General features: G+C 61.9%; 101 protein-coding genes, 1 tRNA gene, 1 other RNA gene and 1 riboswitch (2 of these 104 running past the window's edge). Of the genes, 66 read left to right on the top strand and 37 right to left on the bottom strand.

Translation table 11 applies throughout. The annotated features are described in order from the left end of the window. Positions 1 to 1553, top strand: the 3' portion of a protein-coding gene (gene secA / locus IEY62_RS01295) for a preprotein translocase subunit SecA (protein ID WP_189013242.1). The gene continues 1189 nt to the left of window position 1, outside the view; the window shows 1553 of its 2742 coding nt (coding positions 1190-2742); its start codon lies off the left edge, out of view; it ends in the stop codon at positions 1551 to 1553. 133 nt (positions 1554 to 1686) lie between these two features. Here the strand turns inward: secA and IEY62_RS01290 are convergent, their stop codons facing one another. Continuing rightward, positions 1687 to 2112 (bottom strand): Rv3235 family protein, encoded by a 426-nt coding sequence (locus IEY62_RS01290; RefSeq protein WP_229784983.1) that lies wholly within the window; start codon positions 2110 to 2112, stop codon positions 1687 to 1689. 155 nt (positions 2113 to 2267) lie between these two features. After that, the gene (locus tag IEY62_RS01285; protein ID WP_189013235.1) at positions 2268 to 3014 is read right to left on the bottom strand and encodes a LysM peptidoglycan-binding domain-containing protein; all 747 of its coding nucleotides are present in this window, start codon (positions 3012 to 3014) and stop codon (positions 2268 to 2270) included. 151 nt (positions 3015 to 3165) lie between these two features. On the opposite strand from IEY62_RS01285, the gene IEY62_RS01280 reads away from it, so the two are divergent. Beyond that, positions 3166 to 3738, top strand: coding sequence for a hypothetical protein (locus tag IEY62_RS01280; protein ID WP_189013234.1), 573 nt, complete (start codon positions 3166 to 3168; stop codon positions 3736 to 3738). Here IEY62_RS01280 and IEY62_RS01275 read toward each other — a convergent pair. Continuing rightward, positions 3735 to 3971, bottom strand: coding sequence for a helix-turn-helix domain-containing protein (locus tag IEY62_RS01275; RefSeq protein WP_189014360.1), 237 nt, complete (start codon positions 3969 to 3971; stop codon positions 3735 to 3737). The two genes, IEY62_RS01280 and IEY62_RS01275, sit on opposite strands and share 4 nt — an antisense overlap. A gap of 156 nt (positions 3972 to 4127) precedes the next feature. Between IEY62_RS01275 and IEY62_RS01270 the strand changes: the two genes are divergently transcribed. Genes IEY62_RS01270 through IEY62_RS01255 form a run of 4 tightly spaced genes read left to right on the top strand, consistent with a single transcriptional unit; the run spans position 4128 to position 12493 of the window. Continuing rightward, positions 4128 to 4772, top strand: coding sequence for an SAF domain-containing protein (locus IEY62_RS01270; protein WP_189013233.1), 645 nt, complete (start codon positions 4128 to 4130; stop codon positions 4770 to 4772). After that, positions 4769 to 6079, top strand: a complete 1311-nt coding sequence (locus IEY62_RS01265; RefSeq protein ID WP_189013231.1) for an AAA family ATPase — start codon at positions 4769 to 4771, stop codon at positions 6077 to 6079. Before IEY62_RS01270 ends, IEY62_RS01265 begins: the two co-directional genes overlap by 4 nt. 57 nt (positions 6080 to 6136) lie before the next feature. Then, positions 6137 to 10993: an NAD-glutamate dehydrogenase gene (locus tag IEY62_RS01260; RefSeq protein ID WP_189013229.1), complete on the top strand. Its 4857-nt coding sequence runs from the start codon at positions 6137 to 6139 to the stop codon at positions 10991 to 10993. 30 nt (positions 10994 to 11023) lie between these two features. Further along, positions 11024 to 12493, top strand: a complete 1470-nt coding sequence (locus IEY62_RS01255; protein ID WP_189013227.1) for a sensor histidine kinase — start codon at positions 11024 to 11026, stop codon at positions 12491 to 12493. A gap of 75 nt (positions 12494 to 12568) precedes the next feature. Here IEY62_RS01255 and IEY62_RS01250 read toward each other — a convergent pair whose 3' ends face one another. Continuing rightward, positions 12569 to 12817, bottom strand: coding sequence for a WhiB family transcriptional regulator (locus IEY62_RS01250; protein ID WP_003804966.1), 249 nt, complete (start codon positions 12815 to 12817; stop codon positions 12569 to 12571). A 238-nt stretch (positions 12818 to 13055) separates the two neighbouring features. Here IEY62_RS01250 and IEY62_RS01245 point away from each other — a divergent pair, with 238 nt between their 5' ends. Further along, positions 13056 to 13544 (top strand): hypothetical protein, encoded by a 489-nt coding sequence (locus IEY62_RS01245; RefSeq protein WP_189013225.1) that lies wholly within the window; start codon positions 13056 to 13058, stop codon positions 13542 to 13544. Between the two features lie 30 nt (positions 13545 to 13574). On the opposite strand, the gene IEY62_RS01240 is transcribed toward IEY62_RS01245, so the two are convergent. Next, on the bottom strand, positions 13575 to 17738 hold the full coding sequence (locus tag IEY62_RS01240; RefSeq protein WP_229784980.1) for an FtsK/SpoIIIE domain-containing protein: 4164 nt from the start codon (positions 17736 to 17738) through the stop codon (positions 13575 to 13577). A gap of 224 nt (positions 17739 to 17962) precedes the next feature. Between IEY62_RS01240 and IEY62_RS01235 the strand changes: the two genes are divergently transcribed. From IEY62_RS01235 to IEY62_RS01205, 7 genes are all read left to right on the top strand, one after another. Further along, positions 17963 to 18580, top strand: coding sequence for an acyltransferase (locus IEY62_RS01235; RefSeq protein WP_404594044.1), 618 nt, complete (start codon positions 17963 to 17965; stop codon positions 18578 to 18580). Next, positions 18577 to 19668 (top strand): DegT/DnrJ/EryC1/StrS family aminotransferase, encoded by a 1092-nt coding sequence (locus tag IEY62_RS01230; RefSeq protein ID WP_189013220.1) that lies wholly within the window; start codon positions 18577 to 18579, stop codon positions 19666 to 19668. Before IEY62_RS01235 ends, IEY62_RS01230 begins: the two co-directional genes overlap by 4 nt. Next, positions 19668 to 20654, top strand: coding sequence for a Gfo/Idh/MocA family protein (locus IEY62_RS01225; RefSeq protein WP_189013218.1), 987 nt, complete (start codon positions 19668 to 19670; stop codon positions 20652 to 20654). The genes IEY62_RS01230 and IEY62_RS01225 overlap by 1 nt, the downstream gene beginning before the upstream one ends. Before the next feature lie 185 nt (positions 20655 to 20839). Continuing rightward, positions 20840 to 22024, top strand: a complete 1185-nt coding sequence (gene glf, locus IEY62_RS01220; RefSeq protein WP_189013216.1) for a UDP-galactopyranose mutase — start codon at positions 20840 to 20842, stop codon at positions 22022 to 22024. Next, positions 22021 to 24030, top strand: a complete 2010-nt coding sequence (locus IEY62_RS01215; protein WP_189013214.1) for a glycosyltransferase — start codon at positions 22021 to 22023, stop codon at positions 24028 to 24030. The genes glf and IEY62_RS01215 overlap by 4 nt, the downstream gene beginning before the upstream one ends. Before the next feature lie 2 nt (positions 24031 to 24032). Continuing rightward, positions 24033 to 24890: an ABC transporter permease gene (locus IEY62_RS01210; RefSeq protein WP_018776421.1), complete on the top strand. Its 858-nt coding sequence runs from the start codon at positions 24033 to 24035 to the stop codon at positions 24888 to 24890. After that, on the top strand, positions 24891 to 25619 hold the full coding sequence (locus IEY62_RS01205) for an ABC transporter ATP-binding protein (protein ID WP_189013212.1): 729 nt from the start codon (positions 24891 to 24893) through the stop codon (positions 25617 to 25619). 292 nt (positions 25620 to 25911) lie between these two features. Here the strand turns inward: IEY62_RS01205 and IEY62_RS01200 are convergent, their stop codons facing one another. The 8 genes from IEY62_RS01200 to IEY62_RS01165 form a co-directional block, all read right to left on the bottom strand. After that, positions 25912 to 28155, bottom strand: a complete 2244-nt coding sequence (locus tag IEY62_RS01200) for a glycosyltransferase family protein (RefSeq protein ID WP_189013210.1) — start codon at positions 28153 to 28155, stop codon at positions 25912 to 25914. Positions 28156 to 28254: 99 nt separating this feature from the next. Continuing rightward, the gene (locus IEY62_RS01195; RefSeq protein ID WP_189013209.1) at positions 28255 to 29280 is read right to left on the bottom strand and encodes a lysylphosphatidylglycerol synthase domain-containing protein; all 1026 of its coding nucleotides are present in this window, start codon (positions 29278 to 29280) and stop codon (positions 28255 to 28257) included. Beyond that, on the bottom strand, positions 29277 to 30032 hold the full coding sequence (locus IEY62_RS01190) for a glycosyltransferase family 2 protein (protein ID WP_189013206.1): 756 nt from the start codon (positions 30030 to 30032) through the stop codon (positions 29277 to 29279). The genes IEY62_RS01195 and IEY62_RS01190 overlap by 4 nt, the downstream gene beginning before the upstream one ends. A gap of 214 nt (positions 30033 to 30246) precedes the next feature. Further along, complete coding sequence (locus IEY62_RS01185) at positions 30247 to 33342, bottom strand: chitobiase/beta-hexosaminidase C-terminal domain-containing protein (RefSeq protein WP_189013204.1); 3096 nt, start codon at positions 33340 to 33342, stop codon at positions 30247 to 30249. Continuing rightward, complete coding sequence (locus IEY62_RS21615) at positions 33342 to 33665, bottom strand: hypothetical protein (RefSeq protein ID WP_229784977.1); 324 nt, start codon at positions 33663 to 33665, stop codon at positions 33342 to 33344. Before IEY62_RS21615 ends, IEY62_RS01185 begins: the two co-directional genes overlap by 1 nt. Before the next feature lie 288 nt (positions 33666 to 33953). Beyond that, the gene (locus IEY62_RS01175) at positions 33954 to 34763 is read right to left on the bottom strand and encodes a hypothetical protein (protein ID WP_229784974.1); all 810 of its coding nucleotides are present in this window, start codon (positions 34761 to 34763) and stop codon (positions 33954 to 33956) included. Between the two features lie 170 nt (positions 34764 to 34933). After that, positions 34934 to 36280 carry a hypothetical protein gene (locus IEY62_RS01170; protein WP_189013200.1) on the bottom strand — a complete coding sequence of 449 codons (1347 nt, stop codon included), beginning with the start codon at positions 36278 to 36280 and terminating at the stop codon, positions 34934 to 34936. Between the two features lie 259 nt (positions 36281 to 36539). Continuing rightward, entirely contained in the window at positions 36540 to 38930 is a 2391-nt protein-coding gene (locus IEY62_RS01165; RefSeq protein ID WP_407671443.1) for a GH25 family lysozyme, read from the bottom strand. 632 nt (positions 38931 to 39562) lie between these two features. Here IEY62_RS01165 and IEY62_RS01160 point away from each other — a divergent pair. From IEY62_RS01160 to IEY62_RS01095, 14 genes are all read left to right on the top strand, one after another. Beyond that, positions 39563 to 40786 (top strand): CpaF family protein, encoded by a 1224-nt coding sequence (locus IEY62_RS01160; protein WP_189013197.1) that lies wholly within the window; start codon positions 39563 to 39565, stop codon positions 40784 to 40786. After that, complete coding sequence (locus tag IEY62_RS01155) at positions 40786 to 41640, top strand: type II secretion system F family protein (RefSeq protein ID WP_189013195.1); 855 nt, start codon at positions 40786 to 40788, stop codon at positions 41638 to 41640. The genes IEY62_RS01160 and IEY62_RS01155 overlap by 1 nt, the downstream gene beginning before the upstream one ends. Continuing rightward, complete coding sequence (locus IEY62_RS01150; RefSeq protein ID WP_189013193.1) at positions 41637 to 42578, top strand: type II secretion system F family protein; 942 nt, start codon at positions 41637 to 41639, stop codon at positions 42576 to 42578. Before IEY62_RS01155 ends, IEY62_RS01150 begins: the two co-directional genes overlap by 4 nt. A gap of 48 nt (positions 42579 to 42626) precedes the next feature. Continuing rightward, positions 42627 to 42866, top strand: a complete 240-nt coding sequence (locus IEY62_RS01145; RefSeq protein WP_189013191.1) for a hypothetical protein — start codon at positions 42627 to 42629, stop codon at positions 42864 to 42866. Positions 42867 to 42949: 83 nt separating this feature from the next. Next, positions 42950 to 43297, top strand: a complete 348-nt coding sequence (locus IEY62_RS01140) for a TadE family protein (RefSeq protein WP_229785070.1) — start codon at positions 42950 to 42952, stop codon at positions 43295 to 43297. A 118-nt stretch (positions 43298 to 43415) separates the two neighbouring features. Next, positions 43416 to 43805: a hypothetical protein gene (locus IEY62_RS01135; protein WP_308424474.1), complete on the top strand. Its 390-nt coding sequence runs from the start codon at positions 43416 to 43418 to the stop codon at positions 43803 to 43805. A gap of 125 nt (positions 43806 to 43930) precedes the next feature. After that, entirely contained in the window at positions 43931 to 44380 is a 450-nt protein-coding gene (locus IEY62_RS01130) for a pilus assembly protein TadG-related protein (RefSeq protein WP_229784972.1), read from the top strand. Positions 44381 to 44443: 63 nt separating this feature from the next. Then, complete coding sequence (prfB, locus tag IEY62_RS01125; protein ID WP_189013185.1) at positions 44444 to 45565, top strand: peptide chain release factor 2; 1122 nt, start codon at positions 44444 to 44446, stop codon at positions 45563 to 45565. 208 nt (positions 45566 to 45773) lie between these two features. After that, positions 45774 to 46538 (top strand): cell division ATP-binding protein FtsE, encoded by a 765-nt coding sequence (gene ftsE / locus IEY62_RS01120; RefSeq protein WP_018776402.1) that lies wholly within the window; start codon positions 45774 to 45776, stop codon positions 46536 to 46538. Continuing rightward, a complete protein-coding gene (gene ftsX, locus IEY62_RS01115; protein WP_018776401.1) occupies positions 46535 to 47449 on the top strand; it encodes a permease-like cell division protein FtsX in 915 nt (304 codons plus the stop codon). Before ftsE ends, ftsX begins: the two co-directional genes overlap by 4 nt. 55 nt (positions 47450 to 47504) lie before the next feature. Then, positions 47505 to 48920 (top strand): M23 family metallopeptidase, encoded by a 1416-nt coding sequence (locus IEY62_RS01110; protein WP_189013183.1) that lies wholly within the window; start codon positions 47505 to 47507, stop codon positions 48918 to 48920. Between the two features lie 65 nt (positions 48921 to 48985). After that, positions 48986 to 49456 (top strand): SsrA-binding protein SmpB, encoded by a 471-nt coding sequence (smpB, locus tag IEY62_RS01105; protein WP_018776399.1) that lies wholly within the window; start codon positions 48986 to 48988, stop codon positions 49454 to 49456. 101 nt (positions 49457 to 49557) lie between these two features. Then, positions 49558 to 49926, top strand: a transfer-messenger RNA (tmRNA) gene (gene ssrA / locus IEY62_RS01100). A 175-nt stretch (positions 49927 to 50101) separates the two neighbouring features. Then, a complete protein-coding gene (locus IEY62_RS01095; protein WP_189013181.1) occupies positions 50102 to 51079 on the top strand; it encodes a S1C family serine protease in 978 nt (325 codons plus the stop codon). A gap of 7 nt (positions 51080 to 51086) precedes the next feature. On the opposite strand, the gene IEY62_RS01090 is transcribed toward IEY62_RS01095, so the two are convergent. Beyond that, positions 51087 to 51461 carry a hypothetical protein gene (locus IEY62_RS01090; protein ID WP_229784970.1) on the bottom strand — a complete coding sequence of 125 codons (375 nt, stop codon included), beginning with the start codon at positions 51459 to 51461 and terminating at the stop codon, positions 51087 to 51089. A gap of 37 nt (positions 51462 to 51498) precedes the next feature. On the opposite strand from IEY62_RS01090, the gene IEY62_RS01085 reads away from it, so the two are divergent. Continuing rightward, positions 51499 to 52947 carry an MFS transporter gene (locus tag IEY62_RS01085; protein ID WP_407671442.1) on the top strand — a complete coding sequence of 483 codons (1449 nt, stop codon included), beginning with the start codon at positions 51499 to 51501 and terminating at the stop codon, positions 52945 to 52947. 18 nt (positions 52948 to 52965) lie between these two features. Here IEY62_RS01085 and IEY62_RS01080 read toward each other — a convergent pair whose 3' ends face one another. The 7 genes from IEY62_RS01080 to IEY62_RS01050 all read right to left on the bottom strand — a co-directional run bounded on the left by IEY62_RS01080 (position 52966) and on the right by IEY62_RS01050 (position 60186). Further along, positions 52966 to 53679: a metal-dependent transcriptional regulator gene (locus IEY62_RS01080; protein WP_189013177.1), complete on the bottom strand. Its 714-nt coding sequence runs from the start codon at positions 53677 to 53679 to the stop codon at positions 52966 to 52968. A 9-nt stretch (positions 53680 to 53688) separates the two neighbouring features. Continuing rightward, positions 53689 to 54510 (bottom strand): class I SAM-dependent methyltransferase, encoded by an 822-nt coding sequence (locus IEY62_RS01075; protein ID WP_189013175.1) that lies wholly within the window; start codon positions 54508 to 54510, stop codon positions 53689 to 53691. Positions 54511 to 54558: 48 nt separating this feature from the next. Then, positions 54559 to 55965, bottom strand: coding sequence for an aminotransferase class V-fold PLP-dependent enzyme (locus IEY62_RS01070; protein ID WP_189013173.1), 1407 nt, complete (start codon positions 55963 to 55965; stop codon positions 54559 to 54561). A 32-nt stretch (positions 55966 to 55997) separates the two neighbouring features. Continuing rightward, a riboswitch (SAM riboswitch) is annotated at positions 55998 to 56111 on the bottom strand. A gap of 171 nt (positions 56112 to 56282) precedes the next feature. Beyond that, positions 56283 to 57107, bottom strand: coding sequence for a histidinol-phosphatase (hisN, locus tag IEY62_RS01065; protein ID WP_189013171.1), 825 nt, complete (start codon positions 57105 to 57107; stop codon positions 56283 to 56285). A 71-nt stretch (positions 57108 to 57178) separates the two neighbouring features. After that, a complete protein-coding gene (gene rsgA / locus IEY62_RS01060; RefSeq protein WP_189013169.1) occupies positions 57179 to 58294 on the bottom strand; it encodes a ribosome small subunit-dependent GTPase A in 1116 nt (371 codons plus the stop codon). 2 nt (positions 58295 to 58296) lie between these two features. Beyond that, positions 58297 to 59664 carry a 3-phosphoshikimate 1-carboxyvinyltransferase gene (gene aroA / locus IEY62_RS01055; RefSeq protein WP_189013167.1) on the bottom strand — a complete coding sequence of 456 codons (1368 nt, stop codon included), beginning with the start codon at positions 59662 to 59664 and terminating at the stop codon, positions 58297 to 58299. A gap of 6 nt (positions 59665 to 59670) precedes the next feature. Then, entirely contained in the window at positions 59671 to 60186 is a 516-nt protein-coding gene (locus IEY62_RS01050) for a DoxX family membrane protein (protein ID WP_055972066.1), read from the bottom strand. A 179-nt stretch (positions 60187 to 60365) separates the two neighbouring features. On the opposite strand from IEY62_RS01050, the gene IEY62_RS01045 reads away from it, so the two are divergent. Beyond that, on the top strand, positions 60366 to 61169 hold the full coding sequence (locus tag IEY62_RS01045; RefSeq protein WP_308424473.1) for a sigma-70 family RNA polymerase sigma factor: 804 nt from the start codon (positions 60366 to 60368) through the stop codon (positions 61167 to 61169). After that, complete coding sequence (rsrA, locus tag IEY62_RS01040; RefSeq protein WP_189013165.1) at positions 61166 to 61426, top strand: mycothiol system anti-sigma-R factor; 261 nt, start codon at positions 61166 to 61168, stop codon at positions 61424 to 61426. Before IEY62_RS01045 ends, rsrA begins: the two co-directional genes overlap by 4 nt. A 114-nt stretch (positions 61427 to 61540) precedes the next feature. Here the strand turns inward: rsrA and IEY62_RS21875 are convergent, their stop codons facing one another. From IEY62_RS21875 to IEY62_RS01020, 5 genes are all read right to left on the bottom strand, one after another. Then, positions 61541 to 61615, bottom strand: coding sequence for a 50S ribosomal protein bL37 (locus IEY62_RS21875; protein ID WP_369299106.1), 75 nt, complete (start codon positions 61613 to 61615; stop codon positions 61541 to 61543). Positions 61616 to 61728: 113 nt separating this feature from the next. Continuing rightward, positions 61729 to 62343 carry a PadR family transcriptional regulator gene (locus IEY62_RS01035; protein ID WP_189013163.1) on the bottom strand — a complete coding sequence of 205 codons (615 nt, stop codon included), beginning with the start codon at positions 62341 to 62343 and terminating at the stop codon, positions 61729 to 61731. Further along, complete coding sequence (locus tag IEY62_RS01030; protein WP_189013161.1) at positions 62343 to 63191, bottom strand: DUF4097 family beta strand repeat-containing protein; 849 nt, start codon at positions 63189 to 63191, stop codon at positions 62343 to 62345. The genes IEY62_RS01035 and IEY62_RS01030 overlap by 1 nt, the downstream gene beginning before the upstream one ends. Positions 63192 to 63288: 97 nt before the next feature. Next, complete coding sequence (locus IEY62_RS01025; RefSeq protein WP_189013159.1) at positions 63289 to 63936, bottom strand: GDSL-type esterase/lipase family protein; 648 nt, start codon at positions 63934 to 63936, stop codon at positions 63289 to 63291. Positions 63937 to 64028: 92 nt separating this feature from the next. Next, entirely contained in the window at positions 64029 to 67832 is a 3804-nt protein-coding gene (locus tag IEY62_RS01020; RefSeq protein WP_189013157.1) for a multifunctional oxoglutarate decarboxylase/oxoglutarate dehydrogenase thiamine pyrophosphate-binding subunit/dihydrolipoyllysine-residue succinyltransferase subunit, read from the bottom strand. A 489-nt stretch (positions 67833 to 68321) separates the two neighbouring features. On the opposite strand from IEY62_RS01020, the gene IEY62_RS01015 reads away from it, so the two are divergent. From IEY62_RS01015 to IEY62_RS00995, 5 genes are all read left to right on the top strand, one after another. After that, positions 68322 to 69671, top strand: a complete 1350-nt coding sequence (locus IEY62_RS01015) for a hemolysin family protein (protein WP_189013155.1) — start codon at positions 68322 to 68324, stop codon at positions 69669 to 69671. Beyond that, on the top strand, positions 69668 to 70735 hold the full coding sequence (locus IEY62_RS01010; protein WP_189013153.1) for a hemolysin family protein: 1068 nt from the start codon (positions 69668 to 69670) through the stop codon (positions 70733 to 70735). The genes IEY62_RS01015 and IEY62_RS01010 overlap by 4 nt, the downstream gene beginning before the upstream one ends. Before the next feature lie 121 nt (positions 70736 to 70856). Next, the gene (locus tag IEY62_RS01005; RefSeq protein ID WP_189013151.1) at positions 70857 to 71858 is read left to right on the top strand and encodes a metal ABC transporter solute-binding protein, Zn/Mn family; all 1002 of its coding nucleotides are present in this window, start codon (positions 70857 to 70859) and stop codon (positions 71856 to 71858) included. A 154-nt stretch (positions 71859 to 72012) separates the two neighbouring features. Then, a complete protein-coding gene (locus tag IEY62_RS01000) occupies positions 72013 to 72846 on the top strand; it encodes a metal ABC transporter ATP-binding protein (RefSeq protein ID WP_189013141.1) in 834 nt (277 codons plus the stop codon). Next, positions 72847 to 73737, top strand: coding sequence for a metal ABC transporter permease (locus IEY62_RS00995; protein WP_189013139.1), 891 nt, complete (start codon positions 72847 to 72849; stop codon positions 73735 to 73737). Here IEY62_RS00995 and IEY62_RS00990 read toward each other — a convergent pair. Beyond that, a complete protein-coding gene (locus tag IEY62_RS00990; protein WP_189014350.1) occupies positions 73734 to 74201 on the bottom strand; it encodes a Fur family transcriptional regulator in 468 nt (155 codons plus the stop codon). The two genes, IEY62_RS00995 and IEY62_RS00990, sit on opposite strands and share 4 nt — an antisense overlap. A 94-nt stretch (positions 74202 to 74295) precedes the next feature. Here IEY62_RS00990 and IEY62_RS00985 point away from each other — a divergent pair, with 94 nt between their 5' ends. Then, the gene (locus tag IEY62_RS00985) at positions 74296 to 74949 is read left to right on the top strand and encodes an MBL fold metallo-hydrolase (protein ID WP_189013137.1); all 654 of its coding nucleotides are present in this window, start codon (positions 74296 to 74298) and stop codon (positions 74947 to 74949) included. Here IEY62_RS00985 and cds1 read toward each other — a convergent pair. Further along, positions 74946 to 76028 carry an L-cysteine desulfhydrase Cds1 gene (gene cds1, locus IEY62_RS00980; RefSeq protein WP_189013135.1) on the bottom strand — a complete coding sequence of 361 codons (1083 nt, stop codon included), beginning with the start codon at positions 76026 to 76028 and terminating at the stop codon, positions 74946 to 74948. The genes IEY62_RS00985 and cds1 overlap by 4 nt on opposite strands. A 70-nt stretch (positions 76029 to 76098) precedes the next feature. Between cds1 and IEY62_RS00975 the strand changes: the two genes are divergently transcribed. From IEY62_RS00975 to IEY62_RS00965, 3 genes are read left to right on the top strand one after another with little or no spacing between them, the layout of a single operon-like run. Further along, positions 76099 to 76998: a sulfurtransferase gene (locus IEY62_RS00975; RefSeq protein WP_189013133.1), complete on the top strand. Its 900-nt coding sequence runs from the start codon at positions 76099 to 76101 to the stop codon at positions 76996 to 76998. Then, entirely contained in the window at positions 76995 to 78149 is a 1155-nt protein-coding gene (locus tag IEY62_RS00970) for an NAD(P)-dependent alcohol dehydrogenase (RefSeq protein WP_308424472.1), read from the top strand. The genes IEY62_RS00975 and IEY62_RS00970 overlap by 4 nt, the downstream gene beginning before the upstream one ends. Further along, positions 78146 to 78574, top strand: a complete 429-nt coding sequence (locus IEY62_RS00965) for an HIT family protein (RefSeq protein WP_189013131.1) — start codon at positions 78146 to 78148, stop codon at positions 78572 to 78574. The genes IEY62_RS00970 and IEY62_RS00965 overlap by 4 nt, the downstream gene beginning before the upstream one ends. A gap of 66 nt (positions 78575 to 78640) precedes the next feature. On the opposite strand, the gene hrpA is transcribed toward IEY62_RS00965, so the two are convergent. From hrpA to IEY62_RS00950, 3 genes are all read right to left on the bottom strand, one after another. Continuing rightward, on the bottom strand, positions 78641 to 82573 hold the full coding sequence (gene hrpA / locus IEY62_RS00960; RefSeq protein WP_189013128.1) for an ATP-dependent RNA helicase HrpA: 3933 nt from the start codon (positions 82571 to 82573) through the stop codon (positions 78641 to 78643). Between the two features lie 13 nt (positions 82574 to 82586). Then, entirely contained in the window at positions 82587 to 83591 is a 1005-nt protein-coding gene (locus IEY62_RS00955) for a helix-turn-helix transcriptional regulator (RefSeq protein WP_189013126.1), read from the bottom strand. Positions 83592 to 83737: 146 nt separating this feature from the next. Further along, the gene (locus IEY62_RS00950) at positions 83738 to 83908 is read right to left on the bottom strand and encodes a hypothetical protein (RefSeq protein WP_189013124.1); all 171 of its coding nucleotides are present in this window, start codon (positions 83906 to 83908) and stop codon (positions 83738 to 83740) included. Between the two features lie 81 nt (positions 83909 to 83989). On the opposite strand from IEY62_RS00950, the gene IEY62_RS00945 reads away from it, so the two are divergent. After that, positions 83990 to 84958: a GlxA family transcriptional regulator gene (locus IEY62_RS00945; protein WP_189013122.1), complete on the top strand. Its 969-nt coding sequence runs from the start codon at positions 83990 to 83992 to the stop codon at positions 84956 to 84958. Positions 84959 to 85000: 42 nt separating this feature from the next. Here the strand turns inward: IEY62_RS00945 and IEY62_RS00940 are convergent, their stop codons facing one another. From IEY62_RS00940 to IEY62_RS00915, 6 genes are all read right to left on the bottom strand, one after another. Beyond that, complete coding sequence (locus tag IEY62_RS00940; protein ID WP_189013120.1) at positions 85001 to 85303, bottom strand: protealysin inhibitor emfourin; 303 nt, start codon at positions 85301 to 85303, stop codon at positions 85001 to 85003. Between the two features lie 79 nt (positions 85304 to 85382). After that, a complete protein-coding gene (locus tag IEY62_RS00935) occupies positions 85383 to 86423 on the bottom strand; it encodes a M4 family metallopeptidase (protein WP_189014346.1) in 1041 nt (346 codons plus the stop codon). A gap of 156 nt (positions 86424 to 86579) precedes the next feature. Then, a tRNA-Arg gene (locus tag IEY62_RS00930) sits at positions 86580 to 86652 on the bottom strand. 135 nt (positions 86653 to 86787) lie between these two features. Beyond that, positions 86788 to 88290: an FAD-dependent oxidoreductase gene (locus IEY62_RS00925; protein WP_189013118.1), complete on the bottom strand. Its 1503-nt coding sequence runs from the start codon at positions 88288 to 88290 to the stop codon at positions 86788 to 86790. Continuing rightward, on the bottom strand, positions 88287 to 89159 hold the full coding sequence (locus tag IEY62_RS00920; RefSeq protein WP_189013116.1) for an FAD:protein FMN transferase: 873 nt from the start codon (positions 89157 to 89159) through the stop codon (positions 88287 to 88289). Before IEY62_RS00920 ends, IEY62_RS00925 begins: the two co-directional genes overlap by 4 nt. Positions 89160 to 89164: 5 nt before the next feature. Then, positions 89165 to 89665 carry an FMN-binding protein gene (locus IEY62_RS00915; protein WP_189013114.1) on the bottom strand — a complete coding sequence of 167 codons (501 nt, stop codon included), beginning with the start codon at positions 89663 to 89665 and terminating at the stop codon, positions 89165 to 89167. A 247-nt stretch (positions 89666 to 89912) separates the two neighbouring features. On the opposite strand from IEY62_RS00915, the gene argS reads away from it, so the two are divergent. The 25 genes from argS to IEY62_RS00790 all read left to right on the top strand — a co-directional run. Further along, complete coding sequence (gene argS / locus IEY62_RS00910; RefSeq protein ID WP_189013112.1) at positions 89913 to 91562, top strand: arginine--tRNA ligase; 1650 nt, start codon at positions 89913 to 89915, stop codon at positions 91560 to 91562. A gap of 4 nt (positions 91563 to 91566) precedes the next feature. Beyond that, positions 91567 to 93039 (top strand): diaminopimelate decarboxylase, encoded by a 1473-nt coding sequence (lysA, locus tag IEY62_RS00905; RefSeq protein WP_189013110.1) that lies wholly within the window; start codon positions 91567 to 91569, stop codon positions 93037 to 93039. Further along, positions 93032 to 94348 carry a homoserine dehydrogenase gene (locus IEY62_RS00900; RefSeq protein ID WP_055972109.1) on the top strand — a complete coding sequence of 439 codons (1317 nt, stop codon included), beginning with the start codon at positions 93032 to 93034 and terminating at the stop codon, positions 94346 to 94348. The genes lysA and IEY62_RS00900 overlap by 8 nt, the downstream gene beginning before the upstream one ends. After that, a complete protein-coding gene (gene thrC, locus IEY62_RS00895) occupies positions 94349 to 95452 on the top strand; it encodes a threonine synthase (RefSeq protein ID WP_189013108.1) in 1104 nt (367 codons plus the stop codon). It begins immediately after the preceding gene. A 2-nt stretch (positions 95453 to 95454) separates the two neighbouring features. Next, positions 95455 to 96429 carry a homoserine kinase gene (thrB, locus tag IEY62_RS00890; RefSeq protein WP_189013106.1) on the top strand — a complete coding sequence of 325 codons (975 nt, stop codon included), beginning with the start codon at positions 95455 to 95457 and terminating at the stop codon, positions 96427 to 96429. Between the two features lie 303 nt (positions 96430 to 96732). Continuing rightward, complete coding sequence (gene rho / locus IEY62_RS00885; protein WP_189013104.1) at positions 96733 to 98862, top strand: transcription termination factor Rho; 2130 nt, start codon at positions 96733 to 96735, stop codon at positions 98860 to 98862. Between the two features lie 247 nt (positions 98863 to 99109). Beyond that, a complete protein-coding gene (prfA, locus tag IEY62_RS00880; RefSeq protein ID WP_018776353.1) occupies positions 99110 to 100183 on the top strand; it encodes a peptide chain release factor 1 in 1074 nt (357 codons plus the stop codon). 42 nt (positions 100184 to 100225) lie between these two features. Continuing rightward, the gene (gene prmC, locus IEY62_RS00875) at positions 100226 to 101098 is read left to right on the top strand and encodes a peptide chain release factor N(5)-glutamine methyltransferase (protein WP_189013102.1); all 873 of its coding nucleotides are present in this window, start codon (positions 100226 to 100228) and stop codon (positions 101096 to 101098) included. A 12-nt stretch (positions 101099 to 101110) separates the two neighbouring features. Then, positions 101111 to 102025, top strand: a complete 915-nt coding sequence (locus IEY62_RS00870; protein WP_189013100.1) for an L-threonylcarbamoyladenylate synthase — start codon at positions 101111 to 101113, stop codon at positions 102023 to 102025. After that, positions 102022 to 102807 (top strand): WecB/TagA/CpsF family glycosyltransferase, encoded by a 786-nt coding sequence (locus IEY62_RS00865; RefSeq protein WP_189013099.1) that lies wholly within the window; start codon positions 102022 to 102024, stop codon positions 102805 to 102807. The genes IEY62_RS00870 and IEY62_RS00865 overlap by 4 nt, the downstream gene beginning before the upstream one ends. After that, positions 102808 to 103764 (top strand): glycosyltransferase, encoded by a 957-nt coding sequence (locus IEY62_RS00860; protein ID WP_189013098.1) that lies wholly within the window; start codon positions 102808 to 102810, stop codon positions 103762 to 103764. A 280-nt stretch (positions 103765 to 104044) separates the two neighbouring features. Beyond that, complete coding sequence (locus tag IEY62_RS00855) at positions 104045 to 105160, top strand: MraY family glycosyltransferase (RefSeq protein ID WP_189013097.1); 1116 nt, start codon at positions 104045 to 104047, stop codon at positions 105158 to 105160. Between the two features lie 117 nt (positions 105161 to 105277). After that, positions 105278 to 105769, top strand: a complete 492-nt coding sequence (locus IEY62_RS00850) for a hypothetical protein (protein WP_189013096.1) — start codon at positions 105278 to 105280, stop codon at positions 105767 to 105769. After that, positions 105756 to 106091, top strand: coding sequence for a hypothetical protein (locus IEY62_RS00845; RefSeq protein ID WP_189013095.1), 336 nt, complete (start codon positions 105756 to 105758; stop codon positions 106089 to 106091). The genes IEY62_RS00850 and IEY62_RS00845 overlap by 14 nt, the downstream gene beginning before the upstream one ends. Before the next feature lie 81 nt (positions 106092 to 106172). Beyond that, on the top strand, positions 106173 to 106973 hold the full coding sequence (atpB, locus tag IEY62_RS00840) for a F0F1 ATP synthase subunit A (RefSeq protein WP_189013094.1): 801 nt from the start codon (positions 106173 to 106175) through the stop codon (positions 106971 to 106973). 80 nt (positions 106974 to 107053) lie between these two features. Then, the gene (gene atpE, locus IEY62_RS00835; protein WP_011775261.1) at positions 107054 to 107272 is read left to right on the top strand and encodes an ATP synthase F0 subunit C; all 219 of its coding nucleotides are present in this window, start codon (positions 107054 to 107056) and stop codon (positions 107270 to 107272) included. A 49-nt stretch (positions 107273 to 107321) separates the two neighbouring features. Beyond that, on the top strand, positions 107322 to 107879 hold the full coding sequence (locus IEY62_RS00830) for a F0F1 ATP synthase subunit B (RefSeq protein ID WP_189013093.1): 558 nt from the start codon (positions 107322 to 107324) through the stop codon (positions 107877 to 107879). After that, complete coding sequence (locus IEY62_RS00825; RefSeq protein ID WP_142938632.1) at positions 107879 to 108706, top strand: F0F1 ATP synthase subunit delta; 828 nt, start codon at positions 107879 to 107881, stop codon at positions 108704 to 108706. The genes IEY62_RS00830 and IEY62_RS00825 overlap by 1 nt, the downstream gene beginning before the upstream one ends. Positions 108707 to 108791: 85 nt before the next feature. Next, positions 108792 to 110429 (top strand): F0F1 ATP synthase subunit alpha, encoded by a 1638-nt coding sequence (gene atpA / locus IEY62_RS00820; RefSeq protein WP_011775259.1) that lies wholly within the window; start codon positions 108792 to 108794, stop codon positions 110427 to 110429. A gap of 76 nt (positions 110430 to 110505) precedes the next feature. Continuing rightward, positions 110506 to 111396, top strand: a complete 891-nt coding sequence (locus tag IEY62_RS00815) for a F0F1 ATP synthase subunit gamma (protein WP_189013092.1) — start codon at positions 110506 to 110508, stop codon at positions 111394 to 111396. Positions 111397 to 111479: 83 nt separating this feature from the next. After that, positions 111480 to 112931 (top strand): F0F1 ATP synthase subunit beta, encoded by a 1452-nt coding sequence (gene atpD, locus IEY62_RS00810; RefSeq protein WP_189013090.1) that lies wholly within the window; start codon positions 111480 to 111482, stop codon positions 112929 to 112931. A 1-nt stretch (position 112932) separates the two neighbouring features. Next, entirely contained in the window at positions 112933 to 113217 is a 285-nt protein-coding gene (locus tag IEY62_RS00805; RefSeq protein WP_018776341.1) for a F0F1 ATP synthase subunit epsilon, read from the top strand. A 10-nt stretch (positions 113218 to 113227) separates the two neighbouring features. Next, positions 113228 to 113659, top strand: a complete 432-nt coding sequence (locus tag IEY62_RS00800; RefSeq protein ID WP_189013088.1) for a DUF2550 domain-containing protein — start codon at positions 113228 to 113230, stop codon at positions 113657 to 113659. Between the two features lie 5 nt (positions 113660 to 113664). Next, positions 113665 to 114963, top strand: a complete 1299-nt coding sequence (locus IEY62_RS00795) for an alpha/beta hydrolase (protein ID WP_189013086.1) — start codon at positions 113665 to 113667, stop codon at positions 114961 to 114963. Continuing rightward, a protein-coding gene (locus IEY62_RS00790) for a DUF2156 domain-containing protein (RefSeq protein ID WP_189013084.1) crosses the window boundary here: on the top strand, positions 114945 to 115343 show its 5' end (the start). 2118 nt of this gene lie beyond the right edge of the window; the window shows 399 of its 2517 coding nt (coding positions 1-399); it begins with the start codon at positions 114945 to 114947; the stop codon falls past the right edge of the window. The genes IEY62_RS00795 and IEY62_RS00790 overlap by 19 nt, the downstream gene beginning before the upstream one ends.

The following is a 115343-nucleotide window of genomic DNA, read 5'->3' as shown; positions in this document are numbered from 1 at the left end:
ACCGTGACATGCAGCGCATCGACCAGTCGGACCTCGTCTACAAGAACGAGGTTGTGAAGTTCGACGCCGTCGTGACGGATATCGCCGAGCGCCACGAGAACGGCCAACCCGTGCTGGTCGGTACCACGAGCGTTGAGAAGAGCGAATACCTCTCCAAGCTGCTGGCCAAGGAAGGCATCCGCCACGAAGTCCTGAACGCGAAGAACCACGCCCGGGAAGCATCCATCGTTGCCCAGGCAGGACGCAAGGGCGCTGTAACGGTGGCAACCAACATGGCTGGCCGCGGTACTGACATCATGCTGGGCGGCAACGCCGAATTTACCGCCATTGCCGAGCTCGCCAAGCGCGGACTGGACCCGGAGGAGAACTCCGAGGAGTACGAGGCCGCGTGGCCCGAGGCCCTCGCTGCAGCGAAGCAGGCCGTCAAGGATGAACACGAAGAAGTGCTGAACCTGGGTGGGCTTTACGTCCTGGGTACGGAACGACACGAATCCCGCCGCATCGACAACCAGTTGCGCGGCCGCTCCGGACGCCAGGGCGACCCCGGCGAGTCCCGCTTCTATCTCTCACTCACGGACGACCTCATGCGGCTGTTCAACTCGGGGGCGGCTGAGCGGCTCATGAACAGCTCGGTACCTGACGATGTCGCACTTGAGTCAAAACTTGTCTCACGTGCCATCGCCTCGGCCCAGGGACAGGTGGAGGCCCGCAACGCGGAACAGCGTAAGAATGTCCTCAAATACGACGACGTCCTCAACCGCCAGCGCGAAGCAATCTACGGCGACCGCCGCCGGATCCTTGAAGGCGATGACCTGCACGAAAAGGTCCAGTACTTCCTTGAAGACACCATCAACGCCCTCATTGATGCAGCAACGGCTGAAGGCAACGGCGACGATTGGGACTTCAACCAGCTGTGGACGAACCTGAAGACTCTGTACCCTGCGACGGTTACCCCGGATGAAGTCATCGAGGAAGCCGGTGGCAAGTCGAGGATTACGGCTGATTTCCTGCGCGAGGAAATCCTCTCCGACGCTCGCCTGGTCTATCAGGCACGCGAAGAAGCCATTGGCTCCGAAAGCATGCGTGAACTGGAACGACGTGTTGTGCTGTCGGTCCTTGGACGCAAATGGCAGGAACACCTCTACGAGATGGACTACCTCAAGGAGGGAATCGGTCTCCGCGCAATGGCCCAGCGCGATCCCCTGGTTGAATACCAGCGCGAAGGCTTCGTGATGTTCCAGAGCATGATGGAGGCCATCCGCGAGGAGAGCATCGGCTTCCTGTACAACCTCGAAGTGGAAGTCACTCCCGCCGAAGATGTCGTAGTGGCGGATGACTCGGCAGCCGGGGGACATACAGAACATCACGATCCCCAGATCCGGGCCGCCGGCCTGCAGGCTCCGGAGAAACCGGCCCAATTGCAGTACACCGCTCCCGGTGAGGATGGCGCTACGCAGACCCGGATCGAGGGCCGGGCGTCCGGTCGTTCAGGGAACCCTGCCAAGGCAGCAGGCCAAGATCAGCGCAAGCCGGCGAAGAAGAAGCGCCGCTAGAACTGAAGTCGGGGCGATCCCCGGACCTACTGGTCCGGGGATCGCCCCTTCGCTATATCCGGACTTGTGAACTACTGCCCGGACTTCTGAACTGTTGCCGGACTTCTGAACTGCGGCCGGGACTTCCATGGACTCAGCCGATCTCCAACGCAGTGACCTGCCAGACACCGTCTGTACGCTCGAGACGCATGGCTACGGCCCGGCAGCGGCCCTCCTCAGCAACCACGATGCTGGCTTCGCAAATTGATTCGCTGATGGAACAAGCGCGAACCGAACGGACCATCGGGCTGAGGTGCGGTTGTGGACTTCCCTTGCTGCGCGCAGCGTGTTTGCGTGTCAGGGCCGCTCGATGCTGAAGCGCCAAATAGCACTCCGGGTCCAGCGAACGCGACAACTGGACCAGTGGACGCGTGCCTGCCAGAACCTCAAGGGCAGCCTGTGCGATACTTCGCGCCACCAGCCGGATGTCTGTGTCGGCCCCTCTTCTCGTGCCGGACGAAGCGCTGGCACGTTGGGGGCCCTGGCGGATTGGGGGCCGGCTTGCTGTTGCAACGGACATGGTCATACCTCTGGCATTCACTACATGAGCCAAAGCGCGGGGAACGCTTATGCTCGGGTGGCTTCTGCTGGGATGACGCTGGGGTTTGGCTGTGAGGCTTGGTGCCGCCCCTGAGTAGGCGGCTGTTGTTTTGAGTCAGGGTGAGGCTTCTGCCTCTATGCAGGACCGGGAGGTTGAAGGATTTGGCCCGGAAGCAGCACAGCCGGGTTATCACCTATAACGGAGCGGTTCGCGGCGTACCATTTTGGCCAAGCTGCCGCAATATCCACGTCAGTCGAAAACGGTGCCAGCCTCGACGCGGCTATGGACCAAAGCGAGTCCCCGGCCTTTACCTCCACGGCGTTCCCTGTTCCGCCTGCCGCACCGCGGGATCCCGGCTGGCTGAGCAGCCCTGGACCAACCACGGGTGGCCGGGGGCGCCAGCTCGGATCGGGCGTGGTGGTCGTTGCGTTGCTGCTGTCAGCTCCACCCGTGGCCGCAGGAGACAGGGCCGAGGGGACTGTGCTGGCGTGCGAGGAGGTTGGAATCCACTCCGGCGTCGGTGGAACGCTAGCCTGAGCCAGGCCACCGCCGAAGAGGTTCATGCCCAGTACGGCTATTGCAAGCCTGACCATGAACGGGGGACTGAACTTGGAGACGACAGTGGCGCCTTTGCTGGCGCCCACCCTGTGGAGGAGGGCGGCGAGAAATGCCATCACCAGGGTTAGCACCCACCAGGCAACTATCGCTGTTCCTGTAACGCTGGCGGCAAATCCAGCCAACAGGTCAAAGGAAAAATTCTGATGATGTCGCTGGGCGCTCTGCCACTGGCCCGACAGGATGTTGCCTGTCAGGGCCAGAAGGAGTCCCAGCCCCAGGATCGCCGCAGCGAGTCCGGTGTCGCTACGCAAGGATCGTGCCATTCAAAGCCCCCAAGCTTCGTTTGATGCAATTAGATACAGTTTGATGAATCTGGTCCATTCTTGGCACACTTTTGCATGCATGTCCAATCGCGGTTCTGCCCGGACGGGCGGGGATTGGTTTTCGTTCCGTAATGCAGCCTAGTCTGACCACATGAGATGGGACTCTCTTTTCAACGATTTGGAAGCACAATTTTTGGCTGAACGCGCCCTGGAGAGGGAAGCGGAGATCACCGAACGCGCCAGAGTGGAGCTGGCGGCGATCCAACTGGCCGATCGATTACGTGCCGTGGGTGCCGCAAGGGTCAAGGTGGTGCTCTCCGGCGGTGCCACGCTCCTCGGGGCCATTACCCATGTGGGAAGTGAGTGGCTGGTCCTGACCGAGGGCATCCGGCAGTGGCTGATTCCCTTCCCTTCGGTCCTCAGTTATCAGGGGCTGGGGCGGTTGGCGCAGCAGGCCACCCCGCGGCTCCAGCGTCCGCTGGGTATGGCCACCGCACTGAGGGCATTGGCCAGGGACCGGGCGTCAGTCGTTGTCCATCTAGGGACGTTCGCCAACGGGGGCCTTGAATTGAGCGGTGTCATCGACCGGGTGGGTCGGGATCACTTCGATGTCGCTGTAGTGCAGGACGGCGAAGTCCGGCGGGCCGGACAGGTGGCCAGTGTTGTCACTGTCCCTTTCGGCTCGCTCGTGGCGCTCAGCTCAATCAGCGGCCCGGAGCTCTAGGTGCTTCGGCCGCCCGCCTGGCCTGACTTGGATTTGGCTTCTTCTATCATTCGGCTGGCTTCGGCGTATCGGTCCTGAATGTACTGTTCGAGCATTGTTTCTTCGATGCGCCATTGTCCGCGCCCGCCCACTTGGATTGCTTTGAGCTCTCCGCTTCGGACGAGGGCGTACGCCTGCGGTGAATTTATCTGGAGCTGTTCTGCGACATCGGCCAATGTCAGGAATCGGGGCATGGCTCCATTTTGCCATTCATACCGGCGTTTGGTGTAGTTATCCACAGTTTCGGCCCATTTGGACCCAAAGGCTTTGGGTTGAATATCGACCGCCGGTAAGAATGGGGAGGCAGGTCCGCCGACCATGCCTCTCAACACATTCCTGGGGAGTAGACCATGGGTCCAAGTGCAACGTTTGCCGCCGCACGAATCAGCAAGCCGTCGTGGAAGGATCCCCGGCTGCTGATAGGTGTCCTGCTGGTGCTCCTGTCCGTGGCGGGAGTAGTTGCCCTGGTTGGAAGTGCTGACAAAACGACGCAGGTTTACGCCGCCCGGGAAGAAATCGCTGTCGGCCAGGCGGTAACCACTGATGACCTTTCCGTCGTCAAGGTCCGTTTGGATGAGGTTGAAGAAGGCTACATCACGGTTCAGGATGGCCTGGACGCCGGGAAGGTCGCCCTGCAGCGGGTGGCCAAGAACCAGCTGCTGCCCCGTGAAAGCCTCGGCACGGCTGACGCGCTGGACAGAAAGCCTGTGGCCATCGCCATGGACGGGGAGTTGCCGGACCAGGCGGGAGCCGGGTCGCGGGTGGATGTCTGGGTGGCCATGCCTGGATCGGGTGCAGCCTATGATGAACCGCAACTTCTGCTACCAGGCGCTGAGATTGCCCGGATCGTTCCTGGCTCTGCCACATTGGGTGCGTCAAAGACCACCACGGTGCTCGTGCTGGTCACGGACCAGCTAATGCCGAAACTGCTCGGTGCCCAGGCCAACAAAGCCAAAGTTTCCGTGGTTTGGAACCCGGCGGGCCGGGTCCTATGAGTATTCCCGTCGTTACCGTTGGCGCCGCCCAGGAAGCCGTTGTCGAAGGGCTCGAGCGCCTGCACGGCCCCGTGACGGTTGTTCGTCGCTGTTCTGAACTCGCTGAACTGATGGCTGCCTGTCAAAGCGGCTTGGCGCTGGCGGCCATAGTTGGTGAAGGTTGCGGGGAACTCACCACGACGTTGGTGGACAGGCTTGCGGCAGTCGGCGTCTCTATCGTGGCCCTGACCGATAGCTTGGAGGAAGCCACCCGGCTTCGCTCCATCGGAGTAGTCGCCGCATCTTTGGATATTGAACCCCAAGCACTCGCTGACGAGATTTCCCAGGCAGTGGCACGTGCCAGCCACTATGGTCGGGCCGACAGCGGTTTCGGCGGAGGGTTCGCGGATCCGGGTGTCGAACCTCTCGTGCTGCCGCTGCCGGTCGGGAATGAAGAAGAGGCCAGTGGGAAGGGGCGCATCTTCGCAGTGTGGGGACCAACAGGGGCTCCGGGCAGGACTTTGCTTGCTGTAAACATGGCGGCGGAGTTGGCTGCAGACGGCCAGTCGGTCATCCTCGTGGACGCGGACAGCTATGGGGCCAGTGTGTCGGCGATGCTGGGTCTGCTGGACGAGTCGGCTGGTTTGGCCCAAGCGTGCCGACTCGCCGACCAGGGCCTGCTCGATGCCAATGCTCTGGAAGGTACCGCCAGCCGCGTCTTCACCAAGGCTGGTTCTTTTCGCGTCTTGACCGGGACCACACGGGCGGATCGTTGGACCGAACTAAGGGCCGGGGCTCTGACCCGGGTTTTGGAGAGAGCCAGGCAGCTGGCCGACATCGTGGTGGTCGACGCGGGCTTTTGCCTTGAATCCGACGAGGAACTTAGCTTCGATACTTTGGCTCCCAGGCGCAACGCAGCAACCCTTCGCAGCCTGGAACTGGCCGATGTTGTTTTCGCCGTGGGGTCGGCGGATGCCATTGGCGTGCCACGGTTGGTGCGGGGTTTGGCTGAGTTGGCCGTGGCGATTCCGCAAGTGTCTCCACGAGTTGTGCTGAACAAGGTGAAGCGATCAGCAGTGGGACATGCCCCTCGCCAGCAACTGGAGGATGCCTGGAACCGATACGGTCCCGGTACGGGCATCGACGCTTACCTCCCCTCGGATCCGGTCGCTTGCGATACCGCGTTGCTCACAGGATCCGTGCTTTTGGAATGTGCAGCGGATTCAGACCTTAGGCTGGCCATTGCGAGCCTCGTATGTGCTCCTGTCCAGCAAAAGCGCAAATCCTTTGGACGAAGTACCAGAGCCGCGAAGCGCCTTAAGCGCTAGGCTCGGCATGTGGGCTGCAGAGTCGCAGCAATAAACTTGTGATGGAGGCGTTTGTCGATGTCGTCAGGATCCAGCGTGGAGGATCGGTCCGATGCAACAGTTGTCCGTGAAGGATTCTTCGGTGACTACTACGAGCACCTCGCGGAGGAGGATGCACAGGCATATTCCCCGGAACTGTTGATCTCCCGGGCCACCAAGCACAAGGCGGTCGCCCAGTCGCGCCGCCCGGGAAACGCCGTGGTGGAAATCGGCAGCGAATCGGACCGTAACGTTGTTTATATCGTCACGGATGACATGCCTTTCCTCGTCGACTCCGTGAATGCAGAGCTCGTCCGCCAAAACTGCGCCATCCGTATGGTCATGCACCCATTGTTCGTGGTGACCCGTGACCGGGTTTCCGGCGAAATGGGGAGCGTTTCGCGGGTTCCATCCACTGTGGGTATTTCCAGTGGCGACACCGCTGCGCTGCCCAGCATCGCCCACCTTCTCGGTGATGGTGACAACGCCTCGCACATGGAGTCGTGGATCGCCGTCGAAATTGACCGAGTCAGCGATGATGCCCGCGAGCAACTCATCGAAGGCCTGCATCGCGTCCTGGGCGACGTGCGGGCCGCCGTCGAGGACTGGCCGAAAATGCGCAGCAAGGCGCTGGAACTGGCCGAAGCGCTCGGGGGAGTATCCCATCCTGAACAAGTTGCTGAGCTACGGCAGGCGCAGGACCTTCTGCGGTGGCTGGACAACGGCAACTTCACCTTCCTGGGATACCGTGAATACGACCTCGTCGACGAAGACGGCGAGGACGTCCTGCAGCTTCGTGAAGACAGTGGTCTGGGGCTTCTCCGCGCGGGAGACACCACCCGACAGGTACAACACCTGACCGATGCGGGCCGCAAGCGGGCAAGGGAGAAGCGCGCCCTCGTCATTACCAAGGCAAACTCGCGCTCCACGGTCCACCGCCCCGCCTACCTCGATTACATTGGCGTCAAGAGCTTTGACGCTCAAGGCAACGTCAACGGTGAACGCCGGTTCATCGGGCTGTTCGCCACCAGCGCCTACACCGGTTCCGTTCGCAGCATTCCAATCGTCCGGGACAAAGTTGACGCAGTACTGAGGAATGCCGGATTCCCGATTGACTCGCACTCCGGCAAGGACCTCCTGGGCATCCTTGAGACCTACCCCAGGGACGAACTCTTCCAGATTGAGATAGCGGATCTTGCGGCAACTGCCACGGGGATCCAGCGCCTGCAGGAGCGCCGCAGGACGAAGCTGTTCCTGCGGCCCGATATCTACGGCCGCTTCATGTCCGCCGTTGTCTACCTGCCCCGCGACCGCTACACCACAAGCGTTCGGCTCCGGATTGAGCAGGAACTCCGTGAGACGTTCCAGGCCGAGACCATCGACTACGAGGCACGGATTACCGAATCGGCGCTTGCCCGTGTGTTCTTCCGGATTCGGTTGCCCCGCACCGCTGAGCTGGCGGAAGTGAACGTCCAGGAACTCGAGCACCGCTTGATGAGGGCCTCCAGGTCCTGGAGCGAGGGCATCACGGAGGTGCTTCGCGAGCACCACCCTTCCGAAAGCGCAGACGCCCTGGCCGCTCTCTGGGCCGAGGCGTTTCCCGCTGGCTACCGCGTGGACTATGAGGTCGAAGACGCACTGCAGGACATCGAACGCTTTGAGAAATATGGTGCACAGGCGGAGCGGGCCGGCGAAGCAACACGGAACGTGAAGCCCGGCGTCCACGTCTACCTTCCCGAGGGCGCGGGCGAGGCCTTGGAGGAGGACGCCCGGGTCAAGCTCTACCTGATGGAGCCCAAGAGCCTGAGCCAGATCCTTCCCTACTTCCACAACCTTGGCCTGGAAGTACTGGACGAGCGGCCATTCGAGATCGAAACGGCTGATCATCGTGACTTCTTCCTCTACGACCTGGGCCTTAAGTACCCCACAGGAGTAAACCCCCTGGCCACCGGCAGCCTTTTGGCCGAGTCCTTCGGTGCTGCGGTCACCGGCGCGGTGGAATCAGACAATTTCGATCGCCTGGTGCTCCGCGAAGGAATGCACTGGCGTCAGGTAGTGGTGTTGAGGGCCTACGCCAAGTACATGCGCCAAATGGGAAACACCAACTCCTTCGGCTTCATCGCCGATACCCTGCTGGGAAACCCGGACGTTGCGCGCGGACTCATTGAACTCTTCTCGGCACGGTTCGATCCTTCAGTGGCCGCTGATGCGCGGGACGAACGCCAGGACACAGCGCGGGCTTCCCTCGCTGAGTCGGTGGAGCAGGTTGCCACCCTGGACGCCGACCGTGTGCTGCGGACCTTCATCAACCTCATTGAGTCCACGCTGCGAACCAACTACTTCCAGAACAAGGACTACCTCAGCTTCAAGCTGGACCCGACGTCCATTGAGGGACTGCCCTTCCCCCGTCCCATGTTCGAAATCTGGGTTTACTCCCCGCGCGTGGAAGGGGTGCACCTGCGCTTTGGCAAGGTGGCCCGCGGCGGTCTCCGCTGGTCGGACCGCAGGGAGGATTTCCGGACCGAGATTCTTGGGCTGGTCAAAGCACAGACCGTCAAGAACGCCGTTATCGTCCCGACGGGCGCCAAGGGCGGGTTCTTCGCGAAGAAACTGCCCAACCCTGCAGTGGACCGCGCCGCGTGGATGGCCGAGGGTATCGAAAGCTACAAGACTTTCATCAGGGGCTTGCTGGATATTACGGACAACCTCGTGACCTCGGCCGACGGCGAAAGGCTCGTCCCGCCGTCGGACGTTGTTCGTCACGACGGCGACGATTCCTACCTGGTGGTGGCGGCCGATAAGGGCACAGCTACTTTCTCTGACACCGCAAACGGCCTCGCGGCTGAGTATGGCTTTTGGCTGGGCGACGCCTTCGCTTCCGGTGGTTCGGTGGGCTACGACCACAAGGCCATGGGCATCACGGCCCGCGGAGCCTGGGAGTCGGTCAAGCGTCACTTCAGCGAGCTTGATCTCGACACCCAGACCGAAGAGTTCACTGTAGTTGGCGTTGGCGATATGTCAGGTGACGTTTTTGGTAACGGCATGCTGCTTTCGCGCCACATCCGTCTGGTGGCGGCCTTCGACCACCGCCATATCTTCCTTGATCCCACACCTGATGCAGCAGCATCCTTTGCTGAGCGGCAGCGGTTGTTTGAGCTGCCCCGTTCTTCCTGGGACGATTACGACCGTGCACTCATCAGCGAGGGCGGCGGTGTGTATGCGCGCCAGGCAAAGACAATTCCGGTCTCCGAACAGGTGCGGAAGTCCTTGGGCTTGCCCGAAGGAACAATCCAACTCAGCCCGCCTGAACTGCTCCGCGCAATCCTGCTGGCACCGGCCGACCTTCTCTACAACGGCGGCATCGGAACCTACGTCAAGGCGAGCACGGAAACCCACGCAGCAGTCGGCGATAAGGCCAACGATTCCATTCGTGTGGACGGGCGTGACCTGCGGGTCAAGGTTGTCGGCGAGGGCGGAAACCTCGGGTTGACGCAGCGCGGACGCATTGAAGCCGCGTTGCAGGGCGTCATCCTTAATACGGATGCGATCGACAACTCAGCAGGCGTCGATTGCTCGGACCACGAGGTCAACATCAAGATCTTCGTGGACCGGATGGTAGCCGCCGGCAAGCTCCAAGAAACTGAAAGGGCCGCCTTCCTCGCCGACATGACCGATGAAGTCGGAAGGCTTGTGCTTCAGGACAACATCGATCAAAACATCCTGCTGCTCAATGACCGGACGCGGGTGGCCGACTGGAGTCCAAGTTATGAACGACTTATGGACTGGCTGGAGAAATCCGCCGACCTCAAGCGAGACCTTGAAGCGTTGCCGACCACGGACACTCTTCGTGCCCGATTGGAACAGGGCCAGGGCCTGACGTCACCGGAGCTCGCGGTCCTCGCGGCTTACGCGAAGATTGAGCTGGGTACTGCGTTGCGTGAAAGCAACCTGGCTGATGACCCCTGGTTCTCGGACACCATCCGCAACTACTTCCCGAAGCAGTTGCGCGAGAAGTTCGACGCCGACCTGGACACCCACCCGCTGCGGCGCGAGATCATCGCAACCGTGGTGGCTAACGACATCATCAACCTGGGCGGCATCACCTTTGCGTTCAGGGCCATCGAAGAAACGTCCGCCAACGAAGTCGCAGTGGCCAAGGCATTTGTAGCCTTGCGCGAAATATACGACCTCGACCCCATGGTGGCCGAGCTGAATGCGCTGCCGGCGTCGTTCCCCACTGAGCACTGGAGCGAAGTCCATCTGGACATCCGCCGTCTGCTCGACCGGGCAGTCCGTTGGATCCTGGGACAGGGAATGGCGTCCCAGCCGATTGCCAGCGTCGTGGATGCGTTCAAGCCGATGATGGAACCTTTGCGCGCCAAGCTTCTGGATTACCTGCGCGGCGAGGACAAGGTCCGCATCAATGGTTGGCTCGATAAGGCGCTGAGCTGGGATCTCCCGGAACACCTTGCCCGCAGGTGGGCGGAGCTCTTCGAAAGCTACGCCCTGCTGGACATCGCCAGGATTGCCCAGACCGGCAACGACACCGTGGAACATGTGGCACACGTTTACTACACGGTGTTCAACCGCTTCCATGTGGACTCATTGCTCGAACGCATCAGCTCCCTTCCGCGCGATGACCGTTGGCAGGCACTTGCCCGGGCGGCTCTACGGGATGACCTGTATTCGACCGTTGCAGATATGACCACGTCGGTCCTTGAAGCAACCGAACCCAATGCATCTGCAGAAGAACGGCTGAAGGCCTGGGAAGGGCTGAACGCCGAGCAACTGGGCAGGGCGAAGACCATGTTTGATGAGGTCAACGCCCTCGAAGCCGACGACATGGCCTCACTGTCGGTAGCATTAAGGCTCTTGAGGTCAATCGTCCGACGCTAGGAACTTCCCCGCGTCGAAAATGGAGGTGCAGTGGCAATCTTTACAGACCCCATCAGGGAACACGCTGATTTCGGGCCTGGAGATGCCGAATGGCTGCACCTCCTCGTCGGTGACTGGCAAATGGTCGCCGACTTGGCTTTCGCTGACCTTGCTCTGTGGTTCCCGCACCCCGAGTTTGGCTACATTGCCCTCGCCCACGTCCGTCCGTCAACATCGCATACGGTGTTCCACGCGGACTTCGTGGGTGAGGGCATCCGCTCGGATCTCCGGCCCTTGGTGGAGAAGGCATGGAACAGCAGGGCCATCGAGCGTTCAAGCGAAACCAGCTGGAGCAGTGAGATGGCCCTCCGTGTTGAAGCGGTTCCCATGGTCCGCAACGGAAGAACACTCGCCGTCGTGACCTCGCACATGGACCTCTCCAGCTCCCGTATGCCTTCGCGGCTGGAACTGACGTATCGTCAGTGTGCCTACGACCTCCTTCGCATGGGCACTCTCGGGCTGTGGCCGGACTTCGCTTCCCCGACGGGCTCGCGCCGAGGGGCGCCGAGGGTCGGCGACGGATTGATCCGGCTCGACGCTGACGGAATCGTCCAATACGCAAGTCCCAACGGTGTCTCGGCATTCCGCAGGCTCGGCGAAGTCGAGTCGTTGGAAGGCCGTTCGTTGGCCGAAGTGACTGCGGGCCTGCTGAAGGACCGGCGAATGGTCGACGAGACACTGCCCTTGGTGGTCACGGGCCGCATGCCGTGGCGAAGTGAAATTGAATCCAGGGGCGTCAGCCTTTCCCTGCGTGCTATCCCGTTGCGCGACGAACAACATCGCTTCGGTGCCCTTGTGCTGTGTCGCGATGTTTCCGAGCTCAGGCGCCGGGAAATGGAGCTTGTCACCAAGGACGCCACGATCCGGGAAATCCACCACAGGGTCAAAAACAACCTGCAGACTGTGGCTGCCCTCCTGCGCATGCAGTCAAGGCGCATGGTCAGCGATGAAGCCAAGCAGGGCCTCGAACAAGCGATGCGGCGAGTAGCCACGATCGCACTGGTGCATGAAACTCTGTCCCAAGGTCTGACGCAGAGCGTTGACTTCGATGAGTTGATTGGGCGGCAATTCCGGCTGTCGGCCGAAGTGGCCTCGCCTTCCCAGCAAGTGAGAACTGAGCGGTCCGGGTTGTTCGGGGAGCTGCCCAGCGATTTTGCGACCCCTCTGGCGCTTGTCATCAACGAGCTTGTCACCAATGCTGTCGAGCATGGACTGGAAGGCCGGACCGGGACTGTGTGGCTGGTGGCTGACCGGGCCGAAGGCGACGGCAAGGATGAGTTCCTGACTGTAACCATTGCCGACGACGGCGTTGGGCTGCCGGATGGCCAGTACACCGAGGGTTTGGGCTTGCAGATTGTCCGTACCCTGGTCACCAGCGAGCTCGGCGGCAGTATCCAGTGGAGCCCAAGGGAGGGCGGCGGCACAGCCGTGGAGATTGTCCTCAACCTCGCACGGGCTTGAGGCCCTTATGTTCTGCCTGCAATAAACAGAAAGGCCGCGGACCATTCGGTCCGCGGCCTTTCACTGTCCTCGAAACTAGGAGGCGCGACGTGCGCGAGCTGCGCGACGCTTGAGTGCACGCCGTTCGTCTTCACTCATTCCGCCCCAAACGCCTGCGTCCTGGCCGGACTCCAAGGCCCACTGAAGGCATGTGTCCACCACGGGGCAGCGACGGCAGACGCTCTTGGCTTCCTCGATCTGGAGAAGTGCTGGTCCCGTGTTGCCGACTGGGAAGAAGAGCTCCGGGTCCTTGTCGAGGCAGGCTGCGCGATTACGCCAATCCATGCTGATCAGTCACTCCATTCGTGAGAACTAGAAGGGCCTTTTGTGAAAACATTCACGAGAGGCTCCAAAGGAAAGGGGCCCGCATGGGCCCCCTTGGTCGTCTGAGTCAAGCGTTTCATGTTAACGCCTTGTAAACAAGGGGTGTTAGTGGTCGAAATGCTCGGAATCCGTGAGCGATGCATCACATCAGCCGCCAGTGCCCTCACTGCTAGATGACTATCTCCGGTAGTGTGCCAGTGTGTCAAGACCTCCTGTAGACCCCGCCCAACCTCACCCCGGCCACGACGGAAACAACGATTCCGGCCGACAGGCCCGTAGTAGCTCCGGAACCGTTCGTCCCCGCGGGATTCTGATCATTTCCATCGTCGTCGTGCTCGAAGCAGCTGCCTTGCTGGCGGCCGCGGCCTGGTATGGCTTCGAGCTTCTGAGTGGCGCTCCGGTGCTGACTTTTTGGGGAGCGGTCTTTACGCTGGTCCTTCTGCTGGCCTTCTCAACGTGGCTGTTCGCGGTGGGACATTTCCTGTTCCGCGGGTACAGGTGGACCCGCGCGGCCGCGCTGGTGGCCCAGCTATTTGTCCTCACCATAGGCTTTCCAACCATGACCGGCGGACTCGCGTTCCAAGGGCTGGCCATGATCCTCCCGGCGCTGGCCGCCATCATCTTCCTCTTCCAGAAAGATGTCATCTCTTACGCATCGCGTACAGGTGGATCCGGAGACGTTCTCTAGCCGGTCGCTCGTAAGGCGCTTCGCGTGCTGTCAGGCGCGCGGAGGAAAGCCGGAAGAGAGCACGGTCTGGCAGGTGGTAGCGACTCCGCGGTCGACAATAAAACCGCGGCCGGCGCGCCACGCGGGGTCGGGTTGCAGCCGAACGCCCAGAAGCTCGCCATCGTGCTGTTTTGAAGGTGCCAGAACCAACCCCATGCCGGCCGCTTGAACGTGCCTGGCCAGAGGAAGTTGGTGCAGGGCAGGGCCAAACGTTGCTGTCAGTACGATGCCGGCGACACGCCCTTGCAAGTCACTGAGGGCCTGGCGGCCCTGGGCGTCGAGGGAGTCTGCGTCGTCCACCAGGAGCACACTTCCGGGATCCAGCTTTCCCGCACCGGCCTCTGCCGCGGTTGAAGTCCAGAACGTTGCCGCAGATGCTGCATCCGGCGGATAGAGCCACGGGGTCTCCGGGTTCAAGCACACCAACGACCCAAGAAGGGTGCTCTTGCCGGAACCAGGCCCGCCCAGGACAAGGCTGACTCCCTTGTCCCGGAGGGGGAGGGCAGCGGGCAGCGCCTCGTCACCAGCAACGCCGATCCAAAGGGGCTCTGGCCGCCGCCTGCCATCCGCCGTTCCAGCGGCCGATACCAAGGAGATCTTGGACGCGTTGCCCGACGAGGCTGTTGCGGGGGCGGGGTCCCCAAGCGGCTGGAGTGCTGGACCCGACTCAGACCTTGACGTGGACCGTGCTGCCATGCGGCTAAGGAAGTCCTCGCGTGTCAGCAGGTGGGGGAGACGCCGCAAACGAAATGGCGGTTCGGCCGTAGCCAGATCCCCAAACGGCCAGATCCCGGCTAGGGGCGGCTCCCTGAACTGTGCTGTGGACGTTTGACCTTCGACGACGTTTCCCATCACGGCAGCCCGCCCTCGAACGGGTTCCAAGGCGGGAAGACGGGGCCAGTGGAACCTGGACTCGTCTGTTGTCCCCAAAGGGAAATAGGCGCGATTCGGGATCGAGGCAATCAGGCGGGAACTGACCAGTTCCCGTTCACCGGAAATCAGCACTACGATGCCCATGGGGCCTCCGTCCCTGACGATGTCGTGCAGAATGCTCTCCGCCCACTCGTGAGGGCCGCCTCGGAAGGCCGTTGACCAGGAGCACCAGCCAGCCACCATCAGCACCAGCGGCGAATAGCTCCCCTCGACGCCACCCAGGGCACGCCGCCGCTCCATTTCAGCGGCCAACCGGGTCAGGATCCGTGCCGCGAAGCCCACTTGATCGGCACCGGCGAAGGCCGCAATTCCTTGATGCGTCTCCAGCTGACCCAGCAGGCGGTTCGCGTCCAGAATGTAGAGGCATGGCTGGGGCGCCTGGGTGGCCAGCATTGCGGCGATGGCCCGGAAACTCTCCTGCATGCCACCTGAAGCAGTGCCAATCAATGCCAGGTGTCCATGGACGGCGGGCATCCAATTAAGGCCCTCAACCCGTTGCTGCGCAGGCCTGTCGAGCAGAGCCACAGGTCCCACCCGCCATGGTCCTTGATCAGGTTCATGCCTCCCGTGAAGTTCAGTCCCAGGCGGGAGTTCGTCATCCCAAGAGATGGACTGTGGCAAGGGTGCTGCGATGGGGCTTCGGGGAGAAGGGGTGCCCAGGTGCCGCCAAGCTTCATTGACAATGGAGACCAAACGCCCGGCGCCCGTATTGGCCAGCGATGTGCGGCCAGAACCGTCGACGTCCTGACTGCCGACGTCCTGACTGCCGAAGGGTTCGCGGAGTGCTTGGGCAGCAGACCGGATAACCAGGTCGAGCACGCCGCTTTCCGGGGACGATTCTTCGGACCTGGTCAACGCGCGACTGGAGTGCGGAACATCCAGGGAAGCTGCCTGGAACTCTTCGGGCTCCTTCGCTGCCGTGGCAAGGAAGGCCCGCCCTGGAACATCAACGCCAATGGACGCAGCAGCTTTCGAATTAATGATGTCTACCGACTCCATCTCCGACTGCACTCGAAGCGCAATACTGGACGTCACGTTTGCCCGGATGTCCGCGGTCAACGCCCCTTGGGGGCGCTGAGTCGCCATGACCAGATGGATCCCGAGGGAACGTCCGATGGTCGCGACCCGCATGAGTTGGTGGAGCGCGGCCGGATCCTCGTCGACGAGGATCCGGAACTCATCGATGACAAGGATCAAGTGCGGGAGCCCCGAGTCCTGGGAGCCCTCCATCCGTTGGTATTGCGCGAGATCCGTCGCCCCGCTGGCCGCGAACAGCTTCTCGCGGCGCCTGATTTCTCCACGCAGTGACTCCAATGCCCGATTAAGATGCTCCCGGCCCAGATCCGTCAGGATGCCAACGCAGTGCGGGAGACCCGCTAGCGGACCCAGCCCTGAGCCGCCCTTGAAATCGAAGAACAGAAAGGTCGCATGCTCCGGTGGGGCGCTCAGTGCGATGGAAGCGACGAAAGTTTTCAGCAGTTCGGACTTTCCAGAGCCTGTCGTGCCCGCAACCAGAAGGTGCGGACCGTCCAGCTTGAGGTTGAAGGTGACGGGTCCGCCCCGACCTTCTCCCAACACAGCTGTCAGGCCATTTTTCCCGGAGGCAGAGCGCCACCTGCTGATGATCCGTCGCTGGCCGCAAGGAAGCAGGGCCCCCAGTGAGGAACGGTCTGGAAGAGCGCCAGGATTGCTGGGCTCTTGCGTGCTCAGCCTTGCGGCCACGATTCGGCAGAAGCGATCGAAAACCGCTGCCGGAACGAGGTCGGGTACAAAGTCGATGCGCTCGCCGCCCGACTCGAAGGTTGCAGCCACGCCCGAAGGGTCGAGGGTGATGGCGCCCCGGGACCCTGCAATTTTGGCGTGGCAATGCAGTACTTGCCACTGCGCTTGATGCGAAGCCTGGATGAAATGGAGAAGAGCGTCATTCTCTTGACTTGCAGGGCTCTCCATCACAATGACGGTGCCCGGCCGGCCATGCCGCAGCGTCTTCAAAGCAGCCATGGCCGCGTCAGTGTCTGCAGCGAGTGTGACCTGGGGGAGGAACCGGGCACTCAGGGGAAGGTTTTCGACTGTCCCCAACAACAGGATGGGAGCTGAGGCCGAACCAGGAAAACTTGCAAGCTGCATGACGATGAATCGAAGCAAGGCCGCCACGTGCTCCCGGCTGCCTTGTATGGACGCTCCCGGATGGCCAGGGTCCATGGCGACGGGGCACCAGCCGACTGGTGGGGGTGAGAAGTGCGGGTCATCGGGTACGACACGGATATTGGCGAAGGATTGGGCAGTGCCCAGCCGTAACCATACTGAGTGGTCCTCCGGGACAGGTCTTGTATTGGATTCGGGTGGGGGAGTCCCCGATTTCCCGCCCGGCCCAAAAACCCGAACGCCAACGTCCCCGGCCACCGAAGGAATGTGGCTGGCCACCAGTATTTCAGCGGCAGAGGGCGAGCGACGGCGGCGTCGGGCAATGTCTTCGCCCACCGCGTGATCAAGCGCACGGCGGTATTCCTGCCGTCCTCCCCTTCCAAGAATCAATGGGAGAACCAAGCCAAGGGCGGATATTGCAGAGAACCCCAAGTACATCCACATCCCGGTAGCCGCTGCGAGACCGACCCCAGCAAGCAGAGGCAAACCTGCGGTAAACGCGATGGTGGCACGGCTCCCGTGGTTCTTTGCGCGGGGCACCTCGATTGGTTCCTTGACCGAACGACCCGCATCCGCTGCGAGGGCGGGAAAGCTCTCGTTGTCCGGTGCGACGCTGAAAGTTGTATGCCCGCAACGGACGGTGGAGTGGGATGTGATCAAGGCCCGGCGGACGGGCCGACCGTCCACATGGATGGGGTTCGCTGCAGCAACGGTGGCTGCTTCCAAGCGTTCCCCCGAGACATCCAGCAGGGCATGTTCCCTGGACATTCCGGGGTCGGGTAGCGAGATACCGGCAGCTCCCCGACCGATGTGGTGTTGCCCACGCGGAATCCGGTAGACAGAGCCTGCACCAGGGCCGGTATGGGTGAGCAACATCAGAGGCAACGGCGCGGGCGATGTCCCGGCCGGCGGCGTGGCACCGTCCACGAGCACAGCGCCCGACACAAGAGGAGGCACGCCCACAGTCAGGACGGCGAGACGCTGGCCCGCTACTGAAAGCTGCCCGGTGTTCCGGACGGCCTCGAGCATGGACTCCACGTGGGCGCCGGACGTGCCTGCCGGTACTGTGATGGTCAATTCCTCCGGATCCGCTGACGTGCGCGCAGTGGGACTCCGAACCAGTGTGCACTCCAACATCATTGCCCCGCCCTCCCTTTGCGCGTACCACCATCGTTATGGGGCACACGGGCAAACCGCAGCACCCCATCGGGTGTATGTGGACAACTTTGGGCTTGAACGGACAAATGCCGCCTTGACGCCGCTGCTTGGTGTCTCAGCTAAGATGAGACTCGTTGTCGCGTGTGCTCAATGAGGAAGGACCTTCACCGGTGATAGTGGTTGCGGAGAGCGCCGATGTTTCAGACAAGGCGGTAATTGGTGATGGATCAAAGATTTGGCATCTGGCCCAAGTCCGCGAGCAGGCCGAGTTAGGCGTCAATTGCATCGTCGGACGAGGTGCCTACATCGGCACCGGAGTCAAGATGGGGGACAACTGCAAAGTTCAGAACTATGCGCTTGTCTACGAGCCCGCGGAACTGGAGGCCGGCGTCTTTATTGGACCGGCCGTAGTCCTGACGAATGACACTTACCCCCGGGCAGTCGCCCCGGATGGAACGCTGAAGAGCGCCCATGACTGGGAGCCCGTCGGGGTCACCATTCGTGAGGGCGCATCCATCGGCGCCCGTGCAGTTTGTGTCGCACCCGTCACCATTGGACGGTGGGCCACTGTGGCAGCAGGTGCTGTTGTGGCCAAGGACGTCCCTGATTTTGCTTTGATGGTCGGAGTTCCGGCCAAGCGCCATGGTTGGGTCGGCAAGGCCGGCTTCCCGCTGCAGCGTAGCGGTGACAACTGGGTATGCCCGGAAACCGGCGCCACATATGTTGAACAGAACGAGACCCTTCGAGAGGTAGAGGCATGAGCCCCGAATTCATTCCCCCCGCCAAGCCCATCATCGGTGATGACGAGCGCAAGGCAGTAGAGGCTGTTCTGGCCTCCGGCCAGCTTGCACAGGGTTCGGAGGTCGCGTCCTTTGAACAGGAATTCTCGCAGGTCCTCCTTGACGGCAGGGCAGCTGTAGCCGTCAACTCCGGAACCTCCGGATTGCACCTCGGCCTTTTGGCTGCGGGCATCGGCCCGGGCGACGAAGTCATTGTGCCCTCATTTACCTTTGCTGCCACGGCCAACTCCGTGGCTTTGACGGGCGCTACCCCTGTCTTCGCAGACGTGGACATCAACCACTACACGCTGGATCCCGCTTCCGTCGAGTCGAAAATCACTGACCGAACGGCCGCCATCATGCCCGTTCACCTCTACGGCCACCCTTTTGACGTGGACGGAATCGGGGCTGTCGCTGCCAAGCATGGAGTGAAGGTCTTTGAGGACGCCGCCCAGGCGCACGGCGCAGCTGTCAACGGCCGCAAGGTGGGTACTTTCGGCGACTTCGCCATGTTCAGCTTGTACCCCACGAAGAACATGACCTCCGGCGAAGGCGGCATGGTCAGCACCGGTTTGGCCGACGTCGAACGCCGGCTTCGGTTGCTCCGCAACCAAGGCATGGAGCGCCAGTATGAAAATGAATTGGTTGGCTTCAATGCCCGCATGACCAACATCCACGCAGCCATTGGTCGCGTGCAGTTGACCAAGGTCGAAGGCTGGACCAAGACCCGCCAGGAGAATGCTGCGTTCTTCGATGCAAACATCGAAGGTGTCGTCACTCCGAAGGTGGTTGAAGGCTACGAGCACGTTTACCACCAGTACACCATCCGGATCGCCGAAGACCGTGATGGTTTCGCCAAGGCTTTGCGCGAGGAGTACAACGTCGGTTGCGGTGTCTACTACCCGATCCCCAACCACCGCCTCGCTCCGTTCCAGACCTCCGATGACCTGCCGGTCACCGAAGAAGCCGCAGCAACTGTGCTGTCCCTGCCTGTGCACCCCTCGCTCAGCCAGGATGATCTCGACAGGATCGTCGCTGCTGTCAACGCCGTTGCAAAGGCAGGTAGCTAGTGGCAAATCTGCGCGCTGGCCTCATCGGGCTTGGAATGATGGGTCGTCACCACGCACGCGTTATCCGCGAGCTTGAGGGTGTTGACCTTGTCGCCGTCGCTGATTCTTTTGGAGACCCCCACAACGTTGCCAGTGGCCTGGAGGTTTGCAATTCCGTCGAGCAACTCATCGAACAGGGCATCGACATGGCGGTTGCCGCCGTGCCGACGATCCTTCACGAAGAAGTTGCCCTGCAGCTGGCTGAGGCCGGCGTGCACTGCCTGGTGGAAAAGCCGATTGCCAACGACTCCCTTTCCGGTCGCCAGATTGCTGAGGCCTTTGATTCCAAGGGCCTGATCGGCGCCGTGGGGCACATCGAACGCTTCAACCCCTCCCTGCAGAGCCTCCGTGAACGGCTTGCCAATGGCGACCTTGGTGAGGTCTACCAGATCTCTACCCGACGCCAAGGCCCCTTCCCGTCCCGGATTGCCGATGTTGGCGTGGTCAAGGACCTTGCTACCCACGACATCGACCTCACGGCATGGTTGGCCCAGAGCAACTTCGTCAACGTCGTTGCACACACCACTTCCAGGAGCGGTCGTGAGCACGAGGACATGGTCACTGCGATCGGGCACCTCAAGGACGGCGTAGTAACCAACCACATCGTCAACTGGCTTTCCCCCATGAAGGAACGCACGACGGTCGTCCTCGGTGAGCGTGGCGCCTACATCGCCGACACGATTTCCGCGGACCTGACGTTTGTCGAGAACGGGACCTTCCAGACTGACTGGGATTCCATCGCGGCATTCCGCGGTGTCTCCGAGGGATCATCAACCCGTTTTGCCTTGGCCAAGCGTGAACCACTGAAGATGGAGCATGAGGCTTTCCGTGACGCTGTCCTGGGCAAGTCCATGAACATTGTCACAATGGCCGAAGGCCTTGAGACCCTGCGCGTTGCTGAGGCGGTCCTCAAATCAGCCGAAACGGGCGCGGTCGTCGCGCTGTAGCGCGGCTGGATTTTTGCACATTTGAACGGGAGGCTGGCGGAGGCCACGCCTCCCGTTCGTTTTTCCGGTCAATCGTCGGCCTCCTTCCGCGCGCTCCCGAATCGGGATTCGATCGTAACGTCGGGTAGCCTTGACCAGTAGACGTGGGCATTTTTGTGCCCGCACGCCAATACACAGGAGAGTTTGTGAACGCTGATCTCGTCGTCGTCGGCTCGGGTTTCTTTGGCCTGACCATTGCAGAACGCGCCGCTACCGAGTTGGGGCTGAAGGTTGCGGTGCTTGATCGCCGCCACCACATTGGTGGAAACGCCTACAGCGAGAACGAAGCGCAGACTGGAATTGAGGTGCACCGCTACGGAGCCCACCTCTTCCACACGTCCAACGAACGCGTCTGGGAGTACGTGAACCGGTTCACCACCTTCACGAACTACCAGCACAAGGTTTACACCAGCCATAAAGGCGAGGTGTATCCGATGCCCATCAACCTGGGCACCATCAACCAGTTCTTCCGCTCGGCCATGAGCCCCACCGAAGCGAAGGCACTTATCGCCGAGCAGGCCGGTGAACTCGCCGGTACTGATCCGCAGAACCTGAATGACAAGGGTATCCAGCTGATCGGACGCCCGCTCTATGAAGCATTCATCAAGCACTACACGGGCAAACAGTGGCAGACGGACCCCAAGGACCTGCCCGCCGAGATCATTTCCCGGCTTCCGGTTCGTTACAACTACGACAACCGCTACTTCAACGACACGTACGAAGGGCTGCCGGTAGACGGATACACGGCCTGGATCGAGCGGATGGCGGACCACCCCAACATCGAGGTTGTCCTCAACACGGACTTCTTCGACGACGGCGAGTTCGGCCGGTCTTCCGTGCTTGGACAGGTGCCGGTCATCTACACGGGCCCCGTGGACCGCTACTTTGACTACGCAGAAGGTGACCTCTCCTGGCGCACCATCGACCTTGAAGAAGAGGTCCTGCCCATTGAGGACTTCCAGGGTTGCGCAGTGATGAACTACCCGGATGCCGGGGAAAAGTACACGCGTATCCACGAATTCCGTCACTTCCACCCGGAGCGCGACTACACCAAGGACGCGACGGTCATCATGCGGGAGTTCTCGCGTTTTGCGGAGAAGGGCGACGAGCCGTACTACCCGGTCAACACTTCCGACGATCGCCAGAAGCTGCTGGCCTACCGCGATCTTGCCAAGGGCGAGAAATCCGTTCTTTTCGGTGGCCGCCTCGGAACTTACAAGTACCTCGACATGCACATGGCGATCGGCTCAGCATTGTCCATGTACGACAACAAGATCAAGCCGCACTTCACCGGCGGCGCCAAGCTTGAAAGTGGGGGAGTGGACGCGTGACCACCACAACAAACGAAAGCCAGGAGACTGCCATGACGGCTTCCACCGACGTGAACGCCCCCGGTTCGACTGAACAGAACCTGCGGATTGTCCAGCGTGTCATTTTCCCGGCGAACCGCGACCTCGACACCCTCCCTCTTTATGTAGACCCGGACACAAGCACAGTACAACGGAGTGGCCGGGGAAGCTCCGATGTGCAGGCCGTAGGCATGACCCGGCAGCTGCACCCGGAAGACATCCTCGACCGTGGTTCCGTCCAGGTCCGCCGTGGCGAGCGTCTTTCCTTCGGTTCTTACTTCAACGCTTTCCCGGCCAGCTACTGGCGCAAATGGACCATTGCCACAAAGACTGTCCTTCACCTCGAAACCGAGGGCGAAGGAACAATCATTGTCTACCGCTCCAACGCCCGAGGTGCGTCCCAGCGTGTGGATTCCGTGTTGGTCGAAGGTTCCGCCTCGAACGACTTCGAACTGACGCTCGCCCCGTTCGGCGACGGCGGTTGGTACTGGTTTGACCTGATCGCCGGCGGCGACGGCATGACCCTTAAGAGCGCTCACTGGGCCGTTCCGGATGAGGGTCGCGCCCAAGGGCGTGTGACCTTGGGCGTCACCACCTTCAACCGAGCGGATTACTGCCTCGAAACCATTAAGGCGATTGACGCAGACGCCGGTCTTCGGGAAATTCTTGCCGAACTGATCATCGTCGACCAAGGAAACAAGAAGGTCGCCGACGAGGACGGCTTTGACGCTGTCGCTGAATCCATGGGAGACCAGCTCAGGATCATCAACCAGGGCAACCTGGGCGGTTCGGGTGGTTTCGCGCGCAACATGTACGAGATGCTCGTTTCCGACAAGAGCGACTACGTCATGCTGCTCGACGACGACATTGAGCTTGAGACAGAGGGCGTGATGCGCGCAGTGGCGTTCGCCGATCTCTGCCGCAAACCGACCATCGTTGGCGGACACATGTTTGACATGTACAACAAGTCCGTCCTTCATGCCTACTCAGAGGTGGTCAACTTCTACAGGTTCCTTTGGGGACCCGTTGAAGGTCTGGGCAATCATGACTTCTCCCAGGCAGGCCTGCGATCCACGCCCCAGCTGCACCGCCGCTGGGATGCCGACTACAACGGTTGGTGGATGTGCCTCATCCCCAAGGCCGTGGTCGAGACCATCGGGCTCTCCCTGCCGGTGTTCATCAAGTGGGACGACGCCGAATACTCGCTCCGTGCCAGGGCGGCCGGCTTCCCGACCGTGACACTTCCGGGCGCAGCGGTATGGCACGTCTCATGGGCAGACAAAGACGATTCCGTCGACTGGCAGGCCTACTACCATGAGCGCAACCGGCTCATCGCTACGCTGCTGCACTCCCCGTTCCCCAAGGGCGGACGGATCCTCCGCGAGAGCCTGAACACGGACATCAAGCACTTGGTGTCGATGCAGTACTACCCGGAGCAGGCCCGCGTCATGGCCCTGCGGGACGTTCTCGCCGGTCCCGGTGAGCTCCACAAGCAGCTGCCCACCACCATGCCGAAGCTTCGGGCCATGCGTGAAGAGTTCCCCGACTCCCAGGTCAAGACCGACCCTGCGGCCTTCCCGGAAGTTTTCCTTAAGCGCCCGCCCAAGAAGCCCCAGTCCTACAAGCAGCCCGGTGCGCTCGGTTTGCTGCCATGGGCAGTGAAAACCGTCCTGAAGCAGACGCTGGCTCCCGTCCGTGACACAGCCAAGGCCAACCCGGAAGCCCAAGTGGCGCACCAGGATGGAAAATGGTGGAGCCTGGCCCACCTCGACAGTGCCGTGGTTTCGAACGCTGACGGCACGGGAGCCTCCTGGCACCTGAGGGACCCCAAAATGGCCCGCCAGTTGGTGGTTGAGTCGGCCAAGCTCCATGCACAGCTATTCTCCAACTGGGAGACCCTTCGCGCGCAGTACCGCGACGCCCTTCCGGAGATTACCTCCATGGAATCCTGGCGGGAAACGTTCGAAGCATCGGAGCCTAACAAGTAGCAATGGCCACTTCCACTGATACATATGCTGTTCCAGGGGTAGGTGCTGGTCTGCTCGACGTCTATCGACGCCGGTACCTCCTCAAGTTGATCGTCCGCAAGGAACTCCGCGTCCGTTACCGGGGCTCGGTCCTGGGACTGGCGTGGTCTTACGTCAAGCCGCTGGTCCAGTACGTGGTGCTGTTCTTTGCTTTGGGCATCGTGCTGCGGGTGGGGGATCAGATCCCCAACTACGCGCTGTACATGTTCTCCGGCGTCATCGTCATTAACTTCTTTTCAGAAGCTTTCTCGAATGCCACGCGTTCCATCGTCTCCAACGCTGCGTTGGTAAAGAAGATCTACCTGCCGCGTGAGTTGTTCCCGGTTGCTTCAGTGTGGGTGGCCGCTGTCCATTTCCTGCCGCAGCTGGTGGTCCTGCTCGCAGCAGCCCTGCTCACAGGCTGGCATCCGGACATCCTGCAGCTCATCGGGGCAGCATTGGGCTTCGTCATTGTGGCTGTCACGGCGACGGGTCTTGGGTTGCTGGCCGGTGCCATAAACGTTTTCTTCAGGGATGCCGAGAACATCGTCGACATGCTGATGATGATCGTCACCTGGACCTCACCCGTTCTTTACGACTGGACCATGATCCGGCGTCTGGCCCCGGAATGGGTATTGGTGATTTATCAACTGAACCCGATCACTGTAGCCGTGGAATTGTTCCACTGGGCCTTCTGGTATCCAACAGTCAACCGACCCGTTGAACTCCCTCCGCATCTGATGTGGACTGGACTGCTCGGTCTCGGGATGGCTGCATTGTTCCTTATCATCGGCCAGCTCGTGTTCCGACGGCTCGAGGGCCACTTTGCGCAGGAGGTCTAAATGGGTGCTGCCGTAATCGTCAAGGACCTCAAGAAAACGTTCAATCTGCGCCATTCGCACTCCTTGAAGGAGACGTTGGTTTGGCTGGTTAAGGGACGGCGGGGCGATCTCACCAGAAAGTTCGACGCCCTCCACGACGTGAGCTTTGAAATCCAGCCAGGGGAGACTGTGGCCCTTCTGGGCTTCAATGGTTCGGGTAAGTCCACCCTCCTGAAGCTGATTTCCGGCGTTATCCTTCCCGACAAGGGGACAGTCCGCACGAAAGGTCGCGTAGCGGGGCTCATCGAGGTGGGTGCGGGCTTCCACCCGGACCTGTCCGGGAGGGAGAACGTGTTCCTGAACGCCGCAATCCTTGGCATGACGGAACAGGAGATCAACGAGAAGTTTGAGGACATCGTCGCCTTCTCCGAGATCGAGCAGTTCATCGACACCGAGGTGAAGTTCTATTCTTCCGGTATGTTCCTGCGTCTGGCTTTTGCCGTCGCGGTCCACACCCAGCCGGACATCTTCCTGGTGGACGAGATTCTCGCCGTCGGCGACGAGCCCTTCCAGAAGAAGTGCCTCGCCAAGATCAAGCAGCTTTCAGACGAGGGCCGGACTCTGGTTGTAGTCAGCCACGACCTCGACATGATCTCCAGGATCTGCGACAGGGGAGTGGTGCTTTCATCCGGCACCGTGCAGTTCGAAGGGCCCGCCGAGGAAGCAGTGGCCTGGCTTCGCGAGCACTGATGTTCTGAGGCAGCGAACTCCCGGTCATCGGGTCTCGATGCCATCAAAGAAAGGCCACCGTGCCTCTGTTTCGCAGAGGAACGGTGGCCTTTTTGCGTACCATCACTCCAGCAAAGCGCTACGTAAGTCAGGACGCCCTGGCGGGGAGCATCAGGGGAGAGTGAACCCAGCACGCCGGACACCCAGCAAGGGCAGCACCCCGGAAGTAGCAGGCCCCGGGCCCCCATGCGTATGAAAAGAGCGCCCACACCCGTAGGCGTGGACGCTCTTTCCCGGACTGGGGGCGTTGGAGCTACACAGTGACCTTTTCGGCCGGTTCTGCGACTATCAGCCCAGCGGACTTTCCACGGCGATAGCGCCGTACGTAGTGGAAGACGGTGAACAGCAGAATCCCGAACCACGCAACTGCCTGGGCGGCCAGTCCCATGGTGAGTCCCGGCGTCGTGAAGGAGATATCAACGGACTTGGCGCCGGCAGGGATGTCCACCATGATGACGCCGGCGGGTCCTTGAGCGAGGTTTTGCGTCTCGCCGTCGACCTTGACGGTGTAACCGGGCCAGGCGAGTCGCGCGAACGTCAGTTTTCCAGCATTGCCGGTGCCTGAAAGCTGGACGTGTTCGTCGTTCCCTGTCCGCACTGAGTCCTGGACGGTGATGCCGTCAGAAACCCATGAGACGGTGCCGGGGTGCGGCAAGGGGTTCTGCCGCTGGAGGATGGTCCGGGTCTCGTCTGACGCCACGATCGACCATCCCGGCGCGATGTCGAGCTGGTCGGGCGCGATGAGGGTTTTCTGGACGGCGACGGTTTCGACCTGGAGGACGTCAGCCAAGGTGGCGTCGATTTCGGGCGATGCCTGTTTGAACAGCTCAGTGTAGGCAAGCGGGCACGTTTCGCCGCGGTAGTTCATGCACAAGGCGTTGACGTACGTCGTGAAGCTGATTCCGCTGTAGCGGCCCATGCTGTTGTTGACGTCAGCGTTGAGGATCTGGTTTCCGTACAGGAGGCGACCCTCGGTGAATTCGGCTCCCGTGATCTTCATGGTGTTGAAGACCTGGATGGTGTTTCCCTTGTAGTTGCTGGTGGCGTCACGAAGCGTATCGGCGTCCACGGGGGAGCCGATGCCTGCCACTGCGTTGTTGGGAACGAACTGCCGGGACTGCATGCCCAAAGTGGCGATGGTTCCGAGCACCATGACAGCGGCCAGTCCACGGTAACCGAACCGCTTCCAGCCCAGTATCGCGAGCACCACCAGCACCAAAGTGACGGCCAGCGTGAAGAACTGCCACTTGCCACCCTCCGGCACCATGGACCATGCCCGGTAGGTTCCGAATCCAAGGATCGCGACGGTGATGAACAACCGCTTCTTCCACGCAGTGGTTTTCAAGCCTGCCGATGCCACCACGGCCACAAGGACAATCACGCCCAAGTACACATACTCGATGAGTCGGATAGGCCAGCGGAAGACCAGTACCTGGGACGGGGCAAACGTCAGGAGGAAGTAGATGCCGGTAATGATGTAGATGCTGAAGATCTGGCGGGAGCGGTTCCTGAAGCTGCGGAAATCAAGCCATGGAAGCAGCGGCAGGACGAACCATGCCAGGTAGCTTGAGGGAACGTTGTCGATGGGAGCCCAGAAGTTGTTGATCCGGGGCCTCATGGACGAGGTACTCATCGTCAGGAGGGACGACATGTCCGGCGAGAGGAACAGATCGTTCAGGATCTCGCTCTGCTGACGCACCGTAACGGCAGAGCTGAGGGGCAGGGGGAAGTAGACCAGGACTGCGGTCAGGCCCACGAGGGCGCCCACGATGACGATCGGGATAAGTCGTCGCCAGTGCCGCATCAGCATCAGCTCGATGGCCACTGCTGCAAGGACGAGAATGACGCCGATGGCTCCGTACGGATTGCCGGCTGTCATGGTGAGGAAGCCCAACAGGAACGGCAGGAAGGGAGAGGTGTTGCGTCGCGCGTAACGGCGGACGGACCACCAGAAAACCGTGATCCAGGCGAAGGCCATGAGGCCGCCAGGCCAGCGGGCCGCCTCATAGAAGAGGGTGAATCCGCTGAATGGAATCGCGACGCCGGCAGCAAGGGCCAGTGGCCTGTTTGACCCGTAGTCCCGGGCGAGCATGTAGGTTCCGAAGGCCAACAGGGCAATGAACTGGACGATGATGAAGTAGCTCGCCAGCGACAGGTTCTCGAAGTTGGAGACTATGACCGAGTTGACGATGTTGACGGGATTGAATATCCCGTAGCCAACCTCCGCGACAATGTTGCCGCCAACCCAGCCGCCCGGTTCCATCAAAGGGAATCTGCCCGAACGAATTTCCTCACCCATGTGCCGCCACAAGGGAAGGAAAGACTGCATCATGTCGTCCCAGTAATAGAACGTGGGATTGAAGAGCCTGGGGATGATGGACGAGATTGCCGCGATGACGGCGGTAACAATGCCCCAATGCCAATCATGCTTCATGAGATAGCGCCGTCTGGTGACCGGCGGGCGCTGGGCAGTGGCCTCGGAGGTTACTGCTGTCATGGTCGTACCTTGCTCCTTAGCGCGCGGCATAAGTTTGATTATCGGCCCGAAGAACGCCCGGGAATCGTGGATACCCGGGCGCGGAAAAGACCCACAGCATCAGCTGTGCTCTGAGGTGGAGTCTCCGGGAGTCTTGGAGGCGGACTGCCGCCACCGGAAGTGCACGAACGCGATTCCTACGCAGAGCAGGTCCGCAACAGTGAACATGATCCGGGAAAGCGCGGCAATGGCGGTCGCGGCACCGGCGCTCATCATCCCGGCCAAAGCGAGGATCAGGATGGCTTCCCGTGCGCCAACGCCGGCGGGCAGCAGGAAGGCCAGCACCCCGAGGGTCATCCCAAGAGCGAGGGCACCTGTGAGGACCAGGAATGTGGCCAGGTCCAGGGTCGCCTCGTGACCTACCAGGATCCACAGGTGCAGGCCGAAGCACAGGTACATGAGGACGCCGAGGATGAAGGCTTTGACCATGGTGTTGGCCTGAATCCGCTCAGGCAGCGGTGGCCGGCGGAATACCTTCAGCACGAAGTTGACCAGGAACGTCACAACGTTGGGGTTCATCGCCAGAATCACGACGGGAAGGATGACGTACAACCATTGCAGGTTCGGTTCCCTTTGGACAAGGATTGGCAGGGCTGAAGCTCCAACCACCAATGCTGCGCCGATGGTGATGCCGGTGCTGACCAGGGAAGCCACGAAGACCTGCGCCCGCGCGATGCCGTTCTTTCGGCCGAGCTCCATCTGCAGGACAAACGCCCAGACGGAACCGGGAAGATACTTGCCGATCTGGCCGACGAGGTAAATCTGGTTAAGCACCAAGCCTTGCGGCTCGATGTCCACTGACCTCAGCAGGCTGGCCATGACAACCCGCCACATGTACATGCCCAGAAGAACACCGGGAATGAGGGCAAGCAGCGAAAGCAGCACTTGCCACCATTGCAGGGCAAAGACGGTGGCTTGGACCTGTGGCCACTGGACTGCGATGAAATACACGGCAGCGGCAAAGACGATGACCACGAGGGCGCGACGGGCAAAATCCACCAGTTTGGCTTTGGTGGTCTTGACGGGAGGTTGTTCCAGGTTCACGTCGTTGTCGTTTGACGGTGTTTCTGCGATCGATCCCGTCATGGGGCGTGTGTCCCCGCGCTGGGAGCAGCTGCCAGTTCGCCCTTGCGCCGGCGCATGGCCACCAGGCCCTTGAACATCTTCACGACGTCGGCAGTCCGGATGGTGGTTTCGCCGGGTTCGTCATCGGGCGCCAAAGTGACGGGCACTTCCACGATGTCGAAGCCCTGTTTTTCAGCGGCGTAGACAACCTGGGTGCTGAAAAGGAAGCCAGGATCGTCAAAACGCTCCACCATGCTCCGCAACCAGCCGCCGTCGACGATGAGCGTTCCTTGGGAGTCACCGACCTTGGACCCGAGAATCACCTGTCGGAGAGTCTTGAATCCGAAAGTGGTGAGTCCCCGGAGGGGGCTGCGCTGGATGTTTGAGTTCTTGTGCGCCTTGGAACCTATGACCACATGTGGTTTTGGTTCAAGTTTGGCGTCCTCGTCAAGATCATCGGTCCCGAAGGGGAGATCATCGGCCGTAAGGAGGACACGGCGTCCGGAACTGGCCTCGATGCCCCTCCGGTACGCGTTTCCCATCCCTTTTTCGCTTTGGAGAACGTGGAACTTCACGTGTGGAGTATCCACCGCGTGCTCGCGGGCAACCTTGAGTGTGTTGTCGGAAGATCCGTTCTCCACGATGATGATCTCGGAGTTGCCACTGGTTAGATAGCCGGAAAGGCGCGCCATTGTTGCCGCCAATATCCGTTCTCCGTTATAGACCGGGATCACAACGGAGAGATCCGGTTGGCCTGCCTGGTCGAAAGTCAAGACTCTCCTCGGTAGTTCGTGCCGACGAAATCTTGACGCCAGCCGCAGCCCGCAACGCTGGCGTCACGAGGTCCTTGCAAACCCTCAGTCTAGTTCATTCCGGCAAACGTTCTGCGGAAGCGCGGACGCAGTGACGGAACCCAGCCAACGAAAGGGGTGCACCGGATATTCTCCGATGCACCCCTCGAAACGGCAAACCGGGCCGTTTCATCCGCTAGGGGAGGGAGGTGAATCCCTGCCAACCGGTTCCTACCTGGCCCCAGGCAAGCCACCCGCCGGTGCCATTACCCGGGTAGAGCCACAGATTGCCGCTGGCGTCCCGGGCGAGGACATCGGACTTGCCGTTGCCGTTGAAATCGCCTGGTCCGAGGAGCGCCGTCATGCCGCCCCAACCGCTGCCGATCTGGGTGCGGGTGCCCCACCCGCCGGTACCATTGCCGGGGTAGAGCCAGAGCCCGCCGCTGGTATCACGTGCAATCACGTCAGTCTTGGCATCGCCGTTGAAGTCGCCGGTGCTGAAAATGGCGTTCATGACGTTCCACCCGGCTCCGACCTGGGTGGCACCTGCTGCGAATTTACCCAGGCCGTCGCCCTTGTAAAGCCACAGCACGCCTGCCGCATCCCTGGCGAGGACGTCGGATTTGCCATCACCGTTGAAGTCGCCGGGGGCAACGATCGCCGTCATTCCGCTCCAGCCACTTCCTACTGAAACTGCCGGCTGCCATCCGCCTGTTCCGTTGCCCTTGAAGAGCCACAGTTGTCCCGCGGCATCCCTGGCAAGGACATCGCTGCGTCCATCACCGCTGAAGTCCCGCGTGGGAACAATCAGGTTGTAGTTGTTCCACGCGGTACCGGTGTTGACCTTGCCCAACCATCCACCAGTGCCATTGCCCGGGTAGAGCCACAAAGTTCCGGCTGAATCGCGGGCCAGGACATCGTTCTTGGCATCGGAGTTGTAGTCCTTCCAAGTGTTGGCGGGAGCTGCGGGCAAGGTGTAGGTCTGCGAGGCTACTGCCGATTGGTTGCCTGCAGCATCAACGGCAAAGTACTTTACCGTGGTGGTCGCAGTGGGCGTGATGGTGACCGTTGTGGTGCCTGCCTGGCTGGCAACAGTGGGAGTGGTGCCGTCCGTTGTGTAGTAGATCTTCGCTCCGGACTCCGTCGTCAAAGTGACGCTTTGTCCCAGGGCAAGGTTGCCGCCCGACGGGTTGGGCGTGACAGCCGGCGCAACGTTGTCCAACACGTACACCTGTGTCTGGGGTGCGGAGGCGTTGTTCGCTGCATCCACTGCGATGTACTTGAGGGTCTTGCTTCCCATTGCAATCGGAGCCGTGTACAGCGTGCTGGCCGTGGTGGGAGTGCTTCCATCCTCTGTGTAGTAGATCTTTGCGTCGGCTTCACTCGCGGTGAGTGTGACCTTGCTGGAAGGACCGTAGGTTCCTCCAACGGGGTCTGCCGTCACAGTTGGTGGAGTGGTGTCGGCGACGAAGACCGTGAAGTTCACGCCTGCCACCGTCGTGTTTCCGGCCGTGTCCCGGGCTTCAACTTCGAACCTGTTCGCGCCGTTGGCGATATCCGCATAGACCTTGGGTGAGGTGCATTCAGTGAAGGCATCTGTTCCCAGCCGGCAACGGAATCCGGCAATGTCCGGCGAAGAGGAAGCAAACTGGAACTGGTATCCGGCACCCACCGTGGCACCACTCGCGGGAGCAGTGATCGCAACCTGCGGAGCTGTCAGATCCGCTGTCACGGTCAAGGCAGCAGCAGGGCCGACGTTTCCGGCGGGATCCGTGCTCCTTATCCGCAAGGTGTGTGCACCCTCTGTGGTCAGAGTGAAGGTGTCGCCCGGCACGCAAGCCTTGAAGGCCGCGTCGGCTGTGGAATCAACGGAGCAGCTCAGTGTTGTTCCGGGTTCGAAAGTCGCGCCGAGCACGGGCTTGCCGTTGACCACTTGTCCACTGTTCGGTGCTGTGAAGACAGGAGCAGCGGGTGCCACTGTGTCCACGGTAAACGTGCGGGAGACGGGGACGCCTCCTGGTGCCGGCCGGACTGAGAACGTCTGTGGCCCGTTTGCCAGAACAGCTGAGGTGTAAGTGCCGCTGGTGCAGTCTGTCCAGGCCCCGCCGACGGAGCATTCCAAGGCACTGCCAGCGGGATCTGCGCTGACGCCGAAGGTGGGTGTGGTGTCGTTGGTGAACGCCGTATTGGGCGATTGGGTACCGTTGGCGAGCGTTGGGCCGGAGGTAATCTGGGCTGCGACTCCACCCAGGAGGCTCATCTTCCCTTGGCCCGTGGCCGGCGGGTTGTTCAGCTGTCCTGCATCATCCAGTACCAGCAACTGTCCGCCGCGCATGCCCAGGCCACTGATCTTGCTGAAGCCCAATGCCCAGGAATTGTCGACGGCTCCGGTGCCGAGATTGAGGCGCGAAACCTTGTCCTTACCGGCGTCGGCCGTGGTGGTGCCACTGCTCGTGCCCGTGTAGATGATGTGGGCGTCGTAGTCGTAGTAGATCGACGATGCGACGCCTACGTTGTAGGAGGCCAGTGGCACGTAGTTGGTCATGTCGCCGTCGTCGGGAGCCGAAAAGGCCCGCAACCCGGTGGTTTCCAGGACGTATACGCTGACATGTCCGTTGCTGTCCCATCCGGCAGCCACAAGCCCCAAGGCCTTCGTAGTGACCGAGGCGATGGACTCGATGCTGGGATGCTTGATGGTCGGATCAACGATCTTGATGATCGAACGGGCATTGGCAAATGAAAGGTAGATGTTGCCGTCGGGACCGTCGCTGGCAGCATTTGGCCTGACGTCGCCGTCCAGGATGGTCAGCGTGCTGCTGTATTCGAAGAGGTCCTGTGCCGGACTCCATACGGCACGCACCACATGTGAGCTTCCCACGGATGAGTCCGGGATGAACGCTGTTTCGTCACCACTGCCTGCCGAGGAAGGCGTGGGATCAAGGACGGTGGCGACTCCCGGCACTTTCGGACCTTGTCCGGCTCCGGCCAGGGAACCGCCCAGGCAGGTGTCCTTTTCCACGGTGCCGGGCTGGCCATTGGCAGGATCGCTCATGCGGCAGAAGCCTGCCACACTGTCCGAAACCCACACCTTGCCGACGGGATCGACTACTGTTCCGGCAGGTTTGGTGAGGCCTGTGCCCACCACCTGACGTTGCTGGTCGGCGTAAGCCGGGGTGCTGGAAACGACAGCGGTCATTCCGGCGACGGCCAAGGCAGCGGCGGCCACGATTGTGGTCAGCTTCCTGCCTCGCAGCAGGCGTTGGGAGAATTTCCGGGCTGTGGACTGTTCCATTACGCCACTTCCTTCAGCCACTTGGTCAGGACTGCCGACTGCGGGGCCATGGGGGCCAACGTCAGTGCGCCTTTGACTATCGGTGCGCCGCCCAGCCCGTAGAGTGCGGTACTGATCGTCGGAGGGTTGCTGCGGGTACATGCCTTGACGATTGCGAGGCAGATGTCCGCCCTCGCACCGGATGCGCCGGCCTCAATGGCAACATTGACGGCCGCGTTTTCCTCGGCTTCAAGAATCTGGGGCTGCGGGCCGACGTAAGCGACGCGGACGTCGGCAAACTTCTTATACTGGGTATTGGCCCAGACTTCAGGAAGGCTCGACAATACAGCGAGCGATTTTCCATCAGCTCCGCGACAGTCGAACTTGTACCTTTTTACCGGTTCGGGTCTTTCGGGCCGAGGAGTGTCGGCATCGCCGGCATTCGTTACGCCCAGCCTGAACGGCTCAACATTTTGCGTGACTTGGACAGAGCAGCCCGTAAGAACGAGACCGGCAAGGCCAAACTGGACGACAGCGCGTCTTGGCATATCCACCGAGGGATCCCCACTTCATTCGGATGCTCCCCAGCTCCGCATGCAGTTGGATTTTCGCCCCAGCCGTTGCCGGCTGCATTACTCCATCTTCTCCCAAATTCCGCATTTGTCACTACTTAAGACGTCTTTTTCTGCAAGAAGAATTCCGCTCTGGCCTTCGGCGGCGTTCCCGGCCGCTTTTTGACCGCCATCTGGTCCCTTGATGCTCCAGGTGCAGCCTTCCGGCGGCGTCTTCCGGAGGTGGAAGCTTCCGGGGACCAGTCCGCCGTCGCCCACTACGTGCTGACCGTCGCCAGCGCGGGCTCCCGCGGCCCAAAGCGCAATGATCTTTCCCTGGGGCGCTTTGGGGCACAACGCGCTGGCCGCCTGCAACAACGGCCGGCTGCTTCCGCCGAAGATGTCCGAAGCGGAATCATCGCTGACGCGGGTGCACAGCCCCAGCGCTGCCAGGTAGCTGTCCAAGCCTTGTGCTGGGTCCGTCCCGGGTGCGGCGATGGCAATAATATGGGCCTCATCATCTGTGGGCTCATAGGGCTGCGGCCCGTCGTAGTTGGCTGTGCAGGAGTCCAGCCGCAAGTAACCCGATGAGGCCCAGACTTCCGCCAGGCTTGAGAAAGTAGTCTCGGGGACTGCGTTCAGGCTGGTGCAGGTATAGGAAAAACGGCCGGAGTCGTCCGGGTCTCCGGCGCCCTGCCCGCTGCCTTCACCCTGCCCGCTGGTGGGGCCCGCAGAAGTTTCCGACGGCGGTGCGGGCTGTGACGATGACGCTGAGCCCGTGGGGGCTGATGTGGACGGCGAAGTGCTCGAAGGTGTTGCTCCTGGAGCTGAGGTACAGCCCGAAGCAAGCAGCAGCACAGCTGCTGCCGCTGCAAGGTGATGAAATCGCATCGTGGCCTCCAGCTCCATGGTTGACCGGAGCGGCTGGCCGGGTCAACAGATTGCCCGGCAAATTGGGTATCGATACCGCTACGAATTGCGCGGCAGAGGTGCGCAGGACGTGCTGCGGTTCGTCGAGGGCCTTGGCTCATGGCCAAGGCCCTCGACGTACATTCGCCTGCCTAGGCGAGCATTGAGTTCAGGGTGTTGATGACCGTAGCTTCCACGCCGCCGGTTCCGCCGAGGAAGTGGCCGATGTGGCCGTAGACAGTCATCGATCCACCGGCGATGCCGGGGTAGTCAGGATCCCATCCGCCCTCGTAACTGCCGCCAACCGAATAGGGCGGCAGGAACTGTGCACTGGGCAGGTAGTAGCAGGACTCGTTGCCGTAGCCGCCCACAATGACGCCGTTGGCTCCGCCGTACTTGGACCGGAAGTATGCTGCGTAGCCACTGACGAGCTCGCCGCCCACAATGCCGATTTTCAGTTGTGGGCTGCCGCCGAATTTCCAAACCTGGAAGGGGCACGTTACGGAGGTTGTGTAGCTGCCGCTGTCGATCCGTCCGATCATCACTTGGGCGTGGCGTCCATACCAGGCCGGGTTTCCATCCAGGTTGGGCAGCCTGGACGCATAGGCGGCGCGCACTGCCGCAAGGTTTCCGGCGGTAGGTGTGATGTCCAGGGGAATCTGGATCTCTTGGTAGCTCGTCTGGAGCGGGCTGCCGATGGTCCTTCCGGGAGTCTGCATGGCAATCGAGACGGCCGAACCCAGCTTGGTGGCATATTCGTCGCGAAGGTCCCAGCTGGGTTCACCCATGGGATTCTGGTCTCCGGCCGCCCCCTGGAGGAAGAGCGCAAAGCAGTTCGTGTTGTTGTTTTCGATGTAGTTGCAGGCCCCCGCCGGGAAATCACCGTCAAAGAGAGTGCGCATGCCGGCAGCTACAGGGTGGCATGCATAGTTGAAAATGACCGCCCTTGCTTTGCCGTTTGCCCGACGGGCGACGATGACGGGAACCGTATCTTCCAGGTACGGCAGGCCCGCCCTGTTGTAAGCAATACTCGCTGTGGTGACTTTGTAGTCGAGTGTGACTGCCGTCTGGGCGTTGTTGAGCGCTTTTTGGGCTGCATCCACGAGGTCGTCTTCGAGCTGCTGGCTGTACGTTTCCACCATGGACAAATCCGACAGACCGTAGCACATGAATGGATGCAGAGTATCAACCACCACTGGTCCGTTATGTGTGTGCGTGGACTGGATAAGGATGTCCCCGTTGCTCCAGTTTGCGAGCTGGAGGATTCTCGCCCGGGCGCTTTGATGGATTGATCGGGGCAGCGCCAGGATGTCCACGCTCATGATCAGGTTGGGCGAGCCGTTCTCCCAGAGGATTATTGCCCTGGCCCACAGGGATTCGTATGGTGCACTGCTGGTAGCCTCGCGACCACCGTCGAGGGTCCCGTACCCCGCCATGTATGGGTTGACATCCAACGGTGGGGAAATGCTGACCTTGGCCGTGGAAACGGTAAACGCCATGAAAGATCACTCCTTGATTGTGCGCTAATGGTGACCTTCGTTTGCCCCCAAACAAAGCCCGTTTCCCGTTGCGCTGAACAGCCAATACGTGAGACCACCTTCATTAGATCACGCAATCCGGAATATGAGGCCAAACCAATGAAGTGAACATCATTTGTTTCATTTGAGGTGCTTTGCCGCGAAAAACGGAAAGGACCCGCTCGCTCCGTTGTGGAGTTTGCGGGCCCTTCGCCAGTGCATGTTTGTTGGCTTTCCTGCGCTATCTGGAAGCGGGGGAGAGGATCTTCATCCCTGTCCAGCCGGATCCGACGACGCTGGGTGAACCCCAGGCACGGTTCTGCCCAACGGGGTAATACCGGAGTTCTCCGCCCGTTGTTCGACCGATGATGCCGGTTGAACCGGCTCCGGCAAATCCGCGGATTGCTCCGAAGCTGTTAATGACATTCCACCCTTTACCGATGGTGGACGGAGCTTCCGGGATGAAACTCCCGGTACCGGTGGACCGGTAAAGCATGAGGTCTCCCGCCGCGGTTTTAGCCACAAGATCGGCGTTTGAGTCCTTGTCGAAATCCATTTGGACTATGTCCAGGCCTGACCAGCCTGTTCCGATCTGGGTACGCGTTCCAAGGGCGCCGCCTGAGGGATTGCCGATCTGGAACAACCGGCCTGCGGGGTCATAGCCCACAATGCTTGGCCGGGAATCGGACTTTTTCCACGTTCCGACGGTGAGTGTCCAGTCCTGCCAGCCTGTACCAAGGCTGATGGGCGAGCCGAAGCCGGCCCCCTTAAAGCCCGGGTAGAGGGCCAGGCGGCCGTCGTTCCACTGGGCAAGGATGTCCAAGGCGCCATCGCCATTCCAGTCAGTAAGGAAGCCTGCCTTCAGCCCCGTCCATTGTTTCCCGATCAGATCCGGTGCGTTGAGTCCGCCGGAACCTGATCCGGCGTACCGGTAAAGGTTGCCGTCCTGGCGAATGGCAAGGACGTCGGGTTCATCAACGCCCAGGGTTGCGTCAACGTTGACCGGGGCGCCACCGATCAGCATGGCATCGTTCCAGCCGAGACCGGTGAGGAAGCGGTTGCCCCACGAGCCGTTCACCGCCGGGTAGTAGTAGAGATCGCCGTTGGCAGCACGTGCCTGCAGTCCTTGCGAACCGGCGCCGTTGAAGCCCGCTGCTGAGCTGACTGAGGTCATGGAGGACCATCCGTTACCAATGACCTGTGCCGGCTCGGAGAGGAAGGACCCGAGGCCGTTGCTGCGGAACAAGCGCATGGTACCGTCGGCGGTCCTGGAGACGAGATCCTGGCTGCCATCGCCGTCAAAGTCCAGGAGATTGAACTGGTGTCCGCTGAATCCGGTGCCTATCAGCACACCACCGCCCAGGGCGCCTCCCGAGGCGTTTTGGTATCGGTACAGGTTGCCGCTGCCGTCCTGGCCGATGACTCCGGGGAACGCATCCTTCGAGTTCCACCATCCGGTGGCAAGCGACATTTCCTGCCACCCGCTGCCTACCTGAATGGGGGAGCTGAAGCCCCCGCCCGAAGAGCCGCGGAAGACCTGGAGTGTTCCGTCGGCCCATTGGGCCAGGAGGTCCTGGACTCCGTCCTGGTTCCAATCAACGACATGGACGGAGAGGGCGTTGCCCCAGCCGGAGCCTACGGTCACTGGCCCTGAGATACGTCCTTGGCCATCGGCCGGGAAATTATCGAGTCGTCCCGAAGGCATCACTGCAAGCACATCCGCTCCCGAACGGATGGAGGGATTGGCCGGGGCCGGAACTCCCCGGGCAAAGGTGCGGAGCTCATCAAAGGTGCCGTTGAAGATGTTGGAGTCGCCTTCGAAGGGGCCCGTGCTGCTGTACTGCCACATTGAGTAGTCGTTCCAACTGGCCGGCAGTGAGCCGGGCGAATTGGTGGGATTGTTCCAATAGGAAGCAATCCACAGCGGGTAGCTGCCAAAGGTGCTGTTGCCCACGCAGGTGTTCCACCAGTCCGTGGTGCTGTAGATGACGGGGAACCGGCCGGTCAAGGCCTTGACGGTGTTGCCGAAGTCAGCTGCCCACTGGCCAAGTTGGGCCTTGGACATGTCGTAGCACGTGTTGCCGAAGTAGAAGCCGTTGATGGTCCGGCCTGCGTAGGGGTTGTACTCGATGTCCAGGACCGGAGGAAGGGTGTAGCCGTCTGCCGACCACCCACCTCCGTTTGCCACGAAGTACCTGGCTTGGTCTGCCCCGGAAGACCAGTTCGGGATAGCGAAGTGGTACGCGCCGCGAACCATGCCAACATTCCGGGATCCGTTGTATTGCTGCGTGTAGTTCTCGTTGAGGTAGTAGTTTCCCTCGGAGGCTTTGACGTACGCCCACCTGGAGCCTTGACTCCATTGGCTTTGCCAGTCGACGTTGCCTTGGTGTGCGCTGACGTCCTGCCCCTGGATTCCAATGGTGGGCCGCCAATGGCCCGTGTCTGCCGCCATCGGTACCGTGGCCTTGACTGCAGCTCCAACGGCCTTGCCCCGGGCCGGCGCGGCACCCTCTTTTTCGGATTTGTTCGTCACGACTCTGGGGGAGCGCTGGCCCATTTCCGCACCGCCGGCCGGGATGGCGGCACGCATGGCAGCCTTCATGCTGTCGGCGTCGGGGGCGTCACCTGGCATGGTCTTGGGTTTTGCGGCCTGCGTTTGGGCTTTACCGGACGGCTCAGCCCCAGGTGCGGAGGCTCCGCCAGGTGCAAGTTCGACGCCGGTGATCGGCGCTTGCTGGTCAGGCAGCTTTCCTTGCTGAGGGGTGCTTTCGGCAGCAGGTGAGGCCGGGCCGTTACCAGCCGGTTGGGGGCCTTGTGGTGATCCGTTGCCCGGAGCCTCTGACGTCGGCGACGGCTGGGGACCGGAAGATTGTGCCCATGCGGGCGCGCAAAGGAAACTGCCTGCCGTAAGGGCGACGGTGAGCGCCAGCCCTGCCCGCACCATAGGGATGCGTCCGACCGGGTCAAAAAATTTACGTTTCATCATCACATCCGGCCCTGTACCGCGGCTCAGCGGTGCATGGTGTGGCTTAGGGACAAGCTCCGGGGCGCCTGCGCGTGAGACCAAAGGCCAGCTCCTAACGGGCTTTACCCTAACATTCTGAAACAGGAGTGACTAGTGGGATTCACGATGCCCCCGTGACCAGTGATTCCAGGTTATCCACATACCGTCGGGACTGACTTGAGGTGGACCTTTGGCTCGCTTAGCGTAAGTCACTCGAGATGCGCCTCTCGTTTACGCAATCGTGACCATCGGGGAGAGATGTGGACGCAGTAAGGATCGTCGAGGGGGAGGTCAGGGAGCTTATCCGGCGTCGTGGTCTGGATCCATTGGAACAGGCTGGTGACGTCAGAAGCCTGGTGGACGCGGCAATCAACGACTACGACGAACGAGCCCTCGTCGCTCCGCTTCCTCCCTTGGGGCACCTCGAATCGGCACGGCGCAGGATTTTCGACGCCGTTGCGGGTTACGGGCCACTGCAGCCGCTCCTGGACGACGAGTCAATCGAGGAGCTGTGGATCAATGCTCCCCACGAGGTCTACGTGGCCCGCAACGGTGAATCCGAGCTGACCACGATAAGCCTCAGCGAGCAGCAGGTACGGGACCTGGTCGAGAGAATGCTCAAAACTTCCGGACGACGGCTCGACTTGTCATCGCCTTTCGTGGACGCCGCACTCCCGGACGGTTCGAGGCTGCACGTGGCAATCCCCGACATCACCCGGAAGCACTGGGCCGTAAATATCAGGAAGTTCACTGCGCGTGCCAGCCGCCTGGAGCACCTGGTTGAGCTCGGCAGTTTGACACCACAAGCTGCCAGGTTCCTCGGCGCGGCAGTAGCCAGCGGCCTCAACATTCTTGTTTCCGGAGCCACGCAGGCGGGAAAAACCACCATGCTCAATTGCCTGGGAGCGCACATAGGGTCACGCGAACGGGTCGTTACTGTGGAGGAGATCTTTGAACTCCAGCTTCCCCTGCGGGACGTCGTCGGACTTCAGTGCCGTCAGCCGAATCTGGAGGGTGAGGGAGAAATCCCTTTGCGGCGGCTCGTGAAGGAAGCCCTTCGAATGCGGCCGGACAGACTCATCGTGGGTGAAGTGCGCGAAGCCGAAAGCCTGGACATGCTCATCGCCCTGAACTCAGGGTTGCCGGGCATGTGCACTGTGCACGCCAATTCTGCCCACGACGCCGTAACCAAGATCTGCACCTTGCCACTTCTCGCCGGGGCGAACATTGCCAGCGCTTTTGTGGTCCCCACGGTGGCGTCGTGCATTGACCTGGTGGTGCATTGCGGCAGGCATCCGACGGGCCGCAGGCAGGTGACGGAGGTCCTCGCATTGGGACGGAGGGTGGAAAACGGGATCATCGAATCCTCAAGCGTCTTTGGGATATCAGCTGGCCAACTGCAGCCGAGGCCCAACGCGATGCCGGCTGCGGATAAGTTTGCCCGCGCAGGCTTCGACGTCTCCGCCCTTTTGGAAGTGAACTGATGGCGCCTCTCCTGGGAGTTCTGTGTGGCTTGGGTCTTTTCCTCGTCTGGTGGTCCACATGGGATCAATCCACAGTAAGACCAAGGAAAAGGAAGCGCCGCCGCCTGGACCAGTTGCTGCTGTCGGCGGGGATCGAAAAGGTCACGGGGACAGCTCTGCTTCTCACCTGCGGGGGTTTTGGGTGTGCAGTAATGGCCGTCTTCTTCGTCATCACGGGGGCGCCGGCGGTCGCGCTTTGCTTCGGGTTGTTCGGCTTCTGGTGCCCATTGGCAGTAGTGAAGCGGAGAGCGCGAAAGCGTCGTGAGGCGCTTCGATTGCTGTGGCCGGACGTCGTGGACCATCTGCGCTCTGCCATCCGCGCGGGCCTGGCCTTGCCCGAGGCTCTCATTCAACTGGGACATAAAGGACCGGAAGAATTGCGGTCGCTTTTCCTGGATTTTGGTGCCGATTACCGGGCCGGCGGGCATTTTGAGACTGCGTTGAACAGGCTCAAGGAACGCCTCGCGGATCCCGTGGCCGATCGCATAGTTGAAGCCCTCCGAATGACCCGCGAGGTTGGCGGATCCGACCTGGGCCGCATGCTGGGCACGTTGTCCGGCTTCCTCAGAGACAACGCCCGTACCCGGAGCGAGCTGGAGGCCAGGCAATCATGGACCGTCAACGCGGCGAGGTTGGCCGTCGCGGCGCCGTGGATTGTCCTGGTGGTGATGGCCAGCCGGCCGGAAGCGATGCTGGCCTACAAGTCAGGCGTGGGAGCCATAGTGCTTCTCTCGGGACTAGTGGTCTCGGTGTGCTGCTATTCCCTGATGCTTCGTGTTGGTGCGTTGCCTGATGACGAACGCGTTCTGCGATGAGCACGTCAACAGCCATGGCTGCGGCATCCGGCGTCGTCCTGGGGCTGGGTTGTTGGCTCGTCCTGATGCGCCTGCCGTTCTTGCGGGGAATGACTTTTACAGATCGCATCGGCCCGCAGCTGAAGTCCAGGAACCTCGAGTCACGCCTCCTGCTTGCGCCCGAACCGGACCTCACACCCTTTGGGCCATTGGAGCGGATCCTCCGCCCCTTTTTCCGGGACGCGGTGAACTACCTGTCGCGGTTGAACGTGGGCACGGCGGCCGCGGCAAAGAGACTGGCCCGTTCCGGGTCCGCGAAATCGATCCTTGATTTCAGGGTCGAGCAGTTCCTTTGGGCCACCGGTGGCTTGACGGTGGCGTTGCTCGTGGTGACAGCCCGCGCCGCATCCGGGCAGTTCAACCCGGGGGTGTCGTTCGTATTGGTCGTTGGGGCTGGCTTGGGAGGATATCTGCTCCGCGACGTCGTGCTGGGGCAGCGGATCAGGCGACGCGAGAGAAGGTTGCTCTCGGAGTTTCCCAGCCTTGCTGAGCTCATGGCACTGGCCGTAGCTGCGGGAGAAAGCGCCCTGGGGGCCATGGACCGCGTGAGCCGAAGTTCCCAGGGCGAACTTTCCAACGAGTTCGCCCTGATCCTTGCTGATGCCCGATCCGGCAAACCGCTGGCTGAAGCACTTCACGCCTTCTCCACCCGCGCAGAGTTACCACCGCTGGTCCGGTTCTTCGATGGTTTGGTGGTTGCTGTCGAACGCGGGACGCCTCTGGCCGATGTCCTTCGCGCACAAGCCGCCGATGTCCGGGATGCAGCCAAGCGGGAGCTGATGGAATCCGCAGGCCGTAAAGAGATAGCCATGATGGTCCCGCTCGTTTTCGGTGTGCTGCCTCTAACGGTCGTGTTTGCCGCTTTTCCCGCCGTCGCAGCCTTGCAGATGAGCCTCTAAGTCAATTTCCGCAGTTACCACGCCATATCACCGTCATTGGGGAGAACCATGAAAACAATTGCCAGCAGCTCGTCCATAGCACCAGTCCGCAAACTTTCGGGCGGGGCATTGCTCGTGAACTTTGTCTCGCGAGCAGCGCCGCGGCCAGGGGAGCAGGAACGAGGAGACGTACCTGGATGGGTCATGATCACCCTCATGTCTGCGGTATTGGTCGCTGGACTCCTTGCCCTCGCCACCCCCGCCTTGAATGACTTGTTCACTCAGGCAATGTCGAAGGTGGGCAAATAGGACGTGTGGCGGGGCAGCCCCTGTTCTCTGCTGCCCTACGCCGTTCATTCCAGACCCGGGTCACCGGAGAACAGGGATCGGCTGTGGTGGACTTCGTGCTGGTTGGAGCGCTGTTGACCCTGTTCAGCCTGTCAATAATTCAGCTGATGCTGGTGCTGCATGTCCGCAATACGCTCGTGGATGCCGCAGCGTCGGGAGCAAGGTACGGTGCCCTGGCCGACCGGACGTCGGAGGAGGCCGAAGCCCGGACGGCGGAGCTGATCACGACGGCCCTGAACGAGGGTTTCGCACAGGACATCACCACGAGCGAAGAGGTGATGGACGGCATCCGCACGTTGGAGGTGACAGTGAAAGCGCCGATGCCGGTCCTGGGACTTGTCGGACCTGACGGCCTGATGGAGGTGCACGGACATGCTGCCCTTCCCAATTGAACGGATACGTTCATTTGGCAAAGCGTTCTGGTTAAGGTCGCGCTGCGCCCTGTGCTTATCCGAATCATCGGCTGAAGGGCGGCCTCAAGACCTCGAAGGACAAAGGGGGAGCGCTGTCGTGGAGTTCACCTTTCTGGCCGTCCTGTTGATGGTTCCGTTGATTTACTTCGTCGTGACCGTTGGGCAAATACAGGGAGCATCGTTTGGCGTGGTTGGAGCGGCCGACCAAGCCGCAAGAGTTTTTGTCGTACAGAACGACCCGGCAAGCGCCAGGACAGCTGCGGAGCAATCCGTCAATGTGGCGCTGGCCGATTATGGGCACGCGCCGGAACAAGCAACCGTGGAGATTTCCTGTGACCAGGAAAATTGTCTGGCTGCCGGGGCAAGTGTCACCGTCACCGTCCACCTCGATGTTCCGCTTCCCATGGTCCCGTTCGGTGACACGCTCAAGCTCAGTGCCAGCAGGTTGTCCGCCTCGGCCACGCAGACAGTGGGGCGCTACCGATGACCAGCGAACAAAAGGGAAGAAAGCGACCTGTCACTGCCTCCAGGTCTTCTCAGGGACTCAGACCTGGCGGCCCGCCTGGCGTTCGCTTCCTGCCTCGCTTGGGCGCCCTGCCTCGCTTCGGATTCGTGCCTCGTGATGACGCCCTCCACCGGGATGCCGGGCAAATTACGGTGCTGATTCTCGGTTACGTAGTGCTGGCCCTGCTCCTGGCCGCAGCGGTGATGGCTGCTTCCTCTATGTACCTGGAGCACAAGAAGCTCTTGTCCCTGGCTGATGGAGCCGCGCTCGCCGCCGCAGACTCGTTCCTGGTTGGTGACCTGCAGGACGGGCGCATACCCGCTGTGTCTCTCATGGATGACCGGGTGCTGGCAGCGGCGGGGTCCTATCTTGGGAAAAGCAACGCCTTCGACAGCCATGATCGCTTGGAGGTGGGCGAAGGAACCCGAAGTGAGCCTGGCGGGACGGCGGTTGTGGTTCTCAAGGCTGTCGCACACCCGCCGGTGATCAGCTTCCTGGTACCGGACGGAATCGTCATCGAGGCCAGGGCGACGGCGCGGTCGAGGCTCACGCAGTAATGAAGCTACAGACAAAGCCGGACAGCCAAGGGAGCCTGATGGATAGCGTACGCTGGGATAACCATGGCTGACATTGATTTTCCCGCAGAAATCCGCGCACTTCGAGCAACTTACGGCTCCATCGAAAACGTCACTGACGTTGACGCTCTTAAGGCTGAAATCGCCGAATTGAGCGAGCAGGCCGGGGCCCCGGACCTCTGGGATGACCCCGCATCGGCCCAGGTTGTGACCTCCCGTTTGTCACACCGCCAATCGGAAGTCGAACGACTCGAGAAGCTCGCAGCCCGGATTGACGACCTCGAGGTGCTGGTCGAACTTGGCCAGGATGAAGGCGACGAAGCCTCCATGGCCGAGGCAGCCAAAGAACTGGCATCCATCCGCAAAGCTCTCGCCGAGCTTGAAGTGGTCACGTTGCTCTCGGGGGAGTACGACGAACGTGAGGCCGTTGTGACCATCCGGGCCGGAGCGGGCGGAGTCGATGCAGCTGACTTTGCGGAGATGCTGATGCGCATGTACTTGCGATGGGCTGAACGTCATGGCTACCCGACCACGGTGATGGACACGTCCTACGCCGAAGAAGCCGGCTTGAAGTCGGCCACCTTCGAGGTCAAGGCTCCGTACGCCTTCGGCACCCTGAGCGTGGAAGCCGGGACCCACAGATTGGTACGCATCAGTCCGTTCGACAACCAAGGTCGCAGGCAGACATCGTTTGCAGCCGTGGAAGTCATCCCGTTGATCGAGCAGACGGATTCCATCGAAATACCCGACAACGAGATCAGGGTCGATGTCTTCCGTTCCTCCGGCCCGGGCGGCCAGTCAGTTAACACCACTGACTCTGCGGTGCGGTTGACGCACATCCCTACGGGCATCGTGGTCTCCATGCAGAACGAAAAGTCGCAGCTCCAGAACCGGGCAGCCGCCATGCGGGTGCTGCAGTCCCGCTTGCTCCTGGTTAAGAAGGAACAGCAGGACGCAGAGAAGAAAGCTCTGGCCGGGGACGTCAAGGCATCATGGGGCGACCAGATGCGCTCGTACGTGCTGAACCCCTACCAAATGGTCAAGGATCTGCGGACCGAACACGAAGTCGGCAACACTTCTGCTGTGTTTGATGGCGACATTGATGACTTCATCGATGCCGGTATCCGTTGGCGCACCGGAAACCGCAACGCGGCAGCCAACCAATAAGACGCTGCAGCCAGCCAATAAGCAGGTGTCTAACAGGGGGCTCCCAGACTCGCGCCTTATTACGCGACACGCCCCCGAAAGCCCGCGAATGCTGGCTTACCCGTGCGTATAGTCGAGTGGCCGGTGCTCTCACTTCCCCCATCGAAAGCCCGCGCTCCGGCTGTTGGACTGGGCGACTCATGTCATGTCCGGCGGGGTACTAAGGGCCATGATCAGATTTGAGAATGTCACCAAGGTCTACGAGCAGAATGCCCGACCGGCGCTCGATTCTGTCAGCCTTGAGATCAACCGAGGCGAATTTACGTTCCTTGTGGGCGCCTCTGGTTCGGGCAAATCCACTTTCCTGCGGTTGATCCTCAAGGAAGACAAAGCCTCAGCCGGATCCGTGTACGTCGCTGGCCAGAATGTCGCCAACATTTCCAGTTGGCGTGTTCCCAAGCTGCGCCGTGGCATTGGCGTGGTGTTCCAGGATTTCCGTTTGCTGCCGCAAAAGAACGTCTTCGCCAACGTCGCCTTCGCCATGCAGGTCATCGGCAAGAGCCGCTCCATCATCCGCGAAACAGTCCCCGAAGTCTTGAAGACCGTGGGCCTTGAAGGCAAGGAACGGCGTATGCCACACGAACTCTCGGGTGGCGAGCAGCAGCGTGTGGCGATCGCCCGCGCCGTCGTAAACCGTCCCGGGATCCTCCTTGCTGATGAACCGACCGGAAACCTGGACCCTATTACCTCGATGGGAATCATGGGCGTCCTGGACAAGATCAACCAGAACGGCACCACCGTGGTCATGGCCACCCACGATGACGACATCGTTAACGAAATGCGCCGCCGCGTGGTGGAGCTCAAGAATGGAAAGGTCATTCGCGATGAAGCGAAGGCCCTGTACACGTCCATGATTCCGGTCGTCGGCGAATCCCGCCGGTTGCGGGATGCCAGCGGCGAAGAGCTCGACCGCGCCCAGGGGGCACAGCTGTGAGGCTCCTTTTCATCCTCGGGGAAATCGGCAGTGGTCTGCGCCGAAACCTGTCCATGGTTATTTCCGTTGTACTTGTGACCTTTGTTTCGCTGACCTTCGTTGGCGCGGCCGGAATGCTGCAGATGCAGATCAACCAGATGAAGGGCTACTGGTACGACAAAGTGCAGGTAGCCGTTTTCCTCTGCAACGACGGCTCGACGGCGGTCGGCTGCGCGTCAGGACCGGCAACGAAGGAGCAGCAGGAAAACCTCCAGGCGATGTTGGAATCCCCGGCGGTGAAGCAGTACATCAACGATTTCCAGTTCGAATCCCAAGCCGAGGCCTACAAACACTTCAAGGAACAGTTCTCGAACTCTCCGATCGTTGATTCCGTGTCGGAGGACCAGTTGCCGGCCTCATTCCGGATCAACATGAAGAACCCGGAAAAGTACCAGATCATCAGCGAGACGTTCTCGTCCCAGCCAGGTGTTGAAACGGTCAGCGACCAGAGACAAGTGCTGGAACGGATCTTCTCCTGGATGAATGGGGCTTCGGTTGCGGCTGTTGGCGTGGCCGCGGTGATGATTTTCTGCGCGGTGCTCCTGATAACTACCACCATCCGGCTATCGGCCTTCAGCCGACGGCGGGAGACTGGCATCATGCGGCTGGTGGGTGCTTCGAAGACCGTGATTCAGCTGCCCTTCATCCTGGAAGGTGTCATAGCCGCCGTCGTCGGAGCGGTGTTGGCCTCTGTTACCCTGTGGCTGATGGCGCACTTCTGGCTCAACGGTGACCTGTCACGGCAATTCCTGAATACGCCGTTTATTTCCTCCACCCAGGTCCTGGTGATTGCACCTGTGCTCATCGCGCTCGGCGCCGGGCTGGCGGGGATATCGTCGCTGTTGACTCTCCGGCGATACCTGAAGGTTTAGCCATGAATGCCATGCACCCCGGATTTACCACTGCTGCAAGCGAAAAGGATTCCTGATGACCACGTTGGACCCGAACTCCCTGCGTCGGCGCTTTGCGTCCGGCCAGGCTCGGATGCTGGGTGCTGTCCTCGCCGTCGGGCTGGCTGTCAGTCTCCTGTCGGGAACGCCGGCAGCGCATGCGGACAACCTCGAAGACCAGCAGGCCGCACTGGAAGCGGAAGCCGCGCGGGTCCAGGCGTCCCTGGAATTTGTCGACTCCAATATTGCCAAGGCAGCCGGTGATCTTGTGATCTACCAAGGCCGCCTTCCCGGTGCCCAGCAGGCGCTCCTGGAAGCGCAGGGGCGCGTCGCAAGTGCCGTCAAGGAAGTGGAGGCTTTGGCCGCCAGGGTGGAACTTGCCCAGCAAAACAAGGCCAAGATCACCGAGCAGCTGGAAAACGACAAGCAGAAGATCACCGATACCAAGAAGCTGATCGGACAGATCGCGTCGCAGGCCTATAAGTCCGGCGGCGTGCCCACGAATGTCGCCCTCCTGTTCGGTTCCAGCGAGTCCGGCAACCTGACCGAGTCCATGGACCTGGCTGACCAGGCCATGCGAAGCCAAAACGCGGCAATGACCAAGCTGACCCAGCAGAACGCCACCAACGTGAACTCGCAGGCGAGGCTTGTAGCGGTCGAGGAGGAAATCCAAGACCTGAAGGCCAAGGCGGACGCGGCTCTTGAGCGCGAAAAATCAGCGCGGGACGAGGCCGCCAGCAAGAAGGCCGAAGTGGACAAGCTGATTGAGGACACCACGCGACTGAACGGACAGTTGCAAGCGGCCAAGCCCGGCATTGAAGCGAACCTTGCGCGGGTGAAGGCAGAGCAGGATACCGTTGCGGCCGAGATCGTGGAGCGCGACCGGAAGCTGCGGGAAGCCTGGGAAGCAGAGCAGCGCAGGCTCGCAGCGGAGGCAGAAGCGGCGGCCGCTGCGGCAGCCGCTGCCGCCGGACGTCCAGCACCCCCTGAAGCTCCTTACGTGCCGCCGGCTGCCGGCTCGCCGTCGGCCTTTGGCTTGCGGCATCCGTTCGCCAGTTACGTCCCGATTACGTCAGGCTTCGGATGGCGTGCGACGCCGCCGGGCACCATTGACTTCTACGGCACCGGCGGATACATGCACACCGGCATCGACTTCGGCGCTCCGTGTGGCACCCCCGTTTACGCTGCTGCCGCAGGGGAGGTCTTCAACTCAGGCTGGAACTCTGCCGACGGTGGTGGGTGGCGCGTCAAGCTGTCCCATGGAGTGGTGCAAGGTAACTCGCTGACCACCATTTACTACCACAACAGCAGCATCGTGGTGGCGAACGGGCAGAGGGTCGCGCAGGGCCAGCTCATTGCATACTCGGGCAGTACGGGTAACTCCACGGGCTGCCACGCGCACTTCGAAACCTGGCTGAACGGCACAGCGGTGGATCCCATGACCCTGCTTTAGGGTCCGGGGAACTGTCCGCTCTGGCGTACACTGGTTCAAATCCGCAACTAACAAGGAGTTCTACCGTGCCCAAGGAAAGTGGCCGTAAGGTAGTGGCCACCAATCGGAAGGCCCGGCATAACTACCTCATCCTGGATACCTACGAGGCCGGCATCGCGCTCATGGGGACAGAAGTAAAGTCCCTCCGCGAAGGCCATGCATCGATGGTTGACGGGTTCTGCACCTTCTACAACGACGAGTTGTGGATGGAAGGTATCCATATCCCGGAGTATCACCAGGGGAGCTGGACCAACCATGCCGCACGCCGGCGTCGCAAGCTCCTGCTGCACCGCGATGAACTGGACAAGATCTCACAGAAGATCCGTGAGTCCGGCTTTACTGTAGTTCCTCTGCAGTTGTATTTCCTGGATGGACGGGCAAAGGTGGAAATCGCCATCGCCCGCGGTAAAAAGGACTACGACAAGAGGCAGACGCTGCGCGAGCAGCAGGACAAGCGTGAATCCCTCCGTGAGTTGCGCGAACGCAACCGACGGTAGGAACGTGCACGCGCCAGTGGGAATTACAGGCCGGCTGGATGCGTTATGATGAGTAGTCCGACAGGAGATCAACTCTCTTGGCGGGTTTGGTAACAAAATACGGGGATGATCGGTTTCGACGATGTTAGTCGCGACAGGTGAAGCGGGCCGAGGATGCAGAATTATCTCGTAAACGCTGTCTGCAAACCAATAAGTGCCGAATCTAAGCGCACTGACTTCGCTCTCGCTGCCTAAGCAGTAAGACAGTCCGTCAGCCCGGGGTTGCTATCGCCCCGGTTCCTGGCGTCATTTAGATAGCCACTGCTGTTTGCCTTCGTCATTGAGGTAAACGGGACTCTTAGATGACTGGGCCCGGATCAGCCACCTGTTTGCAGGATGGCTGGGGCCGAGAAAATCCGACGCAAACTGCGCCCGGAGAAGCCCTGACAACACGACATCGGACGGGGGTTCAATTCCCCCCATCTCCACCCCCTGGGAAAGCCCCCGGACCCTCGCGGTCCGGGGGCTTTCCTATGCCCTGGAATGATGCGTTCACCCAGGGCGTACCGCGCCAAGGACTACGTGTACTGCGTGGATCGTTGAAGAGGATAGGCGCATCGCCGGCATGTGGCGAGAGGCGCCGGCGAGGCCTGCGGGAGGTAGAAAATGAGCGTAGAGCCGGAGTTCTTCCAGGATCCGGATGAGCAACAAGCCTTGGATGCCTACTCACAGGTGGTCATTCGAGTGGCCGAATCCGTGACACCGCACGTTGCCGCCATCGAAATGATGAGTACGGGCCGCAGGGGCCAGGTCCGGGTCGGCAGCGGGTCCGCGGTGGTCTTCACCGCCGACGGATACATGCTGACCAATGCCCACGTGGTGGCTGGTCTCCAGTCCGGCAGGGCTGTCTTCGCCGATGGCAAGCAGACGGATGTTGAGCTGGTGGGTGCAGATCCGTTGTCTGACCTGGCCGTTGTACGCGGCCTCAAATCCACTCCACCGCCGGCCCTGCTGGGCGATGCCGATACCTTGAGGGTCGGCCAGCTGGTGATCGCCGTCGGCAATCCGCTGGGGCTGGCAGGCTCCGTGACCGCCGGTGTGGTGAGCGGCCTGGGCAGATCCATCCCTGTCAGGGCAGGCGAGCACCGCAGGGTCATCGAAGATGTCATCCAGACCGATGCAGCACTGAACCCCGGTAACTCCGGAGGTGCACTGGCAGATACCAAGGGGCGCATCGTGGGCATCAACACCGCTGTGGCCGGCTTGGGGCTGGGTCTGGCGGTGCCCATCAATGCAACAACCCAACGCATCATTGCTTCCCTGCTAAGGGACGGCCGTGTGCGCCGCGCCTATTTGGGGTTGGTGAGCACACCTATTCCGCTTGATGCCAGCGCTGTGGTGAGGACCGGGCAGAAGGAAGGTTTGCGGGTGGTGGAAGTCATTGCCAACTCGCCCGCTGAGAAGTCCGGGTTGTTGCCAGGGGACCTGGTGCTCCGAGCGCAGGGCAGGGCCGTGTCCAGTGCAGAGAGCCTTCAGAAACTATTGTTTGAGGGTGCCATCGGCCAAGCCTTCCCGTTGACTGTACTCCGGGACGGCAAAACCGTTCAGCTGACAGCCTTTCCATCGGAAATGAGCCAGCAATGAGATCAGGCTAGGCCTGGTTTTCCGGAACGTCCACGACGCCGACGAAGCGGCTGCCCACGCCTTCGTACTCGCTCCGGACCTCGCCGAGGAAGAGCTTGGGTAGTTCGCTGTTCCGGTGGGTCCCGCAGTAGACGAAGGAAAAGTCCGGCCACCACTTCTTGGGGCGGACAGCCTCCGAGTAGCCACAGACGGCGCAAGTGAGGTGGACCCAGACAGGTCGCTTCCCTGTTCTGTTGGCCCGGGACTGCACAAGCCAGGCCGGCGGATTGTCCTGAAGGTCGCGGAGGTCGCCTTCGGAGAGTCGGGACGGAATGCCGTGGCGCTGGGCCATTTCCATCGAAATATCAAGGGCCAAAGCGGCATCACGTCTGCTGATCACCATTCAACGATACGGGACTTACCCGGCGTAGGCTGTGCTCATGACCGAAGCTCCTGCACTGCTGCCCAGCACCCCTCTCCAAAAACGGGTTCTTGTGGTGGCAATCGTGGCGTCCTTCATTGCCATCCTGGACGGCTTTGTGGTGAATCTCGCACTGCCCGCCATCAACCGGGAGCTGGGCGGCGGCCTGGTGATCCAGCAGTGGGTTGTCGATGCGTACCTGCTGACGCTGGGAGCGTTGATCCTGGTGGCGGGTTCGTTGTCGGACCATTTTGGGCGGGCACGGATCCTTGAATGGGGCCTGGCGGGCTTCGCTGTCACGTCGATGCTGTGCGGGCTGGCGTGGACCGGTGAGATCCTGGTGGTTTCACGGGCCTTGCAGGGGATCGCGGGCGCACTCCTTGTGCCGAGTTCGCTGGCGATGATCATCACGTCATTCTCTGGACCGGCACAATCGAAGGCCATTGGTCAATGGTCGGGATGGACCAGCGCGGCGGCTATCGTTGGTCCGCTGATCGGTGGCGCGGCCGTGGACCTTCTTTCGTGGCGTGTGATCTTCTTCATCAATGTGGTGCCCGCGCTTGCCATCTGGCCTGTGCTTGCCGGCCTTCGCGCCTCGGACGCGGCCAGGGACAAGAGCAAGCGGATCGATTATCTTGGGGCGTTCCTGGCCATGGTCGGCCTGGGCGGTCCGGTGTTCGCATTCATCGAGCAGGGACGCATGGGATGGGGGAGCCCCCAGGTTTGGGCCCCCCTGCTGCTGGGTGTGGTGGCCATGGTCCTGTTCCTGATCCATGAAGGCCGCGCTGCGGAGCCCATGTTGCCGCTGGGCTTGTTCGCCATCCGGAATTTTGGGTGGGGAAACCTCGCCACTTTGGCCATCTACGCTGGTATCTCGCTCGGCTTCTTCGCGTTGGGGATCTACCTGCAGCAAGTCGGAGGCCTGGGCGCCACAGTGGCGGGGATGGCGTTGCTCCCCGGAACCGTCATTTTGATGCTGGGAGCCTCGTACTTTGGCGGCCTTGCCGGCAAGTACGGTCCCCGCTGGTTCATGACAATCGGTCCGTTGCTGTGCGGCGTTGGCTTCCTGATGTCCTTGTCCGTGCAGGAGCCCCTCAATTACTGGACGCAGGTTTTACCGGGCCAGATTGTCTTCGGCCTGGGGTTGGCGACGCTCGTGGCTCCTCTGACGGCTGCGATCCTGGGTGCTGTACCGCCGACGGAAGCCGGAATCGGGTCCGCCGTCAACAACGCGGTCGCCCGCATTGCAGGCCTGATTTCGATCGCTTTCGCGGGCGTGATTGTGGGGCCGGCCTTTACCAGGCAAGGGCTGTACAACGCCTTGGTGGTCACTGCACTGCTGTTCCTGGCCGGGGCGCTGGCGTCCGCCGTCGGGATCCGCAACCCGCCGCGCCAGGCGGCAGCTGTCGCAGACCGGGAACCGGATGCGGCGTCCGACGACGGCGGTCCGGCCGGGCGCCTCGGCTGACCACGTCTGCCGCAACAGTCAGCGGGTCGGGAGCACGCAGCCCTGGTGGGTGGCCGTACTCTGCACCCAAAGAGCTGACGCGACCTCGTCCGCCAGATCAAATTCGCGGCCGTTAGCGCCGCTGCCTATCCGGACAACCAATGCCCCACCGAAGGGCTTGCGCCCCATCACCTCAACGGGCGCGTCGAGCGCAATGTCTTCTGCGGCAAGGTATCGGAGGAGTTCGGGGTTCTCGTCACTGATGCGGGTTATGCGGCCCGAGTGGCCTTGGTCGAGTTCGATCATGCGGTACGCATGCGGCAAATCGACGGAACCGTCGGCTGCCGGAATCGGATCGCCGTGGGGGTCCCGCAGCGGGTGGCCGAGCTTGGCGGACATGCGTTCGATGAAGGTATCGGACACGGCGTGCTCCAGCATCTCGGCTTCGTCGTGGACCTCGTCCCAGCTGTAACCGAGTTCCTCCACCAGGTATGTCTCAATGAGGCGGTGCCTGCGGACCATGGAAAGGGCCAGCCGCATGCCTTCGGCAGTCAAGCGGATGGCACTGTAGGGCTGATGGTCGACGAGGCCTTGGTCCTTGAGCTTCCGCACCATTTCCGACACCGAGGAATTGGCTACCCCGAGTCGAAGGGCAAGCTGCGAGGACGTGATCGGCTTGTCCTGCCACTCCGTATAGGAGTAGATGACCTTGACGTAGTCCTCGATCGAGGAGGAGGGCGTACTGGTCTTCACACCCCAAGCCTACCGTGGCGCGGCATCGTGGACTTTGAATGCACGCCAGGTCTGCGTCAGGTAGGGCAGCAGCACAATGTCTCCAGGCGAATGGCCAAGATGTTCGTAGAGGTACCACTGGAGGTTGCCCAGGACTTTTGCCCGCGTCGCTTCGTTTGCCCGCAGGTAGTAACTGCGCGACTTGGTCAGCTCCATGATGTCCTCGGGCGAGAGCGGGTCCTCCCACTTGGTGAGGTGGCGTTCCAGTCCGTGGAACTCCGGGCCGATGACTGGCCGGAATCCCGGCTTGTGGACGTCCCCTGCATGCATGATGCGCGAAAGCCTGTGGACCCAGGGAACGGAGGTGTCCAACTGGTTCCAGATCAGCCCCAGGACACCCTCCGGATGCAGGATCCGGGCGATCTCCGTGCTCGCCGCGAGAGGCTCGCACCAGTGCCAGGCCTGGGCAACGCTGACGACGTCGAATGCTGAGTCCGCCAGTCCAGTTGCCTCGGCTGTTCCCTCCGTCGCCTGAACGCCGGGGTGCGCCTTTCGCAGTTGCGCCAACATATCGGTGGAAGGGTCGACGGCGGCCACCTCAAGTCCGCGTCCGGCCAGGAGCGCCGTGAACTTGCCCGTGCCTGCGCCGAGGTCCGCAGCTGTGGTTGCCTCGTCGGGAACAAGCCATTCCACGGAGTCCAAAGGATAGCCCGGCCGCACGCGATCGTAGTGCTCTCCGCCATCCTGGAAGCTTTGGCCGAGTTCATGGCGGCGGGAGGCGTGAAGTTTGGGGCCGCGGGGTCCGGCTGGACCCGGTATTCGGGGAGCGCCGTTCGTTGAGCGCAGGGACACGCAAACTCCTTCACAGGGCCGTTTAGAGGTACCCTACGAATTTACCCTCTAGTCGACAGTGCAGGGAGCGGCGCCGGCTGTGCCGGGGGTGTTCGGTGCCCACTCCGGGTAGCTGCGGTGGTCGTTGGCGGGTACCCAGCGGCCCTCATCCACCACGTAGTCCCAGCCCAGGCCGTTGCGCTTGAGTTCCTCGATGCCCGTCAGCAGCCTGGCGGCGTCCTCCAGCCGGGAGCCGACGCCGAAGCTTGCCCGCAGGGAACCCGAAGGCAGTCCCAGCCGCTTGAGCAACGGGTGCGCGCAGAAACGTCCGTCGCGGAGGCCTACTCCGTGTTCGGCCGCCAGATATGCGGCGACCAGTCCGGCGTCGAATCCTTCCACGGAGAAGTTGACCACGCCAATGGTGTCCTCGGAATCGCTGAAGATCCGGTGGACTGTGACCCCGTCGATGGCCTCCAGGCCCTCAACCAGGTAGCTGCGGATACCGGCTTCGTGAGCGTGCCAGGCGTCCTGGTCCAGATCGGCGAGCACCTGCGTGGCGCGGGCGAGTGTTGCGGCGCCCAGGACGTTGGGGGAGCCGCCCTCGTGCCGTGCCGGGCCCGTGGCCCAGCTGACCGAATCCAAACGGGCTTCGCGGACGGCCCCGCCACCGGCCAGGTGCGGAATCCCGGCGTCGAGCCAGTCCGGACGGCCCACAACCACTCCCGCGCCGAACGGGGCGTAGAGCTTGTGTCCGGAGAAGACGATGTAGTCGACGTCCGCCTCTGCGATGGTAACGCGGCGGTGCGGAGCGAGCTGGGCTGCATCCACCACGATCCTTGCGCCGTACTGGTGCGCCAGTGAAGCGAGGCGGGCGATCGGCAGGATCTCTCCGGTGACATTCGAGGCGCCGGTGACAGCAAGCAGACTGACGCCGCCCAAGGCCAGTTCGGCTTCGATCTTGTCCAGCGTTCCGGTCAAGGTGGGTGCCGCGACCACGCTGCGGTGCGGCACGCCCTGCCACGGCAGCAGGTTCGCGTGGTGCTCAATGTCCAAGTAAAGGACCTCGCCGGCAAACTGGCCATCGACATGCGGGAGGCAGCCGGCCAGCAGGTTCAGGGAATCCGTGGTGTTCCGGGTAAAGATCACCGAGTCGTCTGCACGTCCGCCGACGAATTCACGGACGATGTTCCGTGAATTCTCGTAGACGGAGGTGCTTATTTGCGAAGCGAAGCCTGCCCCGCGGTGAACGCTGGCGTAATACGGAAGTACCTCGTTGAGGTAGGCAGAGACAATCGTCAGCGCAGGGGCCGACGCGCCGTAGTCGAGGTTGGCGTAGCGGACATGGCCACCTTGGATCAGTGGAGCCTGAAGCTCCGCGCCCGTGACAGCGGCGAGGGGACGTGCAGCTGCCGCTTCGAGGGCAGCTGCGTCAACGATGGAAGGGATGGTGTTTGCGTTGAACGTGACTGTGCTCATGGGACCTCACTCAAGAGGGACCCCCTCAGGGGGATCCGCGCTTGCCGTATCCGTTCCGGACCGGCCGGGTCGTCACCCGGGGCACCCCACCGCGAATGGAGGGTTGCCGGCCAGCAAACCGGGGTTTAGCGCTGGCACTCGTGACCTGTAAAAAAGGCTAAGGCACGTCCGGGGGACGATCCAAAGCTGAAGGGTTTTGTTAAGCGCTTTGTTACGCGGAAGGCCAAATGCCCGTTTTCGCGAAGAAAAAACGGCGGCCACCCACAAAAGTGGGCGTCCGCCGTCGAAAATTCGGGTATCCGGAGACCAGCCGGGCCTCAGGCCTGGGTCTGCAGGAGGTCGTCGAGCCCGGGGTTCAGTCGCTTCAGGACTTCCGAGTGCAGGATGGAGTTGGTGGCGAGGGCGTTGCCGCCGAACGGTCCGTCTTCGCCTTCCAAGGAAGTGAAGCGGCCTCCTGCCTCCGTCACGATGGGGACGAGCGCCGCCATGTCGTAGAGGTTCAGCTCCGGTTCGCAGGCAATGTCCACTGCGCCCTCGGCCACAAGGCAGTAGGACCAGAAGTCACCGTAGGCGCGGGTGCGCCAGACGTCCTCGGTGAGGCCCATGAATTCGTCCAGATTGCCCCGCTCCTTCCAGCCGGAGAGGCTGGAGTAGGACAAGGAAGCGTCGGCCAGGCGCGAAACGTTGGACACCTTGAGGCGGGTTGCTGCAGCGAGCGAGCGGCCCATGTAGGCCCCCATGTCCTTGGCAGCCCACCAGCGTTTGCCCAACGCCGGCGCGCTCACCACGCCGACCACAGGTTCGCCTTCGTCGACGAGCGCGATCAGTGTTGCCCATACCGGAACCCCACGAACAAAGTTCTTAGTTCCGTCGATGGGATCGATGATCCAACGCCGCGAGCCGTGGCCACTGCTGCCGAACTCTTCCCCGAGGACTGCATCACGTGGACGTGAACGCGACAACTGACCGCGGATGGCCTCCTCAGCAGCCTTGTCAGCATCTGTGACAGGTGTCAGGTCCGGCTTGGTTTCGATCTGCAGGTCCAGGGCCTTGAAGCGATCCATGGTTTGGGCGTCGACGGAATCGGCGAGGACATGGGCCAGGCGCAGGTCGTCGTTGTAGGTGGAAGCGGGTTGGGTCATGGCACCAAACTATCCTGAAATACTGGCGGCGGTGGGGACGTTACTGCGGCACCGTCAGTTTTCCAGTGTCATCAAATAACCGTGCCCAGCTCTTTTGCTTCCTTGGCTTCCAGTCGTGGGTCCGCGCCCAGCAGGCGTCGCAGGGACGCCAGGCGCGCCACCCCCGAGGGGCCTGCGTGTCCTTCGTTGACCCAGGCGTCCAGTCCGCAGTTCACTGCCGTAGCTCCGTGCTTGCATCCACGCTCGCATGCTTCGGTGCCGGGTTCGAGGTCCGGGAAGGACTGCAGGATCCGGTCCGGGTCCACATGGGCCAAGCCGAAGGAACGGATGCCGGGCGTGTCAATGATCCAGCTGCCGGAGGGGGCCTCTGACAGCTTCAGTGCCAATGCGGACGACGAAGTGTGCCGGCCACGTCCGGTGACCGCATTCACGCCGCCGGTGGCCCGTTCGGCGCCCGTCAAAGCGTTGACCATGGTGGACTTGCCCACACCGGAGTGGCCCAGCATGACGGTCACTTTGCCGCCGAGGTGCGCGCGGAGCTGGGAGACAGCGTCCCTGTCCAATCGGGCCGACAAACCATCATCCGAGCGGGCATCAATGCCGCCCGCTTCGGAATCGGCCGTCCGGCTGATGATCACGGGGAAATCCAGGCTGAGATAATTTGCCAGCAGCTCGGTGGGATCCTTCACATCGGCCTTGGTGATCAGCAGCAGCGGCTCAATGCCGGCGTCGTACGCAGCCACAAGGGCGCGGTCGATGAATCCGGTCCGCGGTTCGGGATTTGCTGCTGCAACCACCACTACCAGTTGGTCGGCGTTGGCCACCACTACCCGTTCGACAGGATCCGTGTCATCGGCACTGCGGCGAAGGAGGGTTCTGCGTTCTTCCACCCGGACCAGCCGGGCCAGCGTGTCCGGGGACCCGGAGACATCGCCCACAAGGGCCACGAAGTCGCCGGGCACAACGGGGTTGCGGCGGAGTTCGCGGGCGCGGGCAGCGATGATGATGCGTTCGTTGGGCGAGTCTTCGTCCACGATTGCCCGGTATCGTCCGCGATCCACCGTGATGATCCGCCCGATCACGGCGTCATCGTAGCTGGGACGGTCCTTGGTACGGGGTCGTGATCCTTTTTTGTTGGGACGGATCCTGACATCTGATTCGTCCCAGGAGCGTGCGTCGCGGCCCATGGTCAGTTGCCGGCCTCGTTCGTGCCGGCGGAGTCAAGCATTCTTGCCCACATCTCCGGGAACTCGGGCATGGTCTTGGACGTCGTGGCGATGTCTTCAACCTGGACGCCGTCGACGGCGAGCCCCAGGATGGCGCCGGCAGTGGCCATCCGGTGGTCTGCGTAACTGTGGACCACGCCGCCGTGGAGGGTGGCGGGGCGAATAACCAGTCCATCTGCGGTCTCTTCCGCATCACCACCAAGCCTGTTGATCTCGGCAACCAGGGCGGCGAGTCGATCCGTCTCGTGTCCGCGAAGGTGGGCGATGCCAGTCAGCCGCGATGGACCGGTGGCCAGGGCGCAAAGGGCAGCTACCGTCGGCGCGAGTTCGCTGGTTTCGTCGAAATCGGCACCCTTGATCTCATTTCCGCCGGTCACTGTCAGCGTTCCCCCGTCAAGGGTGACGGTCGCGCCCATGGCAGCGAGGATGGTCCGCCAGAGATCGCCCACCTGCGTGGTGCCAATGGGCCAGTTGGGAATGCGGACAGTGCCATGAGTGGCCAGGGCGGCGGCCAGGAAGGGCCCGGCATTGGAGAGATCCTGCTCGATCCGCTGGTCAAAAGCGTTGATCTTGCCAGGCGATACGCGCCAGTGGTTGGGTACGGAGTCATCCACGGTGACACCCACGCTCCGAAGCACCTCAACGGTCATGGTGATGTGGTCCAGGCTTGGAACGGGTTTGCCCACGTGCTCCAAGTGCAGGCCTTCGGTGAAGCGGGCGCCCACCAACAGCAATGCCGAAACAAACTGGGAGGAAGCGCTGGCGTCGATGACCAAGTGGCCGCCGCGCACCTCGCCGGTGCCTTCCACCGTGAAGGGGAGGGCCGACGGCGTCCTGCCGCCTTCGGCTGCAACAGGGACTCCCAAGGCAAGAAGTGCCTCGATGATGGTTCCCATGGGACGGTTGCGGGCATGGGGATCGCCGTCGAAGACGGTTGCGCCGCTGCGCAGGGCAGCAAGCGGGGGAACGAACCTCATGACGGTACCCGCCAGGCCGCAGTCGATTGCGGTGCTTGAGCCCGCAGCGGAGGGGTCCAGGGGCGTGATCTCCAGGTCGGGCCCATAGTCACCGTCACCGGGTACCTCGGTGACGGTTGCACCCAACTGCCGAAGGGCTTGGATCATCAGGGCCGAATCGCGTGAATGCAGTGGGGCCCGGAGCCGCGAGGGGCCGTCCGCCAAGGCTGCCAGCACCAGGAACCGGTTGGTCAGCGATTTCGAACCGGGGACTGTCACAGTGGCGTCCACTGGCCCATTGGCGTAAGGGGCCGGCCATAGCGGGAGGCTGGCGGCTTTGTCCGGTTCGGTATTGGCGGCGGTGGTACCTGTCATGCTTCCTTATGCTCCAACTGCGTTGTCTACGGCCTTGCGCACTGCTTTATCTGCCTTCTTGATTTGCTTGCCGGTGACCTTCCTGGCATCGGCGGCGAGGTGCTCGGCCCGCCATGCGATGCTCGGGCGGCCTTCGGTGTCGACGGAGGCCAGCAGCACACCGCCGGTGAGGGAAATATTCTTCAGGAGCTGGGCCTTGCGTGCGGTGCGCCCTTCCTTGGTGCTGATGTCCGCTGAACGCCATTCGACGTAGGAGTTCAGTGCGGATGTCAGTGCGAGCACCGTGGCTGCGAAACGCGAAAGCTTGCCCAGTCCGAGCAGGGCACCGGCGCCAAGCTGGGCTCCACCCAGGACGCGGGCGAGGGTCTTCTCGTCCGCTTTGAAGGGGAGCGATTCAGAGGCACGTCGGAGGACTGGTGACAGTTGCTTCGCGGTGTCGTCCGCGTTCTTGAGCTTGTCCAGGCCTGCTACGACAAAGCTGGACGCGAGCATGGGCCGCGCGAGAAAACGGATAAAAGACATATTGTGCCTCCTGGGTGGCTTGCCGCACTTTTCGATGAGTGCTGTGTTCACGGGGTGCAGTCTGATCTAGTCTTGCACTTTTGCGGAATATTTACCCAGCAGCGGCCGTTGTGAGTTTCAGGTGCGGTGGAGACCGGACCGCGGCACGGCGTTGCCGCTCGCTGAACGGAGTTGGTTTTTTGACTTTGGTGAAGGACCGCATGGTTCTACCGGAGGCCGCATACGGGGTGCAGCCGGATTCTCCCAAGCTGACAGTAGACTTGGCAACGATGAGCACCATTGAACCGGCCGCAGCGGCCATGTACGAAGCAGCCGACGCGACGGACGACGACAACGCCCCGGCACAGGCCGCCGTCGACGTTTCAGCGGAGAGCCCTGAACAGCGGCGCGAGCGCTTTGAGCGCGACGCGATGCAGTACGTGGACCAGTTGTACTCCGCTGCCATGAGGATGGCGCGGAACCCGTCTGACGCGGAAGACCTGGTCCAGGAGGCCTACACCAAGGCTTTTTCGGCGTTTCACCAGTTCAAGCCCGGCACCAACCTCAAAGCGTGGCTGTATCGGATTCTGACCAACACGTACATCAACCTGTATCGGAAGCGGCAACGCGAGCCGCTGCAGTCCAATTCGGACACGATCGAGGACTGGCAGCTTGCCAAGGCCGAATCGCACACCTCCGCAGGCTTGCGGTCGGCCGAAGCTGAGGCGCTGGACCACCTGCCGGATTCCGATGTCAAAAACGCGTTGCAGTCAATTCCGGAGGAGTTCCGTTTGGCTGTCTATTTCGCGGATGTAGAGGGATATGCCTACAAGCAAATCTCGGAAATTATGAATACCCCGATCGGCACTGTCATGTCGCGCTTGCACCGCGGCAGGAAGATGCTGCGGGACATGCTGGCGGACTATGCCGCCGAACGGGGCTTCAAGGCCCACACCGAAGATCAGGCCGCGGCCGGAAGCAAAAATCAGGAGAAAGAGAAATGAGCGACTGCCAGGGATTGGGCGATTGCGACGATACGCGAATGCAGCGGATCTATGAGTACCTCGATGGTGCGTTGACATGTGATGACCTCGCAGAGATCAAGCAGCACCTGGATACGTGTGAAGAATGTGCAGAACAATATGACCTTGAGTGCCTCATCCGCACCATGGTGAAGCGCTCGTGCACCGAATCCGCGCCTGAGAACCTCAAGAATTCCATCCTGGACAGGATCCATTCCATCAAGCCCGTTGATGCCTGATCCCGCTACTGGTTCGGCACATCCTGGTCTTGTGAGGGCTTAACGCCAAGGGCCCCGGAAACCGCATGGTTTCCGGGGCCCTCGCTCTTAAGCCTGTGACGCTAAGCCGCTGGCTTAGGTGTTGGGACGCTTGCCGTGGTTCGCGCCGCCGCGCTTACGGTCACGACGCTTACGTGCACGCTTGCTCATAGCTGGCCTCCTTCAATGATTGATACTCAATAGAGCTGCCCTCCAGTTTCGCACATCAGGGTGCCGTGCCGCGAACCGGGAAGCGTCCGCGCCATGGGGCGCTTTGCCGGGGCTCAGTTGTTCAGTGAATTCCTGATGGATATGCGCGCTTGGTCCAGGACCGCCCTGACCGTCTCCAGTGCCACCGGCGTCAGCGGGCGGGCTGCCCCGTGCTGGCGCAACTCCACCCGGATGTCGTCACGGAAGGCCTGCACCATCAATTCCGCTTCCTTGAGGATGCGCTGGCCTTCCGGCGTGTAGCCCGACGTGCGGCTGCGGAAGGCGGCGGAGGTGGCGCTGCTGCGGGCTGCTTCGGCAGTGGCAGCGAGGTCGGCACGAAGACCTCGCATGTTGCTGCGGATGTCCTCGCGCAGGTTGTCGGCAAGCCGCCTGACGGAAGCGGAGATGGTGTCTTCGACGTCGGCCAGTTCTTCCCGGCGGCTGTCCAGTTCGGCACGCCCGGCTGCCGTGATGGAGTATTTCGTACGCCGGCCCTCGGTCTCTGTGGCCACGAGACCTTCCTCTTCCAGCTTGCCAAGGCGGGGATAGATGGTCCCGGCACTGGGGGAGTACGTTCCGCCAAAGCGGTCGCCGAGGGCCTTGATGAGCTCATAGCCGTGCTTGGGGCCGGTTTCCAGAAGGGCAAGAAGATACAGGCGCAGTGCGCCATGGGCGAAGACGGGAGGCATCAGAGGCCCGCTTCCCCTGGCGACTGCCGGCTGTTGTCCTGTGCCGGCGCGGATCCGTGGATGATGTACGTCTTGCCGGAGACCGTATTGGTGCGAACAAGCATGAGCCGCTCGTCCGGGCCCACGATCGTGTGGACGTTGCTGCCGGGTTGGGCGTACAGCTGGTCGTCGATCACAACGGTGCCACTGGCCGATTTCGCTACGATATCCAGGCCGACGTCGTGGGGCAGCCGGATGGTCAGGTCGCCGGAGACGGAGTTGGCTCCGAGGTCGTTCGTGTAGTCCTGGAGATCGAAGCTGAGGTCGCCGCTGACGGTACTGGCCCGGACGCTTTTGAAGGTGCCCGAGGCCGTGACCTCGCCCGAGACGCTCTTGGCGGTCAGGACGCCGTCGTGGTTCCGGGCGATGACTTCGCCACTGACGGTGTTCACGTGAAGTTCGCCGTTGGTGCCGTCCGCCATGACGGAACCTGAGACAGTGTTCAGGCGTGTTCGCCCGCTGACGCCGGACACCATTCCGTCGCCGCTTACGGTTCCGGCCTCGACGTCGACGCCGGGTGGCAGCGCTATCCCGACCACCACCGAGTTGGTGCTGGTGTTGTTGACGGTCCCCATGAGGTTGCGGAACCAGCCCTGCGGCCCCTGGAGCTGGTGGCGCACTTCCAAACGCCCGTCCACCAGCGTCACTGTGAGGGGATCGCCGGTGATTTCGCTGATCTCGATGCGGACGAAGGGTTCGTCGTGGGTTACGACGTCGAAGCGGCCCTTCACGATGCCCAGCTTCAGGGAGCGGACGTTGTCCACTTCAATGGTTTGCGGTCCCGTCACGGTCCATAGCTCGTCTGACATGATCCCTCCAAGTTGCGATATATCGCGTTGATAACGACACGATATATCGCGTATTGCGGGGAATCAAGAGGTCACGCGTCCGGAGTCAGGGCACCGGCTACTCCGGTTGGGCGATATTTAGCCACTGGAACCAGCCGCGGTGCAGGACAAGCCACGCAATCAATCCGTAGCCTGCCTGGCCCGGTGTTCCCCCGTTGGCTGCAAGGTCCGTTCTCCACTGCTCGTGGTTGAGCAGCGGGGAGAACGTGTCAACGTAGTGGTGGTTGCGCCGTGTGGTGACATCGGCAAACGCTGTGTTGAGCTCAGCCAGGCGCTTGTTTCGTGCCGGATCCAAGGTGGGCGGCGGACCGACCACAAAGACCTCCACGCTGCTGTGTGAAGCCCCGTCGAGGATGTTGGCCAGATTCAGCCGGCTCCGCGCCGTGGAAAGGCCAAACTCAAGATCGCGACCCGAAAGCCCGATTACCAGTCTGTTTTCATGGTTGTCGCTGAAACGCCTGCCGGCTTCCTCCTGCCAACGGGCCGCCAGGCCCTCTGTACCTTCCATGGGACAAGGGAGCGGAAAGCTTTCCACCACGACGGAGTCCTGGGGCGTGCGGGCAAGGACTCTACCGAGCCAGCCCAGGGCGCGGGGATCCCCCAGGCCCGCGAGCAGTTCATCTCCAACAGCTGCGATGCGCAGCTTCCTGTCTTCCACGGTTACCTCTTCACACTCGTTACGGTCCTTGCACAGTTTCCGGATCATCGGCCGGTTTTGGGACCGGGTACCTGTCCCATTAAACAGAACTGCCCGGCCTGAGGCGTGCTTATCGCTCCTCAGGCCGGGCAGTTTCGCTTTTACTTACGTTCGAACGCCTGCTTGATCAGGGCATCCTGTTCTGCGGCGTGGCGCTTCATGGAGCCGGCAGCCGTGGATGCCGAGGCCGGACGCGACACCAAACGGAGCTTGCGGTCAAGTTCCGGTGCCAGGTTCAGGCCCATGAACGGCCACGGGCCCTGGTTGGCGGGCTCGTCCTGTGCCCAAACGACATCGGCGTTCGGGTACTTGGCGAGCTCTGCCTCGATATCAGCCTTCGGCAGCGGGTACAGCTGCTCCACGCGGATGATCGCCGTGGAGGTGTCTCCGGACTTCTGGCGGTTGGACAGGAGGTCGTAGTACAGACGGCCCGAAACCAGGATGACCCGGTCCACGTTTGCCGGCTGGACTTCCGGATCGCCGATAACCGGCCTGAAGCCACCGGTGGTGAAATCTTCGACGGCGGAAGCGGCACCCTTGAGGCGCAGCAACTGCTTGGGCGTGAAGATGATCAGCGGCTTGCGCGGACGGCTGTAAGCCTGACGGCGCAGAAGGTGGAAGTGCGAGGCCGCAGTGGTGGGGTTGGCCACGATCATGTTGTCTTCTGCGCACATCTGCAGGAAACGCTCAATGCGTGCCGAGGAGTGGTCCGGTCCCTGGCCTTCATAGCCGTGGGGGAGCATGAGCACCAGGGAGGAGCGCTGGCCCCACTTCTGCTCAGCCGAGGAAATGAACTCGTCGATGATGGTCTGTGCACCGTTGACGAAGTCACCGAACTGGGCTTCCCACAGAACGAGGGCATCCGGACGTTCCACCGAGTATCCGTATTCGAAGCCCATGGCCGCGTATTCGGACAGCAGGGAGTCGTAGATCCACAGCTTGGCCTGGTCGTCGGACAGGTTGCCCAGGGGCAGCCACTCGTTGCCGTTGGCGCGGTCGTGGAAGACGGCGTGGCGCTGAACGAACGTTCCTCGGCGGGAGTCCTGCCCTGCAAGGCGCACAGGTACGCCTTCCATGATCAGCGAACCAAAGGCAGCGATCTCGCCAAAGCCCCAGTCGATGCCGCCTTCGCGGGACATCTGCTCGCGCTTCTCCAGGAGCTGCTTGAGCTTCGAGTGAACCGTGAAGCCCTCGGGAATTTCCAGGTGGGCCTTGCCGATGCGGGCAAGAGTCTCCGCGGAAATCGCGGTGGAGGTGGGGGCGTTGGTACCGAAGTCCGCCTGCTGGGCAATGGGACGCTCGATGTCCGAAACAGCCGCGGAGTCCGCGGTGATGATCGGGATCGGGGACGTCTGTGCGGCGTGCGTCTCGGCGAACACCCGCTCCAGGCGCTCCTGGTAGTCGCGGAGCAGCTGCTCTGCTTCTTCTTCGGTGATGTCCCCACGGCCGATCAGCGACTCTGTGTACAGCTTGCGGACCGAGCGCTTGGCTTCGATCAGGTTGTACATCAGCGGCTGGGTCATCGAGGGGTCGTCGCCTTCGTTGTGGCCGCGACGGCGGTAGCACACCATGTCGATGACGACGTCCTTGTGGAAACGCTGGCGGAACTCGTAGGCGAGCTGCGCAACGCGCACCACGGCTTCGGGGTCATCGCCATTGACGTGGAACACCGGTGCCTGGATCATCTTCGCGACGTCCGTGGAGTAGGTGGACGAACGTGAAGAGGACGGCGCAGTGGTGAAGCCAACCTGGTTGTTGACGATCACGTGGATGGTGCCGCCGGTGCGGTAGCCGCGCAGCTGCGAGAGGTTGAGCGTTTCTGCAACCACGCCCTGGCCGGCAAATGCGGCGTCACCGTGGACCATGATGGGCAGCACCGGGAAGGACTCGCCCTGGTCCAGGCGGTCCTGCTTGGCGCGGACGATACCCTCAAGCACGGAATCGACAGCTTCGAGGTGCGAGGGGTTGGCGGCGAGGTAGACCTTGGTCTGCTTGCCGTTGTCCGAGGTGAAGGTACCTTCGGTACCCAGGTGGTACTTGACGTCACCGGAGCCCTGGACGGAGCGGGGGTCCTGGGTGCCTTCGAACTCGCGGAAGACCTGTGCGTAGGTCTTGCCCGCGATGTTGGTCAACACGTTGAGGCGGCCTCGGTGGGCCATGCCGATGGCGACTTCATCCAGTCCGTCGTCAGCTGCGTCCGAAATGACCGCATCCAGCAACGGGATCAGGGATTCGCCACCCTCGAGGGAGAAGCGCTTCTGGCCCACGAACTTGGTCTGCAGGAAGGTCTCGAAAGCCTCTGCGGCGTTGAGCTTGGAGACGATGCGCAGCTGCTCTTCGCGGCTCGGCTTGGAGTACGGGTGCTCCAGCTGGTCCTGGAACCACTTGCGTTCAGCGGGCTCCTGGATGTGCATGTACTCGATGCCCGTGGTGCGGCAGTAAGCGTCGCGGAGCACGCCGAGGATGTCGCGGAACTTGAGCTGAGGCTTGCCGCCGAAGCCACCGGTGGGCCACTCGCGGTCGAGGTCCCACAGGGTGAGTCCGTATGTCAGGACGTCAAGGTCAGGGTGCTTGCGCTGCACGTACTCCAGCGGATCGGTGTCAGCCATGAGGTGGCCGCGCACGCGGTAGGAGTGGATCAACTGCTGGATGCGGGCAACCTTGTTGATCTCATCGGCAGGATCCACCTGCAGGTCCGGGCTCCAACGAACGGGTTCGTAGGGAATACGGAGGGCTTCGAAGATCTCGTCGTAGAAGTTCTGAGCACCGAGGAGGAGCTGGTGGACGAGCTTGAGGAATTCGCCACTGCCGGCGCCCTGGATGACCCGGTGGTCGTAAGTGGAGGTCAGCGTGAGGATCTTGCTGATGGCGTTCTGGGCGATGATCTTTTCGCTCGCGCCCTGGAACTCTGCCGGGTAGTCAAGAGCGCCGACGCCGATGATGGCGGCCTGGCCTTTGGAAAGGCGGGGAACGGAGTGAACGGTGCCAATGCCGCCGGGGTTGGTCAGCGAGACCGTGGTTCCGGCGTGGTCATCAGCGGTGAGCTTGCCGTTGCGGGCACGCTTGATCAGGTCCTCGTAGGTGTGCCAGAACTCCGCGAAGTCCATGGTCTCGGCCTTCTTGATGTTCGGGACCATCAGGAGGCGGGTGCCATCAGGCTTGGGCATGTCAATGGCAATGCCGAAGTTGACGTGCGCGGGCTGCACGGCGCTGGGCTTGCCGTCGATTTCGTCGTAGTAAACGTTCATCGACGGGAACTGCGACAGTGCGCGGACAACGGCGTAACCGATGAGGTGGGTGAAGGACACCTTGCCACCGCGGGCACGGGCAAGGTTGGAGTTGATGACAACGCGGTTGTCGATGAGCAGCTTGGCGGGAACGGCCCGGACGCTGGTTGCGGTGGGAACTTCGAGGCTGGTGACCATGTTGGTGGCAATAGCCTTGGCGGGACCGCGCAGGACGGAAACGACGTCTTCTTCCGGCGCCGTGGGGGCCTTGTTGCTCTTGGGAAGCTGGGCCGGGATGGGAGCTGAAGTGGTGCCTGCGGCGGGCTTCTTTGCGCCGTCACGGGCCACCGTGGCAGGTTCTTTCTTCGCCGGAGCAGGAGCTGGCGGAGCCGCAGGGGCTGCCGCCGGTGCTGCTGCGGGAGCGGCCGGCGCCGGTGCCGGAGCCGCTGCAGCCGGAGCTACGACGGGGAGTACTTGGGTAGGGGGATTGGCAGCTGCTGGAGCTGCAGAGTTTCCGTTGGAAGAAGTGCCGTCAGCGGAAGCAAAGGATTCGAAGAGGGGCCACCACTTGGTGTCCACCGAGTTCTTGTCCTGTTGGTACCGCTCGTACAGTTCGTCAACGAGCCACTCGTTTCCGCCAAATTCCTCTGGTAGACGGTGGCTGGGCTGCTCTGGCACTTGAAATACGCCTCTTCCATGAGTGTTGTTTTCCCGCTGGCCATTGTTGCTTTTCCACAACAATGGGACAGGGTCCGGGTCCCGCGAACTCAGACCCCTGACAGTCTAGTTAGGATCGTTGGTTAACTGCCAATAGTGGTGACCTAAATCATGTTGCTGGTGTCTCAGTGGCCGGACTCTTCTTTTTTTGTTGCGAAGTTTGGTCTCCCGAGGGGGACCACGGGTGCCGGACTGTAGACTGGAACCCTTATGGACAGTAAATCTAGGTGCCGGCCTGGGAACTGTCGGGGGAGCCAACCTGGCAACTCCGCGCAGCGTGCCCGTCGAGCCGGCAATACCCGTTCACATGCCCATCACGCGCCGGCGTTCACTGCCGGTGGTGCCGCAGACCATGCGTCCGCTGCACCCGACCAGCCTCCGCCGGGGCGATTCCCCGAGCCGAAGGCCTTATCCCCATTGCACGCGCCTGCCCTTGGAGGGATGCGCTAAGTGGAATGGATTCTTCTTCTCGCCGGTTTTGCCCTCATCCTCGGGACCGGTTTCTTTGTAGCGGTTGAGTTCTCCCTGGTTGCTCTTGACCAAGCGAGTGTCCAGCGCGCTGTCGACAATGGCGACCACGCTGCGGCTCCTCTGCTGAAGTGCCTCAAGTCGCTCTCCACCCAGCTCTCCAGTTGCCAGCTGGGCATCACACTGACCACGCTCCTTACGGGTTTCGTCATGGAACCGTCAGTCGGGCAGCTGCTCCTTGGTCCACTTGGCCTGCTTGGCCTGCCAAGCGAGGTGGTGCACTCCGTCGCCTTGATCGTGGCCATGGCGTTTGCCACGCTGTTGTCGATGCTCCTTGGCGAGTTGGTCCCCAAGAACATGGCCATCGCCCTTGCATTCCCCCTGGGAAAGCGGCTTGCCCGCCCCCAGCTGATGTTTACTGCTGTCTTCAAGCCGGCCATCGTGGTGCTGAACGGCTTCTCCAACAAAGTTCTGAACCTGTTTGGCCTGGAGGCCAAGGAGGAGATCTCTGGAGCCCGGACGCCCGCCGAGCTCGCATCCTTGGTGCGCCGTTCAGCCGAACTCGGAACGTTGGACGCTGGTACAGCCAACTTCGTGGCCCGTACTTTGAACTTCTCCGGACGGACCGCGGCTGACGTCATGACGCCCCGTATCCGCATGGAAACCATCGACGCCGACCAGCCAGTGGCCGACATCCTTGACGCCGCGAGGCGTACCGGCTATTCCCGGTTTCCCGTCATTGGTGATTCCACGGACGACATCCGGGGTGTGGTCCATGTCAAGAAGGCTGTGGCCGTACCCTCTGAACGTCGGGCCAAGCTCCAGGCCGGGGCCATCATGACCGATGTCCTGCAGGTCCCTGAGACCATCCACCTTGACGCCCTCCTTTCTGAACTGCGCGAAGGCAACCTTCAGCTCGCCGTCGTTCTTGACGAATACGGCGGCACGGCCGGCATCGCCACTCTTGAGGACCTGGTCGAAGAGATCGTTGGAGAGGTCGCTGACGAGCACGATAAAGTCCGGCCGGGAGTCCTGCAGAGCGCGACAGGAGACTGGTACTTTCCGGGCCTGCTCAGGCCGGACGAAGTGTCGGAACAAATTCCGAATCTCACCGTTCCCGACGAGTCTGCCTATGAAACCGTGGGCGGTTACGTCATGAGCCAGCTTGGCCGGATTGCCAAGGTGGGCGATGTCGTTGAAACGCCGGATGGCACCTTGACCGTCACCCGGATGGATGGCCGCAGGATCGACAGGATCTGCTTCCATCACGTTGCCCGTGATGACGAGCAGGCCGACGCCGGGTCCAACCACCGCGAGGCAGGTGCCGTATGAGTGACTGGGCAGGAATTGTATGGCTTGTCATCCTCTTGATCGGCAATGCCTTCTTTGTCGGTGCCGAATTCGCCGTTATGTCGGCCCGCCGCAGCCAGATCGAACCCCTGGCTGAGGCCGGTTCCAAGCGGGCGCAGACCACTCTGCGCGCAATGGAAAATGTTTCGCTGATGCTGGCGTGTGCTCAGTTGGGCATTACCGTTTGTTCGCTGCTGATCCTTCAGGTTGCCGAACCCGCCATTCACCATCTTCTTGCTGAGCCGCTTGAGCTGGTGGGTATCCCGGTGGAACTGGCGGATATCTCCGCTTTCGTTATCGCCTTGTTGTTCGTCACGTTCCTGCATGTCACCTTCGGTGAGATGGTCCCCAAGAACATCTCGGTTTCCGTAGCGGACAAGGCGGCTCTGCTGCTGGCGCCACCCCTGATGTTCATCGCCCGCGTGGTCAATCCGGTTATCTGGTCCCTCAACTGGTTGGCGAACCACATCCTGAGGTTGATGAAAATCGAACCGAAGGACGAAGTGTCGTCCTCATTCACGCTTGAGGAAGTGCAGTCGATTGTCCAGGAATCCACCCGGCACGGCCTGGTGGACGATGAGACCGGATTACTCAGCGGTGCTTTGGAGTTCTCGGAGCACACTGCGTCCCACATCATGGTTCCCCTGGACAAGTTGGTGGTGCTAAAGACGGCCTCGACGCCCGTGGAGCTGGAAAAGGCGGTCAGCCGTACCGGCTTCTCCCGTTTCCCCATGGTGGACGACGACGGCGAACTTGCCGGATACCTGCACGTGAAGGACATCCTGTCCATCCCTGATGAGGGACGCAGGCACCCCATTGCGGAGGGGCGCATCCGGTCCTTGGCCAACCTTTCTCCGGACGACGAGATTGAACGGGCCATGTCGGTCATGCAGCGCACTGGCTCGCATTTGGCCCGTGTTGTCGGTGCGGGCGGAGACACCCAGGGCGTTTTGTTCCTTGAGGACGTCATCGAGCAGTTGGTTGGCGAAATCCGCGATGCCACCCAGGCCACGGGCATCCGTCGTTACGGTGGCCAACAAGCCTAGGCGGAACCGCCGGCAAGCGCACGGAAAGGGCGGGCATCGATTCCCTCCATGGATGCCCGCCCTTCTCTAAATAGGAATCATTCCTAATTAGAGCTACACTGGGACATGCCAGTAATTGTGTTTGATTCTCATTTTGAGTAGATCCGAGGTTTACGTGCGTCGATCCGCCGCCCGCTTGTCCGTAGCCGCTTCCGCAGGACTTGCCGCGCTCCTGCTGTCATCCTGCGCCGGAACGGCCGGGGCGAACAGTCCTTCGGCTTCCGGCGCCATTGAGGTGGTCACCTCCACCAACGTCTACGGCGACATTGTGAAGGTCGTTGGGGGGGACAAAGTGAACGTCAGTGCCATCATCACCAAGACGAGCCAGGACCCGCACTCCTATGAGGCCAGTGCACAGGACAAGCTGGTCATATCCAAGGCAAAGCTCGTGGTGGAGAACGGCGGAGGCTACGACGAGTTCCTGCACAAGATCGCCGATGACACCAAGATCGGTCACGAGAACATGATCAGCGCCGTCGAGGTGTCCGGTATGGCGCCCGAGGAGGAAGCGCACAGCGAAGAGGCCCACGCGGAGGAAGGCCACACGCACAACCACGGTGATTTCAACGAACACGTTTGGTACAGCCTGGACACCATGGGCAAGGTCGCCGATGCTGTGGCGGGCAAGCTCGGCAGTCTGGACCCGGAATCAGCCTCAACTTTCAAGGACAACGCTGAGGCCTTCAAAGCCAAGCTCGCCGGACTGACGGCAGAACTTGGCTCTTTGAAGGCTGCTGATGCCCATGCTCCCGTGGCCATCACCGAGCCCGTTCCGCTCTACCTCCTGGAGGCTGCCGGCCTGGAGAACAAGACCCCCGAGGCCTACAGCGCAGCCGTTGAAGAAGGAACTGACGTCCCGGCCGCTGTCATGAAAGAAACGACTGATCTTCTCAGCTCGGGGTCGGTCCGCTTCCTCGCCTACAACGAGCAGACTGCCGGCCCGCAGACAGAAACTGTCAAGCGGGCGGCCGAGACCGCCGGCGTACCGGTTCTGAACTTCACTGAAACGCTGCCCGAGGGCAAGGACTACATCCAGTGGATGACTGACAACGTGGAATCCGTTTCATCCGCGCTCAAGAAGTAAGCCTGCCCAGCAACCCAATGCGGTGAAGGGCCCCGGTGGCGTCCTAAGATGTTCAGGATGGCTGCGGGGCCTTTTGCCTGCCGTCACCGCCGCCGGTAACGGGCACGCCCGGATGCCAGGCAGGCGCCCCAACAAACTACGTTCACAGCAGCGTATGGATCGAGGACAACTTTTGACACCCGTAGTGAGCCTCCGCGGAGCCAGCCTGCAGTTCGGCAAGAGGACACTCTGGCGGGACCTCGACCTCGACATCAACCCGGGTGAGTTCTTCGCCGTCCTGGGCCCGAACGGGAGCGGCAAGACCAGTTTCCTGAAGGTCCTACTGGGGTTGCAGGAACTGCACTCCGGAACCGTATCCCTGGGTGGGCATCCGGTGGAACGGGGAAGCAAGCGGATTGGCTACATACCGCAACAGAAATCTTTCGCGCCGGATACGCCCATGCGTGCACGGGACTTGGTGGGCCTGGGCATCGACGGACATCGCTGGGGTATCCGGTTGTCGGCAGGCAAGGTCAACCAGCGCATCGACGAATTGCTGGATCTGGTGGGAGCCTCGGACTACGCCAAGGTGCCGGTGGGGCAGCTTTCCGGAGGCGAACAGCAGCGGCTGAGGGTAGCCCAGGCGCTGGCCACGGAACCGCAGGTCCTGCTCTGTGACGAGCCACTTCTCTCCCTTGACCTTCACCACCAGCAGGGCGTCAGCTCCTTAATAAACCAGCAATGCCACGAGCGAAACAGTGCCGTGGTGTTCGTGACGCACGAAATCAATCCCGTGATCGATTACGTGGACCGTGTGCTCTACCTGGCGGGCGGCCAGTTCCGGGTCGGAACGCCACAGGAAGTCATGACCACGGAAGTCTTGTCCGAACTGTATGACAGTCATGTGGAGGTCATCCACACCAACGGGAGGATCGTCGTCGTCGGTCTTCCGGACGCCACCACCCACTTCCATGACGATGCCCACGCTACCGCCGGGGAGGATCTCTAAATGGACATGGACAACATCCTGCAGACCATCTTCAACTTCGAGAACTACGGCGAACTGCTGGTCCTCGTCCAGAACTCGCTCTGGGCCGGTGCTGTCCTTGGACTGCTCGGCGGGCTCGTTGGCACGTTCGTGATGAAACGGGACCTGGCGTTCGCCGTCCACGGCATCTCCGAGCTGTCCTTTGCCGGTGCGGCCTTCGCGCTGTTGATCGGCGCCGATATTATCTTCGGTTCCTTGATCGGTTCGGTGGCGGCCGCCGTCCTGCTCGGCTTCATGGGTGTCAGGGCGCGGGACAAGAACTCAATAATCGGCGTCATCATGCCGTTTGGGTTGGGCTTGGGAATTCTTTTCCTGGCCCTCTACGAAGGCCGCGCCGCCAACAAGTTCGGGTTGTTGACCGGCCAGATCGTCTCCGTGGACACCGTTCAGCTGCAGGCACTTGCCGGAACCGCGGTAGTGGTGATGATTGCGTTGGTGGCGATCTGGCGCCCCCTGAGCTTTGCCAGCGTCGACCCGGAGATGGCCGAAGCGCGGGGTGTTCCCGTGCGCGGCCTGGCGATCGGGTTCATGGTGCTGCTGGGCGTCAGTGTTGCGCTGTCCATCCAGATTGTCGGTGCGTTGCTTGTCCTTGCCCTGCTGATCACGCCGGCAGCGGCGGCGTTGCGTGTCACCACCTCGCCCAAACTGGTGGTGGTCCTGAGCGTGGTTTTCGCACTGACGGCCACGGTGGGAGGCATTCTGCTGGCCCTTGGCAGCCGGATCCCCATCAGCCCCTATGTGACAACGTTGTCTTTCCTGATCTACGTGGTATGCCGCGTTATCGGTCGGCTGCGGAGCGACCGTGGCTTGAACGGCCGGGTTACGCGGGACCAGCCAGCCAGGGCCCTCTAGAGTTTTCCCGCGCCCTTTTTAGCGGTGCACTCGGGGCACAAACCAAATATCTCCACTGTGTGGGCTACTTCGGTGAAGCCGTGTTCAGTGGCCGTGCGTGCTGCCCAAGTCTCGACGGCGGGCGCTTCCACCTCTACAGCCTTGCCGCAGTTCCGGCACAAAAGGTGGTGGTGGTGGCCCGTGACGGCACAACGTCGGTAGACCGCTTCACCCTCACCATTGCGCAGGACATCGATGAGGCCATCGTCGGCCAGGGACTGGAGAATGCGGTAGGCAGTGGCCAAGGACACCGAAATGCCCTTGTTCTGCATCAGGCGGTACAGCTCCTGGGTGCTGACGAAGTCATCCAATTCGTCCAAGGCTGCGCTGACCGCCAAGCGCTGCTTGGTGACGCGCTGCTCCTTGACGCCGCTGGTGGCCGGCCCCGCCGGGCCCGTAGTGGCGGAATTGGTGCCGTGTGGCATGAAAAGGCTCATTTCCCTGGGGATGCTGGCAAACTTCAATTTTACCAGCAGGGGAACCTTGGAAACTCTCAGCGGCCGCCCATAGGCTGTCCCCATGAATCTCACCAAGTACACCCACGCCTGTGTCCGGTTGGAGAAGGAAGGAAATGTCCTGGTGATCGATCCCGGAGCCTTCTCCGAGTCGGAAGAAGCCCTGGAAGGTGCGGGCGCCATCCTGGTTACCCACGAGCACAACGACCACATCGACCAGCCCGTAGTCATCGCAGCCCTTCGGAAAAACCCCGCCCTGCAGGTGTACGCGCCGGCCGGGGTGGCGGGATCCCTTAAGGAAGACAGCGACATCGCGTCACAAGTGCATTCAGTGGAGCCAGGCTCCGACTTTGAAGCCGCAGGATTCAGTATCCGGACCTTCGGCGGGCAGCATGCCGTGATTCACCCGCAGATTCCAGTGGTGGCGAATGTCGGATACCTGGTGGATGAGAACGTATTCCATCCCGGGGACTCCTTCGCGGTCCCGGACGGGATCGCGGTAAAAACACTGCTGGTCCCCATCCACGCCCCGTGGTCCAAGATCGGCGAGGTTGTGGACTTCGTCATTTCCGTCCGCGCTCCCAAGGCCTTTCCCGTCCACGACGGCTTGCTCAACGAGCTGGGCCGGGGCGTTGTTGAAGGACACGTTACGCGGATCGGTGCACGGTACGGCAGCAGCTACACCCGGCTTGCTCCGCGGGAGTCGGTAGAGGTCTAGCCGGCCCACACGCCTGTGTCGTGGAACCGGTCCAGCACTTCCTCGTGCGGCGCCGGATCCAGGCCATGGGAGGCCAGCCACCCGGCGTCGTAATAGCTGCCTACATAACGGTCGCCGCCGTCGCACATGAGCGAAACTATGCTGCCTTTGCGGCCCTCGGCCACCATCCGGGCGATCAACTGCCACACACCCCACAAGTTGGTGCCAGTGGAAGGTCCCGCGTGGAGCCCGGTCAGTTTGCGGAGGTGGCGCATGGCCGCAACGGATGCGGCGTCGGGCACCTGGATCATGTGGTCGATCACGGCCGGAACAAAACTCGGTTCCGAGCGGGGCCGGCCGATGCCCTCGATGCGGGAGGGCAGACCCGACGCTGCCGCGGCGTTGCCGTCCCGCCATGCCGGGTAGAAGGCTGAGTTTTCCGGGTCCACTACCGCCAGGCGCGTGGGGTAGCGGTTGTAGCGGAGGTAGCGGCCGATGGTTGCGCTGGTCCCGCCTGTCCCTGCTCCAACGACGATCCATTCGGGCACCGGGTGCTCTTCGAGGGCAAGCTGTTCAAAGATCGATTCTGCAATGTTGTTGTTGCCACGCCAGTCCGTTGCCCGCTCGGCGTAGGTGAATTGGTCCATGTAGTGGCCGCCGGATGTCCTGGCGGTCTCCTCGGCGACAGCGTAGACCTCCGAGGCGTGGTCCACCAGCAAACAGGAGCCGCCGAAGTCTTCAATGAGCGCGATCTTCTCCGGGCTGGTGGTCTTGGTCATCACGGCGATGAAGGGCAATCCGATCAGCCGGGCAAAGTAGGCTTCCGAGACGGCCGTGCTGCCGCTGGACGCCTCCACAATGGTGGTGCCCTCGGTAATCCAGCCGTTGACGAGCCCGTAGAGGAACAGCGACCTTGCCAGGCGGTGCTTCAGGCTGCCGGAGCGGTGGGTGGACTCATCCTTGAGGTACAGCTGGACGCCCCACTGTTCCGGCAAGGGGACCGCATAGAGATGCGTGTCCGCCGAGCGGTTGTTTTCTGCCTCGATGGTGCGGATGGCCTCGCTGGCCCAGGTCCTGTCCTGAATACACGAATTGCTCACCGGATAAGCCTAGGCTGGAAAAGTGGTTCCGGCAGCAACGGGGCCACCACCCACGGACGAAGGAGAACCCATGGCCACACTGATGACTGCCCCTGAGCTGCACCAGCGCCTTGAAGCAGGAGAGCGGACCATACTCCTGGACGTACGGTGGGTCCTTGGCCGGACCGACGGGCACGCGGGCTACCTCGAGGCCCATCTTCCGGGGGCGGTCTTCGTGGATCTCCCGACGGAACTGGCGGACCACGCCACGCCCGGACGTGGTCGCCATCCGTTGCCCCCGCCGGACCGCTTCCAGCAGTCGGCCCGCCGTTGGGGGATCAACGACGGCGACACCGTAGTTGCGTACGACGACAGCGGCAGCATGGCCGCGGCCCGGGCGTGGTGGATGCTCCGCAACGCCGGGATGGATTCCGTTTACCTGCTCGACGGCGGCCTGTCCGCCTGGCGCTCACATGGTTACCACGTGGAGGCTGGCGAGGTGGGTCCCGCCGTCGGGAGTGTTTCCCTGGGCGATGGCCTCATGCCGTCCATCACTGAGCAGGAAGCGGCGCAATGGAGCCGCGATGGATTGTTGCTCGATGCCCGGGCAGGGGAGCGGTACAAAGGCGAGGTGGAGCCCATCGATCCCCGGGCCGGTCACATTCCCGGCGCCTTGAGCGCGCCCACAACGGAAAACGTTTCGGAGGCGGGCACCTTCCTGCCCGGGGGAGAGCTGCGGCGCCGGTTCGAGGCGTTGGGCCTGGACGCATCCTCCAAGGTTGCGGTGTACTGCGGTTCCGGCGTCACCGCTTCACATGAAATCGCAGCCCTGGAGATTGCGGGCTTCAGCGCAGCGCTGTTCCCGGGTTCGTTCTCGCAATGGTCCAACAACGCGGCCAATGTCGTCGCTGTTGGAGATGCGCCTTTCGAAGACGGCACCGACGGCCCAAGTAGCATGAGCCGGGCCGACGGGAGTAGCGTCGAAGCATGAATCCTGGACGTCCTGTGCCCCCACCCCTCGCGAAGACCATCTCTTTGGACACCACCGGTTCCGGACCCTCCACTGGAGTGTTGGCTGCGGCATACGGCGCCACCTCGGCGGTGAGCGGACTCGTGCCCCTGACGGTGGCCCGCCGTGAGCCTGGTGAAGACGACGTGGAGATCGCCATCGAATTCTGTGGCCTGTGCCACTCTGACGTGCACGCAACGCGGGGCGAATGGCGGGAACCCCCGTATCCGCTGGTTCCCGGTCACGAAATTGTTGGCCACGTGACCCGGGTGGGATCCGCCGTGGAGGACTTCGCTACCGGAGACCGTGTTGGCGTGGGCTGCATGGTGGATTCGTGCAGGGAATGCGACAGCTGCCTTGAAGGCCTGGAGCAGTACTGCGAGCGTGGCAACGTCGGGACCTACGGGGCGGCCGATCCCCGGCACGCAGACGCCATTACGCAGGGTGGATACTCGACGTCGGTAGTGGTGGACAAGCGCTTCGTGCTCCGGGTGCCAGAGGCCCTGGACCCGGCTGCGGCCGCCCCGCTCCTGTGTGCAGGGATCACCACCTACTCGCCTCTGAGGTATTTCGATGTTGAAGAAGGCGACGCCGTTGGCGTGGTGGGGCTGGGCGGCCTGGGCCATATGGCCGTCAAGCTCGCCAAGGCCATGGGGGCAGAAGTCACGGTGTTCACCACCTCTGAGTCCAAGTTTGACGCCGCACGGGAACTTGGAGCCGACCACGTAGTGCTGTCCAAGGATGCCGACGCGATGGAAGCCGCCAACCGCAGCATCGACGTCATTATTGATACCGTCGCCGCTCCACACGATCTCAACCCCTACTTCCGCACCCTGCGGCTGGACGGCGCGCTCTTCCAACTCGGACTTCCTGCCGACGACATGCCTCCGGTCAGCCCTGGCCTGCTCATCCGCCGGCGCCTCGCCTACGCGGGTTCCCTGATTGGCGGCATCGAGGAGACGCAGGAAATGCTGGACTTCTGCGCCGAGCACGGCGTGGCCAGCGACATCGAGATTGTTGGCGCCGGGCAATTGAACGATGCCTACGACCGCATGGTGGCCGGCGACGTGAAGTACCGTTTTGTGCTGGACACCGCAACACTTCAGGAACCCTCCGAAAGGGCAGACGCATGACCACTTTGTTCACCAGGATCATCAACGGGGAGATCCCGGGCCGCTTCGTGTGGAAAGACGAGGAAGTGGTGGCATTCCTGACCATTGCCCCTCTGACCCAAGGCCACACACTGGTGGTTCCGCGGGCGGAAGTCGATTCCTGGACGCATGCCACGCCGGAGCTGCTGGCCAAGGTCATGGATGTTGCCCAGAGCATCGGCAAGGTGCAGGAAGGGCTTTTCGATGCCAGGCGCGTCGGCGTCCTGATGGAGGGCTTTGAGGTGGACCACCTGCATGTTCACGTCTGGCCTGCCTATTCCACAGCAGACTTTGAGATCCACAATGTCGATCACAACCCGGACCCTGCGGTAATGGACGCAACCGCCGTCAAGCTGCGGGCAGCGCTTCGTTCGGCCGGACACGGAGACGCTGTTCCGGAAGACTGACTCCAGGAACGAATTAACCCGGCGGTGCTGTACAGGCACCGCCGGGTTTTCTTGTTCTGCGCGTGGCTAGGCCGGGGCCAGTGCCTGGTTCAGGGCTGTGCGGATGCGCTTCTCCGAAACCGAATATGCCGTGCCTAGTTCCACCGCGAAGAGGCTCACCCTCAGCTCCTCGATCATCCAGCGCACCCGGGTTAACTCCGCGCCGACCCGGCGTCCCGGGAGCAGCGCCGACACGGCGTCGTCGTAGTCGTCCTCCAACGCCTGCACAATGCCCATGTTCAGGCTGTCCCGCTGCACGTTGCCTGGGAGCTTCTCCAGGCGTTTCTCAATGGCCTGAAGGTACCGCGGCAACTGGCTTAACTGTGCGTAGCCCGTCTGTGCCACAAAACCGGGGAAGACCAGCTGCTCCAACTGGCTCTTCATGTCATTGAGGGCGCTGATGAGGGGCAGGCTGGCGTTGGACTTCAGAGCTTTCTGGATGCGTCGCGTACTTGCCAGGATGCGTTCGACGACGGCCGTCACCGTGAAGACGGTATCGATCAGTTCTGCCCTGACTACTTCGTACAGGGCATCGAAGGACTCCCTGTCCCAGGGCAGTTCCCCGGGCACCAGTTTGTCGATGGCAGCCAATGCGCAGTCCGCAATCAGGGCGCTCACCGAACCGTGGGGGTTCTGGCTGAAAGTGAGTTTTTCGGTGTTGCTCAAGTGTTCCAGGACGTAACGGTCAGGGGACGGAATCCGCAGGGCCAGCAGCCGGATGACGCCGCTTCGCATGGCGGCTTCCTGCTCTGCCTTGCTTTGGAACACCCGCAGGGCCACTGACGTGCCTTCGTCCATCACTGCGGGGAACCCCGTGACGGCATGGCCCTTTACCGTGCGGCTGACCTGGCGATCCACCGTGCCGAAATCCCACTCGATGATGCCGGTCCGTTCTGCCACCGTGCCTTCATCTGGTGCCGGGGTAGCGGATGCCGGCGTCGCTTGCGCGCCGCTTCCCTTGCCGCTTGGGGCACGCAGCGTGGTCGCGGGCGTGGCACCCAGTGATTCGGCGATGGCGCGGCGGGTGGCCGGTGCCAGCTTTTCCTGCAGTTCGGCAAGGTCCTTGCCCTCGTCCAGGACCTTCCCCTTGCTGTCCACCACTTTGAAGCTGACGCGCAAATGGGGAGGTACCGCATCCCAGTTCCATGAGCCGGGCGGAATGATGTGCCCCCTGAGCCGGCGCAGGACCAATTCCAGGGAAGGCTCCAGCTCGTCAATGGCGGGATCGAAGTCCGCTTCCAACGCCGCGGTGGCCTGCCTGGCGACATCAGGTGCCGGCACAAAGTTCTTCCGTACCTGCCTTGGAAGAGACTTGATGAGCGCAGTCACCAGCTCCACCCGCTGGCCCGGAATCTGCCAGCGGAACGGGGCGTCGTCCAGCTGGTTGAGGAAAAGAACCGGAACTTCGGCGGTGACGCCATCGGACGGATTGGGAGCAGACCCAGGTGCCACAGGGTGGAACTCGTAGCTCAGGGGGAGCTCGAAGCCCTTATGAAGCCACGTTTTCGGATACGCGGAGTCATCCAGTGCGTCGGCGTCTTCGCTCATCAAAAGGGATTGATCGAAGTCCAGCAAGTACGGATCCGACTGGCGGGCGTCCTTCCACCACTTATCAAAGTGCCTCTCGGAGACCACGTCCTTGCCCACGCGTGCGTCATAGAATTCGAAGAGCGTCTGGTCATCAACCAGGATGTCGCGCCGCCGCATGCGGGTTTCGAGCTCTTCGATTTCCTGCAGGAGGGCCCGGTTGCGATGGAAGAACTTGTGATGCGTTTTCCACTCGCCTTCCACCAGCGCATGGCGGATGAACAATTCCCGGGAGAGCTCGGGATCGATGCGCCCGTAATTTATCCGGCGGTTCGGAATGATGGGCACTCCGTAGAGCGTCACCTTCTCATGGGCCAGCACGGCACCTTGGCGGGAAGACCAGTGCGGCTCGCTGTAGGAACGCTTCACCAGATCAGGGGCTACCTGCTCGGCCCACAAAGGATCGAACTTGGCGGCAACGCGGGCCCAAAGCCTGCTGGTCTCCACCAGCTCTGCGGCCATGACGAAGGTGGGCGACTTCTTGAACAAGGCCGAACCAGGGAAGATCGCAAAACGGCTGCCGCGGGCACCGGCGTATTCGCGCTTGCGCTCATCAAGCAGTCCGATGTGGCTGAGCAGTCCCGAAAGCAAGCTGATGTGGATGCCTTCGTAGTTCCCCACGGGGTCGGCTTCGCGTTTGTTGTCCAGTGCGATGCCCAGGGGTTTGGCCAACTGCCGGAGCTGCGTGAAAAGGTCCTGCCACTCGCGCACGCGCAGGTAGTTGATGAACTCATTGCGGCACAGTTTGCGGAACTGGGTGGAGGACAGCTCGCGCTGTTTCTCCTGGATGTAGTTCCAGAGGTTGAGGAATCCGGTGAAGTCCGAGATCTCGTCGCGGAAACGGGCATGCTTTTCGGCGGCAAGCTGTTGCTTGTCAGTCGGACGTTCCCGAGGATCCTGAATGGTCAGTGCAGCAGCGAGGATCATGACTTCGCGGACGCATCCCCGTTTTCCCGCCTCCACGATCATGCGGCCAAGCCGGGGATCGACGGGAAGCTGGGCGAGTTTCTGCCCGACGGCGGTGAGTCCACCGCCGCTGCGGCCGTTGCCCCGGGCGTCAGGGGACTTTGCCGGGCTTAAGGCGCCGAGTTCGCGCAGCAGCGTCACGCCGTCGTTGATGGCCCTGGTTTCCGGAGGTTCCACAAACGGGAAGTCCTCAACGTCCTTGGGTCCGCGGGCAACTCCCATGGCCGTCATCTGCAGGATGACGGCCGCGAGGTTGGTCCGGAGGATTTCCGGGTCCGTGAACTGAGGGCGCGACTCGAAGTCTTCCTCCGAGTACAAGCGGATCGCGATGCCCTCCGACACGCGGCCGCAACGCCCTGAACGCTGGTTGGCCGATGCCTGCGAAACGCGTTCGATCGGCAGGCGTTGGACCTTGGTCCGGTGGGAGTAGCGGGAGATGCGTGCCGTACCGGTGTCGATCACATACTTGATACCCGGGACGGTGAGCGAGGTTTCTGCCACGTTGGTGGCCAGGATGATGCGCCGTTTGCCCCCGGGATTGAAGACACGGTGTTGCTCTTGGAGGCTCAACCGGGCAAAGAGGGGAAGTACCTCGGTGCCTGCAAGGCGCCGGTTGCTTTGGATGCGGCCGTTGATGGCTTCGGCGGCGTCGCGGATTTCGCGCTCGCCGGAGAAGAAGATGAGAATGTCTCCCGGCGCTTCCTTGGCGAGCTCGTCCACGGCATCGCAGACGGCGTCCAGGGGGTCGCGGTCCTCTTCGAGCTCGTCGTCGGAGCTTTCATCGTCCGCGTCCGCCGGCTGTGAAAGCGGGCGGTAGCGGATCTCCACCGGGTAGGTGCGGCCGGAAACCTCAATGATGGGTGCAGGCTCTTCATCACTGCCGAAGTGCTTGGCGAAGCGCTGGGGATCAATGGTTGCCGAGGTAATGATGATCTTCAGGTCCGGACGCTGCGGCAGGATGCGCTTGAGGTAGCCCAGGATGAAGTCGATGTTGAGGCTTCGCTCGTGGGCTTCGTCAATGATGATGGTGCTGTATTTCCTGAGCAGCTTGTCGCGCTGGATCTCGGCGAGCAGGATGCCGTCCGTCATCAGCTTGATCTTGGTGGATGCGCTGACTTCGCCGGTGAAACGGACCTGGAAGCCCACTTCCTGGCCGATCTCCACGTCGAGTTCGGAGGCGATGCGTTCGGCGACTGTGCGGGCCGCCAGGCGGCGCGGCTGCGTATGCCCGATCAGGCCCTTGTCACCCAGGCCAAGTTCGAGGCACATCTTGGGGATCTGTGTGGTCTTGCCCGAACCTGTCTCGCCGGCAATGATGGTCACCTGGTTTGCGGCGATGGCCGCCATCAGATCCTCGCGGCGCTCGGATACGGGCAGCTCTGCGGGGTAGGAAATTTGAAGTGTCATGGCTGCTGCCAGTCTACTGTGGCTGGGGTCCGGCGTCCGCAGCGACAACTTCGGTGCCGGTTTCAGGTCCGGCGGCAGCACTGAGCCGGCGCGAGAGGTGCAGTGCAAAGGAGCGGAATTCCTCAGGTTCGAGAATCTCGAAGTCCAGGTCCAGCGCAGCGAGGTAGGCTGCCGGCGCTGACAGGTTGTCCCATCCGGACCGCAGAATGGTTGCCTCCGGTCCGTCGGCGGTCAGCGTCGCGTACTGGGAACTGACGACGGCGGCTACCTCGGCGAGCGGGGCGCGGAGCCGCACTACGACGTCGAACCTGTAGGGGGAGCGGGTGATCGATTGCTGAACGTACGCTGCCAGATCTTCTGCCGGCAACGGACGGGGAGTGTACTTTTTCCGTTCGCTCGGCAGCGAGGCAAATCTGTCTGCCCTGAACGTTCGCCAGTCCTCACGCTCCACGTCCCAGGCAACCAGGTACCAGCGGCGACCCGTGTCCACCAGCCGGTACGGTTCCACCAGCCTGCGCGAGGCTTCGCCATCGGACCTGACGTACTCAAAGGAAATCTGGCGCCGATCCGATATTGCGGCCGAGACCACAGTCAGTTGCTGGGGATCGACGCTGGCCGCGTTGCTGGGAAGCGTCGTGACTGCTGCCTTGAGCATGGCGAACTTGGGACGGAGCCTGGAAGGAAGAACCTGCTCCACCTTGGCCAGGGCGCGGACAGATGCTTCACCGATCCCTGCCACAGGCCCGGCAGCCACGGAGTTGAGGCCCAAAGCCACTGCCAGGGCTTCGTTGTCGTCCAGAAGCAGTGGCGGCAATTGGGCACCGGCACCCAGTTGGTAGCCGCCTGCAATGCCGGGGGAGGCGTGTATGGGGTATCCCAGATTGCGCAATTTGTCGATGTCCCGGCGCACTGTGCGCTCAGTGACTCCCATGCGGTGGGCAAGGGCAGGGCCGGTCCATTCCCGGCGGACCTGCAACAGTGACAGCAGCTGCAGTAGCCGGGCGGAGGTTTGGATCATGCAAGTGAATCTAGCCCATGCCCCACCGTGGAGGAGGCCAATTACACAGAGGGGCGCCCGCCGGTTGAAGGATTCCTGCAGTGATCCTTGAACTGACGGGCGCCGATTGGATGTGACGGGCTGACCTTGCAGCGGGTTGGCATGCCCTAGTAGATGCGTGGATTCCAGTACGGTCCGCTCGGCGCCTCGAAGGCGCTCCAAGGTTCCGTTGAAGTGACGGGCGGGTTGTGGCCGCGGCCGTCTTTCAACAGTGCTGAGACGGTGGCTGCGACGGCGGTGATGAGGACGATGAAGAGGATGATTCCGAAGATTTCCATGTCTCCAGATTGCTCCTCTGCAAGCACAAGAAACAGTGGCAGAAATGCCCCATTTAGACAATTTTCTGCCACACTGTAGGTATGTTGAAATCGGTGGCAGTGATCGTGGTTCCGGACTTCTCCGTGTTCGAATTCGGGACGGCATTTGAGGTTTTCGGCATCGACAGATCCGACCGTGATGCCGGAGTCCCGGCCTTTGACTTCCGCGTTGTTACCCCGGAACCGGGGGAGGTCCGCATGAAATCGGGGCTTTCGCTGCACGTCAACCTGGGGCTCGAGGCGGCCGCAGATGCCGACCTCGTGATCATGGCGCCGTTTGGCCGGGATAAAGAAGTTCCTGAATCGGTGCTCGAAGCCTTGCGGGCGGCGCATGCCAGGGGAGCATGGGTGATGTCCATCTGCTCAGGAGCGTATGCGCTCGCCCGGGCAGGATTGCTGGATGGGCGGCGTGCTACTACGCACTGGCACTACTCCCAGGACCTGGCGAGCCGGTATCCATCCGTGATCGTGGATGAGAACGTCCTCTATGTACAGGACGGCACCATCATCACCAGCGCAGGCACGGCCGCGGGCATAGATGCGTGCCTCCACCTTGTCCGCGTAGAGCTTGGCGCCCACGTGGCTGCGGCCATCGCACGCGACATGGTGGTACCACCGCACCGGGACGGCGGCCAGGCCCAGTTCATCGACCGGCCCATGCCCACGTGCGGATCGGCGCCCATGGAGGCGCTGCTGCGGTGGATGGTGGAACACCTCGACGAGGAACACAGCGTCAACGAGTTGGCCGCGCGGCTTCACATGTCACCGCGCACCTTCGCCCGGCGCTTCCGGGCCGAAACCGGGACCACCCCAGCGGCGTGGCTCAATTCCCAGCGGGTGCTCCGGGCACAGGAACTGTTGGAAACCACTGAACTGAACATTGACGAAGTTGCCCGCGAGGCCGGATTCGGGCACTCGGTTCTTCTGCGCCACCACTTCGCCAAAGTGCTCGACACGAGCCCCCAGAGCTACCGGCGGGCTTTTCGAGGGCAACTGGCCGAAGCCATCTGAGCCGGCGATTTCGCAATGCCCGGCGATTTCGCTGTGACCTGGCTAGCGGCGTTGACCGGTGGTTCCCCGCGACTCGGAGCCTTCGGCTTTGGCGCACTCGATCAGTTCCTGCCATGGTCCGGTGACTGCACGGTCCGGCAGGGTGGCGCGGCGTTGTCCGGCCCGGATCGAGTACATGAATCGGTCCGGTTCGTTTACCGCCCGCGCCTGGCCTTTAGCTTCATCCCAAGGGCAGGCCTCGACGATCGGCAGCCATCGTTCCTTTTCATCGGGTGATACGGCTTCCACGCTCCAGACACGTGTCATCGCGGCGATTCCTCCACTGCGTTGAACCGTTATTTTCATGACTGGCTGCTTTTCGTTCTACCCCTGCGACGTCAGCCGCTGGGCGGTCCGGATGCAGCGCGTCCGGCCCGCCGCGTGACTAAACCTTGACCTTCACAGTGTCCCACGCCTTCCGGACGGCGTCATGCTCTGGAGAGCCGCCGCCGAAGAGTTCCCCGGCCGTTGCCAGCGTTGTCCTGGCAAACTTTCCGAAGGTGCACGTAGCGGGAAGCGCCCCGCTGGTCAGGGTCCCGTACCAAATCTGGCCCGGTGCCTCCCAGGCCTTGCCGCCAAGCTCTGCGGCCACCAAATAGAAAGCCCGGTTCGGAATGCCTGAGTTGATGTGCACGCCTCCGTTGTCCGCACTGGTGCGGACGTAACTGTCCATGGAGTCCGGCTGGGGGTCTTTGCCCAGGATGTCGTCGTCGTACGCCGTGCCAGGAGCCTTCATGGAACGGAGGGCCGCTCCCTGGACCTGGTCGGTGAACAAGCCCTGCCCGATCAACCAACTGGCCTGCTCCACGGACTCCTGCTTGATGTACTGCTCCACCAGGACGCCGAACACGTCCGACATCGACTCGTTAAGAGCGCCGGCCTGGTTGCGGTAGGCCAGGTTGGCTGTGTACTGAGTGACACCATGGGCCAGTTCGTGTCCGATGACGCTGACGGATTTTGTGAACCTCTGGAAGATTTGTCCGTCCCCGTCTCCGAAGACCATTTGGCTGCCGTTCCAAAATGCATTGTCGTAGAGCTTTCCGTAATGGACCGTGGCATCCAGCGGCAGGCCGGCGTCGTCAATGGAATCCCGCCCGAAAACTTCGCCGTACAAACGGTGGGTCCCACCGAGGCCGTCATACGCTTCGTCGGCCGCGGCGTCCCCCACGGGAGCTGCGCCTTCCTTCCGGACCAGCTGACCAGGGAGCTCCTCCGTGGTGCGGGCGTCGAAGATGGTCCGCTTGGGCGGCCCGGGCTTGGCCTGGCGGGCGCTGGGCGGTGCCGCGGGAACGGGTGCCGTCCGGATGGCCTGCAGGCCCTTGATGTGCAGCAGGGACTCCTTTGCTGCACGGGCAACCGCCCGGAGCCGGGGTTCGTTTTGGGCGGCAATCCTGCGCAGCATGTACGGCGGGACGATGGAACACATCACGGCAAACCCCTTTTGCTATCGGAAAGACCAACTGGGATCAGCCTAGGAGCAGGGCCGGACAATTTTGCGTCATGGTCACGGCAAGCCCGTAAGTGATAGTCGGTAGCCGGCATGCAGAAAACCCCGCCAGCAGCACTGGCGGGGTTTTCGTTGTGCCCTCGATAGGATTCGAACCTACGGCCTTCTGCTCCGGAGGCAGACGCTCTATCCCCTGAGCTACGAGGGCATCCAGGGTATCCCTCCGTTGCCGGTGGGACGTCCTAGAGCTTAGCAGCCACGGCGCCGCAAATGAAAACTGCAACGCGGGGTCACTTCTGGCCCGTCGTGACTCCCACCATCGGCCGGGTGCCCCCGCGTTGCTTCAGTACCCGGCGAACGAGTCCACATGGACCCGTCGGGCCCCTGCGCCACGTGCCGCAGACCGCAGGGAATCAACGCTGGCGGGCGAGCCGGAGACGAATACTTCCCTGTCCGCAATGTCCGGAACCAGTTCTTTGAGGCGCGCCGCATCGATTCTGGAGGTACCGGCGTCGCGCATGAACCCGGGGGGAGTGGAACCGTCGGCAAGCCGGGCAATCACTGAAGCTCCGGAAGCTTCCAGCTGTTCCTCCCAGGCCATGTCGTCACGGCCCTTGGCCAGATAAAGCACCACGGTGTCGCGGGCGGTGCCATCGGCCGCCAGCTGCGACAAGAAAGGCGTGATCCCAATACCGGCGGCGATCAGCAGGACCGGCTTGCCGGCGTCGTGCGGCAGAAGGAAGTCCCCGCCCACGGCAGTGGCGGAAACGTTATCCCCTGGCTGAAGGGCGAGCAGTGCTTTCTTGGCAGTCGACAAAGGCCCGGCAGTCCCCACGCCAAAAGTCACCTCGGGGGCGCCGGGAGCGCTGGTGATGCTGAAAACCCGGCGGCGGCCCCGTCCATCCGAACGCGAATGCGGCAGGTTCAGCTCCATGAACTGGCCTGCGGCAAAACGGACTGGTCGCACGGGTTCGAAACGGAATTCCGTGCTCCCCGGTGTCAGGACCCGTGAGCCTTTGAACGTCAGTTCCACCCCGCCACGTTGGCCCAGGAAGAAAGCGATGAGATTGCCCAGCAGCAGCGCCAGTTCCGGGGAATTGGCCACGAAACCGAAGTTGTAGGGAACCGCAAAGACAAGACCCACGACGCCGGCAAGCGCCAGCTGCTGCCAGCGGCGGGGAGGAAGGGTGAGCGGCTCGGACAACATGAAGCCCACGAAGAACAGAAGGGGCCGTTGGGCCAGGGCCTGCCACAAAGCCTGACCGAAAGTCATGCTCCGACCCACAAGCTCAAGGGTGATGATGCCCGTAGCGACCGTCAGGAATACCGTCGCCATGAGCAGTTTGCGGGTGCGGTACAGGACCAGCAGAACGCCCGGCACCAGCAACCACAGCATCGCAGGAGTCGCAGCCCACCACGTGGCGATGTTCAGTCCGGTCAGGCCGGTGATGAATGCGCCTGCGGCGGCTGGATTGAAGATGTGCCTGCCACGGAAGGCCAGAGCGTACTTGGATGCACTCGCCAGAACGCATGCCAGCGCCACACCCGCCATGTCGGTGAGCCCGAAAGCCGGCCAGAACAGGAAGTAGAGAAGCAAAGCCGTAATGAGCGAAGACTCCGTGTGCGGCTTGACGCCGAACACTGCGGCAAGCAAACGGTTCGATCCATATGTAACACCCAGGCACAGGAGCAAATGGACCAGCATCTCAGGAAGGCCGAAGGTCAGCCAACCCAGGATATTGAGGACCATGCTGTACACCACCAGCACCCCAAGTACCCACAGGATCAAGCGGTACATGGTGAAGCGGCCCAACCAGGTGTCAACGCGCGACTTGACGGCAATCATGTGAACAGTCTCCCCTCAAAACCGGTCGAAAACGTGGCACTGCCCGCAGAAGAGACCTTGAGCCACGAGAAGTCGAATTCCTTTTCAAGCGGTGCAGGATCCACCATGAACAACGCCGTGGCCAGTCCGTCTGCGACAAGTGCGCTCGCAGCCATGGTCCACGTGGCCACAGTGGTGAGGACCGGCTTGCCGGTGGTGCCGTCCAGGACATGGTGCAGGCCGTCATCCCATGCCCGTCGGTTGGACGCAGAAGCGCACAGCGCCGCGTTGTCCAGTTCGACGGTCCCAATGGCTTGTCGCGGGTTGTACGGGTGCTCCAAGGCGACGGTAACGGGATGGGCTCCCGCATGCAGCATGTCGCCGCTGCCATCCACCAGGAAGTCATCCAGGCCTGCTCCCCGGAGTATCCCTCCCAGGAGGTCCACCAGTTGGCCCTTGCCGGCCGCGCCGATGTCCAGCACCAATGGTTCCCTGGCGGTCATCGCCGTGCCTGCCCAGTCAAGGACATCCTCCCAGCGGGGTGGTGCCTGGGCTGCCCCCAGCGGGGTGAGGGAGTAGTTGGCGTCGTAGCCCAGCCTTTCCAGGCTGCTTCCGATCAGAGGGGTCATTGCGCCATCGCTCAGGCGGTATGTCAGGGCATAAAGTTCCTCAAGCGCGGCGGCGTGCTCCGGCAACGTGATGCTGCCCGCGCCGCGGGAGAGGCGGGACACCAAGGAATCGGACCTGAAGCGCGACCACGTTTTGTCGTACGCTTCGACGGCCGCAAGCAACTCGCCGGTGAGAACGGGAGCCAGCTGATCCGGCGTCGAAATTTCCCACCGCGTGCCTATCCCGTCGAAGCTGAAGGTGCTCCAGCCCGGATGCGGCATGACCTCTACTTGGCCTTGGACTTGATCTGTTCGAGGGCGTCGTTGAACCCCCCGGAGGTGAGGGACGAGCCGGCCACCTTGGACACCTTGAGCTCGTCAACGTCCTTCCCGACAATCTGTGCGGCGATGCCGCTGGCAAACTCACCTTGGAACTTCTTGGTGTTGGGGTTGGAGGGGTGGACTGTGATGTTCACCGCTGAGACCTTGTCTGCAGCCAGCGTCAGCTCCACGCCCACCGTTTCCTGCCCATTCGGTGACGTGTAGGTTCCATCCGCACTGTAGGTACCGTCCTTGTACGTTGCAGCCCCGGTGGAAGCAATGGCGGACGAGCCGGTGGCCGAAGGGCTGCCTGTCGAGGCCTGGCCGCCCTCCTGCGTGGCTGGGGCTTGTGTGGCAGGCGCTTGGGTGCCGGGTGCTTGGGTGCTGGGTGCGCATGCAGCGGCTGTTCCCGCGATGGAGAGGCCGGCAATGCCAACATAGATGCTCTTGCGGAGTGGCGTAGTCATGATTCTGCTCGTTTCAACTGGACAAGTTCAACCGGAAGTATTTCGTCGTGGGGCCCGTGGCCAGGGCACCGGCAGGACCCGCGATAAGGGGTCAGGTCAGCGTCCATGTTCTTCACAACGTTGAAATCAGCGTAATGGTTCAGTCTGTGGCAGCTGCCAGCAGTCCCTGTGTGCCGGCTGTGTCGGAATTGTCCACATACGGGTCCTCCAATTCCGCGACTTTGCGGGCCACCGGTAGGCTAGATCCGTGACTCCCGATGAACTCTCTGCTGCCATATCCGCCTGCCTTAAGGTCGCTGTCTCCACTGGCGAAATCGCCCTGACGGAATCTGCCGTGCCCGACGCCGTGCGCGTGGAGCGACCCAAGAACCGGGATCATGGTGATTGGGCCACCAACATCGCCCTGCAGCTGTCCAAGCAGGCCGGGATGAATCCGCGTGAATTTGCAGGCATCCTGAGCAACCACCTCCAGGGCATTCCTGGTGTAGCCGGAGTGGAAATCGCCGGACCGGGCTTCCTGAACATCACCGTGGATGCCGCGACGGCTGGAACCCTGGCGAAGACAATCGTTGAGGCCGGATCCGCGTACGGTACCAACCAGGCGCTCGCGGGCCGTGTGGTCAATATGGAATTCGTCTCCGCAAACCCCACGGGTCCGTTGCACATTGGCCACACGCGCTGGGCGGCCCTTGGCGACGCCATCGCCCGTGTCCTGCGGGCATCAGGCGCCGACGTCACGGCTGAGTACTACATCAATGACGCCGGCTCCCAGATGAACGTCTTTGCCAACTCCGTGCTCTCCCGCCTTCACGGCCGTGGCGTTCCGGAGGGAGGCTACCCGGGCGAGTACATCCGGGAGCTCGGCGACGAGGTCCTCAAGGCCCACCCTGACATCCGTGAACTGACGGATGAGGCTGCCCTGCCGGTAATCCGCGCTGCCGCTTACGAGGCCCAGATGGCGGATATCAAAACCACGCTGGCCGAGTTCGGCGTCGAGTTTGACGTCTTCTTCTCCGAGAAGGAACTGCACGACGCCGGAGCGATCGAGTCTGCCGTTGCGCGCCTTCGCGAACAAGGGCACGTCTTCGACGACGGCGGTGCGGTTTGGCTGCGCACCACCGACTTCGGCGACGACAAAGACCGCGTCATGATCCGCGCCAACGGCGAACCTACCTACTTCGCCGCAGACGCCGCCTACTACCTGTCCAAAAAGGACCGCGGGTTTACGGAGAAGATCTACCTCCTCGGCGCCGACCACCACGGATACATCAACCGACTGAAAGCCATTGCGGCTTGCGCAGGCGACGACCCCGAGGTCAATATCGAGGTCCTCATTGGTCAGCTGGTGTCCGTGAATGGCGCAAAGCTGTCCAAGCGCGCGGGCAACATCATCGAGCTCAAGGACCTTATTTCCTGGCTCGGCAAGGACGCTGTCCGTTACTCCCTGGCGCGTTTCCCGGCCGATTCTCCGCTGACACTGGACCCGGAGCTGCTCAAGAAGAACAGCAACGAGAACCCCGTCTTCTATGTGCAGTACGCGCATGCAAGGTCACGAGGCACTGCCCGCAATGCAATCGAGGCAGGCGTGGACCGTTCCGTGTTCGATGCCTCGCTCCTGGACCACGCCACTGAGAATGAGCTGCTCTCCTACTTGGGCAGCTACCCCTCCATCGTGGCCAAGGCTGCCGAACTGCGCGAGCCACACCGTGTTGCCCGCCACCTCGAGGTCATCGCCGGCGCCTACCACCGCTGGTATGACGCGTGCCGCGTGTCCCCGCAAGGCGATGAGCCTGTCCAGGACGTGAACCGGACGCGCTTGTGGTTGAACGACGCCACCAGCCAGGTACTTGCGAACGGACTCGAACTGCTCGGCGTTTCGGCGCCGGAACGGATGTAGCAAAATGACCACAGATTCCAGCCACGCTTCTCCTCTCGCACCGGAATGGTTGGCCCTCCCGGAAGACCTCAACGCCCTTCAATCGCCCATGTGGGCGGCCGGGGTGGAGAAGAACGACGCCGGTGAAGTCGCCATCGACGGTATCTCCGTCAAGGAACTCAAGGAACAGTTCGGGACTCCGTTGTTCGTCATGAGCGAGTCGGACTTCCGCTCCCGGGCCCGGGCGTTCAAAGACGCCTTCGACGCTGCCTTTGCGGACATTTGCGGGGGAGTGGATGTCTACTACGCCGGCAAATCGTTCCTGTGCACGGCAGTTGCCAGCTGGGTGGCAGAGGAAGGACTCCGTCTGGACACGTGTTCCGGCGGTGAACTCGCAGTCGCTGCCCGTGCCGGGATCGAAGGACGGAACCTGGGCCTGCACGGCAACAACAAGTCGGACGCCGAACTCAACCGTGCACTGGACATGCGCGTTGGCAGGATCGTGGTGGACAGCCTGGACGAGCTCGAACGCGTAGCCAAGATCGCCTCCAGCCGCGGCGAAACCGCCAAGGTCATGCTGCGTCTCACTCCCGGCGTCCATGCCCATACACATGAATTCATTGCCACGGCCCACGAGGACCAGAAGTTCGGCCTCTCCATGGCCGAAGACTCCACTGAGGAAGCAGGCCTGTCTGCTGCCGAGGAAGCAGTGGCAGCAGCAACGTCCTATTCGAGCATTGAGCTCCTGGGCCTGCACTGCCACATCGGATCGCAAATCTTCGAGCCCGACGGTTTTGCCGTGGCAGGGGAGAAGCTTCTGCGGTTCCTCTCGGCCATGCAGAGCAAGTACTCCATCGTCCTGCCCGAACTGGACCTGGGCGGGGGCTACGGAATCGCCTACACCCCGGTGGATACTCCGCGTCCGCCGGCCGAGATCGCGGAGGCGATGGCCGCCGTCGTGCGTTCCACCTGCGCTGAGCTGGGGATCGCCGCGCCGCGCATCTCCATCGAACCTGGACGTGCGATCGTGGGCAGCACCACGTTTACCCTCTACGAAGTCGGCACCCTCAAAACTGTTCGCGTGGATGCTCCCGGCGGTGACGCAGAGCAGGAGAACGTTACGTATCCGCGCCGCTATGTGTCGGTCGACGGTGGAATGAGCGACAACGCCCGTCCGGTGCTGTACGACGCGGATTATTCGGCAATTCTGGCTTCCCGCAGTTCCACCGTGGCTCCGCAGCTGTCCCGAGTAGTGGGCAAACATTGCGAGAGCGGCGACATAGTTGTTAGAGATGTATATCTGCCCGCGGACGTGGCAGCCGGTGATTTGCTCGCAGTACCGGGTACCGGCGCCTACTGCTGGGCCCTCTCCAGCAACTACAACTACCTGGCCCGGCCTGGCGTTGTCGCTGTTCGCGACGGAGCTGCCCGGCTGATTGTCCGCGGGGAAACCGAAGAAGATCTCTTGAACCGCGACATGGGAGTGGCGAATGTCTGAAGTGCGAACCTTGAAAGTGGCCCTGCTGGGCTGTGGCAACGTTGGGGCCCAGGTCGCGCGGATTCTGATTGACGACGCCGAGGCACTTGCCGCCCGCAGCGGTGCCCGCCTGGAACTGTCCGGCATCGCTGTCCGCACCATCGATTCCCCGCGCGACGTCGAACTGCCGCGCGAGCTGTTCACCACGGATGCGGACACCTTGGTCAAGGACGCCGACCTGGTTATCGAACTCATGGGCGGAATCGAGCCTGCCCGTTCGTTGATCCTCACCGCAATCCAGAACGGTGCCTGCGTGGTCACCGGCAACAAGGCCCTGCTGGCCCAGGACGGACCCACCCTCTACGAAGAGGCTGATAAAGCCGGAGTCCAGCTGTCCTACGAGGCCGCTGTCGCCGGCGCCATCCCCATCCTTCGTCCCATCCGCGACAGCCTGTCCGGCGACCGGATCACGCGCGTGCTGGGCATCGTCAATGGCACCACCAACTTCATCCTGGACCAGATGGACAGCACCGGCGCGCAGTTTGCCGACGCCCTGGCCGAAGCCCAGCGGTTGGGCTACGCCGAAGCGGACCCGACAGCTGATGTTGAAGGGCATGACGCCGCCGCGAAGGCTGCCATCCTGGCGTCGCTTTCGTTCCACACGCGTTTCTCCCTGGACGATGTCTACTGTGAAGGCATCACCAAGGTCAGCGCCGAGGACATCGCCTCCGCCAAGGAAGCCGGCTTCGTCATCAAGCTGCTCGCGATCGCCGAGAAGATCGACTCTTCGGACCACGGCAGCGGGATTTCGGTGCGGGTCCACCCCACGCTGCTCCCGCGCGAGCACCCTCTGGCTGCCGTCCGCGGCGCTTTCAACGCAGTGTTCATCGAGGCTGAAAACGCCGGCGAGCTGATGTTCTACGGCCAAGGCGCCGGCGGTACCCCTACGGCTTCCGCGGTGCTCGGCGATCTCGTCTCCGCCGCCCGACGCCTGGTTCTGGGCGGCCCGGGCCGTACCGAGACCACCACCGGCCACGTTCCGGCGCTCACCATCGACGCCTCCGATACGAGCTACTACATCGGCCTGGATGTCGCTGACCAGGCAGGCGTCCTTGCCCGGATTGCCCATATCTTTGCGGAAAACGGCGTTTCCATCGAAATCATGCGTCAAACGATCCATCGCGACTCTGCCTCAAATGTTGAGTCGGCCGAGCTGAAAATCGTGACGCACCGTGCATCCGAAGCTGCACTCGCAGCAACCGTTGAGGCCGTCAAAGGCCTCGACGTCATCAATTCCGTCACATCCGTACTGCGGGTAGAAGGGGTCTAAGTGGCTCACCAATGGCGCGGAGTAATCCGCGAGTATGCTGATCGTTTGCCTGTAACGGAAGCCACGAAGGTCATCACCCTCGGCGAGGGCGGCACTCCACTGGTTCACGCGCAGAAGCTGTCCGAGCTGACCGGATCAGAGGTCTACCTCAAAGTCGAAGGCATGAACCCCACGGGTTCCTTCAAGGACCGCGGCATGACGATGGCCATGACGGCTGCTGTCGAAGCCGGGGCCAAAGCGGTAGTTTGCGCCTCCACGGGAAACACCTCCGCATCGGCCGCTGCCTATGCCACGGCCGCAGGACTGAAATGTGCTGTGCTGGTTCCCGAAGGCAAGATTTCCATGGGCAAGCTGAGCCAGGCCATCGCCCACGGTGCCACGTTGCTGCAGGTCGATGGCAACTTCGACAACTGCCTCGACATCGCCCGCAAACTCGGTGAGTCCTACCCGGTGTTCCTGGTGAACTCGGTCAATCCTGCCCGCATCCAGGGCCAGAAGACCGGTGCCTTCGAGGTTGTGGATTCTTTGGGCGACGCCCCGGACATCCACGTCCTTCCTGTCGGCAACGCAGGGAACATCAGCGCGTACTGGAAGGGCTACAAGGAGTACGCCGCGCCGTTTGAGACCTCCAACGGTACGCTTCCGGCGGTTTCCACCAAGACCCCCACCATGTGGGGCTTCCAGGCCGCCGGCGCAGCCCCCTTCGTTGCCGGCCACCCCATCACGGAGCCTGACACGATCGCAACTGCCATCCGCATCGGCAACCCGGCTTCATGGGACACAGCCGTGGCGGCACGTGACGAATCCGGCGGACTCATTGAAGCCGTCACCGATGACGAAATCCTGGACGCCCACCGCTGGTTGTCGTCCAAGGAAGGCGTCTTCGTTGAGCCCGGCTCGGCTGCCGGCGTCGCTGGCTTGATCAAGAAGCACGCAGCAGGCCAGGTGCCTTCGGGCAAAACCATCGTCATCACTGTCACCGGGCACGGACTGAAGGATCCCCAGTGGGCTCTCCGGACCGAAGACGGCAGCGACGTCCAGCCCGTCAAGGTGCCGAACGACGTCGTCACCGTTGCAGCAGAACTGGGACTGGAAGAAAACTAAGAGTGGAATCAACACAGCCCACCGCGACTGATCGGATACTCGTCGCGGCAGGCCAACGGCTGACCGTCAAGGTCCCTGGTACGAGTGCCAACCTGGGCCCGGGCTACGACAGCCTGGGCCTGGCCCTCTCCATCTACGACACCTTGACGGTGGAAACCCTCACCACCGGAGAGCTTGAGTTCGAGCTCTCCGGTGAGGGTGCCGACACCCTTCCCCGCGATGCCACCCACCTCGTAGTGCGCGCCATCGATCTTGCCCTGGAGCGCCTGGGTTTCCAGCACACCGGCCTGCGGATCACCGCGGACAACGTCAACCCCCACGGGCGGGGTCTGGGTTCCTCTGCTTCTGCAGTGGTCGCCGCAGTCACGGCTGCGAACGCACTCGTGCCGCAGGAGGCCCAGCAGGACAGCCAGTGGATCCTGCAGCTGACCAGCGAGATGGAAGGCCACCCGGACAACGTCGCACCTGCGATTTTCGGCGGACTGGCGCTGTCGTGGCAGGACAGCGAGCAGTACAGCAGCACCCGCGCGGAGGTAGCGTCATCTGTCACCCCTGTGGTGGCTGTACCGGATTACGAGCTGTCCACCGAGACGGCGCGTGGGCTGCTCCCGGCATCGGTAGGCCATCACGCGGCTGCGATGAATTCCGGACGCGCCGCTTTGTTGATCCACGCGCTCACGGCAGAACCAGGACTGCTGCTGCCGGGTACGGAAGATTACCTTCACCAGAGCTACCGTGCCCAGGCCATGCGACCCAGCGCCGACCTCATTGCGGCCCTCCGGGCAGCAGGGCACGCCGCCGTTGTCTCGGGCGCCGGGCCAACGGTGATGGTACTTGCCAACGGTGCAGACGACGCTGCCGCAGCAACTGATTTCATCCATTCGTTTACTGCAGCCAACACACCCGACGTTGGTTGGCGTGTGATGACGCTGGCTGTTGACGTTCTAGGTGCTAGAGTGGAAGTGCACCGCCGGTAAAGCCGCGGGCAGTTCCCTGATTTTGGACTTCGGTGTTTCGCCGTACCTTTCGTCAACTGTGCCAACGTTGGTGGTGTCGTCTCTTTCCGGCCTGCATCAGGTGCCGCAGAACTCTCTGTTTCCTGAATTTCAGGCTGGCTGTCCGGGTAACCGGATCCAGTGAAGGCGATCAGTATCCGGCCCTGTTGGCCACAATCCATCAGGCACGGCCAAAATCACCGGCTGCAGATCTGAACTGCAGCCCAGAACAAATCATCGCGTCCAGCTCTCGCTCTGGACGCCGTCGAGGGGGAAGGATCCTTCGTGACAGAAACCACTGAGCTGGCTTCAGCTGTGGACACAACATCTTCTGCTGCTGAGTCGTCAACGGCAGCAACCAAGAGCAGCGGCCTTGCAGGCCTCAAGCTCGCCCAGCTTCAGGCTCTCGCGAGCCAGCTGGGTATTTCGGGGGGATCCCGCATGCGCAAGGGGGACTTGGTCACGGCCATCTCTGCCCACCGTGCGGGCACCTCCACGACCAAGGCTCCTGCCAAGGCCACGTCGGCCAAGGCTCCTGCCGTGGCCAAGGAAGCCCCGGTTGCGGAAGCCAAGGCCACGGAAAAGAGCGCGCCTGCTGAGGCAGCTGCCGAGGCTCCGGCCCAGGAAGCTCCCCGTGGACGTGGACGTGGACGCAGCCGCCGCGCTACGAGTGATGGCGTCGTTGCAGCTGCTGAGGCCGCCGCAACCACTGCTGCCACGGCCTCAGAGCCTGAAGCAGCCCCCGCCGTCGAGACTCCGGCCGCAGCCGAAGCAACCGACGGCGGCACCGAACGTCGTCAGCCACGCACCCGCAACCGCCGCCGCGGCGAAGCTGCCGCAGCTCCGGCTGAAGCAGCGGAAGCACCGGCAGCTGAGCAGCGCAATGACCGCACGGAACAGCGTGAGCAGCGCAATGACCGCACGGAACAGCGTGAGCAGCGCAATGACCGCACGGAACAGCGTGAGCAGCGTGAGCAGCGCGAGCAGTCCGACTCGAACGACCAGCAGCGCGAACGCCGCGACAACAACCGCGGCCGCCGTGAAGACAACAACGACGGCGACGACACCGGCAACCGCCGCAACCGCCGCAACCGTCGTGACCGCAATGACCAGAACGATCGCAGCGACCGCCGCGGCGGCCCGGACGGCCGTGACGGCAACACGCGCAGCGACCGTTTCCGCGATCGCAATGAACGTCGCCGTGGCCGTGCCCAGGGACCGGACGTTGACGACGTCGAGGTTACCGAAGACGACGTCCTGCTTCCCGTGGCAGGCATCCTGGACGTTCTGGAGAACTACGCGTTCATCCGGACGTCCGGTTACCTCCCCGGCGCCAACGACGTCTACGTCTCCCTGGCTCAGGTCAAGAAGTACAACCTCCGCAAGGGCGATGCCGTGGTAGGTGCCATCCGTGCACCGCGTGATGGCGAAGACCGCAGCCAGCAGTCAGCCCGACAGAAGTTCAACGCGCTCGTTCGCGTGACGTCCGTCAACGGCAAGACTCCGGAGGAACTCAAGGATCGCGTCGAGTTCGCCAAGCTTGTTCCGCTGTACCCCTCGGAGCGCCTGCGCCTCGAGACGGACCCCAAGAAGATCGGCCCGCGTGTCATCGACCTCGTGGCCCCGATCGGCAAGGGCCAGCGTGGCCTGATCGTCTCGCCGCCGAAGGCCGGTAAGACGCTCATCCTGCAGTCCATCGCGAACGCAATCACCACCAACAACCCTGAGGTCCACCTCATGATGGTGCTGGTTGACGAACGTCCCGAAGAAGTTACGGACATGCAGCGCACCGTGAAGGGTGAGGTCATTGCCTCCACCTTCGACCGTCCCGCAGACGACCACACCACGGTTGCCGAGCTCTCCATCGAACGCGCCAAGCGTCTCGTGGAAATGGGCATGGACGTTGTAGTCCTTCTGGACTCCATGACCCGCCTGGGCCGCGCCTACAACCTGGCAGCACCGGCCTCCGGCCGTATCCTGTCCGGTGGTGTGGACTCCGCAGCCCTGTACCCGCCCAAGCGTTTCTTCGGTGCTGCACGCAACATCGAGAACGGTGGCTCGCTCACCATCCTTGCAACTGCTCTTGTCGAGACCGGTTCCAAGATGGACGAAGTCATTTTCGAGGAGTTCAAGGGCACCGGTAACATGGAGCTCCGCCTGTCCCGCCAGTTGGCAGACAAGCGCATCTTCCCGGCCGTGGACGTCAACGCGTCCGGCACGCGCCGCGAAGAGAACCTGCTCTCGCCTGAAGAAGTCAAGATCATGTGGAAGCTGCGCCGCGTACTTTCCGGTCTTGAGCAGCAGCAGAGCCTTGAGCTGCTGACCAACAAGATCCGGGAGACGCAGAGCAACGTCGAGTTCCTCATGCAGGTACAGAAGACGACGCTCGGAGCGAAGTCGGACAACGACAAGTAGCGTTACGTGGGGTGGGGCCGTCGAGTGATTTTGCCGGCCCCGCCCCTTCGCGTTGCTGCTGACCTACTGCGTACGTCAGCAGCAACGCTACGACAGGCCCGATGCCACTCCCGGGCCGGCAAAATTACTCGACGGCGGACTCTTCACCTTTGCGTCCGGCCGTCACTTCCCGGGACGGGAAATTCGTGCGGCCTACAGAAACGTTGGCGCAAATTAGACTTGCATACGAGTCGAAAGAGGTTTGAAAATGTTTGAGTCCGTACAGGGATTGCTTGATGAGCATGCTGCCATCCAGGCGCAGCTGAGTGATCCTGCTGTTTATGCCGACCAGTCTGCTGCCCGGAAGTTGGGGCGGCGTTCAGCGCAGCTCCAGGGCATTGTGGAGGCGTACAACAAATGGCGCGGGCTTAACGATGATCTGGAAGCCGCGAAGGAAATGGCTGACGAGGATCCGGAGTTTGCCGCAGAGGTTGAGCAGTTGGAGGAACAGATCCCTGCCGCGCAGGAGCGTTTGCGCCGCCTGCTGATCCCGCGCGATCCGGACGATGCCCGCAACGTCATCCTCGAAGTGAAGGGCGGGGAAGGCGGCGATGAAGCTGCCTTGTTCGCAGGAGACCTTCTGCGTATGTACATGCGCTACGCCGAGTCACGCGGCTGGAAGACCGAAATGATTTCCGCCACCGAATCCGACCTTGGCGGCTACAAGGACGTTGCTGTCGCCATCAAGGGCAACTCGAACGATCCCGCGCAGGGCGTTTTTGCCCGCCTGAAGTTCGAAGGCGGCGTACACCGCGTCCAGCGCGTTCCCGTGACCGAATCTCAGGGCCGTATCCACACCTCGGCCGCCGGCGTGCTGGTGCTTCCCGAAGTGGACGAGCCCGAAGAGCTTGAAATCAACCAGAACGACCTCAAGATCGATGTTTACCGCTCTTCCGGTCCGGGTGGGCAGTCCGTGAACACCACCGACTCTGCCGTCCGCATTACCCACTTGCCCACGGGAATCGTCGTGGCCATGCAGAACGAGAAGTCGCAGCTGCAAAACCGCGAGGCCGGCATGCGCGTCCTTCGCGCGCGGCTCTTGGCGCACCAACAGGAACAGATTGACGCAGCCAACTCGGAGCAGCGCAAATCGCAGATCCGCACCATGGACCGTTCGGAGCGCATCCGCACGTACAACTTCCCGGAAAACCGGATTGCCGATCACCGCACGGGTTACAAGGCCTACAACCTCGACGCCGTCATGAATGGTGATCTTGAGCCCGTCATTCAGTCCGCGATTGAAGCCGACGAGCAGGCACGCCTGGATGCGATCGGCGAATAGCCGGCCACAACAGCACCCTCACGTGAGCAATCAGGGCTAACCATGACGTTTTACCCAGGCCAGAGCCTCGCGGACGCCGTTCGCGAGGCTACTGCCGTTTTGTCCGACGCCGGTGTTCCCAGCCCACGAGTGGACGCGGAGTTGCTGGCCGACCACCTGTTGGGTGTAGGGCTTGGCCGTCTCCGCGCAATGCTCCTCGGCGATGCGCCTTCGCCCGAGGGTTATGGAGACTTGGTGCAGGAGCGGGCAGCCCGCGTTCCCCTGCAGCACATCACCGGCGTCGCGTATTTCCGCCACCTGGAGTTGCGCGTGGGCCCGGGCGTCTTCATACCTCGACCGGAAACGGAATCGGTGGTCCAACTGGTCATCGACCACGTCTCGGGCATGGCAAACCCCAAAGTGGTGGACCTCGGCACGGGTTCGGGTGCCATTGCAGGCTCGATCGCCCACGAGGTACCCGGAGCTGAGGTCCACGCGGTGGAGTACAGCACCTTTGCGCACGCTTGGGCGGCCCGGAATCTTGAACCACTGGGCGTTTCGTTGGTCCGGGGCGACCTCCGCGATGCACTGCCGGAGCACAACGGAACCTTCGACGTCGTCGTCTCCAACCCTCCGTACATCCCGTCCGAAGCGATACCCTCGGAACCGGAAGTAGCCCTCCACGATCCTCCCGAAGCACTGTACGGTGGGGGAGCGGACGGCATGGAACTTCCGACGGCGGCAGCGGCCTCTGCGGCGCGGCTCCTGAAGCCAGGCGGCTACTTCGTGATGGAACACGCCGAAGTCCAGGCACAATGGATCGCCGGGATGCTGCAGCGTACCGGCCGCTGGCGAGAGATCACCACACACTTTGACTTGAACGGCAAAGAACGTGCAACCAGCGCGATACTGGCAAGCATCGCGCCTGATGAGTGAAAGAATAGCGCTGTGACCACAACCTACAACTGCACTTCCGAGGACCAGCGCGCTGAGGGACTTCAGCACGCCCAGCGCGCCATCAGCGAGAAGAAGTGCATCGTGATGCCCACGGACACCGTCTATGGCATAGCGGCCGACGCGTTTTCTCCTTTGGCCGTAACCATGTTGCTCGCCTCCAAGGGCCGCAGCCGGCAGATGCCTCCTCCTGTGTTGATTCCCCGGGTTAATGCCCTGGACGGCCTGGCTACCGATGTACCTGCCGACGCGCGGGCTTTGGCGCAGGCCTTTTGGCCCGGCGGGTTGACGTTGATCCTGCATGCGCAGCCCTCCCTGGACTGGGACCTCGGCGACACCAAGGGCACCGTTGCCCTCCGCATGCCGGATGACCACCTTGCCCTGGATCTGTTGAGCATGACCGGGCCGTTGGCGGTATCGTCGGCCAACCGCACCGGCCAGGAAGCAGCCCAGACGGCTTCGGAGGCACGCCTGCAGTTGGCTGAGTCCGTTGAGGTCTACCTTGAAGGCGGCTTCCGGCCCGTCAAGGGCACGAATGCCGTGCCCTCCACGATTGTCGACGCAACCTCCACTCCCTTCCGTGTGGTGCGCCAGGGAGCAATCGAACTTGAGCGGCTCCGCGAGATCGTCCCGTCGATTCTCGGCATCGGTGAGACTGTCGATGCCGTTGCGGTGGACGTGCCATCGGAAGAATCTGTGGTGCCCGAAAAGACTGTGGCGCCCGAAAAGACTGTGGTGCCTGAAAAGACTGTGGTGCCCGAAGAAACTGTGGCGGCCGACGCCACTTCACAGCAGGAAGTCCCCGCAGCAAACGGCGAGCCGGCCGAAGCAACCCAAGCTGCCGCCGTCGAGGATTCAGTGTCCGGTTCACCGGCGCCCGAGGCCCGCAGCGAAGCCAAGCCCGAATGATTCCAGCACGCCAACGCGTCCCCGTCCTTGACGTGGACGCCACTCCGATGCGCGTCCACGAACTTATTGATGCCATGGGCGGCCTCATCGCGGCCGGAACCACCAGCACAGTAGTGGGACATAATCTCCACAGCGTCACCTTGGTGCATTCGCGTGCCGACGTTCGATCGGTCTATGAAGAGAGCTCCATCGTCCTCCTGGACGGCGCTCCGGTCGCCATGTTGTGGGGGCTGGCCCATAAACGGCAACTGCAGCCGGCCGGCGAGGGCACCATGGCGTACAGGCTCGGCTCCATGGACTGGATCCCGGAGCTGGGAAAGATTCCCGGGCTGCAGAGGATCGCCGTCGTTGGGGCCGGACGCGAGGCAAACAGCAAAGCCGTTGCCCGGCTGGCATCCATCGTTCCAGGCGCGACTGTGGACGGGATGCCCGGCGAGGCATGGGACGAGACATTGGAAAATGCCGTCGTGCAGTGGTTGGACGGGTTCCGCCCCCAACTCGTACTGCTGGGACTCGGGATGCCGCTTCAGGAAGCGGTCCTGCATCGCAGGCTCGGGCAGCTTCCACCTGCGGTCTATTGTGCGGTGGGGGGAGCGATAGAACAGGTAGCGGGGATCCAGAAGTTGGCGCCGCGCTGGCTGGGACGCTTGGGGCTCGAATGGGCCTGGCGCCTGGTGCTGCATCCTGGGAGGGTTGCCTACCGGGTTTTTGTTGAACCGTGGAAACTGGCGGCCCTGCTGATTCGGCGCCGTATCCAACCATCCAAGACCAGAGGCAAATAAATGACGTCCCAAGCTGTCGTGGTCGCTGTGGTAGTGACCTATAACCGCCGTGATCTCCTCCAAACCACTTTGGAGGGCATCACCGCTGGTACGCGGGTACCGAACGCGATCGTTGTCGTTGACAACGCCTCCACCGATGGGACGGCAGAATTCCTGCAGCAGTACCAGGGACCGGTGACCACCGATGTCGTAACGCTGAACGCCAACGTGGGCGGGGCGGGTGGCTTCGTTGTTGGTATGGAACGCGCCGTTCTGGACCACAACGCGGACCACGTGTGGATCATGGATGACGATACCGAACCGCAGCCGGCCGCTCTCCGCGAGGCATTGGATGTTTCCGAGGCCTACCAGCAGCAAACCAGTGAAGCCCCGGCGTTCATAGCGAGCCGCGTTGTGTGGACCGACGGACGGGACCACCCCATGAACAGAATGCGTCCCCGGATGGGTGCCAGCGACGACGCCCGCAGCGCCGCTGCCCGGATCGGAGCTACGCAGATCCGGAGCGCTTCCTTTGTATCGGTGCTGATCCGTGCTGAAGAGATCAAACAACACGGGCTTCCGATCGCTGACTACTTCATCTGGAACGACGACCTCGAATACACGGCCCGGATTTCGCGTCGGGGGACAGCCTTGACCACGAAAGCATCCGTGGCCAACCACCACACGAAAGTCTTCGGCGACGCAGGAGCAGATCCGGGCCCGCGCTTCTACTATGAAGTGCGGAACAAGCTCTGGGTTTACACTCGTTCGAATGCTTTGGCCCCGTGGGAAAAAGTCCTGTTCACGGGGGCTTCGCTCCGCAACTGGACACGGACCATCGCTGCTTCGTCCAATCGCAAGGTGCTGTTGGACGGGCTTTTCAAGGGCTTGCGCCATGCCCTCAAGGCTCCGCGTTCGAACGCCCAGGTACTGCACGGAATCTACTCCCTGCGCGATGTGCAGCAGCCAGTCCGGTAACAGCAAAACAGCCTGGTCCCAGTCAAAACAAGCTGCGGCCCTGCGGCTGCGTCACAGGGTGGTCACGGCCATTGGCATTAGTATCGTGACTAGAGTCCACAGAAATCCCGCAACATTCGGCACAGCCGGTGCAGGCATGGCGACGGAGTAGTTCCATTTATCCACTGACAGAATTCCACACCCTGAGCTGCCCTGAGTTGCCCCTCTTTGCAGCGCCCGGGCCGCGTGCCCTGGTTAAGGTGTCCGCAACGTCCAGCGGGCTGCCCCACGGAGTCGCCTCATGATCATGTATCTGCTGATGGCGCTCACGGCTGCAGTCGTGGCCTACGCGGGAACCTGGGGCGCCCGCGTCGTCGGAAACAAGCTTCGCTTGTACCAGCCCATTCGAAGCCGTGACATGCACTCCGCCCTGATCTCGAAGCTTGGCGGCCTGGGCATTTTCGTTGGTTTTTTCGCCGCCCTTGTGGTCGCGTCCAACTCCTTTTTCGTCAAGGACATCTTCAGGCACAACGATGCTCCCTGGGGGATCCTGGCAGGCGCCGTGGTGATTGTGGCGGTGGGGGTCGCCGACGACATCCTGGATATCCGCTGGTGGATCAAACTCCTGGGTCAGGGCGCTGCCGCATTCATCGTGGCCATTTGGGGCGTGCGGATGTCCGTAGTGCCGTTCATCCCCGAGCCCATTTTCCTTGACTCCGAACTAGTCCAGATTGTCCTTACCGCTGGCCTGATCGTCACCACCATGAATGCCGTCAACTTCATAGACGGACTGGACGGCTTGGCGGCCGGAGTGGCCATCATCGGGGGAGGAGCGTTCTTCCTCACCGCCTACTGGGTCCACCGGAACAACCCCTCCACCGATAACTCGGACCTCGCAACCCTGCTGATGGCCATTCTGGTGGGAAGTTGCATCGGTTTCCTGCCCCACAACTGGTTCCCCGCGAAGATCTTCATGGGAGATTCCGGGGCGATGCTCATCGGACTCCTTATGGCCTCTGCGGGCGTCGTTGCCACGGGACAAATCGGTTCCGGCCTTTATGACCGCGCGAACGGCATCCCCACGATCGTTCCCATCCTGCTGCCGTTTGCCGTCCTTTCCCTTCCCCTCCTGGATCTGGGCATGGCTGTTGTCCGGAGAACGGCGCGGGGCCAGTCTCCGTGGTCGGCAGACCGCGGGCACCTCCACCACAAGCTGGTTGACCTGGGCTACTCGCACCGCACCGCCGTCGTGATGTTGTACGTGTGGACCTGCATCCTGGCCTTCGGTGGTGTTGCCTTTGCCGTGTTCCCCTGGCAAATGGTGCTGATCGTCGTCATCGCCGCCGCGCTGGTCATGGCTGCGGTAACTGCGTGGCCCTACTTCACGCGCAACTCGTCGCGTCCGGGGGAGCAGTAGATGACGGGCGGTTATCGCCGCAGTTCTATCTCATGTAGAATTCTTTCTGCGGACAGTCACTCGCCCGTAACCCCACTTTGAGAATTTGGCACCTGTGCCACGAGGATTGGTATCCCCATGACATCCAACGCCGATTCCGGACGCCCGTCCGGTAAACGTGCTGTTGGATCTGTTGGCGGCCATTCATCGTTGTGGCTTCGGCTGCTTGCTCTCAGTGCCTCCGCAGCCGCTGCGACCGTTGCCATCACCTGTGTGATCGCGGCCTTCATGAACGGCGGACAGGGTGCGCTCTCAGCCGCCTTCGGTGCCGTGCTTGTCATGCTCTTCTTTGGAATCAGCCTCCTGATCGGCCACTTCGTTGGCCGGAGCAACCCCTCCGGCGCCGTCGGCCTCTTTGTTGCTACTTATTTCATCAAGGTCGTCGGATTCGCAGTAGTGCTTTTCGTGCTTGGAGCGCCGGACTGGCTTCATGCGCGGTGGTTCCTCATCGGGGCCGTTGTCGCGGTTGTCTTCTGGCAGGCAGCAGAAATCTACGGTTTCAGCAAAGCCCGCCTCCAGATCTACAACGATCCTGCCGATCCGAAGGGTGGTCCGGATGTCCCCGCGTAAGCGTTATTCCCGCCCGTCCCTCGGTGGCCAGCAAACTTCTCACCGCAATGAATCTGCTGAAGCCGGAAGCGACGGCGGATACAACGCCGGTATTGCTGTCTTCAGCTACATCATTGGCGGGATCATTGTCTGGAGTTTGATAGGCTGGGGTCTGGATAATCTGTGGGGGACCCGCTGGATTGTGCTCCTTGGCGCTCTGCTGGGAGCCGCAGGAGGGTTCTATCTTTCCCATATGCATGGCCTCACCAGGCAAAGCTCTTCTTCTGGCGAGAGCAACGCAGACAGCGGTCCGTCCACGGACGGGGACAGTAATGCCAAATAATTTCACATGGAATATGGATGCGTCCAACGCTTCCGGATTCCAACCAATGCCCAATGATGGACACAGCAGAGAGGAAACGCGTTGATCGCGCTTGCGCTCCCCGCCCAGGATTCGGGGTCCTTCACCCCACCCGGAATCGACGAAATGCACCTGCCGGCAATCCTGCCTTGGGGTGCGCACGACGGATTCTCCAAGCAGATGCTGCTGGTAATCCTTTCGGTCGTCATTATCGCTACATTCTTCATCCTCGCTGCACGCAAGCAGCAGCTGGTTCCCGGCAAGCTGCAGTTCGCAGGCGAGATGGCCTATGGCTTCGTCCGCAACAGCATTGCCAAGGACATCATCGGCGGCAAGGACTTCATTAAGTACGTCCCGCTGCTGTTCAGCTTGTTCTTCTTCATTCTGGTGAACAACATCTACGGCGCCATTCCGGTGATTCAGCTCCCGAGCTTCTCGCACGTCGGCGGTGCCTACGTAATGGCCGCCATCGTGTACGTCACCTGGATCGCGATCGGTCTGAAGAAGAACGGCATCAAGTACTTCAAGCTCGCGACGGTTCCGTCCGGCGTCCCTTGGTACATCCTGCCGATCGTTGTTCCGATCGAAATCATCTCCAACTTCCTGGTCCGCCCCGTCACGCACAGCCTCCGTCTGTTCGCGACCATGCTGGCCGGCCACCTGATCGTGATGCTCGCCGGTTCCGGCATCGAGTTCCTGGTCATGCAGGAGAACGTGCTGCTCAAGGGCGCATCGGTCCTGGTCCTCGTAGGCGCCATCGCCATGTACATGCTTGAGGCATTGATCATGGCGCTGCAGGCCTACGTGTTCACCCTGTTGACCGCGATCTACATCGAAGGCGCCCTGCACGCCGACAGCCACTAAGGCTCCCAACACTTCCCCTCGCGGGGATGAAGCAACCCAAACAACCTGCCGCACGGGCGGCATCTTGAAAGGAAGAAAAAATGGAAGGCACCATCAACGGCTCCCTCAACCTCATCGGCTACGGTCTCTCGGCCATCGGCGGTGGTATCGGTGTGGGTCTCGTGTTCGCCGCTTACATCAACGGTGTTGCACGTCAGCCGGAAGCTCAGCGTGTGCTGCAGCCGATCGCGTTCCTTGGTCTGGCACTGACTGAAGCTCTTGCCATCCTCGGCCTGGTCTTCGCTTTCGTTCTTTCCTAGTCCTAAGAACCAAGCGAATCCAAGCACGAGTAGATAGGACGGGTGAAATATGAATCAGCTGATCATCTCAGCCGCCACTGAAGGCGAGGCCAAGGGCAACCCGCTTATTCCCAATGTCTGGGAAATGGGCGTTGTCCTCGTCGGCTTTGCGGTCCTCATGTACATCGTGGTCAAGTTTGTTGTCCCGATGTTCGAGAAGACCTTCGCAGAGCGTGCCGAAGCAATCGAAGGTGGCATTGCAAAGGCCGAAGCGGCCCAGGCAGAAGCTTCTGCAGCTCTCGAAGAGTACAAGCAGCAGCTCACTGATGCCCGTGCCGAAGCCAACCGTATCCGCGAAGAAGCACGCGCTGAAGGCGCCCAGATCCTCGCGGACCTGAAGGCAAAGGCTGCAGCGGAGTCTGCACGCATCACTGAGCAGGCACACGCCGCCATCGAATCGGAGCGCCAGGCAGCTGTTGTCTCGCTTCGTTCCGAGGTCGGCACCCTGGCCACCACGCTGGCAGGCCGCATTGTTGGTGAGGCACTTACCGACGACGAGCGCGCCGCACGCGTTGTGGACCGCTTCCTGGCAGATCTGGAGACCCAGAGCGCAGGTGCAGCTAAATAATGGCAGGTATATCGAGCGAATCGCTGACCACAGCGCTGGCGCAGTTGGAAGCCAAGCTTCCCTTCGCTTCGCTGCAGTTGGCTAAGGACCTCTTCGGAATCCTGGGAACGGTGGACAGCTCGGCTGGCTTGCGCCGCGCCCTGACTGACCCGTCCCGTTCAGGTGACGAAAAGTCGGCGCTGGTCAAGCAGCTGGTTGGCGGAAAAGTCTCCGCTGATGCTGCTGAGATTGCAGGTGGATTGGCCAGCTCACGCTGGGCATCGGCCCGCGATATCGGCGATGCACTCGAGACGCTTGCCGCCACGGTGGTCATTGCCGTAGCTGAAAACAAGTCGGCCGTTTCTGCCTCCGGTATCACGGGGCTGGAAGAGCTGGAAAACGATCTGTTTGCCTTCAACCAGGCCGTCGCCTCCAGCCACGAAGTACAACGTGCTCTGTCTGAGCCGCAGGCATCGCCCGCGGCGAAGATTGCATTGGCCGAGAAGCTTGTTCCTGGCAGCAGCGAGGAAGCCAAGGTTCTCATCAGCCAGGCAGTCACGCAGCCGCGCGGTGTCAAGCCGAGCAAGCTCGTCGAGTCATTCGCCAAGCTTGCAGCCAAGCGTCAGCAGCGCTGGATTGCAACTGTCAGCGTTACCCGTCCGTTGACGGAAACGCAGGCCAGCCGTCTGCAGGCCGGGCTGGATGCCCTCTACGGTCGCGAACTGAAGGTCAACGTCAATGTTGACCCCGCACTGATCGGTGGAATCCGTGTCCAGGTAGGTGACGAAGTGCTCGACGCTTCGGTTATCGCCCGCCTGACTGAACTCCGCCGTCAGCTCGCTGGCTAGCGAAGACAAAGCACAACTTAACTGATATAAAACCCGGTCATCGTGAGCAACGATGATCACGAAAACAGGAGAGCAGGGACTGCAGATGGCCGAATTGACCATCAACGCCGACGACGTCCGTAATGCGTTGAACGAGTTCGCGGCGTCCTACGAACCCGGTAACGCAGAGCGCGTAGAGGTTGGTCGTGTGACCACCGCAAGTGACGGCATCGCCCGTGTTGAGGGTCTTCCCTCGGTCATGGCGAACGAGCTGCTTCGCTTCGAAGATGGCACGCTGGGCCTGGCCCAGAACCTTGACGTCCGCGAGATCGGTGTCATTATCCTCGGTGACTTCACCGGTATTGAAGAAGGCCAGGAAGTTCACCGTACCGGTGAAATCCTGTCCGTTCCGGTTGGCGATGCCTTCCTGGGTCGCGTTGTCGACCCGCTGGGCCAGCCGATCGACGACCTCGGCGAGATCAAGGCCGAGGCCACCCGTGCACTGGAACTCCAGGCTCCGGGCGTTACCGAACGCAAGTCGGTTCACGAACCGATGCAGACCGGCCTCAAGGCTATCGACGCCATGATCCCGATCGGCCGTGGCCAGCGTCAGCTGATCATCGGTGACCGCCAGACCGGTAAGACGGCCATCGCCGTCGACACCATCATCAACCAGAAGGCCAACTGGGCTTCCGGAGATGTCACCAAGCAGGTTCGCTGCGTCTACGTCGGTGTTGGCCAGAAGGCTTCCACCATCGCAGCCGTCCGCCAGACCCTCGAGGACCACGGCGCGCTGGAGTACACCACCATCGTGGCGTCCCCGGCATCCGACCCCGCCGGCTTCAAGTACCTGGCACCGTATGCAGGTTCGGCCATCGGCCAGCACTGGATGTACGGCGGCAAGCACGTTTTGGTGATCTTCGATGACCTGTCCAAGCAGGCCGAAGCCTACCGCGCCGTGTCCCTTCTGCTGCGTCGTCCGCCGGGACGCGAAGCATACCCGGGTGACGTTTTCTACTTGCACTCCCGTCTGCTGGAGCGTTGTGCCAAGCTCTCCGACGAGCTCGGTGCAGGTTCGATGACCGGTCTTCCGATCGTCGAGACCAAGGCAAACGACGTCTCCGCGTACATCCCGACCAACGTGATCTCCATTACCGATGGCCAGATCTTCCTCCAGTCGGACCTCTTCAACGCCAACCAGCGCCCCGCTGTTGACGTTGGTGTGTCCGTCTCCCGCGTTGGTGGCGCTGCACAGGTCAAGTCCATGAAGAAGGTCTCCGGTACCTTGAAGCTGGACCTGGCCCAGTACCGCGACATGCAGGCATTCGCCATGTTCGCCTCGGACCTGGATGCTGCTTCCCGTCAGCAGCTGACCCGTGGTGCACGCCTGATGGAACTGCTGAAGCAGGGCCAGTACTCGCCGTTCCCGGTCGAGAACCAGGTTGTTTCCATCTGGGCCGGCACCAACGGCTACTTGGACGACGTTCCGGTTGAGGACATCAGCCGCTTCGAGTCCGAGTTCCTGGAGCACCTCACGCACAAGTCCTCCATCCTGACCACGCTGGCACAGACCAACGTCCTGGATGACGACACCGCTGCAGCTTTGAAGGAAGCCATTGTGTCCTTCAAGAAGGGCTTCTTCGGCGAAGGCGACAACCACTTGGTTGGCGCTGGCCACGAAGAGCACGCAGCGATCTCCGGCGGCGACGTCGACCAGGAAAAGATCGTCAAGCAGAAGCGCTAGTTTCGATAACCTGCTCTGCCGGGGTCCGCAAGGGCCCCGGCAGGGCAGTACATCGGGAACTTAGGAAAGGATAAGTATGGGAGCCCAGATTCGGGTCTACCGTCAGAAGATCAGCTCGACGACGTCGATGCGCAAGATCTTCAAGGCGATGGAACTGATCGCTACCTCGCGCATCGGTAAGGCCCGCGCCCGCGTAGCAGCTTCACTGCCTTACGCGAACGCGATTACCCGCGCCGTTTCTGCTGTCGCAACTCAGAGCGAAATCGACCACCCGCTGACCACCGAGCCGGAGCAGATCCGCCGCGCCGCAGTCCTGATCGTTACATCAGACCGTGGCCTTGCAGGATCCTACTCGGCGAGCGTGCTCAAGCAGGCTGAAGGTCTCTTCGAGCTTCTTCACGCAGAAGGCAAGGAAGTCAAGGCGTACCTGGTTGGCCGCAAGGCCCAGGCGTACTTCGATTTCCGCAACCGGTCCTACGCCCGCGTATGGACCGGTGGCACGGACGCACCGGAATTCGAAACCGCGCAGGAAGTCGGAGCTGCACTTCTCGAAGACTTCTCCACTGACTTCGAAGAGGGTGGCGTGGATGAAATCCACGTTGTCTACACCCGCTTCAAGTCCATGGTGACGCAGGAACCGACGGTTATCCGTCTGCTTCCGCTCGAGGTCGTCGAAGAGGAAGCAGCTTCGGAGTCCGAGCTGTTGCCGTTGTACGAATTTGAACCGGAAACAGAGCAGGTGCTCGACGCACTGCTTCCGCGTTACATCGAGTCCCGCATCTTCGCAGCCATGCTGCAGGCAGCAGCTTCCGAGCTCGCAGCCCGCCAGCGTGCTATGAAGTCGGCCGGTGACAACGCGACGGATCTGATCAAGAAGTACACGCGCCTTCGCAACACGGCCCGCCAGGCCGAGATTACGCAGGAGCTTTCCGAAATCGTGGCCGGCGCCGACGCTCTCGCGTCCTAGCCTGCAACGGATTCGGCTCGAAGCCGCACCTGCAACAAACAGATAAACTTAACCCACGCCATCTACTGAGTGAAGTGAGAGAGATGACTGCCACTGCTACCGAACACGTAGCAACGGCCGGTGCCACCGGCCGCATTGCCCGTGTTATTGGTCCGGTTGTCGACGTCGAATTCCCGGCTGACGCAATCCCCTCGATTTACAACGCTCTGACCACCGAGATTACTCTCAACGGTCAGACCAAGACCATCACGTTCGAGACCTCCCAGCACCTGGGTGACAACCTCGTCCGCGCCATCTCCCTGCAGGCGACCGACGGACTTGTCCGCGGCACCACCGTCCAGGACACCGGCGCTCCGATCTCCGTGCCCGTTGGCGACGGCGTCAAGGGCCACATCTTCAACGTGCTCGGCAAGCCGCTGGACGTTGAAGAGTCCGAGATCAAGGCCGACGCATACTGGCCGATCCACCGCAAGGCTCCGAGCTTTGCTTCCCTCGAGGGCTCCACGGAGATGCTCGAGACAGGCATCAAGGTCATCGACCTTCTCACCCCGTACATCAAGGGTGGAAAGATCGGCCTCTTCGGCGGCGCCGGCGTGGGCAAGACCGTTCTGATCCAGGAAATGATCACCCGTGTTGCCCGTAACTTCGGTGGTACTTCCGTATTCGCCGGTGTTGGCGAGCGTACCCGTGAAGGTAACGACCTCTGGGTTGAAATGGAAGAGGCCGGCGTTCTCAAGGACACCGCCCTTGTCTTCGGCCAGATGGATGAGCCGCCGGGAACGCGTCTGCGCGTGGCCCTGTCTGCTCTGACCATGGCGGAATACTTCCGCGATGTCCAGAACCAGGACGTGCTGCTCTTCATCGACAACATCTTCCGCTTCACGCAGGCAGGTTCGGAAGTTTCCACGCTGCTCGGCCGTATGCCGTCCGCTGTGGGCTACCAGCCGAACCTTGCTGACGAGATGGGTCTGCTTCAGGAGCGCATCACCTCCACCAAGGGTCACTCCATCACTTCGATGCAGGCCATCTACGTGCCGGCTGATGACTACACCGACCCGGCTCCGGCCACGACCTTCGCACACCTCGACGCGACCACGGAACTTTCCCGTGAAATCGCCTCCCGTGGTCTGTACCCGGCCGTTGACCCGCTGACGTCGACTTCCCGTATTCTGGATCCCCAGTACATCGGCAAGGACCACTACAACACGGCTGTCCGTGTTAAGCAGATCCTGCAGAAGAACAAGGAACTCCAGGACATCATCGCCATCCTCGGTGTTGACGAACTGTCGGAAGAGGACAAGATCGTCGTGTCGCGTGCACGCCGTATCCAGCAGTTCCTTTCCCAGAACACCTACACCGCCAAGCAGTTCACCGGCGTCGAAGGCTCCACCGTTTCCATCAAGGACACTGTCGAAGGCTTCACCGCCATCTGCGACGGCGAGCTGGACCACATCGCAGAGCAGGCGTTCTTCAACGTCGGCGGCCTGGATGACGTTGAGCGCAACTGGGCCAAGATCCAGGAACAGACCAAGTAGTATGGCTGAGCTCGAGGTTGAGATTGTCGCGGCGGACCACTTCGTGTGGTCCGGAGCGGCCAAGATGGTGAAGGCCCGCACCAGCGATGGTGAAATCGGAATCCTGCCGGGCCACTCGCCCCTTTTGGCCATCATGGCCGAGGGCGAGCTGGCAATCCAGCCGGTTTCCGGTGACCGGATCGCGGTAGTTGTCGACGGCGGGTTCTTCTCCGTGGACAACGATCGCGTGGTCATTGTTGCTGACAACGCCAAACTGGGCGAAGCGGCTACAGCGGGGATCCGATAGCACGACCTTGATGGACGATTCCCTTATTCCGTTCATCGCCTTGGCAACAGCGTTCTCGTTGCTGATCATTTCTCTGTGCCTTTTGGGGGTGCGCCGCTTCAATCTGCGGCGCGCCCTCGGCACGATCGACGCCTCCATTTGCACGGCTGGAAACAGCTGGCAGATGGGGGTTTGTCGTTATCAGGACAATGATCTCGAGTGGTTCCGCTTGATGTCGCTGAGTGTGGTGCCCAAACATAAGTTCAAACGCAGCTCACTGGAGCTTTTGGGCCGTCGCCAACCGACGGAGGACGAGCTCGTTAAAGTCCAGCCCGGCGTCGTGGTGGTTGAACTGCAGTACGAAGGCAAGAAGTTCATGCTTGCGATGAACTTCGATGCCTATGCCGGGCTCTCCTCCTGGCTGGAGGCCGGACCGGTTATCGGCGTCGGAACCTGGCGTTAGGCGATATGGACTTCCTGTTGGATGTCAGCCTCGTCAGTGGGCCGTTTCTATGGATCAGCATCGCTTGCGGCGTGGCAGGGGCCGTGTACCTGCTGTGGCGGCGGAAGCGGTCCTGGGTGCTGACGGTTCTGGCGTCCTTGCTGGTTTCCGTTGGCCTGGTGATTCTCGTCCATTGGATCCTGGTGGACTTGATGGCCGTGTTTTCCGAGAACCTTCCGTTCGAGACCGTGGCCTGGTCCGTGCCGGCGGTTGCGGCGGTTCTGCTGTGCGCAGCACGCTTTCCCCGGCATCCCTGGAAGGGCCGCGTGCTCAGTGCGCTGGCCATGCTGGGGGTCATTTTGCTCAGTGCCGTCCAAGTCAATCTGTATTTCGGATTGAACAACACCGTTGCCGACCTCCTGGGCACCGCTGTTGCGCGCATCCAACCGCTTGAGCAGAGCCTCAAGCGCGCCTCCAACTCCGCACCCGGTCCTTTGCCGGCGGCGTGGAAGGCACCTGATTCCATGCCAACCAACGGCATCCTGCGCAAGGCGGCGATACCCGGACCAGTATCGGGATTCAATGCCCGTGACGCCTATATCTACTTTCCGCCGGCATACCAGACCACTCCACGGCCGGTCCTTCCCGTGCTGGTCCTTTTCTCCGGACAGCCCGGCGGCCCCGCCGACTGGCTGACGGGAGGGCAACTGCGCGCACAGATGGACCGTTTCGCCGAAGCCCACCAGGGCATTTCGCCGGTAACCGTAGTGGTGGATCCCAACGGGTCCGGCAGTGCCAACACCATGTGCATGGACAGCCGGATAGCCCCTGCAGACACATACCTTTCCAAGGACGTTCCCGCTTGGATCTCCGAAAACCTGGACGTTTCAACCGACCCCAAACAGTGGGCCGTGGGCGGATTCTCCTTCGGCGGGACGTGTGCGGTGCAGATGGGCACGGCACACCCGGACATCTTCCCGTCGGTACTGGCTTTCTCGGCGGAGCGGGAGCCTGCCTTGGCCAAGGACCGCAACAAGACTATTGCGGACTCGTTCGACGGCGACGTTTCGGCTTTTGAATCAAGGACGCCTTTGACGATGATGCGGGAACGCAGCTTCGGCGGCAGCGGGGTGTACTTCGCCGCCGGAGCAACAGACAACGAGTTCACCAATTACATGCACGAACTGGCCGAAGCGGCCGGAAAAGCCGGTTTCCAAACCGAAGAGCACTCCATCCGGAACGCCGGTCATTCCTGGGACGCCGTAGTGCGCGGAATGCCGGGTGGCCTGGACTTCCTCGCCACCCGTTGGGGGCTCCGGAAGTGAGTCTTGCCGTAAGAGGAGTCATCCTGCCGGCGTTGCGGCAAACTGCGAAGCACATACGGCGCACCCCGTTCACCGTTGGTGTCCTGGCGCTGTTTGTGGCGTTGTCCGTCATCTCCGGCAGCTTTGTCTCCGGGCCTCCGGAGCCCTGGTTGCGGGTAGCAGGCGTCAGCCTGGCCGGTCTCAAATCGGGTGAATGGTGGTCGATTTGGACGTCACTGTTCTTCACCACCAACCCGCTGGCCTACGTCACCGCTGTTCTGATGATCGTGTTCCTTCTAGGCCTTGCCGAACGGCGTTTCGGCTCGCTCAAAACCGCAGCAGTGTTCTTCGGCAGCCAGTTTGCCAGTGTGTCGGTGTTTCTGCTGGTCACCCAAGTGGCA

The sequence above is a fragment of the Paenarthrobacter histidinolovorans genome, from assembly GCF_014647595.1.
In the GTDB taxonomy this organism is placed as follows: domain Bacteria; phylum Actinomycetota; class Actinomycetes; order Actinomycetales; family Micrococcaceae; genus Arthrobacter; species Arthrobacter histidinolovorans.
This window is presented reverse-complemented; position numbering and strand designations above follow the sequence as displayed.

What these genes read in the sequence shown, in the direction of transcription:
- IEY62_RS00925 (WP_189013118.1), bottom strand. Translation starts at nt 88,290, where the DNA reads ATGATTGCCGTCAAGTCGCGCGTTGACACCTGGTTGGGCCGCTTCACC.
- IEY62_RS00900 (WP_055972109.1), top strand. Translation starts at nt 93,032, where the DNA reads ATGTCTGAAGTGCGAACCTTGAAAGTGGCCCTGCTGGGCTGTGGCAAC.
- IEY62_RS01275 (WP_189014360.1), bottom strand. Translation starts at nt 3,971, where the DNA reads ATGCCCCGATTCCTGACATTGGCCGATGTCGCAGAACAGCTCCAGATA.
- IEY62_RS00920 (WP_189013116.1), bottom strand. Translation starts at nt 89,159, where the DNA reads ATGCCGCATCCGGGCTGGAGCACCTTCAGCTTCGACGGGATAGGCACG.
- IEY62_RS01210 (WP_018776421.1), top strand. Translation starts at nt 24,033, where the DNA reads ATGGCCACTTCCACTGATACATATGCTGTTCCAGGGGTAGGTGCTGGT.
- IEY62_RS00795 (WP_189013086.1), top strand. Translation starts at nt 113,665, where the DNA reads ATGGACTTCCTGTTGGATGTCAGCCTCGTCAGTGGGCCGTTTCTATGG.
- hrpA (WP_189013128.1), bottom strand. Translation starts at nt 82,573, where the DNA reads ATGACACTTCAAATTTCCTACCCCGCAGAGCTGCCCGTATCCGAGCGC.
- IEY62_RS01070 (WP_189013173.1), bottom strand. Translation starts at nt 55,965, where the DNA reads ATGAGCACAGTCACGTTCAACGCAAACACCATCCCTTCCATCGTTGAC.
- IEY62_RS01030 (WP_189013161.1), bottom strand. Translation starts at nt 63,191, where the DNA reads ATGTCAGACGAGCTATGGACCGTGACGGGACCGCAAACCATTGAAGTG.
- IEY62_RS00990 (WP_189014350.1), bottom strand. Translation starts at nt 74,201, where the DNA reads ATGCCACACGGCACCAATTCCGCCACTACGGGCCCGGCGGGGCCGGCC.
- atpE (WP_011775261.1), top strand. Translation starts at nt 107,054, where the DNA reads ATGGAAGGCACCATCAACGGCTCCCTCAACCTCATCGGCTACGGTCTC.
- rsgA (WP_189013169.1), bottom strand. Translation starts at nt 58,294, where the DNA reads ATGGGCCGCGACGCACGCTCCTGGGACGAATCAGATGTCAGGATCCGT.
- IEY62_RS01085 (WP_407671442.1), top strand. Translation starts at nt 51,499, where the DNA reads ATGACCGAAGCTCCTGCACTGCTGCCCAGCACCCCTCTCCAAAAACGG.
- aroA (WP_189013167.1), bottom strand. Translation starts at nt 59,664, where the DNA reads ATGACAGGTACCACCGCCGCCAATACCGAACCGGACAAAGCCGCCAGC.
- atpD (WP_189013090.1), top strand. Translation starts at nt 111,480, where the DNA reads ATGACTGCCACTGCTACCGAACACGTAGCAACGGCCGGTGCCACCGGC.
- IEY62_RS01290 (WP_229784983.1), bottom strand. Translation starts at nt 2,112, where the DNA reads ATGTCCGTTGCAACAGCAAGCCGGCCCCCAATCCGCCAGGGCCCCCAA.
- IEY62_RS01280 (WP_189013234.1), top strand. Translation starts at nt 3,166, where the DNA reads ATGAGATGGGACTCTCTTTTCAACGATTTGGAAGCACAATTTTTGGCT.
- IEY62_RS00825 (WP_142938632.1), top strand. Translation starts at nt 107,879, where the DNA reads ATGGCAGGTATATCGAGCGAATCGCTGACCACAGCGCTGGCGCAGTTG.
- IEY62_RS01090 (WP_229784970.1), bottom strand. Translation starts at nt 51,461, where the DNA reads ATGGTGATCAGCAGACGTGATGCCGCTTTGGCCCTTGATATTTCGATG.
- ftsE (WP_018776402.1), top strand. Translation starts at nt 45,774, where the DNA reads ATGATCAGATTTGAGAATGTCACCAAGGTCTACGAGCAGAATGCCCGA.
- IEY62_RS01285 (WP_189013235.1), bottom strand. Translation starts at nt 3,014, where the DNA reads ATGGCACGATCCTTGCGTAGCGACACCGGACTCGCTGCGGCGATCCTG.
- IEY62_RS00955 (WP_189013126.1), bottom strand. Translation starts at nt 83,591, where the DNA reads ATGATCCAAACCTCCGCCCGGCTACTGCAGCTGCTGTCACTGTTGCAG.
- IEY62_RS01095 (WP_189013181.1), top strand. Translation starts at nt 50,102, where the DNA reads ATGAGCGTAGAGCCGGAGTTCTTCCAGGATCCGGATGAGCAACAAGCC.
- IEY62_RS00845 (WP_189013095.1), top strand. Translation starts at nt 105,756, where the DNA reads ATGTCCCCGCGTAAGCGTTATTCCCGCCCGTCCCTCGGTGGCCAGCAA.
- prmC (WP_189013102.1), top strand. Translation starts at nt 100,226, where the DNA reads ATGACGTTTTACCCAGGCCAGAGCCTCGCGGACGCCGTTCGCGAGGCT.
- IEY62_RS00850 (WP_189013096.1), top strand. Translation starts at nt 105,278, where the DNA reads ATGACATCCAACGCCGATTCCGGACGCCCGTCCGGTAAACGTGCTGTT.
- IEY62_RS00995 (WP_189013139.1), top strand. Translation starts at nt 72,847, where the DNA reads ATGGACATGGACAACATCCTGCAGACCATCTTCAACTTCGAGAACTAC.
- IEY62_RS00950 (WP_189013124.1), bottom strand. Translation starts at nt 83,908, where the DNA reads ATGGAAATCTTCGGAATCATCCTCTTCATCGTCCTCATCACCGCCGTC.
- IEY62_RS00855 (WP_189013097.1), top strand. Translation starts at nt 104,045, where the DNA reads ATGATCATGTATCTGCTGATGGCGCTCACGGCTGCAGTCGTGGCCTAC.
- IEY62_RS01270 (WP_189013233.1), top strand. Translation starts at nt 4,128, where the DNA reads ATGGGTCCAAGTGCAACGTTTGCCGCCGCACGAATCAGCAAGCCGTCG.
- IEY62_RS01050 (WP_055972066.1), bottom strand. Translation starts at nt 60,186, where the DNA reads ATGTCTTTTATCCGTTTTCTCGCGCGGCCCATGCTCGCGTCCAGCTTT.
- IEY62_RS00935 (WP_189014346.1), bottom strand. Translation starts at nt 86,423, where the DNA reads ATGTGTTCCATCGTCCCGCCGTACATGCTGCGCAGGATTGCCGCCCAA.
- IEY62_RS01150 (WP_189013193.1), top strand. Translation starts at nt 41,637, where the DNA reads ATGAGCACGTCAACAGCCATGGCTGCGGCATCCGGCGTCGTCCTGGGG.
- IEY62_RS00965 (WP_189013131.1), top strand. Translation starts at nt 78,146, where the DNA reads ATGACCACTTTGTTCACCAGGATCATCAACGGGGAGATCCCGGGCCGC.
- hisN (WP_189013171.1), bottom strand. Translation starts at nt 57,107, where the DNA reads ATGACCCAACCCGCTTCCACCTACAACGACGACCTGCGCCTGGCCCAT.
- IEY62_RS01175 (WP_229784974.1), bottom strand. Translation starts at nt 34,763, where the DNA reads ATGCGATTTCATCACCTTGCAGCGGCAGCAGCTGTGCTGCTGCTTGCT.
- IEY62_RS01035 (WP_189013163.1), bottom strand. Translation starts at nt 62,343, where the DNA reads ATGCCTCCCGTCTTCGCCCATGGCGCACTGCGCCTGTATCTTCTTGCC.
- IEY62_RS00940 (WP_189013120.1), bottom strand. Translation starts at nt 85,303, where the DNA reads ATGAAAATAACGGTTCAACGCAGTGGAGGAATCGCCGCGATGACACGT.
- atpA (WP_011775259.1), top strand. Translation starts at nt 108,792, where the DNA reads ATGGCCGAATTGACCATCAACGCCGACGACGTCCGTAATGCGTTGAAC.
- IEY62_RS01165 (WP_407671443.1), bottom strand. Translation starts at nt 38,930, where the DNA reads ATGCCAGGTGACGCCCCCGACGCCGACAGCATGAAGGCTGCCATGCGT.
- IEY62_RS00985 (WP_189013137.1), top strand. Translation starts at nt 74,296, where the DNA reads ATGAATCTCACCAAGTACACCCACGCCTGTGTCCGGTTGGAGAAGGAA.
- IEY62_RS01010 (WP_189013153.1), top strand. Translation starts at nt 69,668, where the DNA reads ATGAGTGACTGGGCAGGAATTGTATGGCTTGTCATCCTCTTGATCGGC.
- lysA (WP_189013110.1), top strand. Translation starts at nt 91,567, where the DNA reads ATGACCACAGATTCCAGCCACGCTTCTCCTCTCGCACCGGAATGGTTG.
- prfA (WP_018776353.1), top strand. Translation starts at nt 99,110, where the DNA reads ATGTTTGAGTCCGTACAGGGATTGCTTGATGAGCATGCTGCCATCCAG.
- IEY62_RS00860 (WP_189013098.1), top strand. Translation starts at nt 102,808, where the DNA reads ATGACGTCCCAAGCTGTCGTGGTCGCTGTGGTAGTGACCTATAACCGC.
- IEY62_RS01250 (WP_003804966.1), bottom strand. Translation starts at nt 12,817, where the DNA reads ATGGATTGGCGTAATCGCGCAGCCTGCCTCGACAAGGACCCGGAGCTC.
- IEY62_RS01195 (WP_189013209.1), bottom strand. Translation starts at nt 29,280, where the DNA reads ATGACGGGATCGATCGCAGAAACACCGTCAAACGACAACGACGTGAAC.
- IEY62_RS01155 (WP_189013195.1), top strand. Translation starts at nt 40,786, where the DNA reads ATGGCGCCTCTCCTGGGAGTTCTGTGTGGCTTGGGTCTTTTCCTCGTC.
- IEY62_RS01025 (WP_189013159.1), bottom strand. Translation starts at nt 63,936, where the DNA reads ATGATCCGGAAACTGTGCAAGGACCGTAACGAGTGTGAAGAGGTAACC.
- IEY62_RS01110 (WP_189013183.1), top strand. Translation starts at nt 47,505, where the DNA reads ATGACCACGTTGGACCCGAACTCCCTGCGTCGGCGCTTTGCGTCCGGC.
- IEY62_RS01000 (WP_189013141.1), top strand. Translation starts at nt 72,013, where the DNA reads ATGGATCGAGGACAACTTTTGACACCCGTAGTGAGCCTCCGCGGAGCC.
- IEY62_RS01260 (WP_189013229.1), top strand. Translation starts at nt 6,137, where the DNA reads ATGTCGTCAGGATCCAGCGTGGAGGATCGGTCCGATGCAACAGTTGTC.
- IEY62_RS01170 (WP_189013200.1), bottom strand. Translation starts at nt 36,280, where the DNA reads ATGGCGTTTACCGTTTCCACGGCCAAGGTCAGCATTTCCCCACCGTTG.
- IEY62_RS00830 (WP_189013093.1), top strand. Translation starts at nt 107,322, where the DNA reads ATGAATCAGCTGATCATCTCAGCCGCCACTGAAGGCGAGGCCAAGGGC.
- prfB (WP_189013185.1), top strand. Translation starts at nt 44,444, where the DNA reads ATGGCTGACATTGATTTTCCCGCAGAAATCCGCGCACTTCGAGCAACT.
- IEY62_RS00805 (WP_018776341.1), top strand. Translation starts at nt 112,933, where the DNA reads ATGGCTGAGCTCGAGGTTGAGATTGTCGCGGCGGACCACTTCGTGTGG.
- IEY62_RS00945 (WP_189013122.1), top strand. Translation starts at nt 83,990, where the DNA reads ATGTTGAAATCGGTGGCAGTGATCGTGGTTCCGGACTTCTCCGTGTTC.
- IEY62_RS00915 (WP_189013114.1), bottom strand. Translation starts at nt 89,665, where the DNA reads ATGACTACGCCACTCCGCAAGAGCATCTATGTTGGCATTGCCGGCCTC.
- rsrA (WP_189013165.1), top strand. Translation starts at nt 61,166, where the DNA reads ATGAGCGACTGCCAGGGATTGGGCGATTGCGACGATACGCGAATGCAG.
- IEY62_RS01265 (WP_189013231.1), top strand. Translation starts at nt 4,769, where the DNA reads ATGAGTATTCCCGTCGTTACCGTTGGCGCCGCCCAGGAAGCCGTTGTC.
- IEY62_RS01145 (WP_189013191.1), top strand. Translation starts at nt 42,627, where the DNA reads ATGAAAACAATTGCCAGCAGCTCGTCCATAGCACCAGTCCGCAAACTT.
- IEY62_RS00970 (WP_308424472.1), top strand. Translation starts at nt 76,995, where the DNA reads ATGAATCCTGGACGTCCTGTGCCCCCACCCCTCGCGAAGACCATCTCT.
- IEY62_RS01200 (WP_189013210.1), bottom strand. Translation starts at nt 28,155, where the DNA reads ATGACAGCAGTAACCTCCGAGGCCACTGCCCAGCGCCCGCCGGTCACC.
- IEY62_RS01185 (WP_189013204.1), bottom strand. Translation starts at nt 33,342, where the DNA reads ATGGAACAGTCCACAGCCCGGAAATTCTCCCAACGCCTGCTGCGAGGC.
- IEY62_RS00975 (WP_189013133.1), top strand. Translation starts at nt 76,099, where the DNA reads ATGGCCACACTGATGACTGCCCCTGAGCTGCACCAGCGCCTTGAAGCA.
- IEY62_RS00815 (WP_189013092.1), top strand. Translation starts at nt 110,506, where the DNA reads ATGGGAGCCCAGATTCGGGTCTACCGTCAGAAGATCAGCTCGACGACG.
- IEY62_RS01230 (WP_189013220.1), top strand. Translation starts at nt 18,577, where the DNA reads ATGAGCCCCGAATTCATTCCCCCCGCCAAGCCCATCATCGGTGATGAC.
- IEY62_RS00800 (WP_189013088.1), top strand. Translation starts at nt 113,228, where the DNA reads ATGGACGATTCCCTTATTCCGTTCATCGCCTTGGCAACAGCGTTCTCG.
- IEY62_RS00865 (WP_189013099.1), top strand. Translation starts at nt 102,022, where the DNA reads ATGATTCCAGCACGCCAACGCGTCCCCGTCCTTGACGTGGACGCCACT.
- IEY62_RS01205 (WP_189013212.1), top strand. Translation starts at nt 24,891, where the DNA reads ATGGGTGCTGCCGTAATCGTCAAGGACCTCAAGAAAACGTTCAATCTG.